Origin of the sequence: Vibrio sp. CK2-1 (genome assembly GCF_021726515.1) — a bacterium.
Taxonomy (GTDB): domain Bacteria; phylum Pseudomonadota; class Gammaproteobacteria; order Enterobacterales; family Vibrionaceae; genus Vibrio.
Genome location: NZ_JAKKCJ010000001.1, coordinates 692,057 through 807,399, shown reverse-complemented (window position 1 = coordinate 807,399; position 115,343 = coordinate 692,057). Strand labels below are relative to the sequence as shown.

At 41.4% G+C, this 115,343-nt stretch carries 102 protein-coding genes, 1 CRISPR repeat array and 1 riboswitch (2 of these 104 running past the window's edge); of the genes, 36 read left to right on the top strand and 66 right to left on the bottom strand.

From position 1 onward, the window contains the following. The 3 genes from ppsA to L3V25_RS03500 form a co-directional block, all read left to right on the top strand. Window positions 1–145: the 3' end of a phosphoenolpyruvate synthase gene (gene ppsA / locus L3V25_RS03510; RefSeq protein WP_237294094.1), read on the top strand. The gene continues 2,231 nt to the left of window position 1, outside the view; only the last 145 of its 2,376 coding nucleotides appear in the window; its start codon lies off the left edge, out of view; the stop codon is at window positions 143–145. A 117-nt stretch (window positions 146–262) separates the two neighbouring features. Beyond that, window positions 263–619, top strand: coding sequence for a hypothetical protein (locus L3V25_RS03505; protein ID WP_237294093.1), 357 nt, complete (start codon window positions 263–265; stop codon window positions 617–619). A 184-nt stretch (window positions 620–803) separates the two neighbouring features. Then, window positions 804–1,175 (top strand): hypothetical protein, encoded by a 372-nt coding sequence (locus tag L3V25_RS03500; protein WP_237294092.1) that lies wholly within the window; start codon window positions 804–806, stop codon window positions 1,173–1,175. Window positions 1,176–1,371: 196 nt separating this feature from the next. Here the strand turns inward: L3V25_RS03500 and malQ are convergent, their stop codons facing one another. Next, window positions 1,372–3,561 (bottom strand): 4-alpha-glucanotransferase, encoded by a 2,190-nt coding sequence (malQ, locus tag L3V25_RS03495; protein ID WP_237294091.1) that lies wholly within the window; start codon window positions 3,559–3,561, stop codon window positions 1,372–1,374. Between the two features lie 374 nt (window positions 3,562–3,935). Here malQ and malT point away from each other — a divergent pair, with 374 nt between their 5' ends. Next, window positions 3,936–6,656: an HTH-type transcriptional regulator MalT gene (malT, locus tag L3V25_RS03490; protein WP_237294090.1), complete on the top strand. Its 2,721-nt coding sequence runs from the start codon at window positions 3,936–3,938 to the stop codon at window positions 6,654–6,656. Window positions 6,657–6,723: 67 nt separating this feature from the next. After that, window positions 6,724–7,095: a hypothetical protein gene (locus L3V25_RS03485; RefSeq protein WP_237294089.1), complete on the top strand. Its 372-nt coding sequence runs from the start codon at window positions 6,724–6,726 to the stop codon at window positions 7,093–7,095. A gap of 85 nt (window positions 7,096–7,180) precedes the next feature. On the opposite strand, the gene L3V25_RS03480 is transcribed toward L3V25_RS03485, so the two are convergent. The 3 genes from L3V25_RS03480 to L3V25_RS03470 form a co-directional block, all read right to left on the bottom strand. After that, the gene (locus L3V25_RS03480; protein WP_237294088.1) at window positions 7,181–7,459 is read right to left on the bottom strand and encodes an addiction module antidote protein; all 279 of its coding nucleotides are present in this window, start codon (window positions 7,457–7,459) and stop codon (window positions 7,181–7,183) included. 1 nt (window position 7,460) lies between these two features. Continuing rightward, window positions 7,461–7,760 carry a type II toxin-antitoxin system RelE/ParE family toxin gene (locus L3V25_RS03475; protein WP_237294087.1) on the bottom strand — a complete coding sequence of 100 codons (300 nt, stop codon included), beginning with the start codon at window positions 7,758–7,760 and terminating at the stop codon, window positions 7,461–7,463. 123 nt (window positions 7,761–7,883) lie between these two features. Beyond that, window positions 7,884–8,297, bottom strand: coding sequence for a hypothetical protein (locus L3V25_RS03470; protein ID WP_237294086.1), 414 nt, complete (start codon window positions 8,295–8,297; stop codon window positions 7,884–7,886). 594 nt (window positions 8,298–8,891) lie between these two features. Here L3V25_RS03470 and ggt point away from each other — a divergent pair. Together ggt and L3V25_RS03460 are read left to right on the top strand one after the other, a co-directional pair. Continuing rightward, window positions 8,892–10,682 (top strand): gamma-glutamyltransferase, encoded by a 1,791-nt coding sequence (gene ggt, locus L3V25_RS03465; RefSeq protein ID WP_237294085.1) that lies wholly within the window; start codon window positions 8,892–8,894, stop codon window positions 10,680–10,682. 10 nt (window positions 10,683–10,692) lie between these two features. Further along, the gene (locus L3V25_RS03460; RefSeq protein WP_237294084.1) at window positions 10,693–11,154 is read left to right on the top strand and encodes a DUF302 domain-containing protein; all 462 of its coding nucleotides are present in this window, start codon (window positions 10,693–10,695) and stop codon (window positions 11,152–11,154) included. Between the two features lie 29 nt (window positions 11,155–11,183). On the opposite strand, the gene L3V25_RS03455 is transcribed toward L3V25_RS03460, so the two are convergent. Next, window positions 11,184–12,071, bottom strand: a complete 888-nt coding sequence (locus L3V25_RS03455; RefSeq protein ID WP_237294083.1) for a LysR family transcriptional regulator — start codon at window positions 12,069–12,071, stop codon at window positions 11,184–11,186. A 161-nt stretch (window positions 12,072–12,232) separates the two neighbouring features. Here L3V25_RS03455 and L3V25_RS03450 point away from each other — a divergent pair, with 161 nt between their 5' ends. Next, window positions 12,233–13,324, top strand: a complete 1,092-nt coding sequence (locus L3V25_RS03450; protein ID WP_237294082.1) for an alkene reductase — start codon at window positions 12,233–12,235, stop codon at window positions 13,322–13,324. Between the two features lie 31 nt (window positions 13,325–13,355). Further along, window positions 13,356–14,156: a 2,5-didehydrogluconate reductase DkgB gene (dkgB, locus tag L3V25_RS03445; protein ID WP_237294351.1), complete on the top strand. Its 801-nt coding sequence runs from the start codon at window positions 13,356–13,358 to the stop codon at window positions 14,154–14,156. Between the two features lie 123 nt (window positions 14,157–14,279). Here dkgB and L3V25_RS03440 read toward each other — a convergent pair whose 3' ends face one another. The 6 genes from L3V25_RS03440 to malE form a co-directional block, all read right to left on the bottom strand. Beyond that, the gene (locus tag L3V25_RS03440) at window positions 14,280–15,431 is read right to left on the bottom strand and encodes a DUF2931 family protein (RefSeq protein WP_237294350.1); all 1,152 of its coding nucleotides are present in this window, start codon (window positions 15,429–15,431) and stop codon (window positions 14,280–14,282) included. Continuing rightward, the gene (locus tag L3V25_RS03435; RefSeq protein ID WP_237294081.1) at window positions 15,412–17,475 is read right to left on the bottom strand and encodes a DUF2235 domain-containing protein; all 2,064 of its coding nucleotides are present in this window, start codon (window positions 17,473–17,475) and stop codon (window positions 15,412–15,414) included. The genes L3V25_RS03440 and L3V25_RS03435 overlap by 20 nt, the downstream gene beginning before the upstream one ends. Beyond that, window positions 17,463–18,260 (bottom strand): DUF4123 domain-containing protein, encoded by a 798-nt coding sequence (locus L3V25_RS03430; protein ID WP_237294080.1) that lies wholly within the window; start codon window positions 18,258–18,260, stop codon window positions 17,463–17,465. The genes L3V25_RS03435 and L3V25_RS03430 overlap by 13 nt, the downstream gene beginning before the upstream one ends. Before the next feature lie 258 nt (window positions 18,261–18,518). Further along, the gene (malG, locus tag L3V25_RS03425; RefSeq protein WP_027696572.1) at window positions 18,519–19,409 is read right to left on the bottom strand and encodes a maltose ABC transporter permease MalG; all 891 of its coding nucleotides are present in this window, start codon (window positions 19,407–19,409) and stop codon (window positions 18,519–18,521) included. A gap of 11 nt (window positions 19,410–19,420) precedes the next feature. Next, window positions 19,421–20,983, bottom strand: a complete 1,563-nt coding sequence (gene malF / locus L3V25_RS03420; RefSeq protein ID WP_237294349.1) for a maltose ABC transporter permease MalF — start codon at window positions 20,981–20,983, stop codon at window positions 19,421–19,423. A gap of 229 nt (window positions 20,984–21,212) precedes the next feature. Beyond that, window positions 21,213–22,391 (bottom strand): maltose/maltodextrin ABC transporter substrate-binding protein MalE, encoded by a 1,179-nt coding sequence (gene malE, locus L3V25_RS03415; protein ID WP_237294079.1) that lies wholly within the window; start codon window positions 22,389–22,391, stop codon window positions 21,213–21,215. Window positions 22,392–22,912: 521 nt separating this feature from the next. Between malE and malK the strand changes: the two genes are divergently transcribed. The 4 genes from malK to L3V25_RS03395 all read left to right on the top strand — a co-directional run bounded on the left by malK (window position 22,913) and on the right by L3V25_RS03395 (window position 28,255). Further along, window positions 22,913–24,022, top strand: a complete 1,110-nt coding sequence (malK, locus tag L3V25_RS03410) for a maltose/maltodextrin ABC transporter ATP-binding protein MalK (protein WP_237294078.1) — start codon at window positions 22,913–22,915, stop codon at window positions 24,020–24,022. A 122-nt stretch (window positions 24,023–24,144) separates the two neighbouring features. Continuing rightward, a complete protein-coding gene (locus L3V25_RS03405; protein ID WP_237294077.1) occupies window positions 24,145–25,071 on the top strand; it encodes a DMT family transporter in 927 nt (308 codons plus the stop codon). A gap of 432 nt (window positions 25,072–25,503) precedes the next feature. Beyond that, window positions 25,504–26,784 (top strand): maltoporin LamB, encoded by a 1,281-nt coding sequence (gene lamB / locus L3V25_RS03400; RefSeq protein ID WP_237294076.1) that lies wholly within the window; start codon window positions 25,504–25,506, stop codon window positions 26,782–26,784. A 94-nt stretch (window positions 26,785–26,878) separates the two neighbouring features. Next, window positions 26,879–28,255, top strand: coding sequence for an alpha-amylase family glycosyl hydrolase (locus tag L3V25_RS03395; protein WP_237294075.1), 1,377 nt, complete (start codon window positions 26,879–26,881; stop codon window positions 28,253–28,255). A 122-nt stretch (window positions 28,256–28,377) separates the two neighbouring features. Here the strand turns inward: L3V25_RS03395 and L3V25_RS03390 are convergent, their stop codons facing one another. Together L3V25_RS03390 and L3V25_RS03385 are read right to left on the bottom strand one after the other, a co-directional pair. After that, window positions 28,378–28,773 carry a DUF2391 family protein gene (locus L3V25_RS03390; RefSeq protein ID WP_237294074.1) on the bottom strand — a complete coding sequence of 132 codons (396 nt, stop codon included), beginning with the start codon at window positions 28,771–28,773 and terminating at the stop codon, window positions 28,378–28,380. Between the two features lie 54 nt (window positions 28,774–28,827). Then, entirely contained in the window at window positions 28,828–29,442 is a 615-nt protein-coding gene (locus L3V25_RS03385) for a LysE family translocator (RefSeq protein WP_237294073.1), read from the bottom strand. A gap of 134 nt (window positions 29,443–29,576) precedes the next feature. Here L3V25_RS03385 and L3V25_RS03380 point away from each other — a divergent pair, with 134 nt between their 5' ends. Then, window positions 29,577–30,524: a Gfo/Idh/MocA family oxidoreductase gene (locus tag L3V25_RS03380; RefSeq protein WP_237294072.1), complete on the top strand. Its 948-nt coding sequence runs from the start codon at window positions 29,577–29,579 to the stop codon at window positions 30,522–30,524. Between the two features lie 103 nt (window positions 30,525–30,627). Here the strand turns inward: L3V25_RS03380 and L3V25_RS03375 are convergent, their stop codons facing one another. The 3 genes from L3V25_RS03375 to L3V25_RS03365 form a co-directional block, all read right to left on the bottom strand. Further along, window positions 30,628–31,158 carry a GNAT family N-acetyltransferase gene (locus tag L3V25_RS03375; RefSeq protein WP_237294071.1) on the bottom strand — a complete coding sequence of 177 codons (531 nt, stop codon included), beginning with the start codon at window positions 31,156–31,158 and terminating at the stop codon, window positions 30,628–30,630. A gap of 200 nt (window positions 31,159–31,358) precedes the next feature. Next, complete coding sequence (locus L3V25_RS03370; RefSeq protein WP_237294070.1) at window positions 31,359–31,709, bottom strand: hypothetical protein; 351 nt, start codon at window positions 31,707–31,709, stop codon at window positions 31,359–31,361. Between the two features lie 746 nt (window positions 31,710–32,455). After that, window positions 32,456–33,886 (bottom strand): DEAD/DEAH box helicase, encoded by a 1,431-nt coding sequence (locus L3V25_RS03365; RefSeq protein ID WP_237294069.1) that lies wholly within the window; start codon window positions 33,884–33,886, stop codon window positions 32,456–32,458. Window positions 33,887–34,443: 557 nt separating this feature from the next. Here L3V25_RS03365 and L3V25_RS03360 point away from each other — a divergent pair. Beyond that, window positions 34,444–35,721, top strand: a complete 1,278-nt coding sequence (locus tag L3V25_RS03360; protein WP_237294348.1) for a YjiH family protein — start codon at window positions 34,444–34,446, stop codon at window positions 35,719–35,721. Between the two features lie 140 nt (window positions 35,722–35,861). Here the strand turns inward: L3V25_RS03360 and L3V25_RS03355 are convergent, their stop codons facing one another. Then, window positions 35,862–36,263 (bottom strand): NirD/YgiW/YdeI family stress tolerance protein, encoded by a 402-nt coding sequence (locus tag L3V25_RS03355; protein ID WP_237294068.1) that lies wholly within the window; start codon window positions 36,261–36,263, stop codon window positions 35,862–35,864. A 178-nt stretch (window positions 36,264–36,441) separates the two neighbouring features. On the opposite strand from L3V25_RS03355, the gene L3V25_RS03350 reads away from it, so the two are divergent. Continuing rightward, window positions 36,442–36,681, top strand: coding sequence for a DUF333 domain-containing protein (locus tag L3V25_RS03350; RefSeq protein WP_237294067.1), 240 nt, complete (start codon window positions 36,442–36,444; stop codon window positions 36,679–36,681). A 115-nt stretch (window positions 36,682–36,796) separates the two neighbouring features. Continuing rightward, a CRISPR array of direct repeats spans window positions 36,797–39,104; the repeat unit is 28 nt; unit sequence TTTCTAAGCTGCCTATTCGGCAGTGAAG. Between the two features lie 180 nt (window positions 39,105–39,284). Here L3V25_RS03350 and cas6f read toward each other — a convergent pair. The 8 genes from cas6f to L3V25_RS03310 form a co-directional block, all read right to left on the bottom strand. Continuing rightward, window positions 39,285–39,836, bottom strand: a complete 552-nt coding sequence (gene cas6f, locus L3V25_RS03345; protein WP_237294066.1) for a type I-F CRISPR-associated endoribonuclease Cas6/Csy4 — start codon at window positions 39,834–39,836, stop codon at window positions 39,285–39,287. 9 nt (window positions 39,837–39,845) lie between these two features. Beyond that, window positions 39,846–40,859 (bottom strand): type I-Fv CRISPR-associated protein Cas5fv, encoded by a 1,014-nt coding sequence (gene cas5fv / locus L3V25_RS03340; protein ID WP_237294065.1) that lies wholly within the window; start codon window positions 40,857–40,859, stop codon window positions 39,846–39,848. Window positions 40,860–40,867: 8 nt separating this feature from the next. Further along, window positions 40,868–41,824, bottom strand: coding sequence for a type I-Fv CRISPR-associated protein Cas7fv (cas7fv, locus tag L3V25_RS03335; RefSeq protein ID WP_237294064.1), 957 nt, complete (start codon window positions 41,822–41,824; stop codon window positions 40,868–40,870). Between the two features lie 19 nt (window positions 41,825–41,843). Next, a complete protein-coding gene (locus tag L3V25_RS03330) occupies window positions 41,844–44,798 on the bottom strand; it encodes a CRISPR-associated endonuclease Cas3'' (protein WP_237294063.1) in 2,955 nt (984 codons plus the stop codon). Between the two features lie 14 nt (window positions 44,799–44,812). After that, window positions 44,813–45,772: a type I-F CRISPR-associated endonuclease Cas1f gene (cas1f, locus tag L3V25_RS03325; protein ID WP_237294062.1), complete on the bottom strand. Its 960-nt coding sequence runs from the start codon at window positions 45,770–45,772 to the stop codon at window positions 44,813–44,815. Window positions 45,773–45,881: 109 nt separating this feature from the next. After that, window positions 45,882–46,715: a WYL domain-containing protein gene (locus L3V25_RS03320; RefSeq protein ID WP_237294061.1), complete on the bottom strand. Its 834-nt coding sequence runs from the start codon at window positions 46,713–46,715 to the stop codon at window positions 45,882–45,884. 95 nt (window positions 46,716–46,810) lie between these two features. Continuing rightward, window positions 46,811–48,025 (bottom strand): HAMP domain-containing sensor histidine kinase, encoded by a 1,215-nt coding sequence (locus L3V25_RS03315; RefSeq protein ID WP_237294060.1) that lies wholly within the window; start codon window positions 48,023–48,025, stop codon window positions 46,811–46,813. Further along, entirely contained in the window at window positions 48,018–48,689 is a 672-nt protein-coding gene (locus tag L3V25_RS03310) for a response regulator transcription factor (protein ID WP_237294059.1), read from the bottom strand. The genes L3V25_RS03315 and L3V25_RS03310 overlap by 8 nt, the downstream gene beginning before the upstream one ends. A gap of 123 nt (window positions 48,690–48,812) precedes the next feature. Here L3V25_RS03310 and L3V25_RS03305 point away from each other — a divergent pair, with 123 nt between their 5' ends. Further along, window positions 48,813–50,108 carry a DUF5666 domain-containing protein gene (locus tag L3V25_RS03305; protein WP_237294058.1) on the top strand — a complete coding sequence of 432 codons (1,296 nt, stop codon included), beginning with the start codon at window positions 48,813–48,815 and terminating at the stop codon, window positions 50,106–50,108. 103 nt (window positions 50,109–50,211) lie between these two features. Here L3V25_RS03305 and L3V25_RS03300 read toward each other — a convergent pair whose 3' ends face one another. From L3V25_RS03300 to L3V25_RS03280, 5 genes are all read right to left on the bottom strand, one after another. Beyond that, complete coding sequence (locus L3V25_RS03300) at window positions 50,212–50,607, bottom strand: DUF1090 domain-containing protein (RefSeq protein ID WP_237294057.1); 396 nt, start codon at window positions 50,605–50,607, stop codon at window positions 50,212–50,214. 182 nt (window positions 50,608–50,789) lie between these two features. Continuing rightward, window positions 50,790–51,056, bottom strand: a complete 267-nt coding sequence (locus tag L3V25_RS03295) for a hypothetical protein (RefSeq protein WP_156888714.1) — start codon at window positions 51,054–51,056, stop codon at window positions 50,790–50,792. Between the two features lie 305 nt (window positions 51,057–51,361). Next, on the bottom strand, window positions 51,362–52,405 hold the full coding sequence (locus tag L3V25_RS03290) for a GMP reductase (RefSeq protein WP_237294056.1): 1,044 nt from the start codon (window positions 52,403–52,405) through the stop codon (window positions 51,362–51,364). Between the two features lie 288 nt (window positions 52,406–52,693). Then, the gene (locus tag L3V25_RS03285; RefSeq protein ID WP_237294055.1) at window positions 52,694–52,927 is read right to left on the bottom strand and encodes a hypothetical protein; all 234 of its coding nucleotides are present in this window, start codon (window positions 52,925–52,927) and stop codon (window positions 52,694–52,696) included. 190 nt (window positions 52,928–53,117) lie between these two features. Then, window positions 53,118–53,654 carry a DUF3332 domain-containing protein gene (locus L3V25_RS03280; protein WP_089124129.1) on the bottom strand — a complete coding sequence of 179 codons (537 nt, stop codon included), beginning with the start codon at window positions 53,652–53,654 and terminating at the stop codon, window positions 53,118–53,120. A gap of 327 nt (window positions 53,655–53,981) precedes the next feature. Here L3V25_RS03280 and L3V25_RS03275 point away from each other — a divergent pair, with 327 nt between their 5' ends. Next, window positions 53,982–56,351, top strand: a complete 2,370-nt coding sequence (locus L3V25_RS03275) for a fatty acid cis/trans isomerase (RefSeq protein WP_237294054.1) — start codon at window positions 53,982–53,984, stop codon at window positions 56,349–56,351. Window positions 56,352–56,447: 96 nt separating this feature from the next. Here L3V25_RS03275 and L3V25_RS03270 read toward each other — a convergent pair whose 3' ends face one another. After that, window positions 56,448–57,458, bottom strand: a complete 1,011-nt coding sequence (locus L3V25_RS03270; RefSeq protein WP_237294347.1) for an adenosine deaminase — start codon at window positions 57,456–57,458, stop codon at window positions 56,448–56,450. A 180-nt stretch (window positions 57,459–57,638) separates the two neighbouring features. Next, window positions 57,639–57,751, bottom strand: a riboswitch (purine riboswitch). 82 nt (window positions 57,752–57,833) lie between these two features. Next, complete coding sequence (gene nagZ, locus L3V25_RS03265) at window positions 57,834–58,826, bottom strand: beta-N-acetylhexosaminidase (protein ID WP_237294053.1); 993 nt, start codon at window positions 58,824–58,826, stop codon at window positions 57,834–57,836. A 176-nt stretch (window positions 58,827–59,002) separates the two neighbouring features. Here nagZ and L3V25_RS03260 point away from each other — a divergent pair, with 176 nt between their 5' ends. Together L3V25_RS03260 and L3V25_RS03255 are read left to right on the top strand one after the other, a co-directional pair. Further along, window positions 59,003–60,106 carry an anhydro-N-acetylmuramic acid kinase gene (locus L3V25_RS03260; RefSeq protein WP_237294052.1) on the top strand — a complete coding sequence of 368 codons (1,104 nt, stop codon included), beginning with the start codon at window positions 59,003–59,005 and terminating at the stop codon, window positions 60,104–60,106. A gap of 208 nt (window positions 60,107–60,314) precedes the next feature. Then, window positions 60,315–61,280 carry a porin gene (locus L3V25_RS03255; protein WP_237294051.1) on the top strand — a complete coding sequence of 322 codons (966 nt, stop codon included), beginning with the start codon at window positions 60,315–60,317 and terminating at the stop codon, window positions 61,278–61,280. 93 nt (window positions 61,281–61,373) lie between these two features. On the opposite strand, the gene L3V25_RS03250 is transcribed toward L3V25_RS03255, so the two are convergent. Continuing rightward, window positions 61,374–64,472 (bottom strand): FAD-binding and (Fe-S)-binding domain-containing protein, encoded by a 3,099-nt coding sequence (locus L3V25_RS03250; protein ID WP_237294050.1) that lies wholly within the window; start codon window positions 64,470–64,472, stop codon window positions 61,374–61,376. A gap of 217 nt (window positions 64,473–64,689) precedes the next feature. Here L3V25_RS03250 and L3V25_RS03245 point away from each other — a divergent pair, with 217 nt between their 5' ends. After that, a complete protein-coding gene (locus tag L3V25_RS03245; protein WP_237294346.1) occupies window positions 64,690–65,376 on the top strand; it encodes a DUF2786 domain-containing protein in 687 nt (228 codons plus the stop codon). Window positions 65,377–65,564: 188 nt separating this feature from the next. Continuing rightward, the gene (locus L3V25_RS03240) at window positions 65,565–65,750 is read left to right on the top strand and encodes a hypothetical protein (protein ID WP_237294049.1); all 186 of its coding nucleotides are present in this window, start codon (window positions 65,565–65,567) and stop codon (window positions 65,748–65,750) included. Between the two features lie 107 nt (window positions 65,751–65,857). Here the strand turns inward: L3V25_RS03240 and aqpZ are convergent, their stop codons facing one another. Then, complete coding sequence (gene aqpZ, locus L3V25_RS03235) at window positions 65,858–66,556, bottom strand: aquaporin Z (RefSeq protein ID WP_237294048.1); 699 nt, start codon at window positions 66,554–66,556, stop codon at window positions 65,858–65,860. A 325-nt stretch (window positions 66,557–66,881) separates the two neighbouring features. On the opposite strand from aqpZ, the gene L3V25_RS03230 reads away from it, so the two are divergent. Beyond that, window positions 66,882–67,289, top strand: a complete 408-nt coding sequence (locus tag L3V25_RS03230) for a hypothetical protein (protein WP_237294047.1) — start codon at window positions 66,882–66,884, stop codon at window positions 67,287–67,289. A gap of 236 nt (window positions 67,290–67,525) precedes the next feature. Then, window positions 67,526–68,629 carry a phosphoribosylaminoimidazolesuccinocarboxamide synthase gene (locus tag L3V25_RS03225; protein WP_237294046.1) on the top strand — a complete coding sequence of 368 codons (1,104 nt, stop codon included), beginning with the start codon at window positions 67,526–67,528 and terminating at the stop codon, window positions 68,627–68,629. Window positions 68,630–68,724: 95 nt separating this feature from the next. On the opposite strand, the gene L3V25_RS03220 is transcribed toward L3V25_RS03225, so the two are convergent. Beyond that, complete coding sequence (locus L3V25_RS03220) at window positions 68,725–69,057, bottom strand: PBPRA1643 family SWIM/SEC-C metal-binding motif protein (RefSeq protein ID WP_237294045.1); 333 nt, start codon at window positions 69,055–69,057, stop codon at window positions 68,725–68,727. Between the two features lie 155 nt (window positions 69,058–69,212). Between L3V25_RS03220 and L3V25_RS03215 the strand changes: the two genes are divergently transcribed. Both L3V25_RS03215 and L3V25_RS03210 read left to right on the top strand, forming a co-directional pair. After that, a complete protein-coding gene (locus tag L3V25_RS03215; RefSeq protein ID WP_237294044.1) occupies window positions 69,213–70,064 on the top strand; it encodes a VOC family protein in 852 nt (283 codons plus the stop codon). Continuing rightward, complete coding sequence (locus tag L3V25_RS03210) at window positions 70,064–70,216, top strand: hypothetical protein (protein ID WP_237294043.1); 153 nt, start codon at window positions 70,064–70,066, stop codon at window positions 70,214–70,216. The genes L3V25_RS03215 and L3V25_RS03210 overlap by 1 nt, the downstream gene beginning before the upstream one ends. Before the next feature lie 161 nt (window positions 70,217–70,377). Here the strand turns inward: L3V25_RS03210 and ccoP are convergent, their stop codons facing one another. The 4 genes from ccoP to L3V25_RS03190 are packed head-to-tail and all read right to left on the bottom strand — an operon-like array spanning window position 70,378 to window position 74,927. Next, window positions 70,378–72,483: a cytochrome-c oxidase, cbb3-type subunit III gene (gene ccoP, locus L3V25_RS03205; RefSeq protein ID WP_237294345.1), complete on the bottom strand. Its 2,106-nt coding sequence runs from the start codon at window positions 72,481–72,483 to the stop codon at window positions 70,378–70,380. 12 nt (window positions 72,484–72,495) lie between these two features. Next, window positions 72,496–73,086 (bottom strand): cytochrome-c oxidase, cbb3-type subunit II, encoded by a 591-nt coding sequence (ccoO, locus tag L3V25_RS03200; protein ID WP_089124115.1) that lies wholly within the window; start codon window positions 73,084–73,086, stop codon window positions 72,496–72,498. Beyond that, complete coding sequence (gene ccoN, locus L3V25_RS03195) at window positions 73,076–74,524, bottom strand: cytochrome-c oxidase, cbb3-type subunit I (RefSeq protein WP_237294344.1); 1,449 nt, start codon at window positions 74,522–74,524, stop codon at window positions 73,076–73,078. The genes ccoO and ccoN overlap by 11 nt, the downstream gene beginning before the upstream one ends. 49 nt (window positions 74,525–74,573) lie before the next feature. Further along, window positions 74,574–74,927: a cytochrome c gene (locus tag L3V25_RS03190; protein WP_237294042.1), complete on the bottom strand. Its 354-nt coding sequence runs from the start codon at window positions 74,925–74,927 to the stop codon at window positions 74,574–74,576. Between the two features lie 222 nt (window positions 74,928–75,149). Between L3V25_RS03190 and L3V25_RS03185 the strand changes: the two genes are divergently transcribed. Then, window positions 75,150–75,401 (top strand): DUF2999 family protein, encoded by a 252-nt coding sequence (locus tag L3V25_RS03185; RefSeq protein WP_237294041.1) that lies wholly within the window; start codon window positions 75,150–75,152, stop codon window positions 75,399–75,401. An 88-nt stretch (window positions 75,402–75,489) separates the two neighbouring features. On the opposite strand, the gene L3V25_RS03180 is transcribed toward L3V25_RS03185, so the two are convergent. From L3V25_RS03180 to norR, 3 genes are all read right to left on the bottom strand, one after another. Further along, complete coding sequence (locus L3V25_RS03180; protein WP_237294343.1) at window positions 75,490–76,557, bottom strand: hybrid-cluster NAD(P)-dependent oxidoreductase; 1,068 nt, start codon at window positions 76,555–76,557, stop codon at window positions 75,490–75,492. 97 nt (window positions 76,558–76,654) lie between these two features. Further along, a complete protein-coding gene (gene hcp, locus L3V25_RS03175; protein ID WP_237294040.1) occupies window positions 76,655–78,325 on the bottom strand; it encodes a hydroxylamine reductase in 1,671 nt (556 codons plus the stop codon). Window positions 78,326–78,518: 193 nt separating this feature from the next. Continuing rightward, the gene (norR, locus tag L3V25_RS03170; RefSeq protein ID WP_237294039.1) at window positions 78,519–80,063 is read right to left on the bottom strand and encodes a nitric oxide reductase transcriptional regulator NorR; all 1,545 of its coding nucleotides are present in this window, start codon (window positions 80,061–80,063) and stop codon (window positions 78,519–78,521) included. 185 nt (window positions 80,064–80,248) lie between these two features. Here norR and L3V25_RS03165 point away from each other — a divergent pair, with 185 nt between their 5' ends. Then, on the top strand, window positions 80,249–81,451 hold the full coding sequence (locus tag L3V25_RS03165; protein ID WP_237294342.1) for an NnrS family protein: 1,203 nt from the start codon (window positions 80,249–80,251) through the stop codon (window positions 81,449–81,451). A 461-nt stretch (window positions 81,452–81,912) separates the two neighbouring features. Further along, complete coding sequence (locus L3V25_RS03160) at window positions 81,913–82,623, top strand: hypothetical protein (protein ID WP_237294341.1); 711 nt, start codon at window positions 81,913–81,915, stop codon at window positions 82,621–82,623. 150 nt (window positions 82,624–82,773) lie between these two features. Here the strand turns inward: L3V25_RS03160 and L3V25_RS03155 are convergent, their stop codons facing one another. From L3V25_RS03155 to helD, 4 genes are all read right to left on the bottom strand, one after another. Then, on the bottom strand, window positions 82,774–83,370 hold the full coding sequence (locus L3V25_RS03155) for a hypothetical protein (RefSeq protein WP_237294038.1): 597 nt from the start codon (window positions 83,368–83,370) through the stop codon (window positions 82,774–82,776). Window positions 83,371–83,501: 131 nt separating this feature from the next. Then, entirely contained in the window at window positions 83,502–83,849 is a 348-nt protein-coding gene (locus tag L3V25_RS03150) for a hypothetical protein (protein ID WP_237294037.1), read from the bottom strand. Between the two features lie 100 nt (window positions 83,850–83,949). Further along, the gene (locus L3V25_RS03145; RefSeq protein WP_237294036.1) at window positions 83,950–84,351 is read right to left on the bottom strand and encodes a hypothetical protein; all 402 of its coding nucleotides are present in this window, start codon (window positions 84,349–84,351) and stop codon (window positions 83,950–83,952) included. Between the two features lie 38 nt (window positions 84,352–84,389). Then, the gene (gene helD / locus L3V25_RS03140; protein ID WP_237294035.1) at window positions 84,390–86,540 is read right to left on the bottom strand and encodes a DNA helicase IV; all 2,151 of its coding nucleotides are present in this window, start codon (window positions 86,538–86,540) and stop codon (window positions 84,390–84,392) included. A 287-nt stretch (window positions 86,541–86,827) separates the two neighbouring features. Here helD and yccS point away from each other — a divergent pair, with 287 nt between their 5' ends. Next, entirely contained in the window at window positions 86,828–89,035 is a 2,208-nt protein-coding gene (gene yccS / locus L3V25_RS03135; protein ID WP_237294034.1) for a YccS family putative transporter, read from the top strand. Between the two features lie 93 nt (window positions 89,036–89,128). Here the strand turns inward: yccS and L3V25_RS03130 are convergent, their stop codons facing one another. The 16 genes from L3V25_RS03130 to pxpB all read right to left on the bottom strand — a co-directional run bounded on the left by L3V25_RS03130 (window position 89,129) and on the right by pxpB (window position 103,903). After that, a complete protein-coding gene (locus L3V25_RS03130; protein ID WP_237294033.1) occupies window positions 89,129–89,803 on the bottom strand; it encodes a GntR family transcriptional regulator in 675 nt (224 codons plus the stop codon). 64 nt (window positions 89,804–89,867) lie between these two features. Further along, on the bottom strand, window positions 89,868–90,824 hold the full coding sequence (locus L3V25_RS03125; protein ID WP_237294032.1) for an SMP-30/gluconolactonase/LRE family protein: 957 nt from the start codon (window positions 90,822–90,824) through the stop codon (window positions 89,868–89,870). After that, complete coding sequence (locus L3V25_RS03120) at window positions 90,817–91,851, bottom strand: Gfo/Idh/MocA family oxidoreductase (protein WP_237294031.1); 1,035 nt, start codon at window positions 91,849–91,851, stop codon at window positions 90,817–90,819. Before L3V25_RS03120 ends, L3V25_RS03125 begins: the two co-directional genes overlap by 8 nt. Further along, a complete protein-coding gene (locus L3V25_RS03115; protein ID WP_237294030.1) occupies window positions 91,844–93,388 on the bottom strand; it encodes a tripartite tricarboxylate transporter permease in 1,545 nt (514 codons plus the stop codon). Before L3V25_RS03115 ends, L3V25_RS03120 begins: the two co-directional genes overlap by 8 nt. Window positions 93,389–93,407: 19 nt before the next feature. Beyond that, window positions 93,408–94,181 (bottom strand): hypothetical protein, encoded by a 774-nt coding sequence (locus tag L3V25_RS03110; RefSeq protein ID WP_237294029.1) that lies wholly within the window; start codon window positions 94,179–94,181, stop codon window positions 93,408–93,410. 62 nt (window positions 94,182–94,243) lie between these two features. Further along, window positions 94,244–95,263: a tripartite tricarboxylate transporter substrate binding protein gene (locus tag L3V25_RS03105; RefSeq protein ID WP_237294028.1), complete on the bottom strand. Its 1,020-nt coding sequence runs from the start codon at window positions 95,261–95,263 to the stop codon at window positions 94,244–94,246. A gap of 290 nt (window positions 95,264–95,553) precedes the next feature. Then, complete coding sequence (locus L3V25_RS03100; protein WP_237294027.1) at window positions 95,554–96,207, bottom strand: aldolase; 654 nt, start codon at window positions 96,205–96,207, stop codon at window positions 95,554–95,556. Then, window positions 96,204–97,478, bottom strand: a complete 1,275-nt coding sequence (gene otnK / locus L3V25_RS03095) for a 3-oxo-tetronate kinase (protein WP_237294026.1) — start codon at window positions 97,476–97,478, stop codon at window positions 96,204–96,206. Before otnK ends, L3V25_RS03100 begins: the two co-directional genes overlap by 4 nt. A 25-nt stretch (window positions 97,479–97,503) precedes the next feature. After that, complete coding sequence (locus tag L3V25_RS03090) at window positions 97,504–98,589, bottom strand: isocitrate/isopropylmalate family dehydrogenase (RefSeq protein WP_237294025.1); 1,086 nt, start codon at window positions 98,587–98,589, stop codon at window positions 97,504–97,506. Between the two features lie 15 nt (window positions 98,590–98,604). Then, on the bottom strand, window positions 98,605–98,886 hold the full coding sequence (locus L3V25_RS03085; RefSeq protein ID WP_237294024.1) for a putative quinol monooxygenase: 282 nt from the start codon (window positions 98,884–98,886) through the stop codon (window positions 98,605–98,607). Between the two features lie 9 nt (window positions 98,887–98,895). Beyond that, window positions 98,896–99,021, bottom strand: coding sequence for a hypothetical protein (locus tag L3V25_RS16500; protein ID WP_267135403.1), 126 nt, complete (start codon window positions 99,019–99,021; stop codon window positions 98,896–98,898). A 9-nt stretch (window positions 99,022–99,030) separates the two neighbouring features. Next, entirely contained in the window at window positions 99,031–100,344 is a 1,314-nt protein-coding gene (locus tag L3V25_RS03080; protein ID WP_237294023.1) for a TRAP transporter large permease subunit, read from the bottom strand. A 1-nt stretch (window position 100,345) separates the two neighbouring features. Then, the gene (locus tag L3V25_RS03075) at window positions 100,346–100,846 is read right to left on the bottom strand and encodes a TRAP transporter small permease (RefSeq protein WP_237294022.1); all 501 of its coding nucleotides are present in this window, start codon (window positions 100,844–100,846) and stop codon (window positions 100,346–100,348) included. A gap of 45 nt (window positions 100,847–100,891) precedes the next feature. Beyond that, entirely contained in the window at window positions 100,892–101,926 is a 1,035-nt protein-coding gene (locus L3V25_RS03070) for a TRAP transporter substrate-binding protein (RefSeq protein WP_237294021.1), read from the bottom strand. Between the two features lie 337 nt (window positions 101,927–102,263). Continuing rightward, window positions 102,264–103,202, bottom strand: coding sequence for a biotin-dependent carboxyltransferase family protein (locus L3V25_RS03065; RefSeq protein ID WP_237294020.1), 939 nt, complete (start codon window positions 103,200–103,202; stop codon window positions 102,264–102,266). After that, on the bottom strand, window positions 103,199–103,903 hold the full coding sequence (gene pxpB / locus L3V25_RS03060; protein WP_237294019.1) for a 5-oxoprolinase subunit PxpB: 705 nt from the start codon (window positions 103,901–103,903) through the stop codon (window positions 103,199–103,201). The genes L3V25_RS03065 and pxpB overlap by 4 nt, the downstream gene beginning before the upstream one ends. Before the next feature lie 122 nt (window positions 103,904–104,025). Between pxpB and L3V25_RS03055 the strand changes: the two genes are divergently transcribed. Further along, window positions 104,026–104,688 (top strand): DsbA family oxidoreductase, encoded by a 663-nt coding sequence (locus tag L3V25_RS03055; protein ID WP_237294018.1) that lies wholly within the window; start codon window positions 104,026–104,028, stop codon window positions 104,686–104,688. A 104-nt stretch (window positions 104,689–104,792) separates the two neighbouring features. Here L3V25_RS03055 and L3V25_RS03050 read toward each other — a convergent pair whose 3' ends face one another. The 3 genes from L3V25_RS03050 to L3V25_RS03040 are packed head-to-tail and all read right to left on the bottom strand — an operon-like array spanning window position 104,793 to window position 107,310. Beyond that, window positions 104,793–106,250, bottom strand: coding sequence for a coniferyl aldehyde dehydrogenase (locus tag L3V25_RS03050; RefSeq protein ID WP_237294017.1), 1,458 nt, complete (start codon window positions 106,248–106,250; stop codon window positions 104,793–104,795). Between the two features lie 39 nt (window positions 106,251–106,289). After that, window positions 106,290–106,691 (bottom strand): ATP-binding protein, encoded by a 402-nt coding sequence (locus tag L3V25_RS03045; RefSeq protein WP_267135402.1) that lies wholly within the window; start codon window positions 106,689–106,691, stop codon window positions 106,290–106,292. A 4-nt stretch (window positions 106,692–106,695) separates the two neighbouring features. After that, window positions 106,696–107,310 carry a sugar O-acetyltransferase gene (locus tag L3V25_RS03040; RefSeq protein WP_237294016.1) on the bottom strand — a complete coding sequence of 205 codons (615 nt, stop codon included), beginning with the start codon at window positions 107,308–107,310 and terminating at the stop codon, window positions 106,696–106,698. Between the two features lie 34 nt (window positions 107,311–107,344). On the opposite strand from L3V25_RS03040, the gene L3V25_RS03035 reads away from it, so the two are divergent. After that, window positions 107,345–108,202 (top strand): NAD-dependent epimerase/dehydratase family protein, encoded by an 858-nt coding sequence (locus L3V25_RS03035; RefSeq protein ID WP_237294015.1) that lies wholly within the window; start codon window positions 107,345–107,347, stop codon window positions 108,200–108,202. Between the two features lie 111 nt (window positions 108,203–108,313). Here L3V25_RS03035 and L3V25_RS03030 read toward each other — a convergent pair whose 3' ends face one another. Beyond that, window positions 108,314–108,943 carry a TetR/AcrR family transcriptional regulator gene (locus tag L3V25_RS03030; RefSeq protein WP_237294014.1) on the bottom strand — a complete coding sequence of 210 codons (630 nt, stop codon included), beginning with the start codon at window positions 108,941–108,943 and terminating at the stop codon, window positions 108,314–108,316. A 215-nt stretch (window positions 108,944–109,158) separates the two neighbouring features. On the opposite strand from L3V25_RS03030, the gene L3V25_RS03025 reads away from it, so the two are divergent. From L3V25_RS03025 to L3V25_RS03010, 4 genes are all read left to right on the top strand, one after another. After that, on the top strand, window positions 109,159–110,325 hold the full coding sequence (locus tag L3V25_RS03025) for an efflux RND transporter periplasmic adaptor subunit (protein WP_237294013.1): 1,167 nt from the start codon (window positions 109,159–109,161) through the stop codon (window positions 110,323–110,325). After that, complete coding sequence (locus L3V25_RS03020; protein ID WP_237294012.1) at window positions 110,322–113,405, top strand: efflux RND transporter permease subunit; 3,084 nt, start codon at window positions 110,322–110,324, stop codon at window positions 113,403–113,405. Before L3V25_RS03025 ends, L3V25_RS03020 begins: the two co-directional genes overlap by 4 nt. A 103-nt stretch (window positions 113,406–113,508) precedes the next feature. After that, entirely contained in the window at window positions 113,509–114,540 is a 1,032-nt protein-coding gene (locus tag L3V25_RS03015) for an AbrB family transcriptional regulator (protein WP_237294011.1), read from the top strand. A gap of 49 nt (window positions 114,541–114,589) precedes the next feature. Continuing rightward, window positions 114,590–115,343: the 5' portion of a DUF4238 domain-containing protein gene (locus L3V25_RS03010; RefSeq protein ID WP_237294010.1), read on the top strand. It continues 224 nt past the right edge of the window; only the first 754 of its 978 coding nucleotides appear in the window; the start codon lies at window positions 114,590–114,592; its stop codon lies off the right edge, out of view.

The following is a 115,343-nucleotide window of genomic DNA, read 5'->3' as shown; positions in this document are numbered from 1 at the left end:
CGTGGGAATTTGCGGCCAAGGTCCATCAGATCACGATGATCTCGCTCAATGGTTAATGGAACAAGGCATCGATTCGGTATCTTTAAACCCAGATACGGTTTTAGAAACTTGGGTACATTTAGGAACCAAAGTGCCAAATAATTAATCTAGCTGATCATTTCATGCTATAAATCAAAAAAACGAGGTCATCATGATCTCGTTTTTTTCTATCAAAATACATTACAATTCACCTATTATTTTCTCTTCTGAAACAGACATTCCCATGAATAAAAAACGACTCGGCATAATTTTGATCATCATTGTGGTGGCCTACTTTGTTCATAGCAAAATGGAAGCCAATAAATCACGCCTTAAGATGTCGGCTTTTATCTCTGCGTACGGTATTGCATTAGATCAAGGCTGGATAGCCATAGGTTCAGATATCAATCCCCAAAACGCCCCAAACTTAAAGCTCATCAGTGATAGTGAATCTGATGGCTTACATATCACAACTGGTGAATTCACCTACTTTCCTGATATGGGCCCAGTACAACAATGCAAGCGCATAACCTTTAGTTGGAGTCATCAAAAGGGAGCTGCAGAAGATCAACTACTCAAGCAAGAAGACTGCCAGCCCTAATCGTATGTAATAAACACAACATTCGTTGACTATGGTTGTTTGAACAAAAAAGCGAACACTACTTGGTAAACTTGATACTTTCTTACCCTAGATCAAATAAACGAGGCCAACATAGCCTCGTTTTTATCTACCAAAATACACTATAATCCTCAGCAATCTAATCTCTCATCAAGAACTACTCATCATGAACCTAAAATTTCTCGGACTCGTTTTTATCATCGGCGCTGGCGTATATGTTTACCATCACAAAGATGAATTAATGGCTACGGATGTACCAGCAAGTGCAAGTCGTGCAGCAGATAATATCGCTTTTGCCCACGGTTGGATTGATGATCCTTTTGATAACATTACTACGGGTGTAGAGGCAGAAGATGATGGCTCGCCAAGCTTTAAAATCATTAAAGACACAGAAAACAATGGCGTACACACAACGACGGGTATTTTTAAGTACTACCCAGTGAAGAACCATGTCGCTAAATGCAAACGTATGACTTTCACTTGGACGGATAAAGTCGGCTCAAAAGAAGAGAAATTGCTAAAACAAACCAATTGCTAAGTCTCTTTCACTTCTACCCTGCACCAAAATTAAGACAAAAAAAACCGAGCATATTTCCTGGCCGGGAAATGTTGCTCGGGTAGGTAGGATTAATACAACTCTTTCCCTTATTACAAGGAGTTGAAAGAAGGAGTACTAGTGCACCAAACGGTGCGACCTATACAATGAATCTGTGACCAAGCCGTCTTAAGTCGTATTAATTACCACGACGTGCTTGGGTTAATTTCGCTTCAAGTTGCAAGATATCGTCTCTTGCAAACATGTCTTCTAATGTAGACACCAATTTTCGTCTCCAGTTCGGATATTCATCCATTGTTCCTGGAATATTTACTGGTGTATCCATTTCTAACCAATCTTCTAGCTGCAAACTGAGTAAAGCGCTACTTCCGGTTGCCATGTGAACTTGCATTGCTTCACTTAACGCTTGGTTAATCGCTACTTCACCATCATGATCTCGTGCTAGTTCAGGAAGATGATTATGTTGTTCTAATGTTTCAATAATATGTCGTCTACGTGACTTTCTATCTTCGAACAACACATTTAATTGGTCTTCATCTGGGTACAAACCAATCTCACGACCTAGGGTTAAATCTGCACTATTCCAAAAGCCTCGTAGTGTCGGCATATCATGGGTACATAAAGCGGTCATCGATTGCTGTTTATACTGATCCGGTGCGATATATTGCCCATCTTGCTCAGTTTCAAAAAAGAATACTTTGTAAGAATGGATACCCGCATCATTGAGTTTTTCAACAATCTCTTCAGGAACCGTCCCTAAATCTTCACCAATCACTGCACATTGATGACGATGACTTTCCAGTGCCAATATCGACATTAAATCATCAACCGGGTAGTAGATATACGCGCCATCTTTGGCAGTTTTACCTTTTGGGATCCACCACAAACGCAATAAACCTAAAACGTGATCGATACGTAGTGCGCCACAGTTACGCATGTTAGCTCGCAGCAAATCGATAAAGGGTTGATAAGCTAACGCTTTAAGCTGATACGGGTTTAACGGCGGCAAGCCCCAGTTCTGCCCTAGTGGTCCGAAGATATCAGGCGGCGCGCCAATGCTCACATCTTGGCAAAGGGCACCATGGTCTGCCCAAGTCTCCGCTCCCGAGTCGCACACGCCGACGGCCAAATCGCGATACAACCCTAACGCCATGTCCTTTTGTTCTGCTAACTGTTGCACTTGGGTAAGCTGCTCATCGGCAAGCCATTGCAAGTACATAAACAACTGCACTTTTGACTGATTATTTTTGATGTAGCTTTGCACTTCTGGGTAGTCGAAATGCTGAAGGCTTTCATCAAACACTGGCCAGCCCCAAACCGAATCATCTTGCGCTTTTAAATCGGCATGTAATGCATCAAAAGCCGCTTGATGAAGTAAACTCTCGCCACCTAGTTCAACAAAATTAGCAAAATCTTGAGCGCGTTTTGTTTCCTTATTAACTTCTTGGTCAATAAAGGTTGAAAATAGTTCCGGCAAGATTGCCATTTTGAGCGCTGAAACTTCAGTATAGTCGACCCACTCTTTCGCGCGGTTATCAGATAAACGCTGTTGGAATGCAGTCTCTGCTACCATCGCCTGCGCTTTTTCACTGTTCGAAAATTCAGGCACTGCTTCCACATCAATGTACATCACATTCAACCAGCGACGTGACGACGGGCTATATGGGCTCGCGCCTTCTGGGTTAGCTGGAAATAGAGAATGTATTGGATTCAAACCAACAAAATCGCCACCGCCTTCAGCAATTTTTTCCACTAAGTATTTAAGATCAGAAAAGTCGCCAATCCCCCAATTGGTTTTTGAAGTCACTGAATAAAGCTGAATACTTGGGCCCCATAAACGCTTGCCTTCAACCAACTCTGGCTGCTTAAAGCAAGATTGAGGTGTCACAATCAACGACATCACAAACGGCTTATTACGACGTTTACGGAAGAGTGATAACTGGTGATAACCAAGCGGCAACTGGTTCGATAATGAAAAGACTAAGTAACCTTTTTCAGCGCGATGATCTTCAACAATTTGAGATTCTAAATAGCCTTCAAAACGCTCGCCTTGTTCGGTTTCGACTAACCAAGAAAACTCACTCAGCCTTGCTGAAGCATTGATATGTAATTCAACCAGCACTTCTTTGCCAGCATGCACCACTTTCACGCTTGGCAGTACATCGACCTTATGACGTTGCTCGGCTTGCTCTAATAAAGTGGATTGATCTGCCGTGTCATAACCAAGTGCTTGCAGTAGTTCTTCGATGGTTTGTTCGCTCACATAGGCTTCATCGCCCCACGCGCTGATATAACGGTCAACAATGCCTTCTTGAGTGGCTACTTGTTTTAATACTGAATGAGATTGCGCTGAATTTAAGTCTTGCATCGAATGCTCCATAACTTCTTCTTAGAAACATCTGTCGTCGAAATCTTTACTTTCAAAACATAAAGAACTTCGAGGAGTCGTGTTCATTTTCGTTACATTCAATATTGCCGATTAACATAAAGTGTCACATCCTCCCTTTTAACGGCGTAGAGGGATGAGAGTTAGGGCGTAGCTGAAAGAAAGTTCGAACAAAATGAGATCTATAGCAGGATTTACAAGATAAACCTGAGTCAGATCACATCATCTTGCCGATCGCATGGTATGTTAAAGCGAAATATCGGCTTATAACTAAAATTAAAATTGATAAAAACATGAGCTAGATAACAAAAAAACTTACCTATTTTAAGACTATTTCTCAGAGAATCATCGCTGCTATGTGGATACCTTCCAAACTCAATCGACCAGCCCGACTACACAACGCCATTTTGCGCTCTCGCCTACTTGAAGCTTTAGCCCATGCGCCTTTCTATAAGTTGGTGTTGTTTCGTTCCCCCGCCGGTTACGGTAAAACCACTATGGCTGCACAATGGTTGAACAATCATTCAAACCTAGGTTGGTTCAACATTGATGAAAGTGATAATGATGCCTTTCGCTTTGCTAACTACTTTCTACAAGCCTTCAATAAAGCCACTAATGATGCCTGCCCAAATACTCAAGCACTGGCAGAACGTCGTCAATTTGCCAGCTTAACCAGTTTATTTAGCGAACTATTTGCCGAGTTTGGATTTAACGACACACAAACCTACCTAGTACTCGATGATTATCATTTAATTACTAACGATGAAATCCACGAAGGGCTGCGCTTTTTCTTAAAACACATGTCCGACAACATTACCTTAGTGGTAACCAGCCGAACTCATCCACCGCTCAACACCGCTAACTTACGAGTGCGTGATTTATTAATCGAAGTGGATAATGCTCTGCTGGCCTTTGATAAAGAAGAAACCGAACGCTTCTTCCATAAACGCATTACGGATAACCGCTATCAAGCCGATATATTAGAAACCATCCGTACTCAAGTTGAAGGTTGGGCATCGGCATTACAGTTGATTGCGCTACATGCTCAGCAATTTCCCGGCACGTTAGAAAATTCCGCGGTCTCGATTGCCAATTTCAATCAAGATCATATTTGGGACTACCTCGCTGAAGAAGTGTTTGATCAATTAACCCCAGAACTGCAAACTTTCTTATTGCAATGTTCGGTACTGGATATGTTCAACGCAGAACTGATTACCGAGCTAACCGGCAGAGATGATGCGCTGGCAATGCTAGATTCTCTCAACCGCTTTGGGCTGTTTCTTCACCCAATGGAAGGGGCGGATAACTGGTTCCGTTTCCACAATTTATTTGCTGAGTTTTTACGCCACCAGCGTTACACCCAAATTCCGGGGCAACGTAGTCAACTGCACTACAACGCCGCCAAAGCCTGGCTTAAACAGCAAAGACCACAAGCTGCCTTAATTCATGCTCAAAAAAGTGGAGATGAAATACTGGTGAGCCAAATCTTGTCGGATCATGGTTGGGATATGTTCAACCACGGCGAGCTACAGGTAGTGGAATCGGCCATTAACAATTTAAGCGATGAAGTACTCTTTGCCTCACCACGCTTGTGTTTATTGCGTGCTTGGTTGGCGCAAAGTCAGCATCGTTACAACCAAGTACTTGATTTAATCATTGAAGCTGAAGATAAGATGGCTGCGCATAATATCGAATTAAGCGATGCTCAGATTGGTGAATTCAAAGCACTTTCAGCTCAAGTTGCCATCAACCAAGATAACCCTGCGCTCGCTTTAGAAACCGCCGAGTTTGCCTTGCAACAACTTCCTCATTCGAGTTTCCGTAGTCGCATTGTCGCCACTTCGGTGATTGGCGAGGTGTACCATGTAATCGGTGAGCTTGATAAAGCCTTTGAAACCATGCAAAAAACCGAAGTGATGGCGCGAGAAGATGGCGTATTCCACCAAGCGTTATGGGCAATTTTGCAACAAAGTGAAATTCAACTGGCGCGCGGTTATGGTCAAGCAGCATTTGAATTACTCAATAAAGCCGAACAACTGATTAAAGAGCAACACCTGCACCAGCTGCCTTTGCATGAGTTTATGCTACGTATTAAAGCGCAAATTTTATGGTGTTGGAATCGCTTAGATGAAGCCGAGCAATGTGCTCACCTAGGCTTAGAAATCATGGCACCGTTTGAAGATTCAAAATCCTTGCATTGCTATTCAATGTTAGCGCGAATCGCCATTTCTCGCGGTGAATTAGATAAAGCGGCTCGCTATTTAGAAACTTGTAATCAACTTAAAGCCAATAACCGATATCACATTGATTGGCGCGCCAATGCCGATCTTTCCAACCTACTCTATTGGCAAGCTACTCATAATCAGCCAGCCATTGAACAATGGTTAAATGAATGCGAAGAACCTCGCTCAGCGGTTAATCACTTTCAACAATTACAATGGCGCAACATTGCCCGTGCTGCCTTGTTAGTCGGTGATTTAGATCGTGCGGAAAATATTCTGACGCATCTACAAACACAGACCTCAAAGCTGAAACTGGTTGCCGATAAAAACCGTAACCTAGTACTTGAAGCAGTACTGGCAGAGAAACAAAATCAGCAACAAAAAGCGCAGCAATGTATTCACGAAGCGTTATCACTCACCAATAGCACCGGCATGATAGGTAACTTCTTATGCAATGCTGAGACGGTATCGCCATTGATTAAATCATTAGTGAACGAGAAGAAACTTGCTGAACTTGAACTACACCGAGCGCAAAACTTACTGCAATTAATGACCAATAAAGAACGTGTTCGCGCAGTACATTTTGATGAAGAATTTGTGCAAAAACTGCTAACGCTGCCAGACTTACCAGAGCTCATTCGTACTAGCCCACTGACTCAACGTGAATGGCAAGTGCTAGGCTTAATTTATGCTGGGTTAAGTAACGATCAAATCGCTGCCGAGTTTGATGTGGCACCAACGACGATCAAAACGCACATTCGTAATCTGTACCAAAAAATGGGATTAGATAACCGACAACACGCAATCAAAACGGCTGAGCACTTAATTCAATTAATGGGGTTTACGGCCCGTTAATAAACGCTACCTCGTGCTATAAAGATATATACCCAAAGTACGAAGCCACCTGATTAAGGATGATCTCATGGCCACGTTTTTGCCCAATAAACCGCATCACAATAAACCAAAATCCACGTTCACTCTCAGCCGGAGTGAACGTTATTTATTCTTGTTGTTAACTGCCATTCTCACTCTTGGGGTAGTCTGGAAAATTGATGATAGCGCCACACAACGCAAAGCCATCACCCCACTCAAACAGCACCAATACCTATTTAATCAAGCCTGCCAACAAGCCCTGAATAACGGCGCAGATCGCAATGTCTCCTACTGCACCACCGCACAACATTACGACCATGTTTTGATGTTAGCGTTAAAAGACAACCATATTGATTTAAGTGAAGCGGTTGAGTTGGAAAGTTATTTTCAGAGGCAGTATCGGGGGTTTAGTAATAATTAAGTTTGGTTTTTTGAATTATAAAAAACAAAAAGCCCCACCAGTTAGATGAGGCTGTCCGAAGTACTAGTTGTCTACCATGTTAGGGCTAGGCTACTGCTAAGTTCAATCCTATAGCATGAGTCACTTTATAAATCGTATTCCATTTAGGCTGAGTTTTACCATTGAATGTTTTGTATAAACTTTCACGGCTTAATCCTGTTACCTCGGCTACATCAGCCATACCATGTTTTTTGACAAGGTGACCAAGTGCTGAAACAAATACTGCCGGATCATCATCTTCAAGGCATTCACGTAAGAAGTCATTAATTTCTTCTTGTGTTTCCATGTAATCAAAAGGATTAAATGGGCTAGTTTTATTGTTCATACTAATCCTCCATTTCGGCTAGTAGTTCATGCGCTTTTGCGATGTCTTGCTGCTGAGTGCCTTTATGTCCACCATTGAGTAACAATATGATTTTACTGCCACGAATAGTGAAATAAACACGATAGCCCTTACTCACAAAAATACGCATTTCTTGAACAGGTGTACCAACATTTTTCACATCACCAAAGTTTCCATTTTCCGCCCGTACCATACGCATTAAAATCGCTCTGGTTGCAGCTCGGTCTTTTAACTTTGAAAGCCATTTATCAAATGTTGGCGTTTTTTCGATGGTATATTTCATTTATCTAATTGTAGCCTATAGGATACTCATGGCAAGTAGAGTTTTATACTTTGAGAATAACCATGTTGATTTAATTAAGGCAGTTGAGTTCGAAGGTGGTGTCAATTACAGCATCGTTGTTTGTTAAGCTAATGCTTCAACGTATGCAGAAAGCTCTGCCTTACAAATACCTTTTTTACTCCAATCTCGAAGAAAGCCGGATCGAAGATTGCCATTAACACTTGATTCTTCAGTAAACCGAGATGCATTCCAGTGTTTAATTTCAGTCGTGCCGTCAGTTTTTGTGAGCTTAATATAAGCTTCCTTACATGTAAGAAGATCTTCCTTAAACTGAACATCATTTGGATAATAAATAATATCCAAATGAATTGCTTCTTGAAGATCTGTATTTACTTTGACTAGTGGAGTCATCGAGTCACTCTTGGTTTCATAAAAATCCAACAATTTTTCAATGATATTCTGTGGAGTATCAAACCCCACAGCATGGCTTTCTAGTCGGTTGTATATTTCATCTGAGATTCGTACCACTTGGCTCATAGCAATCACCTTATTTAATCGAGGACATATTAAACGTAGTTTTGGTTACCAAATTTGTCAAATTATAATCTAGCGCCCAATAAAGGTGTGACTCGTAATATCGAAGCCACATTAACCACCAAATAACTCATAGTAAAAGCCATACGATGCAAATCACTCTTATGCAGCTTGCATAGCAGTTCAGTCACAGTTAGATAAGGTAGTCGCGATACTCATTGTATTCGAAAAAACAGCTCTTCCCCTCGTTTGATGGCGCTACTTGGTAGATGAAATTAATAGAGGGAAAGTTGGATCGGGTGATCTCCGATGTAGTAGAAAAGATTCAAACTCCAAACCACATATTTGTTTATTTTCTACCTTCATCTCACTTTTTTTTGCTTTGCGACCTACCGAAATAACGAATTATCACCCACACTAAATGTGTCAGTTTAGAGAAAACACTAAAACACTGACGAAACACAAGCTCAACTAAGACTTTTGCACACCTTTATAACCTTAGTTGCTCTGCTTGTTACAAACTCTTGGCTTTAGTTGCAGACCTCCCCACCCTTGCAGCTAAAGCCAATTTTTGATCATGAGTCACGAGGGATCCCGATGACCAATACACTTTCTAGAACACTACACCATAATCATTCCGTTTCTATTCTCAGCAGCTTTACCAAGCACAGTTCTATCAAAAAGGCCTTATTCGGCGTTGTCTGCTTATTTAGTACAGGCACTTATGCGCAAACCCCTGCTATTTATTCTAGCGACAGCATTCACCACCCTGTTTGGGCTGAACATGGCATGGTGGCGAGCCAAGAAGAACTGGCTTCGAAAATCGGTGTTGAGATCCTAAAACAAGGCGGTAATGCGGTGGATGCAGGTGTCGCGGTCGGTTTTGCTTTAGCCGTCACACTACCACGCGCGGGCAACATCGGCGGCGGTGGTTTTATGATGATTTACGATGCCAAAAAGAAACGCACCTTTGCCTTAGATTACCGTGAGATGGCACCCGCAAAAGCATACAAAGATATGTACCTTGATGAAGATGGCAATGCGGTTGAAGAACTATCGCGCTTTCATGGTTTAGCGGTTGGCGTACCGGGTACGGTGGCGGGCCTGATCACTGCACTCGAAAACTACGGCAGCATGGACTTAAAAACCGTAATGGCTCCGGCAATCAAATTAGCAGAGCAAGGCATTATCGTTACCCCGGATTTATATACCTCGTTGCAAAGTGCCAAAGAGCGACTACAAAAATGGGAGAGCAGTAAACCTGTATTCTTTAAAGATGGCGGTCAATCCGACTACCAAATTGGCGATAAACTGATTCAAAACGATCTCGCTAACTCCCTTAAACTGATTGCAGAAAATGGCCGTGATGGTTTTTATAAAGGCAAAACCGCCAAAGCGATTGCCGAATCAGTGACCGCGGCAGGCGGCTTAATGACTGTCGAAGATTTAGCGAGTTATAAAGCGGTGATACGTGAACCTGTAATGGGAAGTTATCGCGGCTACAGCATCGCTTCTATGCCACCACCATCATCGGGCGGGATTCATATTATTCAAATCTTAAATATTTTAGAAAACTACCGTATCGGCGAAATGGGCCATAACACCGCCGAGACCATACATGTGATGGCTGAAGCAATGAAACTCGCTTATGCAGACCGCGCAGAATACTTGGGCGATCCTGACTTTGTAAAAGTACCCATGAAAGGCTTAACCAACAAAGACTACGCCCATAGCTTGCAGCAACAAATTTCACAAGACAAAGCGCGCCCAGCCAAAGAGATTAAACATGGTCAACCGATGCCTTATGAAAGTGACCAAACGACTCACTTCTCTGTCTTGGATAAAGATGGCAACGTGATTTCTAACACCTACACCTTAAACTTCTCTTACGGTACGGGTATGGTCGCCAATGGCACTGGGATCTTACTCAATAACGAGATGGATGACTTTTCTGCCAAGCCCGGTGTACCGAATGGCTATGGGTTAATTGGCGGTGAAGCAAATGCAGTCGAAGGCGGTAAACGTCCACTGTCTTCCATGAGCCCGACGCTAGTATTTAAAAACGGTAAGCCTATACTGGCAACCGGTAGCCCGGGTGGTAGCCGAATTATTACGACTACCCTACAAATCATCATGAACGTGATTGATCATAATATGAATATCGCCGAAGCGACTCATGCAGTACGTGTTCATCATCAATGGTTGCCTGATGAATTACGTATTGAGAAAGGCTTAAACCAAGACACAATCAAACTACTGCAAGCGAAAGGACAAAACGTCGTCGAAAAAAGTGCAATGGGTAGTACTCAATCGATTATGCATACGGATAAAGGCTTCTTTGGTTCGTCGGATCCAAGAACGCCAAGCGCATTAACTACTGGATATTAAGGAATAGAGCATGAAAAAATGGACAACCATGATACTCAGCACCTTGGCACTATTAAGCCCAGCTCTAGCTTGGGCAAATGCAGATAACGGGCTGGTACAAGTGCAAAGTCAACATAGTGTGCAAGAGACATCCGATAAACTTGTTAAGGCGTTAAACTCAAAAGGAATGACGGTTTTTGCGCAGGTTGATCACGCGGCGGGCGCAAAGAAAGTCGATATTGAATTACGCCCAACTCAAGTGATCATTTTTGGTAATCCGAAAGTCGGTTCTCCACTGATGGTTTGCCAACAATCCGTCGCCATTGATTTACCACAAAAAGCGCTGATTTCTGAAGATGAAAGTGGCAACGTTTGGTTAACCTATAACGATCCTAAATATTTAGCTTCACGCCACCAGATTCAAGGTTGTGACGAAGTATTGAATAAAGTATCTAACGCCTTGGCGAACTTTGCTAAAGCGGCGACACAGTAACCCTTTTTAATCTTAAATATTGTTGCGATTTACGGCTCTAAAATGAGCTTATCTTGAATGAAATCTAGAAATAGTGAAATTCTTGATGCTAACGCACTTTGCTTATAATACACCGCTTGAATCGATTCCCTTCGGTTTGGGTGGTATATTGCATTAGGTAACACTTCGATTAACGATCCATCGTTCAATTCACGGTGAATCATGTAATAAGACAAAGCGGTAATCCCCATCCCATTCATACATAGCTGTTTAATAACCTCACCACTGCTGGCCTTTAATTCAAAATGGAGCGCATTATTGGGTTCTTTTAAATACCAGTTATTCAAGTGAGAAGCGTGTGAAAAACCAATAAGACTATGTTCTAACAATTGACTAGTCTGCGTTGGCGTACCGTTCGCTTGCAAATAATCAGGGCTAGCCACCAGCACCAATGGACTTTGCCCTAAGGCTCTTGCATGCAAGGTAGAATCTTTTAAATCACCGATTCGAATTGCTACATCGACCTTGTTATCTAATAGATCAACCACCGTATCATTGGTTGTAAGTTCCAGCTCAACTTTCGGATAGCATTTCCTAAACTCTGGTAATAATGGCCCTAATTGATGGATCATAAACGCGAATGCGGCATCAATTCTTAACTTACCCACGGGCTCGGTTTGATGGGACAACAAATGTTGCTGACCAAGCTCAAGGGTATTCAAAGCCTTTTGCACATACCCTTTAAAAACGACACCTTCTTCTGTCATCACTAACTTTCGAGTGGTGCGATTAAACAAGGTAGTATCGAGTTGCTTTTCCAATCTGGCTATTGCTCTTGATAAGGTGGCGATCTGAATCCCCTCTTTTACCGATGCTTTTGAAAAGCTCTCACTTTCCGCCACCGCTAAAAAAGCCATTAAATCTTCGGTTTTAATCATTCACACACTCTCATCTCAAGTCAGTTATCGAAATCAATCGTCGAAATAATAGCTTTCTTTGCATATTAATCAAAAGTAATTTGTATTTTTTGATATTAATGAAAATATCATCCTCTGATACCATGCCTGCAATCAATAAGAAAACAGATATTAGGAATCCCATGTCAAACTCTCTTTTTACGCCAATCCAATTCGGTGACTTAACCTTAAACAACCGCATCGTCATGCCACCAATGACACGCTCTCGCGCAAAAGATGGCTGTGCTAATGCCATGATGGCGGAATATTACGCGCAACGTGCAGAAGCGGGTCTTATCATTTCTGAAGGCACACAAATCTCTCAACTAGGTCAAGGTTATGCTTGGACACCGGGTATCTATTCTCCTGAGCAAATTCAAGGCTGGAAGTTAGTAACCGATGCGGTACACGCAAAAGGCGGCAAGATCTTCGCGCAACTTTGGCACGTTGGCCGTGTAACTCACCCAAGCAATACTGGTGGTGTACAGCCTATTTCATCAAGCGAACAAGCGGCAAAAGGCGTAAAAGTGTTCATTGATGAAGCAGATCAACCAAACTTTGTCGATACCGTACTACCAAGAGCCATGACTCACGATGACATCGAGCATGTGAAAGGTGAATATTATCAAGCAGCATTAAATGCCCTAGAAGCAGGGTTTGATGGTGTAGAGCTACATGCAGCAAACGGCTACTTAGTGAATCAATTTATCGATTCTGAAGCCAACCTGCGTGATGATGAATACGGTGGTAGCACTGAAAACCGTCTACGCTTCCTAGTTGAAGTTGTTGATCAATTAGTGGCTGTTGTGGGTAAAGAACGCGTCGGTGTTCGCCTTGCCCCATTCACTTGCTTAAATGGCACAGTAGATTCTGATCCTGAAGCGACTTATATCGAAGCGGCGAAATTACTGAACAGCAAAGGCATTGGTTACATTCACATTGCGGAAGTAGATTGGGATGACGCGCCAGATACACCAGTATCATTCAAACAAAATCTACGTCAGGCTTTTGATCAAACCATCATCCTAGCAGGCAAATATAACCCAGAAAAAGCCCAGCAAGCGTTAGAGCAAGGTTTTGCCGATATGGTGGCATTTGGCCGTCCATTTGTTGCCAACCCAGATTTAGTGACTCGCATTAAAAACCAATATCCATTAGCCGAACATAATCCAGATACTTTGTTTGGTGGCGCTGAGCAAGGGTTAACCGACTACCCTGTGTATTCTGAAGCTTAATAGGAAATCAATAATGTCAAATATAGAAAACATGCAAATCCCAACACTCGGTGCAGGTACATTTCGTCTAAAAGGCCAGGATGCTTATCAATCTGTTGAGATGGCTTTAAAGCTAGGTTATCGCCATATTGATACCGCCCAAATTTATGGCAATGAAGAAGAAGTCGGCCAAGCGATAGCAGACAGCGGTATTGCTCGCTCTGAAGTATTCATCACCACTAAAATTTGGATGGATAAACTAGGAAAAGCAGAATTTCTACCTAGCTTAAAAGAAAGCTTAGAGAAACTAAAAACCGATTATGTCGACTTGTTGTTGATTCACTGGCCATTGAAAGATGAGTCTGTGGCTATGGAAGAATACCTAGAAGAACTGAAGCAAGCAAAAACGTTAGGGCTGGCTCGTCAGATTGGTATTTCTAACTTTACGAATGCGCAAACGGCTCAAGCTATTTTCATTCTTGGTGAAGGTGAGATATTCACGAACCAAGTAGAAGTGCATCCGTATTTACAAAACCGCACAGTAACGGAATTTTGCCAGCAGCATGACATTTTAGTCACCGCATACATGCCTTTTGCTTACGGTGAAGTATTCCAAGATGAAGTGCTGAAATCTATTGCCCAAAAGCATGATGTGACTATCGCGCAAGTAGTATTAGCCTGGGTGATTCAGCAAGGATTTATCACCATCCCATCAAGCACCAAAGAAAAGAACTTAGCGGGTAACTTAGAGTTTTCAAAAGTCACTCTGACAGAAGATGACATGCAACAGATCGCCACACTCGATCGTAATCATCGTCTTGCTAACCCAGACTTTGCGCCTGAGTGGGATTGATAAAGACCATTTAGTCTTGTCGTAAATCGGGTATTTTGAGCTTTGTAAAAACAAACGCCGCAGGCTTCCAAAAAGGAGTACCTGCGGCGTTTGTTAGTAAACGACTACTCTATATATCGATATTTATAAACACATCTCATCAACATACTGCTTTATCGACTTCTGCCCTTTTTCTGTCACTTTCAATTCTTTATACAATTTATCAAGCGGATAATCGGACAAGGCGACTAAACGAGCGAGTACCCAAGTTTGAGTATGGTCTTGCTCTAAACCCTTTCGAGTTGCTTCATTCCACGCATCATTGAGAGTGCTATCGGAAGCTGGAATTTGCCCAATAAGATCGGGGCTATAATTCCACAGCAAACGCTGCATAGCATATTGAGGTGAAGATTTATCTAACTTAATTGGCCTATCTGGTACAGGCGGTTTGTCATCCCAGCAGCGATAACTAGGTTTTTGAGGTTCCGGTTTAACTGGCTCGCCCCTTGGGTTAATTAAGTCACCTTGGTCGTTGTAGTCATTAATGGAATAGACATGGGTAATATCTTTTCGCCAATAGGTTTTATTGACTTTATCCCAAGGGATTGGAAACAGGGAATAGCCTAGATCATTGGCTTGTTTTTCAATGGTTTTAAAAAATGCTGTCGTCTCACTTAACTCTGTGGCTTTAACCCCTTGGTAATCTTGCTGCATGATTTTAAACGGTTCAAGTTCACCTACATAAATATAATCTAAACAACCATACAACCACACTTTGGCATGACCATTAGGTAATAAACCCAAGACAAAATCATTGGTATAACAAGACCTTTCTTTACCATTATGTCGCCGATATTTTTTTCTCAGCATCAAAGCTTTAATCTTATCGGATACATCAAACTTAGTGACATAAAATTTCAAATCATGCATTGACGTCCAATACACATAGATGGAATCTGGCAAATGATTAGTACCACCCATTTGATATGGAAAATCAATCGTAAGTGAGTTTAAGGCTGTGCCAAATCCGTCATAATCAGAAAGCCATTCTTGAGTATTAGATAAAGATATTCTTCGTAAAACGGCCGTGTGATTAAACAAAATACTAGTCCAATCTTCTTGTTCATTCACCCCATAAGATTTACTGACATAAATGGGATAAAAACTCGGTGCCGTCACCCCTATACGCCATTTCATTTTATCTTTCGGCACTTCTGGTACTTGGCTAAACGCCACACAAGGTAGAGAAATTATGGCTAATAGTAATAACGTTCGCTTACACCATTTCTGGATCATATTGTGCACGATCAAACTTTCCTTGTGAGTTGGTATTAGGTTTATTGGCAATGCCATCATCAGCAGAATGGTGAATTAAGTTATTATGCATAAAAGCATCCACTAGCTCAGGTTGAGTAAGAATGTCAGCTAGTTCTGCTACCTTTCCTTGTTTAGCCATTTGCAATATAGCATCACATAACTTGCCATAAGTCATATTCGGAGCATTAGCATCACGGCTAATGAATTCCGGTACAATAAAGCCAGTTTCTTTTGTGCTTTTCCATACAATTTGATTATTTTGAAGTGAAAACTCACTCAATGGAACTTGCATTGACTCAGCTAAACCATACATCACTCGCAAGTACAAACGCGATAAATCGCCTTGTACAAGTCGCTGTAGAGTCAATTCCCCTATCGCTTTTTGACGATCGCCTTTTCCATTCATAGTCTTTTTGACTGAAATAAAATAATCATCACGATTCCAACCTTGCGCCACTTCTTTGTCCAACTCTTGCTGCAACGCTTGTTCAATTTGCTGTTTGACGCTATCAAACTCGAACCAACCACAGTCCCTTACCATGCGTTTAATACGCTTACGCTCAACAAGCGGTAACAGGTATTCTGTTTGATCAAATGCATATTGGGAGTAATAGCCTCCCCCCACATCAGAGTGCGCACCATATACCATGATTTCATGAAAATTATCCGCAGAGTTAAGCTTGTTACTACTAAAGTTATAACGATATTCTGTTTTAGGTGAGGCGGTTAAATGCACCGCATGGCGTACTCGTTGTGGATCCAGCCATAAACGAACATTGCCGTTATCCTGGTTATGTGGAGTAAAGTCCAATGAACTCAAGTCGGCAATCGCAGCCACCGTATCAAACAGCCCAGCAAAGGTTATTTCGCAATGATCGTTACTCTTCCAATCAAACCCTGCTTGCAGATCCAATTCATTATTCTGACAAGCTTGTGTAAATTTCGGTACAAAGCCCCCTTGCTCGCCATCTAATACCACATTGATAAAGTGCCGTGCGGCGGCTGCACCACGACTAAAACCGAACACATCCAATTCAATTTTACCTATCCCATCAGCGCTAATTGATTCAAATTCATCTAAAATTATGTCAAATTTCTTAATTAACTGCTTAATGGCAGTTTCAACTTTCGCTTCTACCCCATACTCTCCAAGCCCCAATGCCTGACCTTTGAGAACCGATTCATCTGCTTTGGCAATCTCGGTACTATTGCCTGTGCCAATTCCTGTAATGTATTCGGGGTGATAAAACACCGTCTGATCTTGATTAAATTCATCACGAAGATACCGCTCATAAAGCTTCTGAATATTGGTCAACTCATTAGCCGCGCTGCTTGCCACTTTTTCATCATCCTCCCAAAACCAATAGAAATCGTCTTGGTTTGGGTATTGATAGGTCTCCGCTTGCCAATCTTTTACTGGTTTGTTGCCTTCTAAGTTTTTGAGCGACTTCCAATGCTGATGATACTTTTCTAGCTGTTGCTTACCCCATTGTGCGCTGTAGGTGTTATTGGCGGTGCCATCAAAAAACAGCCCAAAACGCAGGGTAATGTAATTAAACCCTTGTACACACAATACATGGCATTTATCGGTCACAAGCTGACCGGTTAGTTTACTTTGGGCTTGGTGGCGTTCCGGTAAGTCTTGAGCTTGTTCCGCGATTAATAAGTCTCCGGCAGTCACATTGATACGAGCTCGCTCTCCATTATTATGACCTAGCGACTTTTGTGTGACCCATTCATCTACTGGGTTGATTTCTGACTCGTTGGTGAACGGCCTACGCTGCTGTGATTGTTTCAACCACTCAATAGCGTCGAGTTCTAACGTCACTAAGCCTGAAGGAAGATCGCTTACAACAATAGGGGCATGATTTAAAAGAATCGGATGACGAACACCTTCTGCATCAATTAACTCACCTTTTACATTATCAAAAGGTTGGTTGTGTTCATCGACTACCATTAACTCAATCCAGTGAGTCCGGTTTTCACACACTGTGCAATGTGGACTTAACCCTAGCATTCCCATAATGCAGTTTCCTTTTCTAGCTGTTGTAGTTGCTGTACGTCTTCACGAGTCAGTAATAATGTTTGTGCAAGCGAGGAGTAATCGGTTTGTGTTTGTTGGGAGAATTTAACCAGCGCAAAACTTTCGGCCTGTTCGAAATCGTTGCCATGCTCTAAGGCTTGCTGCAATGCTTGTTGAATAAAGATGAGGGGTGAGGCCAGTTGGCACATTTGATCGGGCAGTTTTTCCCATAAGCGACGTTCAATTACCTTCGCATGATGCGCAACTTGATAAGTTGGAGCGAGGTGGTGAGGTTCCATTTTCCACCATGGTTGGTTTTGCAATTGATATTCAAGCTGGCTCGTATTGCTGTATATCTTCAATTCATCATCTTGCATTAACGCCAGCTGTTGTGCATTACCTAGCCAAGCGTTGATTTCATTTTGGGTGAAGGTAGCTAAAACGGCGGCTAATACGTTTTTGTCGTAATAGCGAAATAAGACTTCCTCTCCATCCATTGCCACAAATAGCAAACTTCTTAAATGCGAGACTACATCCCAAATGGACGTATTACTGACTATCACCATACCTTGTGAAAACGTGGAGGGTTCAACATTGTTGAATGAATCTTGCAGCGGAATGAGCCAAGGAGATAGAGACATAACCTCTTTAAAGGATTCACCATGAAACAGAGGAAGCGCATCGTTAAAACCAATTTGCTGATTTTGTTTTATCGCTTGCTGATGAAGCTCGCCAGTCGCTAGCCAATAGGCATTAGCTTGCTGACAGAACCACGATTTGAGCATGGTTGAACCCTTTTATTAAAGTATTGAAACGATGAGAATTTTTTGCCGGTCTTAAATTAACGAGCAATCTCAATGAGGCGTTTCATACTAATAAATTCAATGAATTAATTTAAATAAAAACTCATTAAATATTCATATATCAGGGCATTAACCTTTATTTTTTAGACACATATATGATCTAGCCATGCAAAAATGCCGCAGACTCTCATCTGCGGCATTCATTTTTAGTTTGAATTTTTAATTCGAGGTGTGTTGTTACTACCCTTTCACACCACCAGCGGTTAAGCCACCGACTAGGAACTTCTGAGCCAGCAAGAACACAATAGTTATCGGTAATGCAGATAACACAGCCGCCGCGGCAAAGTCGCCCCACAAGTAGTTTTGTGGATACAAGTACTGCTGCATGCCTACCGCGAGAGTATATGAATCAACATCTCGTAGTAATAATGATGCTACCGGTACTTCGGTCACGGCGGCAATGAAGGACAAGATAAATACCACCGCAAGAATTGGCACTGACAGTGGCAACAAGACTAAGCGGAATGCCTGCCAGGGAGTTGCACCATCAAGCGCGGCTGCTTCTTCTAGTGAATTATCAATTGACTCAAAGTAGCCTTTGATAGTCCATACGTGCAGAGCAATACCGCCCATGTAAGCAAACACCACACCACCGTGAGTATTCAGACCTAAGAATGGAACATAAGTCCCTAGACGATCGAACAATGCATATAACGCGACAAGTGCCAGTACTGCTGGGAACATTTGGAAAATCAACATAGAGCGCAAGATGACGGTTTTGCCTTTAAACTTCATGCGAGCAAAAGCATACGCACAAGTGGTTGAAAGCACTACAATACCAATCGCCGTTAAGCCCGCGACTTTTACTGAGTTCCAAAGCCATAACAATACTGGGAATGGCGGTTTAGTGACCGTGCCATCGGCGTGTACTACATCAAAGCCTAGTGCCAGTTTCCAGTGTTCTAACGAGGGATTACGCGGGATCAAATCCCCTGCAGCGTAGTTACCTTCCCGGAAGGAAATCGCAATCACCATCAAAAGTGGGAACATCATCAGCGCTAAGAAGATCCACATTCCAATATGCGTTGCCCAAACACGGTACTTCAAAGATTTAGGTTGAACCATAGCCATGTTGAATCTCCTTATTCTGTTTCTAATTTAGTGAACTTCATATTCAGTAGCGATAAACCGCCCACTAATAAGAAGATAAGTGTGGCAATCGCACCCGCTAGGCCGAAGTCTTGACCACCTGCGCCTTCAAACGCGATACGGTAGGTGTAGCTCACTAATAAATCGGTGTGACCGGCTGGAACGCTGGTTCCAATCATATCTGGCGCACCGTTGGTTAATAATTGAATCAATACGAAGTTATTGAAGTTAAAGGCAAAGCTGGCAATTAATAGCGGCACCATAGGTTTCACTAATAACGGCAATGTGATTTTCATAAAGTTATCAATTGGGCCTGCGCCATCCATTGCTGATGCTTCGTATAAATCATCAGGAATCGCTTTTAACATCCCCATCGCAAGGATCATCATGTATGGGTAACCTAGCCAAGTATTAACAATAATGATCATGGTTTTGGCAAGGAACGGGTCGGTAAACCAAGCTGGGCTCAAGCCAAACAAGCCTTGTAATAATTGGTTGATCTCACCAAAGCTTTGGTTAAATAAGCCTTTGAATATCAAGATAGAAATAAACGCTGGTACGGCATAAGGTAGAATCAGTAGCACACGGTAAATACCACGGCCTTTCAACGCTTCCCAAGAAACGATTTGCGCTAAAATCACGCCCATTGCCAAAGTCAGAACTACGGTTGCAGCTGCAAATACCACTGTCCAAACAAAGATTTTAAAGAATGGCCCTTGAATACCTGGGTCACTGAAAATACGGGTGAAGTTGTCAAAACCGATATTAACGATAAAGCCCGGAGTGATGTGATCACCAATAAACTGACCATTCGCATCAACCGGTTGGTAATAACCAATTTCATAGTTGGGTTTTAACACTTGCTCGGTTTGATTATTGACTAAGGTTTCGCCATCAGCATCTAAGCTATAAAGCGGTTTTACTTGAGCAAATTTACGCAAGCCAGACATCACTAACGCTTCACCATCCGGCGTTTGTACTTCAAGTTGATTTAGCACGCTACGATTTTGGATCACCGCTTTTAATGGTGCTTTTTTACCCGGAAGTTCTGTTGCAGAGGTTAATTCAAGATGCCCTTCTAGCTTTTCAACTGAACCATCCGTTAACGAGATTGGTTGAGATAGCAGCCAGTGATCACCTTGTTTTAAGGCAACCGAATACACATCATCATGCTGACGTAGTTCGAAATTATAGCTGTCACCACTTTGAAAGCTCTGCTCAAGCAATACGCCTTGAGTTCGTTGGAAGCTAAGCTGATTGGCACCGCTGTAGTTAGTAAATGCCAGCCCAATGGTATAAATCAATGGGAAAATGATGAACAGGATCATGCCTGCAACACCCGGGTAGATGTAACGATGAGCATAAGTACGCTTACGAGCAAACACGTACACACCCATTGAAACAAGCACTAGGGTAAGCAAAGCAAAGGCAAACTCACCACGTGCGTACATCAGTACAATCGCATAGCCATTCAAAAGAGTAATCGCTGAAAGTACGAGCGTTTTCAGCCAAGGAAAAGGACGAGGCGCAGAATGTGGCGCAAGACTAGATGACATAATATTCGCTGACATATTAAATTCCGTTTCTGTATCGAGCTCACTTTGCGCACTATGCCACAGAGTAAAATTCGAAAGCTTTTGAAACTGCATAAGTGAAACGCTGTAACGCACACTATTCATGGGCTAAAAATATAAAAACCCAAATTAAAGCAGACGGATAACTTACAAAATAAAGGGAGGAGAGATCCCCCCTCCCTCACAATCCTCAAGTGAGGACAATTTGACTTTATTTAGTCATGCGCTCAGCAACAGTGTTAAGCGCTTCTTCTACCGATTGGCGACCATTGACTACGTTACCGATTGCCGCTTTCTCTGCATACCAGAAAGCAGACATTTGAGAAATATTTGGCATGATTTCACCGGTTTCCGCGTTCGCCATGGTGGCGGCAATGCGTGGATCTTTCGCTAATTCTTCTTGGTAAGACGTTAATGCAACCGCACCTAGTGGCGTATCGTCATTCACTGCTTTCAAGCCGTCACGAGTCAGCATGTAGTTTTCAATAAACTCTACCGCTAAATCTTTGTTTGGTGATGCAGAGCTGATGCCCGCCGTTAATACACCAACGAAAGGTTTTGAAGGATTACCATTAAACATTGGCAGTTTCGCTACACCATAGTTGATGCCTGCTTTATCAATGTTTGCCCAAGACCAAGGGCCATTGATAGTCATCGCCACTTCGCCTTTGTTAAAGCCAGATTCTGCAATGGTGTAATCCACATCTGGTGAAATAACATCTTGATCAACTAAGCCTTTTACAAAGCTCATCGCATTTTGTGCGCCTTTGTTATTTACGCCGACATCTTTTGGATTGTACGCGCCATTTTCAAATTTAAACGCATAACCGCCATCAGAGGCTAGCACTGGCCAAGTAAAGAAAGGTTCAGACAAGTTCCACATGATCGCTTTCTTGCCATCTTTTTGTAGTTGCTTATCGAGTGCAGCAATATCTTCCCAATTCTTTGGCGGAGTCTTAACAAGGTCTTTATTATAAATAAGAGAGAGTGACTCTACCGCGACAGGGTAACCGATGTATTTACCTTCGTAAGACACCGCATCCCAAGTGAAATCTGCAAATTTTGATTTAAAATCAGACGATGGTTTTACTTCTGCAAGTAAGCCTGCTTGAGCATAGCCGCCAAAACGGTCGTGCGCCCAAAGAACAATATCAGGACCATCCCCAGTAGAAGCTAATTGAGGAAACTTCTCTTCGAGTTTATCTGGGTGAGATACCGTTACTTTAATACCAGTATCTTCTTCAAACTTTTTACCTACTTCAGCAAGGCCGTTGTATCCTTTATCACCATTGATCCAAATGGTAAGTTGACCTTCTTCAATAGCAGCATGCGCACTTACACCACTTAAGGCTAGGCTACATAAAATGGCAGTGTTGAGGACTTTTTTCATTTCCATGATCCTTTCTATTGTTCTTATTTAAGTGTTACGCCTATACCCTTATTAGGTATAGCGCAACAATTGTAGGGCTCGTTACACAAGCAATACCCTTATTAGGTATGGAAAAATAATGCGATAATTCCTACCCGCCTACATCCTCCTAACTTCTACGCCCCCCAGCAACAAAATGACTTTTGTGACTTAGATTCACAATATTTTTTATCTCAAGCGAAAAATGGACAATAAACGTGAGCGGGCGCACATCATATCCGGGCATTTTACCTGCTTTTTGCTGTAAATAAAAAAGTGTGATCTAGGCACTCATCCCCCTACGTCCACCAAAAATTAAATGACTAGGGAGGAGGTTTATTAGTGGGTTTTCGGTAAGATAACTCCCATAGTCGCCTTTTACATTGATCAGTAAAATGTAAATAACGCATGAATAATCAATATGTTTGGATGATAGAAAACTTTTAACATTCATTATCTAGACATTGGAAATCTATTAGAAAAATAATCAGAAGGAAGACCAGATGACGAGTGTGACTCTACGAAAAGTTTGTAAAGCGTATGGAGACAACCTCATTTCTAAAGACGTGGATTTGGAGATCCAAGACGGCGAGTTTGTGGTCTTTGTCGGTCCATCAGGTTGTGGTAAATCCACCCTACTACGTTGTATTGCCGGTTTAGAAGATATTACTTCTGGTGAACTTTTCATCGGTGATACCAAAATGAATGATGTACCACCTTCTGAGCGTGGTGTCGGCATGGTATTCCAATCTTATGCTTTATATCCGCATTTAAATTTATTCGACAATATGTCGTTTGGCTTGAAGCTGGCTAAAGAAGATAAAGCGAAAATCAAGTCTCGCGTTGATCATGCAGCGGATATTCTGCAACTTGGTCACTTACTTGAGCGTAAACCAAAAGCATTATCAGGTGGTCAACGTCAACGTGTGGCTATTGGCCGTACTCTAGTCGCGCAACCAGAAGTGTTCTTATTAGATGAGCCGCTTTCTAACCTAGATGCCGCCTTACGTGTACAAATGCGTATTGAACTGGCAAAGCTTCATAAGAAACTTGGTTGTACCATGATCTACGTAACGCACGATCAGGTAGAAGCAATGACTATGGCGGATAAAATTGTCGTACTCGACGGTGGTAGTGTTTCACAAGTCGGTAAACCATTAGAGCTTTACCACTACCCTGAAAACCGTTTTGTCGCAGGCTTCATTGGCTCACCAAAAATGAACTTCATTAATGTTCACGTCAAAGAAGTGGAAGCTGAACGTGTGAAAGTAGAACTGGCAAGCCAGGCATCATTCTGGATCCAAGTTGATGGTTCAACGGTTGAAACAGGCGCTCGTATGTCACTAGGTGTCCGCCCTGAACATTTACTACCAAGTGGTGAAGGCGATGTAGTGATTCAAGGTAAAGTCCAAGTGGTCGAAAAACTCGGTAATGAAACTCAAGTTTACCTAAGCCTTGATAATGTCGATGCCGATTTCATCTACCGTGAAAACGATACCTTAGATGTCGACTCTGGCGATACCTTCCAAATCGGCATTCCCGCTCACCGTTGTCACTTATTCCACAGCGACGGCCGTGCATGTAAACGCCTATTTAAAGAACGCGGCGTTTAATACAGCATCAATTCATTCCCTTTAATGTCATAGAAGTGCCTTTTATGCCCCAACAAATATTTGTTTGGGGCTTTTTTTGTTATATTGACCACCTCTTTTCATCCCCCTCTTTTGGTAGTTTTATGAAGCAGTCTACTGACGACATTTTCACGCGTCTTCCTATCGTTTTTTCTATCGCGATTTTATGTACCCTTTTATGGGGTAGTGCTTATCCGGCTATCAAAACTGGTTATGCATTATTATCCATTGAAGCGCATGATGTGGCCTCTCAAATGGTGTTTGCGGGACAACGTTTCTTCTTGGCTGGAATATTCCTGTTCATTATTGCGCGCATTCTTAAAAAACCAAGCATGGAGATGACGCTGCCGAAATTTAGCCAACTGGCAGCCTTAGGCTTGAGTCAAACCACGTTACAGTACATCTTCTTTTATATCGGCTTGGCGTACACCACGGGCGTGAAGGCGTCGATAATTAACGCAACCGGTACGTTTTTTAGTGTGCTTTTAGCGCATTTCATTTATCAAAATGATCGCTTAACCCATCGTAAAGCTCTAGGTTGTGCGATTGGTTTTCTTGGCGTGTTTATCGTGAACTTTCATAGCTCATTGCTTGATTTTCAATTTAGCTTAGCGGGTGAAGGTTCAATTGTCGTAGCCGCGTTCTTCCTAGCTTCTGCGTCTATTTATGGCAAGCGTCTATCACAAAAAATGGATGCGATGCTGATGACTGCGTGGCAACTTGCTATTGGTGGCGCGGCGTTATTGGTGATTGGCTATCTATCTGGCGGCCACAGCGGTGAGTTTCATTTATCTAGCGTGTTATTGCTGGTTTATTTGGCACTACTGTCTTCGGCAGCCTTTGCCCTGTGGAGCATTTTACTCAAGCACAACCCTGTTGGCATGATCACCATTTTTTACTTTTTGATTCCTATTTTCGGTAGTTTATTATCCGCACTATTCTTAAATGAAAGTATTTTAGAGTGGAAGAATCTACTTGCCTTGATGCTAGTTTGTTCAGGGATTTACCTAGTTACACGCAGTAAGCGCTAATAACTCCTTAATTAGCTTCCCTTGGCATAACCTTTCTCTTATTCCCATAGATAACACGACCTTTTTTGACGTTATTTATGGGAAGTTCTACTCTGATTTACAAAATCTAACCTTGCTCACAAAACCCAATTATTTGAGTCAAAGATCTCACTTTTCATGCGGTTAACATGGCTTATCAAGCGCTAAATCTCACTTGGTGAAGCCTTACTTTGCACCAAGTGTGATCGTCGCACTCATCCTCTATTTCTACTCCCCCTACGCCTCTATTTCAGGAGGATGTGAGTTCATCTCACTTCTCGCAAAATTGCTTCATCGCTGAATGATTCAAATAAAAGCTCACTAAAAGCCGCCACACATTCAGAGATCCAATAGCTTCATTAGGTTAACAACATAACCGGTGAGCAAGATGAAACAATATAAAGGATTAATAACATGAAAAACCTCAAGGTCTGTTTAACTGCTGCTGCCGTTTCCTCTGCGTTACTTGCACCAACTGCAATGGCGGTAGGTGTCGATTTCCATGGTTATATGCGTGCTGGTGCTGGCGTGAGTGCACATGGTGGCGCAAATGAATCATACGAAAGAAATAAAGTCGGTCGTCTTGGTAACGAAGATGATGTTTACGGCGAAATCCAATTAGATACCACGCCGATTAAAGCCGGTGACAGCGCTGAGTTCATTGTCAGCTCAATGGTTGCTTACGGTTCTGATGGTTCAAACGGTTGGGAATCGGCTCGTGATGACGACAATGGTGCAGATGTTGCACTTGCTCAGTTTAACGTTCAGGCCAAAGGCTTATTCGATTTCGATAAAGAAGCAACACTTTGGGCCGGTAAGCGTTACTACCAACGTCAAGATATTCACATTACTGACTTCTACTACTGGAATACCTCTGGTGGTGCAGGTGGCGGTATTGAAAATGTCACTGCTGGCCCTGGTAAAATCTCGTTTGCCTTCATGCGTGATGACTCTTTAGGTAATGATATTGGTGTCGATTTAGATGGTGATGGCGTAACTGATAAACAAAATTACAACGTTAACAATTTTGACTTACGTTATGCGGGATTAGGTCTATGGCAAGATGCGTCACTAGAGCTAGGCGTAAACTACTACATGGTTAACGAAACCGATGATCAAAAAGATTTCGGTTTAGACACTGAAGACAGCGTCATGGCGACAGCAGTTATCACACAAGGTAACTTCTTCGGTGGCTTCAACAAAACGGTTTTCCAATTTGCGACAAACGGCGCAGCATCGGGTATGGCTGGACTAGGTTCGGGTAGCTGGATCCCTGCAGTTTCTGATGGGGATACGGGTTTCCGTGTGATTAACTTCGGTGTGGTAGATTTAAGCGAAAACTGGGATTTCGGTCACCAAGTGATGTACGCTCAAAGTTCATACGAAGGAAATAAGGAAGACCATACTTTTGCTAACGTCGTTATGCGCCCAATCTATAACTGGTCTGAAGTAATGAAAACTGAATTTGAAGCAGGTTACTACACAGAAGAAAATCAGTGGGGAACCGATGGTGCTGACAACGAAGGGGCTAAATTCACCGTCGCACAAGCATGGTCTGCTGGCTCTGGCTTCTGGGCTCGTCCTGAAATCCGTGTCTACGCTTCTTATGTCGATGATTTCAAAAACGACAACCGCTTTGGTAGCGACCAATCGAATGAGTTTTCAGTTGGTATCCAAGCAGAAGCATGGTGGTAATGCCATCGCTTTAGCTTAATTCACAACGCCGGCCATGATGCTGGCGTTGTGCGTTTTTTCTTTTTCTATTCTTATATAAATTTAAAGAGGCATTATGTCTGTATTCACAAATCAATCTGTCACTGCAACGCCTGCAGTTTCTTCTGCCGATGTGATTTTACATGCCTTTGATTGGTCGTATCAAAAAGTGGCCAGCGAAGCCGAGCGTATTGCTCAACTAGGCTATGATTCTGTTTTAGTTTCTCCAGCGATGACATCACCTAACCATTCCGAATGGTGGAACCGCTATCAGCCGCAAGATTATCGTGTGATTAATAGCCCACTAGGCAATACGCTTGATTTTATCGCGATGCAAAAAGCCTTATCCGAACATGGCATTTCACTTTATGTGGATGTGGTGTTTAATCATATGGCCAATGAATCTCAAGTACGTAGTGACCTCACCTACCCTAATCCACAAACCATGGCTGACTACCAAGCTCAAGTGGAACACTTTGAAGCATTAAAGCTGTTTGGCGATTTATCTCAGCCATTGTTTACCGACGAAGATTTTGAACCTGCCTTTCCAATTACTAACTGGTTAGATGCTAGTGATGTGCAAAAAGGTCGACTCAGTGGCAGCGATACCGATCCCGGCTTGCCAACATTAGCACCGACGGAAAATGTCATTGCCAACCAACAAGCCTACTTACAAGCATTGAAAGATCTCGGCGTTGCAGGCTTTAGAATCGATGCAGCGAAACACCTTTCACCAGAACATATTGCCAAAGTTTGGACTGATAACATCTGTAAAGGCGTGAAAATATTTGGTGAGATCATTACCGATGGCGGCGAAGGCAAAGCGGAATATGAAGTATTTTTAAAACCGTTTATTGAATCAACCACCTTTGATGCCTATGACTTCCCGCTATTCCATCGTTTATTAAATGTGTTCAAGCATGCTCACAGCATGACTTCGTTGCTAGATTTGCATCAACAAGGACAATGCCTAGACGATAAACGCGCGATTACTTTTGCGGTAACCCATGATATTCCTAATAACGATGTGTTCCGTAATCAAATGCTATCGCCACAACAAGAACAATTGGTCTACTGCTACTTACTCGGTTGCAGCGATGGCGCGCCTTTGATCTATACCGATTTGAACACCAGTAATGATCTAGATGCATTAGGCTACCCTAGATGGGAACAAAGCTGGCACGACACTAGCCTGATCAAGATGATTCAGTTTCATAAGCAAGTGCATGGATCGCCAGTACAAGTACTCGAATCAACCGATGATGTATTAGTCATTTTGCGAGGAACGGAAGAAAAACCAATTGGTATAGTCGCGATTAATAAAGGCTCAGAAGAATGCCACATTACTCTGCCGACCAATCAAAACCAATTTAATGTCTGGCTCGGTGGTGATGACCTACTACGTCAAACGCTAACGTTACCCGCTCAGTCTGGGATTATGTTGTTGACTTAAGTTACCCATGTACCTCTTACATAACGGGCTATCAATAAAAAATCAGCACTTGAAGTGATTCAGTGCTGATTTTTATTTGGGTTAGTTATGTATATCTCTATGTGTATTTATATTTAGCGAGATTATTCTTTATCAAAACTATCCACCACAATCGCACCCATTGAGGCTGGCATAGCAATCAAAATTAATCGTTTGAATGCCAATAATGGTTCGGTTTGTAGCGGTAATTTGTCTAGAGCAAACAATACTAATGCCACAACAAAAATGGTGAGTAGGTAGGCAATGACGATACGTAGAATAAACGCTGACATGCGGCGTTTCACATCACTTTGGAATACGCTTTGATAGGCAAAAAAACCAAGAAATATTATTGAGATAATAAATAGCATCACTACATTTTCCAGCGGTAGTGTTTTGCTTAAATCCCACGCTTCTTCCGAAAACGAAATCGGAACCGCCAGTGTAAACGCACCAATGATCACTTGGCTTGCATCTTCGAGATTAAAATTCAGTTTCATCAAGCGGCTCTTTAGTGATTGCATCATATCAACTTCTCTTCAATTCTAGTTGGGTTATGCAACCCACACCACTCGCAGTGCCAATCCAATTAATACCACACCAGAAATGCGATCAATCCAATGGGCTTTATTACGTAGTGTCGAAAGTAGAAGCTGGCTAGATAACATAAAGGTAATTAAGGTGTACCACAGTCCATCGACGATGAATGGAGTCATGACAATAATCGCTTTACTGCTGGTTTCAGCACTCACTGCAACAAACTGGCTAAATAATGCGGTAAAGAAAATCGCGATCTTCGGGCTAAGAATCGAAATGAAAAAGCCTTCCTTTGCAGATTGAGCAACTGAACAACTACGCCCTGATTCTAAACGCTCGGCAATGCCACCTTTTGATTGAATGGCATTAAAACCTAACCAGGCTAAATACGCCGCGCCCGCATAAGTGATCGCCTTAAATACCAATGGAAATTGATGAAGTAAAATAGCCAAACCCAGAATGGTGAATAGCGCGTACAAACCAATGCCAAACGCATGAGCCCAGGCAGTGGCTAAGCCATGTTTTCGTCCACCCGCTAAGCTATGTTTTGCGACCATCGCCAAACTTGGTCCCGGTGACATCGCGCCAAGTAAACAGATAAGCAGTAGCGAAAGCCAGATTGTTAGTGTCATTGAATCCCTTCACAATATTTGAATATTGAATTTAATGGTTATTCTACTGAAAAAAATCCGTATGATGGTATTCATTTCTTCAGATACCACTCTTTCGTATCACACAAAAGCTTAGAGTTAAAAAAGGAACCGCTATGAAAATCGCATTAATCGGACTCGGCGGCATCGCACAGAAAGCCTACCTACCTTTTATTACTCAAATTGAAGGCGTCGAATGGGTATTGTGCACCCGTAATGCAGAAGTACTGCAAGGCTTAGCCACCAAATATAACGTTCGTGAGTATTACAGCGATTATCGTCAACTAGTTCATGCTGGGGTTGATGCGGTGATGATCCACAGCGCGACTTCTAGCCATAAAGATATTGCCAGCTTCTTCCTCTCGCAACGCATTGCTACTTTTGTTGATAAACCACTGGTGGATAATGGCCATGACTGCGATGCCTTATATGAACTCGCTCAACGTAATAATACGCCGTTATATGTTGGCTTTAACCGTCGTCATATTCCGCTATTCAACCAGCATTTAGTCGGTGTTCAATCGGGAATGCCGCTTAACCCATTGCATTCACTACGTTGGGAAAAACATCGCTTTAACCAACCTGGTGATGTGCGTACTTTTATTTTTGATGACTTTATTCACCCGCTCGATAGCGTGAATATTTTTGCCAAACCAGACATTAACGATATACATATCGCCACCCAGTGGAGTAGCAACCAACAACTGGCGAGCATCAATGTGCAATGGCAACAGCAAGGTAGTCTGCTTAATGCGTCGATGAACCGCGTATTTGGTCAAACTCAAGAACGAGTGTCAGCAGATTTTGCTAATCAATCCTATGAGTTCCGTGGCTTTATGGAAGGTACACTGTGGCAAGATGATAACGCGCAGCAATTACAAACCAAAGACTGGATGCCAATGCTTGCCACTAAAGGCTTTGATAACATGGTGCAAGAATGGTTAGGTGTCGTAAAAACCGGTCATATGCCATCCGCTTTAGTAGATAGAAATATCGCCTCGCATTTATTAGCTGATGCTTTATGCCAACACGTATTAAAGCAACAAACTCGTAAGGTGCATTAATTCGCCACTGATTGTCTATATCAAACCCACAAAAACAAAGGGATCCTATTTCAGGATCCCTTTGTTTTTAACGTGCACCTTTGTCTTAATCTTTCGCTAACAATCAGTTTGTTGCTTTAAGTAAAGCTTTCGGGCTTTCCCAGCAATAAGTATGACATGGTACTTGTGAACCACAGGGCGCCTTCCAAATAAAATCTCTATTATCCTTTGCATCAAGCGACTCATAAAATGCTTTAGCAGGATCATTACCTTTCAGCACTTCTAAATAAATTCCTGAATCAGCGAAGTGCTTTTGTGCCCATGTTGCGGCTTCTGCGAGTAAGGCTTTTCCATATCCTTTACCACGCTGGTCTTTATCGACATGCAAGTTATCAATCATAGTGCCTTGGTCAAAACTATGATTGCCATATAGACAAACAAAGCCACACAACGCGCCGGCCTCTTCCAATACCAATACACCTTGATTTAGTGGTGGCTGGGTTAAGCGAGTTTGCCACATCGCCATGTGCTCATCTTCCACTCGGCTTGCTAGATAATCATCATCTAAAAGACCTTGGTAGACTTGCTGCCAACTTGTGGCATGTAATTTGGCTATTTTGGAATAGTCCTGAAATTCTGCTTCTCTAACGAACATCCTTGCTCCTTGAGTTTATATTGTTGTTTTCTCTAATGTATCGAAAAACTGACCAAAGATTGCACTTTTTTACGGATAAATAACAGAATATATGAAGGTGGTAGCAAAGGTAGCTGATATAAAACTCAAAAAGCCAACAGATTACTCTATTGGCTTTTTATCTACTTATGAAAACAGAGGTTTAACTTACCTCGATTAACTTAACTACGTTTTGGCTGGGTATACGTTTTGCCAGCAGCGGTGTAAGTTTCTTTCGTTTTCACATCGAACATAATGTCGAAGAACCACGCAACGAAACGAATAATGTCATCGCCTTCATTCATGATATGCTCAACGTATTCTTGCTCTACGCCTTTGTCATCTTCTTGAGTCGTCACATGATAAATACGGTTCTCGCCTTCCACTTCTGCTAACGCAAATTGACCAGATAGCGATTTAGCGGCATCGGCCACGTTGCTGTCGCTGTTCATTTGTAAGAATTTAAGCGCAGTTGGCACAGAGTCTAGAGTACATAGGGTTTTTACGAGTGTTTCGAAATCACTTTGTTGCATGTTCTATTAGCCTTGTATTTAGGTCTTTCACTCTTAATCGAGTATCTTGAGGCGGATTCTACACTATACCCAAGTGACTTGGATATATTTCTATGTTGATAAGCAATACAAAGCACAGAGGAGGTAAATTCTGCTTGGTAGTATATTTAGTAGAATGCGTAAATAAAGAAAAACCCCGACACTTTCGTATCGGGGTTATAGTCTCACTCGCAGCATTCCGGCTACTATTAATGCTCCATGCATCGAATCCGTGATAGTGCTTATCCTAAGCTAATCCTGCTTCGCCTTCCTAGCGGTGTCCTTACGCAAATCCTTGCTGCTAATCGTTCCTAATTAGCGCTCATCACTTGTTCCTTGAGCGGTGTTCCTTCCTCAAACTAGAGGTGTCCATTTATCCGTTTAAGCCGCATCCTGCCGCTTAATTTAATCCGTCAAATGTCCTGTGCTTCCTGCTGACCGTTATCCTAACCGTCAAACTTCATCCTGAATAAAACCGTCTTGGTTTTTCTTAAATCCTATGTCGTTTCCTTCCGACACCGATAAGACTACGCTTCTGCTGAGATTCCTCAAGAGACTTAATTCAAAGTTTTTAGTCTTTCTCTAAACAAAAAACATCACAAAACAAAAAGACCAGCTATAACAATAAGTTAAAACTGGTCTCTTCTAGTTTTTATATTGAATAACCGTGATCACTCACATAGCTTGTAAGCGATCTCGCACACGGCCAATCCTATATTTCACTAGGCTTAATTCGCTTTGAAATTACTGCCATTGTTTTTAGGATTACGTTGTGGCGATGCACCTGCTGGCTTACGGTTTGCAGCAGGTTTAGGGCGCGCATTGGCTTGTGGCTTTGCCGCTCCGTCAGTAGATGCTGTCGCCGGTTTTGCATTGCCTGCATGACGACGGTTTTTGCTTACGGGTTTGTGGCCGCGAGCGTTTTCACCTGAACGTTGACCATCATTATGTTGGAAGGTCTTTTTCGGTTTCTTTGGTTTTTTCGGTTTGATTGGACGAGTATCTAATCTTGATTCCGGCAATTTATTGACTACAGGGAAACCTTCAAGTTCCATACGCGGCAATACTTGCTTGATTAGGCGCTCAATCGAGAATAAGTCATGAGCTTCATCTGCACATACTAATGAGATCGCTTTACCAGTTGCGCCCGCGCGGCCAGTACGGCCAATACGGTGCACGTAGTCTTCAGAGACATGCGGCAAGTCGAAGTTCACCACTTGTGGCAATTGTGCGATATCGATACCACGTGCGGCGATATCAGTTGCCACTAAAACGCGTACTTCACCGGTTTTAAAATTCTCTAGTGCTTTGGTACGTGCGCCTTGGCTTTTGTTGCCGTGAATGGCGGCTGAACTCACGCCCTTTTCATCTAAGAAACGGCTTAAACGGTTAGCACCATGTTTGGTTTTACTAAATACCAACACTTGCTGCCAATCGTTATCTTGGATCAGTTTCAGCAACATCGGTGCTTTCTTCTTTTGATCCGCAGGATAGATACATTGCTCAACCGTGGTTGCCGTTTGGTTCGCAGGGTTAACCGAAATTTCTACAGGGTTATTCACTAGGCCTTTAGCAAGCTGACGAATGTCATCAGAGAAGGTGGCAGAGAACAATAAGTTCTGACGTTTAGCCGGTAAGAAAGACAAGATTTTACGGATATCACGAATAAAGCCCATATCCAACATGCGGTCAGCTTCATCTAACACTAGTACTTCAAGTTGAGAAAAACGTACTGCATTCTGGTTATACAAATCTAATAGACGGCCAGGAGTGGCGACGAGTACATCAACGCCTTGTCTTAATCTCATCATTTGTGGGTTAATTTTAACACCACCAAATACAACCGTTGAGGTTAAGCGCGTATGTTGGCTGTATTGCTCTACATTCTTATGTACCTGAGCGGCAAGCTCGCGAGTAGGCGTTAAGATAAGTGCACGAACTTGGTTAGGTTTAACACGATCACCAGCTAATAAACGCTCAAGAATTGGCAAGGTGAAACCAGCCGTTTTACCTGTACCGGTTTGCGCAGCAGCCATCACATCTTGACCTTCGATAACCGCAGGAATGGCTTTCGCTTGAATTGGTGAAGGTGTGGTATAGCCTTGTTCTTCCACCGCTTTAAGTAAAGGGGCAGAAAGTCCTAAAGAGGAAAAACTCATAAATATTGATCTCGATAAAATAGAGAAGCCAAATGGCTTAGAGGTATGAATATCAATATCTTTGTATACCTTATGTTTACTTATTGTAGTGACAAGGTATATGAGAATTTACTCTGCTTTCAGGATTGGTGTCGCTGGAAGTGATATTAATAATCTTGATTGAGCGGCTATTCTGACCGCTTTATCTGAAAGCAGCAACAAATATCGTGACTTTTATCACAGATAATTAGCACCACTTCTCATTTGCATAGAAATCCACCACTCTATTATCAATGGCTATACTTGTACTCTTTATGCGTAACTTTTATCCCAAAAAATTGCCGTTTCCCTATTTCACTTTGATTAGAAAGTCGGTATTCTTGCCGCCATTGAATAAATCATGGATTGATAGTGAATAGTTATGCGATGGATTGCGCAATTTTTAAGCATTGTCATTTGAGAGCATAATGAAAGATTCTTCAAAACCAACGGGTAACGCCAAGGTAGAAAAAACAAGCTACCCATTAAAAACTTACCTTACTTTTATCATTCCATCTTTGATCGGTTTGTTTTTATTCATGGCACCGTTGAGCTACCAAGGCTCATACACGATTCCAGTCGCTATCTTAGCCAAATCTTTGCAAGCAGCACTAGCCAATAGCATCGTTCCTATTATCACAGTTGTTATTGCGTTTATGGCTATCGCAACCATTCTATATAAACTGATTCAACCTGCATTTATTAAAAACAATGCCTTTCTACACGCGCTAATGACACCATCGTTAATCTGGTTTGTGGTACGTGTTTTTGGTGGTATTGCAGCCGTTATGGCGTTTTACCATGCTGGCCCAGAAATGGTATGGGAAGAAAATACCGGTGGCATGGTATTAAACGGTCTGTTGCCAACCTTATTCTGCGTATTCATTTTTGCCGGCATGTTACTGCCTCTTTTACTTAACTTCGGCCTACTAGAGCTCTTCGGTACGCTATTAAGTAAAGTTATGCGCCCTATCTTTAACCTACCAGGCCGTTCTGCTATCGACTGTATGGCATCTTGGTTAGGTGACGGCTCTGTCGGTATCTTATTAACCAGCAAACAATATGAAGATAAATTCTATACGCAACGCGAAGCGGCCATTGTTGGTACAACCTTCTCAGCGGTATCGATCACTTTCAGCCTAGTGGTTATCGCACAGGTGAATCTTGAGCATTTATTCATTCCATTTTATGGCGCAGTTTGTTTGGCAGGTTTAGTCGCTGCAATCATCTTGCCGCGCATTCCACCACTACGTTGGAAAAAAGACACTTTCATTGATGGTTCAGTGCCAGATATGAAAGCCGATGATTTACCAGCAGGTCATACTAATTTCTCTTGGGGCATGCACTTAGCCCTGACCAAAGCCGATAATGTTGGTGATTTGCATAAGGTATTAGTTGAAGGCGTGAAGAATGCCATTGATATGGTGTTTGGTGTTCTACCGGTGGTGATGGCTCTTGGTACTGGCGCTTTAATCATTGCCGAGCACAGCTCACTGTTCGAGATTTTGGGTCAGCCTTTCATTCCATACTTAAAACTACTCGGGCTTCCTGAAGCCGTTGCAGCATCACAAACGATTGTAGTGGGTTTTGCTGATATGTTCATTCCAGCGATTCTTGCAGCGCCTATCCATAGTGATATGACGCGTTTTGTGATTGCGGCGATGTCGGTTACTCAGCTAATTTATATGTCTGAAGTAGGCGCTCTTCTACTGGGTAGTAAAATCCCAGTGACGCTATTAGAGCTATTCGTGATCTTTATTTTACGAACTCTCATTACCCTACCGGTAATTGTTGGTGTTGCGCATTTGATTTTTTAATTATTCGACTCGTCTTACAAGCTAAGCTCACAAGACTAGGTAAACAGACAAGCCCCCAAAACAAGAAAGCCTGCATAATTAACTTATGCAGGCTTTCGTTTTTATTTGGCTTTACTTTCGGTTACTTGAACTTAGAGCAGTTATTTAACTTCTAGGCTATCCACATCGATAGTTAAGCTATTCCAATCTTTATCCACTTCACCACGCAATACTACAGTATGCTCGGTTGTAACAGTACGGCCGTGCCATTTGTCGTTATCAATCTCTACAGTGATTTCACCTGTTGAATCAGCAAAGATGTAGTCTTCATCACCTAGTGAGCTTTTAATCTTACCAGTCAGTACAACCTTAGTATCATCACTGGCATCTTTTGCTTCTTTAATCGTTTCGATGATTGCAGTGCCATGACGTGGGCCATCAAAACCACCTTGAGTGGATGTCTGCGCTTTCGCCGCAGGTGCTGGAGAAACCACTTCTGCCATAGCAATAGAAGGAACTGACATTAATGCTGCAAGCGAAATTGTTAATAGTGTTTTGTTCATGGCTTTTACCCTTATTATTGTAAATTTGCGCTAGCCTGTTGGCTGTATAATGCGTCGATGTGAAACAGTATATTTGGGCAAGTGTGAAAAAAACGTGAAGCTTCTAAAATGTATTTAATTTTTACCCATTAATATTATGCGGATATAATTCTGATACTTGAAAATAAAAGGGTTTAACATGAAAAAAGTCATTACTCTCTCTTCCATTGTTCTAGCCACATTAACACTAGCTGCATGTTCAAAAGAGGAACCTAAAACACAAATTCCAAATCCAGCCGCTACTTTTTGTATCGATCAAGGTGGGGAATTTTCAATCAATAAAACAGACAAAGGTGATGTAGGGTTCTGCACCCTAAAAGACGGTTCTCAAGTAGATGCTTGGCAATACTTCCGTGAAAACAATAAAGACAAGTCTTAAACTTCAAATTACTCTACGTAGAAAACTCACCATTTTCATCCGTAGAGTCAATTCATACTCTTCAAGCTTTACTCTCAAGCAAACAATGCCCGAATTGGCGGGCGATTACCCGAAATTTCTAAGCTGCCTGTGCGGCAGTGAACAAATACAGTAGATAAAACGCCCCACATAGCAGTTTCTAAGCTGCCTGTGCGGCAGTGAACCCGTTTTTAAATGGTCGTGTATTGATAATGATTTTCTAAGCTGCCTATCCGGCAGTGAACAAGATCGTTACACCACACAAGTTGTCGTTAAATTTCTAAGCTGCCTATTCGGCAGTGAAGATTTAGGCGTTTATTGTGAATATCCTGAAAACTTTCTAAGCTGCCTATTCGGCAGTGAAGCCACAAGGCCCGCACCAACAAGCGCCCACATATTTCTAAGCTGCCTATTCGGCAGTGAAGGGCAAACGAGCAACGTAATTAGATGGTTTAGTTTTCTAAGCTGCCTATTCGGCAGTGAAGTGCTGCTTTGTTTTTAGGGTGTCTTCTTTATTTTTCTAAGCTGCCTATTCGGCAGTGAAGAGCGAATGCGCCCACGTATGATGATTACAAAATTTCTAAGCTGCCTATTCGGCAGTGAAGTTTTCTAAGAATTCACGCCATGTTGATAGAAATTTCTAAGCTGCCTATTCGGCAGTGAAGAAGGAAAGCGTTACGAACGTCTGTTAAAGAATTTTCTAAGCTGCCTATTCGGCAGTGAAGCAAACTTCTTCAAGCGGCTGCTTCTTCATATTTTTCTAAGCTGCCTATTCGGCAGTGAAGTGATCAAACTAACTTTGAAAAGCTAAGACAAATTTCTAAGCTGCCTATTCGGCAGTGAAGACCAGCACAACGTGTTTGTGAAATGGTTCAACTTTCTAAGCTGCCTATTCGGCAGTGAAGTCTACCTCTGAATGGCAAGAAAGCGATTTAGTTTTCTAAGCTGCCTATTCGGCAGTGAAGTATGCTGTCGTCTTTTAGTGCCTCGGCTTTTCTTTCTAAGCTGCCTATTCGGCAGTGAAGGTTCAAGTGGTTTTGTTAATAATGCAGTTCGTTTTCTAAGCTGCCTATTCGGCAGTGAAGGATTGATGAGACAGCCATTCGATAACCAAATGTTTCTAAGCTGCCTATTCGGCAGTGAAGTGGATGGAAAAATCAACCTAGCGCAGATTTTATTTCTAAGCTGCCTATTCGGCAGTGAAGTAACTGAGGGCTTTTTGTCTAAATTAGTCATATTTCTAAGCTGCCTATTCGGCAGTGAAGGTGGTTACGTCAAACACGTGTTGATTATTATTTTTCTAAGCTGCCTATTCGGCAGTGAAGTTTGCGGTGATACTTTTCAACTACTGCATTACTTTCTAAGCTGCCTATTCGGCAGTGAAGTTGCACGGCCTATCTTTGACCAATCTGCAAATTTTCTAAGCTGCCTATTCGGCAGTGAAGATTTTATTCATCTAACATCCTTATTCGTTATTTTTCTAAGCTGCCTATTCGGCAGTGAAGCCACAAGGCCCGCACCAATCAGCGCCCACATATTTCTAAGCTGCCTATTCGGCAGTGAAGATCAATTGAGTGCAATGGGTGCGCTTCCGTCCTTTCTAAGCTGCCTATTCGGCAGTGAAGATCGAAAGGATAAGCGCCTAGTATCATCTAAATTTCTAAGCTGCCTATTCGGCAGTGAAGTATTTCTGCCAGATTTTACGGTGTAGTTTGATTTTCTAAGCTGCCTATTCGGCAGTGAAGCGTCACCGCCTAGCGGGGTGCTTGCGATTGCGTTTCTAAGCTGCCTATTCGGCAGTGAAGGCTGATGTTGGCGATTGGAAAGCGTTCTGCATTTTCTAAGCTGCCTATTCGGCAGTGAAGAATTGGCGGTTAATTTTTAGCTGTCAAATTGGTTTCTAAGCTGCCTATTCGGCAGTGAAGAATCAGAGGATAAATGTTGAGTTTTTGATACATTTCTAAGCTGCCTATTCGGCAGTGAAGGTAAATCAGAAGAAGAAAAACCATATAAAACATTTCTAAGCTGCCTATTCGGCAGTGAAGCGCCAGTGGGTGACAATCTCGCGTTATATCTTTTTCTAAGCTGCCTATTCGGCAGTGAAGTGAGTGACGTCAAACGGCCATAGCTCAGGAACTTTCTAAGCTGCCTATTCGGCAGTGAAGAGCAGCTTCATAAACAATACGTAAAGCAAAATTTTCTAAGCTGCCTATTCGGCAGTGAAGTTTGATGATAGTTATCAAGACCAAATTAATGATTTCTAAGCTGCCTATTCGGCAGTGAAGCTGGTAATTATAAATATGATCGCGTCTCAACATTTCTAAGCTGCCTATTCGGCAGTGAAGAATCACCTATGTCATTTGAGCATTGGCCATCATTTCTAAGCTGCCTATTCGGCAGTGAAGAATAGAATATCAGGAATAAAATAAGCTACAACTGATAGTTAGGTAAAAATACCCTTTTGTACCTTGTTAAAAACCATCAGATGTAACCCATTGTTTTTAAGTCGTATTTTTAAAGATCAAAAATAAAGGGTCAAATGACCCTTTTCTTATATCTAACTAAAGCATTATCGATTAATTACTTTAGAACCAAGGTACTGTAGCCGTTTTACTTAAACCAAATAGATCAAACTTCCCCTCTATAGGCTCTTTAGCGATTTCACTAAAACGTAAATATCGACGGTGCTTATGTCCATTAGAGCTACTTTCTAGTTCCAAATATGGATGTTCTAAGCCTTTTGTAAACATTTTTGCTTTGTATTTATTAATATCTGTATCGCTTATGCTTCCTCGCTTAAGCAAACGCTTTAACTTAGATTGCGACATATTGCTTTGAATCCGTGAAATTGTGCGATACTCACACGTGGGAGGAGCCAACTGGATTTCACTTACATCACAGTAACCAACTAACCCACCGAGCCAATTAAGATCAGAAAAGTGTTGAAGCATGTTCCTATTACTATGTACACGAATAACTCGCCCTAGTACAACTTGATATTTGGGAAAACTTACTCCAATAGAATCTGATTTAAGCATCACTAAAGCTTTATGTAACTTCGTGTAAACTTTGTTTAGCAGCACATTTTCACGCATTTCCGCATCGGGCTTTAAAGTGATTTCAATATAACTGTCCACTATTACCTCCTATATCCGTATATTGCTGACGTAAGCCAAACCCTTCTTACCTAAATAAAATGAGGAAACTCCTGCATTTTCGATAAGTTGTGAGAGTTCCTTTGCCCTTTCACGAGGAATATCTATTTCAATAACTAACTGCCCAGAAGCTTTCGTCATTAAATGTCGAGTTTTTCCAATACCTTTAACTAATTCCTCTCGCATATAGGGATTACCCCATATTTTTTTCTTTTCCCCAGTTGTGTATCGCCCCATAAAATCTTTTTTAGTAAAGCCGTTATTAGAGATGCCCCCTATACCACCTGCTTTTGTTTTAGCACTGCTCATATCATACTTATCACTAAGCCTTTCTATTTGTAGATAAAGTGCCGAGCAATACATGCTAATTGGTAGTACTAGCCCTTTATTATTAATACCTTTAAACTTTTCAAATTTATCAGAAAGGTATTGGTAAGCTTCTGCTAGCTCACCTTCTTTTTCTATTGGCTTTTGTTTATTTATCTCTTCTAGTCTCGCAATTAATGATAATGGCTCTACTGAAATGAAGTTAAAGCTCACTTCTTTACCTAAGATAAAGCTGATTAAATCTGGCATATCTAACGATAATACCCCCCAGAAATACTCTGCATAATCAGAAGTAAAAATAGGGTCATTCACTTTAATCATTCCAGTGAAGGCATTTTGATCTGTACTGCCTGTAATATTTCTTATATATGTCATTTCAGCATTGACTGACTTCGGCTTATCATCAAACCTAACAAGCGATTCTATCTCTTTAAAAAAGTAATTTTCACTATTTCTAGATTGATAAAGCTTACGCTGATCACCTATTAAACGATTTAGCACTCCCATTACGGTATCAATAGTCACTTCTCGCCTAATAAAGTTTTCTGGCTTACTACGTTCATTTAAACTTTTTAATGAACCGATAAATTTCCGTCCTGTTTTAGGTAGTACATCATTGTTACTACCTTCAAGAAACGAGTTCCTCCAACTGGATTCATATTCTATGGTTATTTTCATAACCACCTCTACTTGGCTTCAAAGTAAACTGCAAAATCAGTTTGAGGTTGAGAACTTATTTCACTTTCATCACGCTTAATACGCATCATTTTATTACTATCGTTATAATCAACAAGCACCTCATCAACATACATATATGATTTAGCTTGGCGGATAGATAGCTCTGAAATGAGATCTAGGGTAAACTTCACTAGCACTTTCATTGCATCTTGATTTAATAAAATTCCATTTTCACCCTCATCAAAAATCGTCCCTTTACGCACATAATTACTATGAAATGTCGCTTTCGGTGATGATTCAGGAACAAGTGTTTGAATAAACTCTGCTACTGATTTAGCAACTTCTTCACCTTGCCCTTCTTTAATTTGCATCGCTTCACGATCGAATTTTTTATCAAGAGAAATAAACTGCAATTGTTCAATACTAATTGAACCATAAGAAATGTACTTGGTATCACCAAATGTAGTCTTTGAGAAAAAGGATGAACTATCTCGTTCACCTGCTTGACCAAACTGTTCAAAGTTTCCATTACCTAATTGATCAACAAAATCTTCTATTAATAAGGGGCTTGTACGCTTATTTTGGCTGTTTGGTACAACATAACCTCTCACTAATCCAGTTACTGATGATAATACTTTCATTAAGTTATCTAGCTTTGCTTTATTCGCATAATGAATATCAAAAGCTTGTGATCTGAATAGGTGATGGCGTATACAGTTTTGGCTGATGTAAAGTGGCGTTTCCTTAAAGTCGATATCGGTAGCCTGCTTTTTGTATTTATAACCTGTTTCTTCTTTTGACTTACCCGTCAAGTTTGTATAGCCTCGAAGTTTAGGTAATGTATGATTATTTAGCTCCGTCCCTTTTTCTCCCATTAGCGCTGTCGGCCCGTTCCAGTTCACTACGCCGTGACCTAACGCGACAATCTTAAAATCGACACTTTTAATTCCTGTTACTTTTTCCATGTATTTTTCCCTTCTTAGTTTATGATTGAATAATTTTGCTGAATGGCATTGCACCAATTACTTGTTTGGTGCCCTTTAAGTAATAAATGGCAGATTCATCATTTTCGTTTTCACCTAATTTTGATAGTAAATCTGATGGTGTATAACTTAAGTAAATTGGAAACTGAGGCTCTACTGCAGCCCCTTCTAAAACCTGCTTACGCAAGCCAATATTTTTAGCGGTAATCCCTTTACTTGGGCTAGTTTCATCTATTTGGTGGTGCTTTTTGGCTACGTAATCAATGATCCCTGCGTTGCGCAGCAAATTCAGGGACTCTGTATAACAATTTGAAAAGTCACTATCCGTCTCTCGCCAATCAACGGCGTACTCATTAGTAATCGTAAAGTTATCGAAGCTTTCAATATCCATCACAACCATTTGCACAAAGCGACTATCACCCCGTAGTGATGATTTTTTCAATTTCTTTTTATCACTGGCTTTTTGTTTTTTTATAAAACGAATTGGGTCATGTACTTTTGCAACAATAACTTTGACACTTTCTTTTAATGCCGCAATCAAATCTAGCCTTACCGCTTCTTGCCCTTGATTAGATTGATAAAAGGATTCATAAAGCTGGTAAATCTCATTAATAGTTAAAGGTTGCTCTGGTAAGTTCTTTTGTAAAAACTCATACCACGCATAGGCACTTCGATAGCTATTACTACCATTTAAAAATCGAGCACAATTACAGGTGATTTTGCCATTAGATTCCGGAATAACTTTCGGTATAGCAACCGTATATTGATTAATAGACTGACTCTCGCTAAAACGGTCTAAACGCCCTAAACGCTGCAAAAAGTTTTCCGCCGTTGTAAATTCACTTGTCATTTGAGAGCACGTGATATTAAGCGCAGCTTGCACTATCGGACCACTTCGTAGTACATCAAATTCTCTACTCCCTTTCGCTTTAAAACTTTCATACACTTTGCTGAAAATGGCTTGTTTGTCTTTTGTTTTAAATTTTCCATGAAACACAATCGCATTTTCAATTGTTTGGTTTTTAATAAAAGCTTGCTGAGCTAATGTTGCTGTATTACTGATAACAATAGTGTTTTTCGGTTGTACTTTAAATAGAGGATTATTTTGATCTTGTTGTGCTTCATCAAACAATTCGAAATTGATTTGATATTGGCTCTGATTAAAACTCTGTATCGACTTGGTGTCTTGGTTATCTATTTCTAAAATATTTTTAATAAAGCTATAATTAGGTGTTGCTGAAACAAGTAATGTATTGGCACGACTCCCCATTAATTTTTTCGCTTGCACTAACTCGGCAAACAGTAAGTTAAATGCAGGCATGGGGATATATTCGTGAAATTCATCAAACACAATGTGACTATTTAAAAAATCGGTAAGTACCGTCACATTGGTATGCGTAGTAATACTATTAATGATCTGATCGATCGTCGTTAATACAATATCGCCTGAAAATTCTTTGCCTTGTAAGGTGAGTTCTTGTTCACCTTGATTATTAATATACTTAAACTCCCCTGTACAAATTTCAATTTTTCCTGACGGTAGATATTCATCACTTATCAGATCTTGGTAAAGTCCTTCACATACTTGCACGCGTGGACAAATCCAAATGATCTTCTTAGCCTCACTTAATTTTGCCCATTCCAAAGCAATTTTTGTTTTACCACAACCTGCAGGGCCGTTAAGTACCGCAACGTGCTCTACGTCTAGTAACGATTTAGCTGTAACCGCTTGTTCGATATTTCGTTTACTATTTGGATATTGTTGCTCAAAACCAGCTAAGCAATCTTGTATTTGCTGGGCTAAGTTACTCTCCTGTTTGAGTGTTTTCTCAACCAATAAATTCAACGTGCCAGTTGCTATGTAATTACTCAACTCTTCTGAACTTAATGCAGAAATTTGACGATCAGCACTTATCACACAAGATCTTAAAATATCAGTTTTACTATTAAATTTAATGTCATCAATATAAGGTTTAAACGATTCTTCACATTCGTATTGTTTATAACATGGTAATTCTGTTTTACGGAATCCTGAGGTTAGATCTTCACTATATTTAATTGAGCATTTTCTAAAGTCAGCACTTAAATTCGATTGAGTATAATTGTTTTGGATATCTACCACATCGTGTAGTAACAATTCTGCATGTGCTACTAACTCTTGTATACCTTTATCTTTATATATGACATTCAGTTTACGATGCACATCATTGATCTTTATATATTCATCTTTACGAATTGGCTTGGCATGATGCCAAAAAATCGTGTGCTCAATATATTCAACTAACCCTTTATTTGGGAGAACAGCCTCAAGCCCTATAAACTGACATAGCCATAACGAAATCTCATTGTGTCTAGGATGTTTTTCAAAAGAAAACTTAACAGCATCGATATGTACCCCATCATCTTGTAGTTCTACTAATTGCTTTTTATTTTTATTGATCGCTTTTTCAAGCCAAGCTCGGTATTCAGGGTCTAATTTACCAATATCATGTAAACATCCACTTACAAAAGCGGCTTGCCTTAAGCCTGATTGCTCACTGCCGAATAACTGCTCAATTAATAGTGCTGCTACAGTGCCGACAGCAAATAGATGCTCTGAAAGTAACTGTTTTTGTGTATTTGCATAAACTACTTCTGACATAATTTTTGTTTCATCCATTTTGATATCATTCACTTCGGTGTAATTTACCGGCACTACACCCTCTAAATTAAACTTACTCTTATTCCCCACCACCCACAAAAATTGGCTTCTTGATCTGGAACGAATCCAATGACAACTAACCGCAGTACTCCGACTGGCTGTTTTTCTTAGCATCCTTTTAACGGTTTGTAGACCATCTTCGGTAATGACAGTTTGCCAAGTGTTGTCGCCAATTCTATTTGCGAAAGCATCCAGCACTCGGCGGGTTTTCTTGAGGGCGTTCTTCTCGCATTGAGAAACAAAGGTCACCATCATAATGATTGCTCCTGTTACTCTTCGGGTAGTGCTATCGCTTTTACAGTATTAAACATATATTCGAGCGATTTATTATCGGTGAAGGCTTGTAAAACTTGCTGACGAAACTCTTGTTGGCTATCGCCTTCTTTGGCGCAGATAAATGCCCAAGGTAGAACAACCGCATCTTTGATGAGATCAGCAACATCGAACACTAAAGCTCCACGGCGAGTTTTACCATGCATGACAGCAAAACCATGTGGTATTCCAAGTACCCATAAAGTAGTTGCTGCTAATCCATAAGCTAAGTAATTACCATGGTTTAAAAAATCATTCGCTAGGTCTGTAGATTGGTGCTGGCGTTTAAAATTAGTTTGCTTAGTGGCATTCGCAGCATAACGGTATAAACGCTTAGTCAGTTGAGCTTCGGTGAGTAATAATTCTTGCTGTTTGGTTGCTTCATCTGTGCGAGTATAAAAATCGTCAAGAAAAGCTTGGATTTGTTTATCGTCAAAATCAAAGCCTTCCATTTTTAGTTCACGGTTGTTCTGCCACGTCTTTTGTAAATACTGAATGCGAGCTAGTTGAAACTGCTTGGCTGCGGCAAGCCTTTTGTCATTATCAAACCAAAAACCCAACCAGCCTTGTAAATATTCAGTCGGTCGATATTCACTTTGAGGCGTTAACCACTCTATGGGTTGTTCGGCATCGTTCGCCATATAAAGAGGGCTTCCCCCGCCACCAGAAAACCCAACTAATACTCCTGCCTGTGCCAGCATTCTCATTGCAGCTTGAGTAATAGAAGTACCATTACCTAGAAGTAGAACGGTGGTATTTGCGATTGGAATATTGAAATATAGGTTTTCTTTAGAGCTTTCTGTTAAATATAAAACTCGGCCATCTTTTTGCATCACTCGACAATATTCTAAATAAAATATATTGGCGCGCTTTGAATGCAAAATGGCTTTCAAATCTGATGGGCTAAAATCATCCATAATATTCTTCCTCAATTTGACTATGGATAACTTAACAAAACCTTTGCTTCATTCAATCCTGTAAATATCCCCATGTAAACTTACTTTACACTGTTACCGACTTTCTCTTTTAATCGTATAACCAAGGTTCTATTTCCTTTTGATTATGTAAAATAAGTTGCTGTGCTTCTGGTACTTTGTGCCAATGCCCATAGTTTATTTGCATTGCTTTTAATACATAGCTGACTAATGCCGCTTGGGTTTTTATGACTAATTGCCCATCGTCCATGTTGTAATCTTTCATTAGGATTTGCTGCTGCATGGTATTAAGCCTTGGATCGGGAGCAAGAATAATCCTAACTTCCGTATTCCATGCACAATCGTCTAATGAGGAAACGTGAGATGCCCCAAGTACTTCGGGCTCACTATGAAATCGAGTTAATACTAGATCTCTAAAGCTTTGGGATTTTTCACAATATCCACGTACATGCCATCGAATTCCAGTGTAAACAAAGGTATGGGGATGAAAAATTCGGCCATCTTTTTCTGGGTGGGAAATTGAAACGTAGTCGACTTCAAGCTTTTGTTTTTCTCGTATTGCTTGGATTAAACGACGAATGACAAGTGGTGATACATTACGAACCGGAAGCTCAATTTGGTAAGCATCTGATTGAATATGACTATGTTTAAGGAAATTTAAGTTACGACTATGCAGCCAACTAAGGTATTCATCGGCATTCTTGGAAATTAAAAATGGAGAAAACGTTTCTAAGCCTGATGTATGTAAATGCTTAGATTCAAGTTTAATAGGTTGGTATTGCTGACTATACAAATGAATATCTTTACTCACTTGTTGCCGAGTAATATTGAATTGCTCAGTAATTTGCTTTTTGGTAAAGCCCCCTTCCCAATAAAGCAATAACTCCATAAATTGAAAACGTATTCTCTGTTGCCCAAGCTTCATAATCCCTCCGAAACGGTGAAGATTGAGAATACGCTATCTTATAAAATTTATTTTAGGTCTAGATCTAAAATTGTTGAGGTCACCTTTTATCCCTATTACCCAAACACTACCCTAGCCTTAAATAACTTACCGTCATTTTCGGTATTAAACTGCCAATTCATTCGGTTGCATACTCGTTCGATAATGACCAAGCCGCAGCCGTAACCGGAATTGTGCATGTCGTTACCATCATGTTGGTTTGTGACGATTAAGCTTTTATCGGTTAATTCCACGACGATATCGCCGATGCTATAACTAAAGGCATTCTTTAATAAATTCGCCATCACAATATCAATAAAGCTTGATGGCGCATCGACTGTGCACGGATCGACTTCTTTTAATTGGTAGCTAGCATCTTGTTTTGAGAAGTGCTCAGACATATTTTCTAGCACTGTATGAATATGCTCAGACAGTGACTCACGACTAATATGGTGCGCTTCAATGTCTTCTTTACCTAGTAACAAAAATGCCTCTGTTAAGATCTGCATTTGGTTACCGGCATACTCAATACGATTAACGGCTTTAGTTGCCACGCGAGGCATATCAGGCACTTTACGCAGCAATTCGGTCGAACCTTTGATCACCATAATGGGCGTACGCAGTTCATGTGAAGCAAAGCGACTAAACTCTTGTTCACGTTGAAAGTAAGAGGCAATTTTGGCTTTATTATCTAATAGGGTGTATTCAATACTTCGGGTTTCTTTATACGGCGTATCGACCACAAAATCTGGCTTATCAGGTGCCATCGAGTCAATTTTGCCCTCAATCTGAATCAATGGGCGCGAAAATAAACGAACAAAATACAAGCCGTAAGCCATTACCGCCATTAGGAAAACCGCACCGACTAAAAAGGTAATAAGGTGAAGGTTGTCTTCGTATTCATCTAGATAATCATCGGCATCATCTTGGAAAACCACATATAACCAACCGCTGCCAGATGGGTGCTTAGTGACTAGAAAGTGTTTATCTTCTGGGCCGAGTTGCTCTTCAAAAAAACCGGGGGTTTGATAAGGTTCTAACCACTCTGGGTGTTCTTCTTTTGACCAATAAGTATCGAGTTCTTGCGGATCAGGTTTATCCGCTTTGAAACCATAACGTCGATAATTTTTTAAATATTCTTTGGTTTCAGTGGTTAATCTATGCTCAAGGCTAATCACTTCTAATCGGTCTTGGGCAAAATAAATCAGCCCCCAAAATAGCAAGAACATCACGCTAGTAAGCACGATAAAGGTTAGGCGTATTTTCTTAAAAAAACTGGGCGCGTTAGTCATTCTTTAATCGATACCCTTGACCATGTAGAGTTTCCAATCGAGTTGAATCAAAGCCTTTATCAAGCGCATTTCTCAAACCGTAAATATGACTACGCAATGAATCACTTGATGGGCTTTCTTCTCCCCACACTTCATTGATCACCGCCTCTTTTGAGACTACTGCTGGTGCGTTTTTAAGGAGTAATTTGAAGATCGTACGCTGGATTTTACTTAATTTAATCGGCTGACCAGAACGAGTGACTTCATTGGTTTGTAAGTTCATCGATAGATCGGCAAAACTTAAATTACCAACATCAAGTCTTGGCCCACGACGATGTAGTGCATGCAAACGTAAGCACAACTCTTCCATGGCAAAAGGCTTATTTAAGAAGTCATCACCACCTGAATTAAACGCTTCAATTTTATCGTTCAAAGTATCTTTAGCAGTTAAAAATAGAATCGGCGTATTACAAAATAGCTCTTCACGCAGCTTTTTCACCGCGCTGATACCATCCATTTTAGGCATCATAATGTCCATAATAATCACATCATAATGGTTCTCTTCAATAAGCTTTAATGCACTCTCTCCGTGATAAGCACAGTCAGCGACAATACCTTCAAGCTCTAAATAGTCCATTATCGTTTCAACAACACTATGCGTATCATCCACAATTAACACTTTCATGACTTTATAGACCTTCCTCTGACTTTGTGTGTTTTTTTCTTCACGTTTTCTTTACGTTTGGCCGATTAAGATACCTGTAAATCAACTACTCCTACAATACAAATATAAAAAATAAGGTTTATTATGAAAAAGACAATTTTATGCTTATCGGTTGCAGCGCTACTTTCAGCTTGTGGTGGTAGTGATAGCGATTCATCAAATAGCAGCAATACAACATCTACCCCTTCACAACTGAATGGTATGGCTACTCAAGTTACTGACACTCATGTCACCATCAATGACTACCAATTAAATGCTCAATCAGCTGAAATCAGCTACGACGACCAAGCCATGACGATGCAAGATATTCAGCAAGGCATGCGTATTGAAGTCGAAACAGACCGTTCGGGTAATGCTGAAGAAATTGAAATCGATCCAAATCTTGTCGGAATCGTTTCAGCTGTTAATGCTGACTCAATTGTGGTCAATGGTGTCACTATTTCCACAGCAGGTGTCGCAACCACATTTACTAAAGACAACTGGGTATTCGCGAATGGTTACTTCAATGATGCTGGTGAATGGCAATCGGAAGGTGTTTTCTCAGTAACAACAATGCATGAAGCTGAAATTGAAGGCATGGTTTCTCAGTTAACTGCTCACAGTTTCTTTATTGGTTCAACGGAAATTGATTACAGCACCGCTCATGTTGATTTAGATGATGCACATACACTTGCCAATGGCGATTGGGTTGAAATCGAAGGCTATATGAATGATAACAGTGGTGTGTTTGTGGCCTCTGAAGTCGAAGTTGAAAATGACGATCAATACAGTGATATGGAATTAGAAGGCACGATCACTTGGGTGAACAATGAGCAAACGTCTATCGAACTCAACGGCCGCACTCAAGTTGCAATTACTGCTAACACAGATTTTGATGATGGTGAACAAGCTGACCTTATCGAAGGTGCTCGCATTGAAGCTGATTTAATTAATGGGGATTCAGGTCTTGAAGCAACTGAAATTGAGTTTGAGGATGGTTCAGGCTCTCAAACTCAATCTAGTGTGAAGTTTGCACTGTCTGGCACTGCAACGTTAATTGATGATACTAGTTTCTCAATTAATGGTTATGAATTTATTACTGACAGCCGTACTCAATTTGAAAATAGTTTAACCATGGCAAGCATTGATAATAGAGACATTGAAATTGAAGGCGTAGAATCAACGGATGCGAACGGTACTACTATTTACCTAGTCAAAGAAGTGGAAGAACTAGAAGCTAACGATAATGATATCGACCTAGAAGGTTCTATTGAGAATGGCATGCTTTGGGGCTATAGCAGCATTGATGGCTCACTTGATAATAACGGCTCTCGCACTGATGTTGAGTGTACTTTAGTCAACCTAAACACCGATGTTTCTAACTGTCGCGTAGATGACTAATCTTATTATTACCAAAGATAGCTAAACTAAAATGGCGCTTGGAAAATTAATCCAGGCGCCATTTTCTATTGGAACTTATTCAAATATACCGATCATAAGAGCTTTACAGCTTTTGCAATTCAGCCTTTAATTGTTCAAGCTCTTGCTTATCTTCAGCAATTTTTTGTTTGTATTTTTCGACTTTATCAAGCTCTTGGTCTTGAATCGCTTCTGCTAAATCATCTTGATGCTCTGCCAAGTCATCCATTACATCATCAATGTCGTCTTGTAGATCGTCTTTCAATCCATCTACCGTACAGTGATCTTTCACTTCCGTTAACGCTTTTTGTAAACCGGCTTCTTTATTGGAATTATTGTGCTGTTTAGCGAATTCAATTTGCTTTTCAATTTGGCAAACTTTTGCCTCACAACCAGACAAACCACTACACTCCTGTGCTGCAACAGAACCAAAAGACATTAACGCAGCAAAAACTGACATTGCGACAGTAATACGTTTCATAATATTATCCATAAAATGTATATAAAAGAGGGTAAATATAACTCATGATGTTGTTTTGTTGACAACACAATGTCAATTTATTTTATATGGTTATTAATAAAAATGGCCACTTAAAAGCGACCATTCATTACATTCTGATATTAAATAAAACTGCGCTAATAAGCCTAGTTAATTTGCCAGACTCAGCATGCAGTCATCATACTGGCAACCATTTGATGTGCACTTTTCGGCATGGGTTTTATTTCACTTAAGTATTCGTGAATTTCTTTGGGGGTCAAGGTACAACCACGATCAGTAAAGTGCATGATTTGATAAGTGGTGGCGATTTTAGAAATAGTGAACTCATCACGACCGGGTGAAAACGGAGAGAACATCCAACGTAAGTTCGCAACTTGCTCTTGAGTTGCATATTCTTCTTTTGGTTTGAACTGGTAGACGTTTGTCATCATGCTGATCCTTTTATCTCTTTTTCTCACTGCACAAAAACACCGCAGTAATCTTACTGTTTATCACTTGCCTTTCAGCCGAAGCTGTTAGGGTTAAACGTATTCTGAGCGGACTTTATGCCCGCACAAAACACTGTTTAAATATACAGTATAAATTTACTGTTTGTCTAATGTTATTTAGCTAGAAAAAACACGGTGAGTGTCAGAGTAAAATTTTCCGCCACTTTCGATTTTCAGACATAAAAAAGGCCGCTTAATTAAGCGGCCAATTTAGTATTACTAGTCCAGTTTATTCACGTCCAGAAACTCTACTCTCTTCCGTACACGTTATTTTCTTGCTCTTGAACACGGATAAAGGTAGTGCGCTTAGTTAGCTCTTTAAGCTTCGCTGCGCCAACATAGGTACAAGTTGAGCGTACACCACCTAGGATATCGTTAATGGTGTCATGCACAGTTCCACGGAACGGAATTAACACTGTTTTACCTTCCGCTGCACGGTACTTGGCTACACCACCTGAGTGCTTCTTCATTGCAGACTGGCTACTCATGCCGTAGAACTTCATGAAGGTTTTGCCATCTTGCTCAATGCGCTCACCGCCTGATTCTTCATGGCCAGCTAACATACCGCCTAGCATTACGAAATCTGCACCGCCACCAAAGGCTTTCGATACATCACCCGCACATGTACAACCACCGTCACCGATGATCATGCCACCTAGGCCGTGAGCAGCATCGCCACATTCGATAATAGCGGAGAGCTGTGGGTAGCCGACGCCGGTTTTCACGCGAGTCGTACATACAGAACCTGGGCCAATACCAACTTTAACGATATCTGCACCAGCGAGAATAAGCTCTTCAACCATATCACCAGTAACGACGTTACCTGCGCTGATCACTTTATCAGGGAACGCTTCACGAACTTTCATTACGTAGTCAACTAAGTGCTCAGAATAACCATTCGCGATATCAATACAGATAAAGATCAAATCATCGCTCATTGCCATGATGTCTTTGGTTTTTTGAAAATCAGCTTCTGAAGTACCGGTTGATACCATTGCGTTATTTAATACGCTCGCATCGTTTGATTCGATAAAGCCTTTCCAGTCTTCTACTGAGTAGTGTTTATGAATCGCAGTCATTACACCATGTTCTGCTAACGCTTTCGCCATATCGAAACTACCAACAGAATCCATATTAGCCGCAATAACCGGTACACCAGACCATTGACGTCCGCTGTGCTTGAACGTAAAATCGCGGGTTAAATTTACTTGAGAACGACTTTTTAATGTTGAACGCTTCGGGCGGAATAACACATCTTTAAAGCCTAACTTAAGTTCTTGTTCGATACGCATAATGCAAATTTCCTTAATTACATAGAGTGTATGCGTCCTTTTGGCGCGGCAATCGTGTATCTATTGCATGCGAGATGATTACTTTGGCAGAAGTGCTCATCTATATTTCGGACACAAAAAAACCGGAGCGTTGGCAGACGCTCCGGTTTTCAGCATTATAGGCTGTGATTTTTTTATTGCTAGTCTGCTATTTTAAATTTTTTTGTGATATCTTACGTCAGATAGCAACTCAAAAACTGACTATTCAGTCAACACTATTTCCAATAGATTCCATTATTTATCAATCGGTTATGGGAAAAATGTAAGAATTGCAATCCGAAAAATCACCGCAAATACTAATAAGCTCACCCCAAACTTATAAAACTTGAACTCGCTCACTGTCATATCAACACGTTTATAGAAAACCGTCACAACTCCTTTCCAATCTTGGCTACGCTTTCCATATTCAAATAAGCTAAATAGAACGCATGCAATACCAGAGAGCAGCACCGCTTTTTCAAACACAACCAAAAACATTTCCATTGTTATCCCCTCTCCCTTTTCACCTTTAAAATTACTATGCCGTGTTCTGCGGAAAAGATCTGTAGAACTTAAGTCGAATTGATACCTCGGCGATAAATACTTATTCCAGATTAGACAGACAAAAAAAGAGCCGATCATCGCTGATCGGCCCTAAGCATAATATTATAGCAGTGTCGCTAAAGAGTGTTGATTACAGTTGAGCTGATGCTACGTAATCTTCTAGTTCTTGAACGCTTACTGTAGTGATTAGTTCGTTGTTTGCGTAGAACGCAACAGCATCACCAGTTTTAACGCCACGTAGAGTTTTCTGAGTGCCGTTTACGTAAGAAATGTTCATTTCTAGCGTGTTGTTGTCGATTTTTTGGATAGTTGTGTTTTCAACGTCAGCAACGTTAGCTTGAACTGGAGCGCCAGTTAGAGAGCTATCTACTTTATCGTTCACTTTTAACCAAGCTTCAACACTTGTATCAACAAGCGCTGGAGATTTGTTAGTGATGATGTTTTTGCCAGTCCAGAACTCAATTGAGTTGAAGATGAATAAATCGGCTACAGAAGCAATACCGTAAACTGGGCTGAGAAGAAGGAAAACGCCTTCACGCGCATAACGGTTATCAACAGCCATTAAGTTAACTTTAGTTACTAGGCCTGTTACGCCCATTTGACCCATACAGCCACTTAGAGTTGTAACGCCAAGTGCTGCTACGATCGCCACTTTCAACTTTTTCATAATATATACTCGCTTTTAATGTTTTTAGAAATGCTTAGTAAATTTAGCACACTGCCATGAATAGGATAAACTTTTTTACCTTATTTTTGAAGTAGGTAGAGTCAAAACACCACAAAGCCAGCAGTTTCATGCCCTAAGCCATCCACGCCGCAAAGGATTTAGCAGTCAAACATTCAACATACTGATTTTTCTAAGAGTTTATTTAACATCAGACTTGGTGATAAAAAATTAAATTCCTAGCTTCGATTGTTTCTTTTTCTATTAACGACTTATTTGCTATTCTTGCTGATAAAGCACTTAATTAAATGGGTTTTTCTCGGTATTCATATGAAATTAAAACACCTATCCCTGTTATTTTTGATCACCCTTTTTTCAGGCTGTGCCGTCTATACCGGATTAAATTACGATGATTTATTCGGTAAAGCACAAGTTCAAGATAGAACCCCAGAATACAACAGTAAAGCCGCTCAGCATTTTGTTAATGAAATAAAGCCCATTTTGGATAATCGCTGCGTGGTTTGCCATGCCTGTTATGATGCGCCTTGTCAGTTAAAACTCTCTTCGGTTGAAGGTATCGATCGTGGTGCGAACAAAAGCCTTGTTTATCAAGGGACTCGCCTTACCGCCTCTAACCCAACGCGTTTATTTGAAGATGCGCAAACCACGGAGCAATGGCGTGATATTGGCTTCCACCCTATTTTGAATGAACGTTCACAAATTCCAGAAGCGAACTTAGAAGCTGGTTTGGTTGCTCGTCTATTAGAACAAAAGCAAGCTCACCCATTACCCGATCAAAAACAATTAGAAGGTTTTGATTTTAATATCGATCGTGAGCAACAGTGCCCAACCATTGAAAGCCTAGACCAATATCAGGCTGACTACCCAACGTGGGGAATGCCTTATGGAATGCCTGCGTTAAATAATACTGAGCACAACAAATTAATGGCATGGTTATCTAGCGGCGCAACAATGACAGCGCATGCGCCATTATCAGATGCTCAGCAAGCTGAAGTAAAAAAATGGGAAGCCTTTTTCAATGGTGACTCACTAAAACAGCAGCTCACTAGCCGTTATATTTATGAGCACTTATTTTTATCGCATCTCTATTTTGCCGATCACTTAAAGGCAACTAAAGATACACCTATTCAATTTTTTGCTTTGGTTCGTTCAACCACACCACCAGGTCAACCTGTTAATCGTATTGCCACCCGTCGACCTTACGATGATCCCAATGTTGAGCGCGTTTATTACCGCTTAGTCGCCTACCCTGCAACTATTGTTGATAAAACCCACCAGCCTTACGCACTCGATGATAATAAGCTGACTCGTATTCAAGAACTGTTTATCAAACCAGACTATGACGTAAAAGAGCTACCTAGTTATAAACCAACAGTAGCAGCTAACCCAATGACTGCCTTTGCAGCCTTACCGGTAGAAGCTCGTTATAACTTCATGTTGGATAACGCGCAAAATACCATTATGAGCTTTATTAAAGGCCCAGTGTGTCGAGGCCAATTAGCGCTGAATGTTATTAATGACCGCTTTTGGGTGTTCTTTGTTGACCCTAAAACCGCTCAACTACCCAATGTTAAAAAGTTCTATTATGACCAAACGGACAACTTAAAATTACCATCAGAAAAACAAAGTAATGTTGTACCTACTTATCAATGGGTTGCTTATTCTGAGCAGCAAGCTCGTTACTTAAAAGCCAAAACCCAAGCAATGAATCATTGGTTCGAAAATGGTACTCATTTAACTACCGACCTCGTATGGGACGGTGGCGGTATAAATGATAATGCTGCCTTAACCATATTCCGCCACTTTGATAGTGCCTCGGTCGTCAAAGGCTTAGTAGGTAAACCGCCTAAGACCGCTTGGATAATTGACTATGCGTTATTAGAACGAATTCAATATTTATTGGTCGATGGATTCGATGTGTACGGCAACTTCGGCCACCAGCTGATGACTCGTATGTTTATGGATTTCTTACGAATGGAAGGCGAGGAAAACTTCTTATCCTTACTACCAATTAAAGACAGGCATGAGTTAATGGAAAGCTGGTATCAAGATCCATCACCACAGCTAAGCGCCTTTATTCAGCGTGATGTGAAAACATTTGAGCAACCCAGCAGCATTCAATATAAAACCGATAAGCCGCAAGATGAATTGTATGCCATGCTGGAAAAACGTTTAGAGCCGGTGCTTGGTCATCGATATGAAATTCGAGATACCGGATTATCACCACAAAACGAAGCGATTTTGCGTAAGATTGATGATATTAAAGACAAAGGGTTACGCCAAGTACCGCAGTTAGTGACGGTTCTTATCACCACAGATAGCGGTAAAGATCAGGTATTTACCCTAATTCACAATAACGCTCATACCAATATCTCGAGCTTATTTGATGAAGAAAGTAACCGTGATCTTGAAAATGATGATCTGACGTTTGTGAAAGGTGTCGTCGGTAGTTACCCTGCCGCCTTTATGCAGGTACAAGAAAAAGACATTGCCGATTTTTATCAAGGTTTATCCAGCATTAAAGAAGATCAAGACTACGTCACTTTGCTAGATAAATATGGTATTCGACGCAGTGATCCTGATTTTTGGGCCTTTAGTGACAAGTTACATAAATGGTATGAAAACGACCAACCGATAGAATCCGGTCTACTTGATTATAACCGCTTCGAAAATCGATAATCAGTCAATAAATATCAAATATACAAAACAGGCTTGAAGCGATATTCAAGCCTGTTTCTTTATGCTTACTCTATGATCTAGATATTTTAAATCGATTTAAGACAGAAACTCACGACTAAAGTGAGTAACCTGATCTACCAACCTTTTCTTTTCTTCATCACTAATAAAACTTGCTTCAATCGCGTTGAGCGAGAAAGCTTGTAGCTCTTCCAGTGATACTGGTAAGGCTTCCGCTACCGCCATGAAGTTATCTGTCATATAACCGCCAAAATAAGCGGGATCATCAGAATTGATCGTGACACACAGCCCTTGTCGCAATAAGTCGACAATATTGTGATCGCTCATGCTCTCAAAGACTTTTAGTTGAGTGTTCGATAGCGGACAAACCGTTAATGGCGTGCGATCTTCAATTAGTTGTTTCACCAATTCAGGATCATCAACACAACGTACTCCGTGATCGACTCGCGACACACCGAGCAGCTTCATTGCATTATGAATATTAGCAGCCGGGCCTTCTTCACCCGCATGCGCTACCGTTAAAAAACCATGCCCAATCGCCGCTTCAAATACCTCTTTAAACTTTTCTGGCGGATACCCTTGCTCAGAAGAATCAAGCCCAACACCGATGATCTTATCTTTAAACGGCAACGCTTGTTTTAGGGTTTCAAAGGCCGAATCTTGATCTAAATGGCGCAAGAAACACATGATAATTTGGCTCGATATGCCAAGCTCCTCGCGCCCTTTTTGCATGGCTTTATCAATACCATTAATCACGGTTTCAAAAGCAATACCACGCGCAGTATGAGTTTGTGGATCAAAGAAAATTTCAGTATGAATCACGTTATCTTGCTTACAACGCAGTAGATAAGCCCAAGTTAAATCAAAGAAATCTTGTTCATTAATCAACACATTGGCACCTTGATAATAGATATCAAGAAACGACTGCAAATCCTCAAACTGATATGCGGCTTGCACTTCTTCAGGTGAATTAAATGGAATCTCGACGTTATTACGTCTAGCCAGTTCAAACATGAGATCTGGCTCAAGTGAACCTTCAATATGCAAATGCAATTCGACTTTTGGTAAGCCTTGGATAAACGCGGTTATATGTGGATTCATTGGTTACATCCTTTTCGATTAAAAATGAATGCGCAACGATTTTTCTTTTGTCCGGTAAACCTTTGCTCTAAATCGAGTATAGGTGACTTCTATCAATCAAGATAAGTAAGCTATCCAATTTAATCGGTTTAAAAGTTATGATTGATAGTATTGATACAAAGAGAAAACGATCGCCCGCTTACTCTTCGTAATCAGAATTTGAGGATTCTGGTAGAGACTCTCACACCTAGAACAAGCGGTTCAATCAGTGAGATTATACGAAAGGATTGTAGACTACTCTAAGCAGCCTAACTGGTGAGAATTTTGGAACAAAAGTGGTGAGAATGCAATCCCACCACTTCTTTTGGGTTGCAATATTAGGTATTACTGCGCGTTATCCCAATACTGATTCATAATACGGTTCGCTTGCTGCCAACGTTCTGTGGCTTGCAATTCTTTTAAACTAAAGCTCTGCTGCTTAAGTAAGTTCATTGCTTTTGGTACTTCTACGATTGGTAGGTTATCGAGCACTTCAACTGCTGATGGACGGTTATTACACATCAATACCATGTCACAGCCTGATTGCATTGATTTCAAAGAACGCTCGGCTGGTCCGCCCATAATCGCGGCACCTTCCATATTTAAATCATCAGAAAATACGATGCCTTTAAAACCTAGTTGATTACGCAATATATCTTTCAACCAATAAGGTGAACCGCTGGCTGGCTGGTCATCGTAATTAGGGTAAACCACATGCGCAGGCATCATGGCATCGAGAATTCCAGCGTCAATCTGAGCTTTAAAAATCGCCATGTCATTTTCAAAAATATCATTGCGATTATCAAATGGGGTTTCATAGTGCGAATCAACAATCACCCCACCATGGCCAGGAAAATGTTTACCTGTGGTTGCCATGCCAACTTGCTTCATGCCTTTCATATAGGCTGAGCTGTAGGTCAAAATAGTCTCAAGGTCTTCACCAAAAGCACGGCTACCAATCGCTTTACATTGAAAGGATTGATCGAGTACAGGTGCAAAGCTTAAATCGATATCGTGAGCAATCAATTCTGCCGCCATTAACCAACCACCAAGTTCTGCCGCTTCAACGCCATTTTTCATTTCAGCATAAGCTTGAGCCGGTGGGATTTTGGTAAAGCCATCACGGAAACGTTGTACACGACCGCCTTCTTGATCGACACCGATAAGAATAGGACGCTTGGCTGCTTGACGAATAGCATGATTTAACGCGATAAGTTGTTCATTATCATGGTAGTTGCGAGCAAATAAGATCACACCACCAACGGTTGGGTGCGCCAGAATTTCTTTATCTTCCGCATCAAGTTCATAGCCTTCAACGTCTAACCACAATGGACCCATTGCATTTTCCTTCTCAGTATCGAAATATTGCACCAAAATAATCGACAAACGTGATTTATGGTACTGATTTTAAGGTTTTATACGCTATTCTGACACTAATCATGTATGTTTAAAACTCTGTCTTTAAACTAATTAATTCATTACAGATGATTAGATTACGACTCAAAAGGTAAGCTATGGAAAAATATATCGGCATTATGTCTGGCACCAGTTTAGATGGTGTGGATACCGCATTAGTTGAAACCGATGGAAAGTCGATTCGCTTACTGGCGCAAGATTTTTTCACCATGCCAGAGGATTTAAAGCAAGACGTATTAGATGTGTGTATTGGCCAACAAACCACGTTACTGAAAATCGGCGAAATTGATCATCGGTTGGGTAAGGTTTTTGCCGATGCCGTGGATCAACTAATCGATAAAAACAGCTTAAATAGAAACGATATCAAAGCGATTGGTAGCCACGGCCAAACGGTGTTTCATGCGCCAGATTCTACTTACCCTTTCACCATGCAAATTGGTGATGCCAATATTATTGCCGCGCAAACTGGCATTACTACGGTTGCAGATTTTCGTCGTAAAGACATGGCATTAGGCGGTCAAGGTGCGCCACTCGTTCCTGCATTTCATAAAGCACTGTTTGATCACATTGATAATAATATCGTGATCTTAAATATCGGCGGCATTGCCAATATTTCCATCATTGATGGTGACCAAACATCAGGCTACGACACGGGCCCAGGCAACATGTTAATGGATTCTTGGGTTCAGAAGCACTTTGGTCAACCTTATGATAAAGATGCGGCTATTGCTCGATCTGGCAAGGTAGATCAACCTCTACTCAAAGCACTATTAGCAGAAAGATACCTACTGCTACCTGCTCCCAAAAGTACAGGACGAGAACTCTTTAACCTACCTTGGCTAGAACAAAAATTAACTGACTTTACTCTGAGTAATGAAGATGTGCTTGCCACGTTAGCCGAATTTACCGCGATCACCATTGCTAACGAAGTAGAAGAGTTCACTCAAACAAATCGTACGAATGAATTATTGGCTTGTGGCGGCGGTGCGAATAACCCATTGCTTATGGAAAAATTGCAACAACTACTTCCTGAGTGGCAAATAGGCAATACATTAAAATATGGTATTGATGCCGATTACATGGAAGCAATGGCTTTTGCTTGGCTCGCACACCAAACCATCAATGGTTTACCGGGTAACCTACCCGCTGCGACCGGAGCTTCACGTCTGGCGGTATTAGGCGCGATCTACTTACCTTCATAGCTAAATATTCAAAACCTCAATCAATTTAAAGCCAAAGTGTTCTGCATTTTGGCTTTTTTGTGAGATATAGATCACATTTAAGCATCACTTCTGGCAATACATCAAAACGTCATATAACAGACACTAATTCTTAACATTCCTATTCTAGAGTACTTCCAACACCAAGAAGACACGTAAGTCTCTAATTTAAAACATAGGATTTAAAACAATGAAAAAAGCAGTTCTAGCCACTTCAATTTTGGCAGCAATGGTTTCTACTTCTTCTCTAGCAGCAACCGTTTATAAAGATGATACATCTGAGCTGAAAATTGGCGGCCGTGCAGAAGCACGTTTCAATGTTTCAGATAACAATGAAGAATATGACCCAGCCACTGGCGATAAAATCGAAAGTGCATTTGATGATAAAAGCCGTGCTCGTCTAAGTATTTCTGGTACTACTCAAATCACAGACGGCCTTTCAGGTTTTGGTAAGTACGAAAACGAAGTTGACGGCTCTGATGGCATAAAAACTCGTTACCTATTCGGTGGTATTGGTACTCAAGCGGGTGATTTCTCTTACGGTAAACAAGATACTGCATTAGTGATGATCACTGACTTCACCGATACCATGGCAACGTTCGGCGCAGATGCCGATGATGCTGTTGCTTTACGTGCAGGTAGCGATAAGCAAGAAAACAACTTTGCTTATAAAGGTGAGTTTGGCGGCTTTACACTAGGTGCTAACTACCTTGCTGAAGAATTGGCAGACTCAGACCAATACGCAATTGCTGGTATGTACTCATTTGATTTCGGCCTAGATTTAGGTGTGGGTTACGCTGGTGGCAAAGTTGCTGACCAAGACGCGAACCAAGTAGATATCGGTGTACAATACTCTATTGCAGACTTCACTTTCGGTGCCCTTTATCTAATGAACTTTAGCGATGACATTACTGGTAACAGTGATGACAACGATGGCTACGAAATTTCAGCTCAATACAAATTGGATAAGTGGACTTTCGTTGGCGTATATAACTACGCAACGATGAACGATGGTGATGATGATGCAGTTGATAACGTTGCAATCGAAGCAGTTTACAAGTTCAACAGCAACCTACGCACTTACGCTGGTTACAAGTTTGAAATGATTGATGACCTAGATGACCAAATCCAAGCGGGTATCCGTTACGATTTCTAATCATTGGTAATCATTACCAAAACTAAAAGGCCTGAAACGATATCTTTCGCTTCAGGCCTTTTTTCTATTTTAACTATTCAGCAGCTTACAGCTCTACTCCAACATCGTAAGCAAGGCTTGCAGAGGATGCTTAGGCTTCATCCCTTCAAAACGCTTCACTTGGCTACGACAAGAATAGCCGGTGACCAAACAACGCTCTTTGTCTAAACGATTAATATTTGGCTGCCAGCTTAACTGGTAGATGCCTTGTGACATTTCAAACTTATCCGCTTCATGACCAAAGGTTCCCGCCATACCACAACAACCGACTGGAATGGTTGTTAACGCGCCGCCAAAGTGGCTAAAGATTTCGCCCCAGTGCTTTTCTGAGTTGGGTAACTTGGTTTTCTCGGTACAGTGAGAGAACAAATACCAAGGCTTATCATCCGCTTTTGTTGAATAAACAAATGTCGTGAGGTTTGGCTGTAACCATTCATGCACGCTTAGAACCTGAAATTCTCCCGCTTTCTCACCAAGTACTTCGCGATATTCATCTCGATAACAAAGTACGGTTGCAGGATCGACACCAACCATCGGAATATTCAACTCAGCGAGTTGATTTAAAAACTCAGCAGTTGAAGTGGCGGTTTGCGTAAATTGTTTTAAGAAGCCTTTTACATGCTGAGCTTTACCATTGGGTTTAAACGGTAATACGACTGGTTTTTTACCCAGTTTCACCGCTAAATCAACAAAATCGGACACGACATCGGCATCATAAAAACTCGTAAACGGATCTTGAACGATCAATAGGTAGTCTTGGCATTTATCTTCTGACAGCGATTGTAGGTGTGACAAACTAAATCGGCTATCCCATTGTTGATTATCTAAACTCTGCTTTAACGTTGGTAGTGATAATAACGGGGTATCAATATAGCCAACGGTCTTTTTGGTTAAAGACTGCACCCAACCCATTCCCAACATACCATTGGTGACTTTTGGCATAGCAGCCATTAGCGGTAGTAAACTTTCAATATTACCGACTAGGTAGTCTTTGACTGGGCGCTGATAACGAGTGTAGTAAACGTTTAAGAAGCGTGAACGGAAAGACGGAACATCAACATTGATCGGGCACTGACTAGCACACGCTTTACAAGCAAGACAGCCATTTAAAGCATCGAAAACTTCATGAGAAAAATCATATTCATCTTTCTTTTTCATCGAGTTACGAACACGGTCAATCATGCTTTTTATCGACGTTGACTGCTTTAATGTCGTTTCTTCTAAATCGAGTATATCTACCCCATTGGCGGTTAATTGACGTAACCATTCACGCACTAAACCGGCGCGGCCTTTTGGAGAATGACGACGATCCGCTGTGACCTTCATTGACGGACACATAGGTGAATTCACATCATAGTTGAAGCACAAACCGTTACCGTTACATTCCATGGCTTGTCTAAAGCTATCACGCACCGTCACCGGAATTTGACGATCATAAAAAGCACGTTTGGTATCCGAGACTTTGACGAGTTCATCTTGGCTTTCAAGCGGAGTACAAATTTTACCCGGGTTCATTTTATTAAGTGGATCAAATGCGGCTTTTACGCGACGCAATTGCGTAAACAATTCATCGCCGAAAAATTCAGGGCCGTATTCCGAGCGGTAACCTTTACCATGCTCGCCCCACATTAAACCCCCATATTTAGCGACTAATTTGACCACTTCATCCGATACCTGATGCATCATTTTTTCTTGCTCAGGATCGCATAAATCTAAAGCTGGGCGAACGTGAAGTACCCCTGCGTCGACATGGCCAAACATGCCATAGTTCAGTGATTTTTCATCAAGTAAAGTGCGAAACTCAGCAATAAAATCCGCTAAGTTTTCCGGTGGCACACAAGTATCTTCAGCAAACGCAATCGGCTTAGCTCGCCCTTTTGCGCCACCTAGAAGTCCTACCGCTTTTTTGCGCATGTTGTAGATTTTATTAATGCTTTCTAGGTCGTGGCAAACTTGAAATCCAATAATGCCGCCATCTTCCGTTTCAAGTTGTTTTTCTAAAGTTTCGACTAACGCACTCACTTGAGCTTTGACTTCTTGATCGTTCTGGCCTGCAAACTCAACAATGTTGATACCTTGCATATCTTTGCCCGGAACATCGGTGAGCAAATCATTCACGGTATGCCACACAATATCTTGCTTGGCTAAATTCAATACTCTTGAATCTACCGTTTCGACCGATAACGCTTGCGCCTTAACCATTAATGGCGCACTTCTTAAGGCAGAATCAAAAGAGTTATATTTAATATTGACCAAAGAACGGGATTTAGGGATTGGCGTTAAGTTCAGTTTTGCTTCCGTAATAAAAGCCAATGATCCTTCTGCGCCACAAAGCACTCGACCTAGATCAAACACTCCCGATTCATCTTGCTCGAATGACAAAGCGTTTTTCAGATCATAACCCGTTAAAAAGCGGTTTAATGGTGGGAATTTCGCTTCAATAGCCGCGCGATTTTCACGACAAACCACTTCAGTCATTCGATACGCTTTATCAGCAAACGTACCCAGCTCAGGTTGACCTTGTGAGCCATCGGTTTCATACATTGAGCCATCTGCAAACACCGCTTGCAGCGATAATACATGGTCGGAAGTTTTGCCGTATTTTAACGAGCCTTGACCAGAAGCATCAGTGTTAATCATTCCGCCTAATGTTGCTCGGTTACTGGTTGATAAATCTGGCGAGAAAAAATATCCGAAAGAACGAACCGCGTCATTGAGTTGGTCTTTAATTACACCGGATTGAACACGAACCCAGCCTTCCTTTTCATTAACCTCAAGCACTTTGTTCATATAACGAGACATATCGACCACAATACCTTTGGTCAATGATTGTCCGTTGGTGCCAGTGCCCCCACCACGAGGTGAGAAAGTGATGGTAGCAAATTTGTCTTGTGCGCCTATTTTACCAATGAGCTGCACATCTTGATTATCTTTGGGTAGCACCACCGCTTGAGGAAGCTGCTGATAAACACTGTTATCGGTCGCAACCGCCAAACGGCTTGCATAGGTTTGTTCGATGTCACCAGTAAAGCCCGATGCCTTTAATTCATTTAAGAAAGCATCGACCAAAGGCTCAACATCGTAACCTTGATTAAGTGATGGTAAGAAAGTTTGATTTGAAGATGATTGTGAAGATTTACTATTTGCCAACATTGCGCATCATGCCCCTACATCGCTGATCCCTTCAGCTAGAAATGTTTTATTTTTTGAATCACTTCACTTTACCTTATTTCAATCACAGTGAGGAGTAGAAAATGTTTTGTGATCCCAGCTAAATTGTTGTCCTTTCTTACAAGCCCAAAAAACGGTAGAATACGCGGCTCATTATTTTACCCAGACAATCAGCCTATCAATGAGTACACCAAAGGTAATGGATAAACAAAAAGCCCTTAAAAAAATTGCCAAATGCCTTGAGCTAGGTAGTTCAGCCAATGTTAATGAAGCAGCCCAAGCGATCAAGATGGCGCATAGGCTGATGCTTAAGTATGGCTTGGATAAGGACGATATTGATTTCATTAAATTGGGTAAGACTCAATCTAGCCACCTACTGCCAGCCAGCATTAGCTCCAACATTTTACGAGTGATCCGTGGTATCAACACTCGTTTCGGTGTTGAAGCAGTATTACTCAATCACAAAGGCTTAAAGCGTGTTGAGTTTATTGGTGAAGCTGATCGTGCTATTTTCGCCGCTTTCGCATTTGATATCATTTATCGTGAAATGAATGAACAAACTGGCCAATTCCGTAATAGTTTCTCAGGTACCGGCACAACCAGTGCTGAAGTGACACGCCGTGTTAACTCCTTCTTATCTGGCTGGATCGAAGGCGCTCTTGAAAAACTGCCTTTAATTGCCCCAGACGATGACTCGGCGAACAAGATTAACGACTACATTGATAAAGAATTTCAAAACGTCGATCGTGAAACCTTCAAACAGCAGTTACGCGATGCCATGAAAAACTTCACGGCAGATTATGAAGTTGGCCTGAAAAAAGGTCGCCGTGTCTCGGTGAACCGCCCTATTAATGGTGCAGCAGAGAAAAAACGCTTAACCAAATAGTCCCAATACCCCAGCTATTTTCTTGCCTGAATACTTCCTTTAATTCAGGCAATCGATTCCCTGATTTTTATTGTTGAGTATTGTGATCAAATACACATTTAACTCACCAATAACATTCGAAAGTGTCACTTTACTTCGCTACACTTCTTGGCGTTCAATAATTCTAAGTTGTTACGGGAAAATATAAAATGGAAAGTGCTCATGGTACTTGCGACTGGTGCAAACAATTCGTAGGTCAATTAACTAAATTAGAATATATCGATGGAATGAGTCATAACGCTTGTCCTGAATGTCACGATTATGCTCGAATTGATGTTCGACAGTTCAATCTCGCTGAACAGGCTTTAAGAGAAAAACAAGCCAAATTGAAATAACAGACAGATATAAATTGCAGGCAAAAAAAAGGCGCTCATCATAAGCGCCTTTTTAGATCCATCTGTTTAAGCGGTGCCTTTTATTAAGACACCCCTTTCAACATTGATTATGCGTTTTCTGCTTTTTCACAACCGATGAAACGGTATGCAATAGCACCTAGAATCGCACCAGCAATTGGCGCAACCCAGAACAACCAAAGTTGAGAAGTCGCCCAATCACCAACGTAAACCGCAACTGCCGTACTACGTGCAGGGTTTACAGAAGTGTTTGTTACTGGGATAGAGATCAAGTGAATCAGTGTTAGACATAGACCAATCGCGATTGGAGCAAAACCTGCAGGAGCACGTTTATCAGTTGCGCCAAGAATCACAATCAAGAACATCATTGTCATTACAACTTCAGTCACAAGCGCAGAAGTCATAGAGAAACCACCAGGTGAATGCTCACCGTAGCCGTTTGATGCAAAACCTGCCGCAACATCAAAACCAGCTTGGCCTGATGCAATCACGTAAAGCACACCACCAGCAATGATACCACCCGCTACTTGAGCAATGATGTAAGGTAAAAGTTGGTTTGCAGGGAAACGACCACCAGCCCATAGACCAATAGATACCGCTGGGTTTAGGTGACAGCCAGAAATATGACCAATTGCAAAAGCCATAGTTAAAACAGTCAAACCAAAGGCAAGTGAAACACCCACAAAGCCGATGCCTAGATCAGGAAAAGCTGCTGCTAATACCGCACTACCACAACCACCAAGTACTAGCCAAAACGTACCAAAACATTCTGCTAAATATTTATTCATTTTTTTATTCCTATGAATTTATAGCCTCACAACGTGTAAAGCCATTGGTCTATCTAAGATGAAAGATTTTTTTATTCACTACTAGAAATTAGTCGTAAATAAAAAGATCGACCACACCATCAGAAAAATCCTATCGTCAAACTCATTAAATTTCTTTTTTTTTAATAAGTTATGAACTCATTAATTTTACACCAGTTTTTTAAATCCACAAATAAAAAGTGACACAAATCACACTTACTAAGTATTCACTCAATAAATCGCTTGATCTTTCATCAATAAAAAACTACTGTATAAAAACACAGTATGGATATATGGACAGTTAATTATGTTGGATCACAATGCCGTTTTACCTCATCAAGCGTTCACATCTTTTGCACATAACGACGATATTTTTTCAGAAAATAGTTCGCTGTTTTCTCGTCTATCAATGCTTTCTAAAAAACCAAACTGGTTACTGTTTACCGCAGGTGCCACCCTACCGACTAATCAAGAACTACAAAGCTTTGGGATTGAAACCCATAAAGTGATCAAAATTAAAGAGTCCAATTCGATGACAGAAAAGGACATCATTCTTAAAGCACTTAACGCAAAAAATGCCAGTGCGATTGTGGCGAGTGACAATTTTTCAATTCAAGATAAAGAAGCTCTAAAAAGCCAAGCTCGTCAAAGTGGCTGTGAGATCTTCTTCATGGATAGTTCGATTCAACAAACGCTAACTCGTCATCTACATTAATTTATCCCCAAGTGATTCGGGATAGAGCTAGAAAATTTTGATGACACAATAAGCTTTCATTTACGTAAAAACATTTTGATGCAAACGTTTGCTTTTTCTCTGGATGGAATTAGGTGAGTTCTGTTACTATGCGGCTTTCAGGTGTGAGAGGCATTCATACTTAGTTCTTAAGATATTTGTTCTTAAGATACCTGTTCTTAACATACCCAGTTTTTAAGCTTAGTAGGAAAATGGAAATGAGCATTGCTAATCAAGTTCTTGCCGTGAATGATGACCTTCCCATCCGTACCGATAAACCCGTACACAGTGGTAAAGTTCGTTCAGTATATTGGTTAACCGAAGCTGACAGCCGTCGCCTAATTAAAGAAAAAGGTTACGATGTAGCCGAAGACGCTCCTTTAGCCATTATGGTAATCAGTGACCGCATCTCTGCATTCGACTGCATTTGGCATGGCGAAGGTGGTTTAAAAGGTGTTCCAGGCAAAGGCGCTGCACTGAATGCTATTTCCAACCATTGGTTCCAACTGTTTAAAGATAACCACCTCGCAGATAGCCACATCCTAGACATTCCCCACCCATTTATTTGGATCGTTCAAAAAGCCAAGCCTGTCATGATTGAAGCTATTTGCCGTCAATACATCACTGGTTCAATGTGGCGTGCTTATGAAAAAGGCGAACGTGACTTCTGCGGTATCGCACTACCAGAAGGTTTAGAGAAAGATAAAGTTCTCCCTGAATTACTGATGACGCCATCAACCAAAGGGATTTTGAAAGGTATTCCAAACGTACCAGAAGCAGATGATGTCAATATCTCTCGTCAAGATATCGAAGAAAATTTCGCGGCATTTAACTTTTCAAAACAAGAAGATATCGCTCACTATGAAAAGCTGCTCAAAGAAGGCTTTAAAGTGATCAGTGATGCATTAGATAAAGTTGATCAAATTTTTGTCGATACTAAATTTGAATTTGGCTACGTTAATGATGCTGCAGGAAATGAAAAACTGATTTATATGGATGAAGTAGGTACACCTGATTCATCACGTATTTGGGATAAAAATGAATACCAAGCGGGTCGTATTGTTGAAAACTCAAAAGAAGGTTTCCGCCAATTCTTATTAAGCTACTTCCCGGACCCCGACATTCTATTAAACAAAAACCGCATGGATGAGCGTTTTGCGCTTGCCGAAAATAATGCCCTACCACAAGAAGAAATCATGAAGATCTCTCAAACGTATCTAGGCATTGCGGAAAAAATTACTGGTAAGAAAATCGAATTAAGTGACAATCCGAAACAAGAAATCATTGATATCCTAAAGAGTGATTACGACTTGATTGTTTAAATAATTAAGTTATAAAAAATTAGGCCTAAGCAGAGAACATCTGTTTAGGCCTTTTTTATCTGTTGCTTATATACCCAAGTGACCTGGGTATAGATTTAGCCGCAGCATTTCTTGTACTTTTTACCACTACCGCATGAACAAGGATCATTACGATTGGGCGTTTTTTCAAACGTCGTGGTTTTCGGCTTATTCAAAATTGTTTCTAACTCAATAATATTTTCATCTTGAGATGCATCGACCTTAATCTCTGCTACCAGTTCATTCTGGTTTAAGATTGCTAATACTTCAGCATGACGTGCTTCGGTTTGAACGCTTAGCGACAAAGGAGACTCTGCGCTTCCCGCTTTGACTTCACGGTTGACGTTGTAGCCAGACATAACGTGATTTTGGCGCGTATCAATACGGCCTTTAAAGAATAATTTGGACATGGGTGTACCATTTAAAATATTGAAGCAACGTGCTTGGCGGCGAGTATACGCTGTTTTACGCAACAACGCAGAGCAATTGAGCATTAAATAAAATATGATCATTTATATTCTTCAATGCTATCTTAATAGGTAAATGAAAACTAAAGGATAAAGTAATGAAACCCTTTTCAATGAAATGGTTAACCGTACCAATGACGTGCTCACTGGCTTTATTGGTTACCGCATGTAGTCAATCCCCTTCTCTTACACTACCCGCGTTAGCGAATAGCAACAATAAAGCGGAAGGCACCATCATTTGGCGTGATCTTGCCACTACGGCTCCAGACAAAGTTCAACCTTTCTACCACAATGTATTTGGCTGGAATTTTGAAAGCGTGAATGATGACTACAGCTTAATCACCTACCAAGGCCAGAACATTGCAGGCATGGCCAAAATGCCAAGTAACAGCAGCACCAATTACTGGCTACCGGTGATCTCAACGAATAATGTCGATAACACATTAAGCCAATCAGAACAGGCTGGCGGTAAGACCTTAATTAAGAAAACCACATTAAAAGGACGCGGTGAACTTGCCGTTATTCAAGACCCGCAAGGCGCAGTATTCTCGATTTTAAATACCTTTACGGGCGATCCTGCCGCTTTACCTAAACAAGATGGCAATTGGATTTGGCAAGAGATCTGGACCGATAACATTGCCCAAAGCCAAAGTTTCTATCAAAAACTGGGCGACTTTAAAGCCAGTAACAAAACCTTGCTAGGCCATAGCTATCCATATTTAGCGATTAATGAACAGCCGGCATTTGGGTTTGTGAAAAAACCTAATGCCGATGTCGCGACGACTTGGGTTAATTACATCAAAGTATCCGACATCAATGCCACTGTTGAGAAAGTGGAAAGCAATGGTGGTTATGTCTTAATGGCTCCAACCAAAGAAGTACGTAACGGTACGGTTGCCATCATCCGAGATCCAGCGGGTGCAGGCTTTGTTATACAGGAGATGAAATAATGAAAAATATCAAACGTATTATTCTTGCGACAGCTGCAGTCTTGCTGATCGCCTCTTGTACGCCTTACGCAAGCCTAGACATTGGCGCTCCGTTTAAAATTGGCCCTGTTTATGTCAACCCAAGCATTGGTGTGGGTGGCAACTTAAAATAAAGTCCCTATTAGCCTTGAGAACTTGAGAACTTGAGAACTTGAGAACTTGAGAAGATAGGAAAAACAAAAACCTCAATCATGTACACGGAAGTGGCCCATGATTGAGGTTTTTTATTAATCTAGATCCAAGAAACTGACTAGGATCTGTGACTACCGAAATATCACTGTTTTACATCATGGAAGCCGCCCGTTACCCCACTACGCTCAAGATCAACACGTATATCTTTCACCATCTCTCTCGTAACAGGCTCTTGTCGAGCACCCAATTTATCGCGAATAAAGCTAATCATATTCGCCATTTCGCCATCACCCGCAATATTATTAAAGCTCGTCATTGGCATGTAGTCTTTATTTGGCTCTAAGTAATCAGGCGATAGCCCTCTCAACACAACCGCAATTGTGTTATACGGTTCAGAGTGAGAAATAATGCCATTACCTAATAATGCTGGTGCAATACTCGTTCGGCCTTTACCGTCAGCGCCATGACATGCTCCACAAGTTTGAACGAAGATTTGGTACTCTTTGGTCTGTTTATCCGCTTGAGTAAAGCCTGTCGGTTTCAAAGGCTGAACATTTGGATCAAGTGTATTATTCTCATCACCGACCAATAAGTACTCACCGATAGCCAGTAAGTCATCACGAGTCATGTGTCGGGTACTATTTTTCACCACATCCGCCATACCGGCAAAAGCAGTGCCTTTTGATGAACGTCCTGTTTGTAAAAAGTCGGCTAAGTCTTCTTTTGTCCAACCATGTTCATGCAATTCATTGGCGGTAATATCAGGCGCATTCCAATGATCAATAATATTGCCTTGGAAAGGTTTATCGGATTCTAACGCCTGAGCAATATTACGAGGCGTATGACATTCAGCACAGTGCCCAAAACTTAATGTTAAGTATTTACCACGTTTCCATTCATCCGTTTTATCTTGAGAATAAGTCAGCGGTGATTCATCAAAAAAGACCGTATTCCATGCCCACATTCCCAAACGAATATTACTTGGAAACATCATCGTATTCGCTTTGTTAGGAGAATTCACAGGCGTGAGTGATTGAATATATTCCCATAGCGCACGCATATCCTCCTCAGTGATATATTGATATGAAGTATACGGCATAGCGGGATAAAGGTTGCCATGTTTTGCTACGCCTTTACGTACTGCGTCATCAAAATCTTGATAAGAGTAACGCCCAATACCTCTTTCTAAGTGAGAAGAAATATTGGTTGAATAGACGGTACCAAAAGGCGTCGGAAATGGTAGTCCACCGCCAAAAAGTTCACCATTTTCTGCGGTATGACAAGCAACACAATCCCCCGCGTAAGCCAAGTATTCACCACGCTCAATGAGGTCAGAGTCAAGCTGTGCAAGTTTCATCTCTTGCTCAATACCTTTATATTTTACAAAAGCCGCCACCGCAGTAATTTGAGCGTCAGAAAGTTGCGATGAAAAACTTGGCATTTCAGAACTTAAACCTTCACGAATCGTTTCTTCAATACCATCCATGGAGCCACCATGAACCCAGATATTATCCGCTAGATTATAAGCACCAATTTGTTTGTTACCTTGTCCATTATCACCATGACATACAGAGCAATTATAAGCGTAGACTTCTTTGCCTTGCTCCAGTACTACTTCAGCAACCGCAATAGAACGTTCAGATTCAAAGTTCGCCACATAAGCGGCCACATCTTGTATCTGCTGCTCCGTTAATACATCTTTCCACCCGACCATGACACCATGTCGGCCTTGAGCAATAGAATGAATAATACCGGCATCTGTCGAGTCATAAATCCATTCATTATCAATTAAGTTAGGAAAATGTTTTTGCCCTTGTCCTTCATCACCATGACACGCCGCACAATGATTCAAAAATAACCGCTGACCATAATCCACAATTTCATCTTGTTCAGCCAACTGAGTGAGAGTCATATTGTCAGCGCTTAAATCCGCTAATTTTCGGTCAATAATTTGGGTATCTTGTTGTTGCAATTCATCATCCGAGTGCCAATTCATTAATCCTTGCCAGTTCCCCATACCCGGGTACAACACAAAGAAAACCCCACTGGCAATAAAGGCGATTAAATAAGAATACAGCAGCACCTTCGGCAATTTGGCATCATTTTCGGCAATACCGTCATACACATGTAGTTCTCTATTGGCATCGGCTTCATGGTTCTTTCGCCAATAATGCCAAATAACATAAATCATGATCGCCATGAAGATGACGGTTAAAACAATGACCCACGCACTCCAAAATGTCGTCAACATATTGCCCCCTTATTCACCTAAGCTCTGCAAATAACTGATTAGTGCATCGGCATGTGTTTTATTTCGTACCTGTAAACGCCCCTTATCAATTTCCTCATCGGTATAAGGCACTCCAAGTATTCGCAAGGCTTCCATTTTGTCGGCAACATCTTCCCCATCTAACACTTTTTCAAATAACCATGGGTAGGCAGGCATAATAGAAGTAGGTACAACAGAGCGAGGGTCCATTAAATGCAACTGATGCCATTGATCAGAATATTTTCGACCTAAGTTTGCCAAATCAGGGCCAGTACGTTTTGAGCCCCATAGGTTGGGGTATTCATAAATATCATCTTCCGCCTTAGTCGCTTCACCATAACGAGCGACCTCTGCCGGTAGTGGTCTCACCATTTGAGAGTGACAGGTATGGCAACCTTCACTGATATAAATATCCCGTCCGGCAAGCTGTAAAGCGCTATAAGGTTTCATCTTTGATTTTTCGATCAACTCATCTTTCATAAACAAATCGGGAACGACCCAAGTCAATAACGAAAAGCTCGCGACCACGATGACAGAAATAATTAAGATCCAAACAGATTGGGTAAAGTCTTTATTTAACATATACTTTTTCCTCATCTGAATGTTCTAACTCACGCGTTTTAGAATCCTGATTTGGCGCAGCAATGGGGAGTGATAAGGTTTTATATAAGTTGTAAATCATGATGATCACACCAACAACAAACAACGCACCGCCAATAAATCTTGCTAGCATCCATGGTGCGACAAAATTCATCGAGTCCACAAAACTATACGCGAGTGAACCATCTGGGTGTTGCTTCAACCACATATACCCTTGACCAATTCCGCCAATCCAAAGCGCTACGGCATAAATCGCGATCCCGATATGTGCTAGCCAGAAGTGCCACTTCACTAGACGTCGTGACCACATTTGCTCACGTCCCCACAACCTTGGGATAAAGTAATAAAACACAGCAAAGCCAGACATCGCGACCCAACCTAAAGCGGCGGAATGAACATGGCCGACGATCCATTCGGTATTATGAGCAATCATGTTAAACCATCGAATCGCGAGTAATGGCCCTTCTAAAGTGGCTAGTGCGTAATACAAAACAGCAGAGAGGAAGAACAACATCACGTAGTCATGCTTTAATTTTTCTTTATTCGAAAGCAAGGTCATCAAGCTATTAAAAGCCCCACCCCAAGATGGCAGCCACAATAATAAAGACATAATAATGCCTAGGTTTTGAATCCAATCTGAAACCGAAGAATAAACAAGATGGTGAGTACCCGCCCAAGTATAAAAGCCTACTAGCCCCCAGAAATGGACAATAGATAAACGATAGGAGTAGATCGGGCGCTCAGAGACTTTAGGTATAAAGTAATAGTTCATACCTATGATGCCAGCCGTTAATAAAAATCCGACTGCATTATGGCCCCACCACCATTGAACAATCGCATCTTGAGTTCCGGCGTAGATAGAATACGATTTGGTCCAGTTCACAGGGATTTCTAAATTATTGATAATAAAGATCATCGCGATCACAATAATAAATGCACCGAAAAACCAGTTAGCCACAAAAATATGTTTAATTTTTCTCTTAGCAATCGTACCGAAGAATAAAATGGCATACATCACCCATACCACGGCAATGAGAATATCAATCGGCCACTCTAGCTCGGCATATTCTTTCGATGAGGTAAATCCCAAGGGTAGTGTGATTAATGCCAGCACTAACACCAACTGCCAGCCCCAATAGACCATCCAAGATAGGCTTTTATTAAATAGATCGGTTTTACTGGTGCGTTGGACAATATATAAAGACGTCCCCATAAGAATATTAACGACAAAACCAAAAATCACACCGGAAGTATGCAAAGGACGCAAACGTCCAAATTGAATATATTCAGAATTAAAATTTAATACCGGCCAATAAAGTTGTGCGGCAAGCATCAAGCCAACCAACATTCCCAGTAGCGCCCAAATTAAGCTGGTTATAATGAAATACTTCACTATTTTCATATCGTAAGTGGTTTCCATCATGTACCTCCGTGTTAGATAAGCATCATGCTGTGAAAATAGAGAATCGTTATTCAGCTTGGGATGAGTTTGTATTGGATGAGGACGTCACTTTAGAGAAGAAATAACTGATATCTTGCATGTCTTGTTCTGTCAGGCTATCCGCTTGCTCATACATCACTAATGCTAAGCCACCACTACGTTGGCGACGTTGGTAGGCTTTAAGGGTAGTGACTAAATACTCGACTTTCTGGCCTTGTAGATTAGGATAAATATCAATATTTGAAATCCCATCACTACCATGGCAAGTCATGCAAACGGCAGCCTTCTTTTGCCCGACGTTAAATTGCTCATCATCTTGTGCATAAGAAGCAAATGATAAACAACCCACGACTAGCCCGATAATTATTTTTGTCATACCCATACTGAACGCTTCCTAACTTTTCATTGTATTTTGAGGAGATATCTACCCTAGTGACGGTATCCTAGTATCTGAACCCTAATGACTTGGGTATAAATAAGAGTAGTTCAAAATTTATATTTTCTTACAGTTATTCCCGTAAAAAACTTTGTTTATAAAAAATGTCATTAGGCTGTCTAAATCGGTGTAAAATAGGGTTTTATTTCACTAACAGAAGAGAGACCCATGAATCCGATTTTGGCTCTGTTGAAAGAAAACAATATTGAAGATGCTCAGATCCGTGAAATTTTTCAAGAACTGACCACCAACCCATTGGCTGCTATGGCAACAATAAGCCAACTAGGTTTGCCACAAGAAAAGCTACAAATGTTGATGGCTCAAGTAATGCAAAATCCTGCATTAATTAAAGATGCCGTAGATGAGTTAGGCTTGGATTACTCAAAGGTAGAAGAAGCGAAAGAAAAGCTTCAGAAGTAGTTTGAGTCTATATCGAACATTTATACTAAAAAGGGTCGCTATTATTGATAGCGACCCTTTTTTATATTTATCACGAGGAATGAAATGGTTAGTTTAACGCCACTTCAACATCCGACTCGACTTGACACGAACATGCCAAAACAAAGCCATTATCAATTTCATCTTCCGTTAAAGTCGCGGTACTCGTGCGAGTGAATTCGCCTTTTACCACACGACACTTACATGAACCACAAATACCACTGCGGCATGCAGCAATCACGGGTACTTTGGCCGCTTCCAAGGCATCAATCAATGCACTACCAATTTTCGCTTCGGCTTGAGCGCCAAACGCCGGTACAAATACCGTAGCTTTGCTGATCGCTTGCGCCTTCTCAGAATCACTACCCAATGCAACTTCCGGCTGTTCTGATTCGGCTGGCGTGAAACTTTCTTGATAAAAGTTATCCATATTCATGCCAAGCTCAGATAGGTTTTCTTGCATCGCATTCATAAAGCCAATCGGGCCACATAAAAATGCGCTACGCTCCGCGATATCCGGACAATATTGTTTTAAAGCCGCTTGTGTTAAACGCCCTTCTAAATACTCTGATCCTTGGGCATTTTCTAACATCACATCAAAATGAAAACGCTCATGCGACGCTGCCATTTCTAGTAGTTCTTGATGGTAGATCACTTGCTCAAGTTCTGTTGCCGCATGGATAAAATGAATATCCGTGGTGTCTGTTTTATCTGCTAACAGCGTTTTCGCCATCGACATAACCGGAGTGATCCCACAACCAGCGCTGAGCAATACAATGCGTTCGCCATGCGGTTGCTCTATATGAAATTCTCCAGCAGGTTTTAACACTGATACCGCTTGACCTTCTTGTAAAGAATCCACGATATAGTTGGAAACTTTACCACCATCAACGCGTTTAATGGTCAGTTGTAATTCGCTTTGATTCGGCATTGAACTTAATGAATAGGCGCGGTATTCCGTCTTACCCTCTACCTCAATACCAAGCGTGATAAATTGGCCGGGAATAAAATCAAATGTCGTTTCTGAACCCTGATTTTCTGCCACTAAAGTAACGCTAACGCAATTGGGTGTTTCCTGCCATTTACGTTGGCAAATAAAGGTCGCGGGTTGATTGTCTGGCCATTCAAATTGGTTCATTTCATTCGGTCTCTCATAAACTTTACAAATATGAACGTCATTTCGAGCAATCATGGTTGGCACCCGAAATGACGTCGATTACATAGCGTTAAAACAATTAAGCGACTTTCTCGCCCAAGATTGTTTTCATATCCGCTTCAACCGTTGAGATCCCGCGTAGGTCAAACTTCTCTTGCATCACAGCCATTAGATTATCAGTTAAAAACGCAGGTTTAGTTGGACCTGTGTAGATACCTTTAATGCCTAACGCAAGAAGTGTTAGTAGAACCACAATCGCTTTTTGCTCGAACCAAGAGAGAACTAAAGTCAGTGGAAGATCATTCACGCCACAATCAAACTCTTTCGCCAATGCCAGTGCTAGTTGGATTGCTGAGTATGAATCATTACATTGACCCACATCTAATAGACGAGGAATGCCGTTGATTTCACCGTGTTGTTCTTTATTGAAACGGAACTTACCACAAGCCAGCGTTAGAATTAGGCTGTCATCTGGTGTTTGCTTAGTGAACTCGTTGAAGTAGTTACGCTCAACTTTGTCACCGTCACAACCGCCCACTAGGAAGAAGTGGCTGATGTTGCCTTGCTTCACTTGATCGATAACCGCAGGTGCCGCTTCCATCAATGCATTGCGACCAAAACCAACTGTGATCATGTGTTCAATTTCATCGTGCTTGAAGCCTTCTTGCGCCAATGCACAGTCAATCACTTCAGAGAAATCATCACCCACAATGTGAGTCACATTTGGCCAACCTACGATGCTACGAGTGAAGATACGGTCGTTGTATTGACCTACTTCAGGGTTAAGCAGACAGTTAGACGTCATGACGATTGCGCCAGGGAAGTTAGCAAATTCTTTTTGCTGGTTCTGCCAAGCACTACCGTAGTTACCCACTAGGTGAGGATATTTGTTTAATTCAGGGTAACCGTGAGCTGGCAGCATTTCACCGTTAGTGTAAACGTTAATGCCTTTGCCTTCAGTTTGTTGCAGGATTTTTTCTAGATCATGTAAGTCATGGCCAGATACTAGGATACATTTGCCTTTTACAGGCTTAACGTTCACTTGAGTTGGTGCTGGGTGACCAAATGTTTCTGTTTCACCACGGTCTAGAATTTCCATGATTTTGTAGTTCATCAAACCAATTTGCATTGAGCAATCTAGCAACGCTTGAAGATCTTGAGGCTCAGAACCTAACCAAGACATGATTTGGTGATATTCAGCAAAAAGCGCTTCATCAGTTTGACCAAGTACGCGCGCATGCTCCATATAAGCTGCCGCACCTTTTAGGCCATATAGAGATAATAAACGTAGTCCCATTACATCTGGGTCAACCGTTTCATGGCCGCGGTTTACTGCTGCAAGAGGCGCGTATTTTAATAACTCTTCACGAGCTGTTGGTAATGCAAATTGAGCCGCTGGCGTTAACTCAGGTAGTGCTTCATTGGCTAACGTTGCCGCTGCACGTACTTTTTCTTCTAAACGTAGTTTGTATGCATAGGCTTGATTAGAAAACTCAACGATACGATCCGCATCGAAGTTCACATTGGTCAAGGTAGAGAAGAAAGCTTGAGGTGCCCACTCATCGACTTCTGTATCCACAATATTAAACTTGCGACCAAGATCCGCCCAGAAAGACACACCTTGCAATACGTAGACTAAGATATCTTGCAGGTCAGAGACTTCGCTAGTTTTACCACACATACCTTGAGTGTAAGAACAGCCATCGCCAACCGGTGTACGGATCGTTTGCTCACATTGAATACAAAACATAATTTAAAGCTCCAGTAATGATTAACATCATCGCCCCTATCATTTGGGGCTAATAATAAATTCATTCCTGTATTGCACTTTGCGTGCCAACTTTTAAACTGTTGATATTAAACGATTTAACTCAATTTTAACATTCATTTTTGATGTAAATAAAACAACGACGATGTAATATTTACATCAAATGAATTTAGAATTAAATTTTCACTCCAAGTTTCTTGCCTAATTTATACAAATTACCTCGGTCAACCTGTAGAAACTGCGCCGCTTGCGCCCATACGCCATCATTTTTCTTTAAGGCATGTTCAATCAATTGCTTTTGATAGGCTTCTACGGCTTGTCTTAAGGCAACCGGCTCATTGGGCATGGCTAAGTTCGATTGTGAAGCGTTTTGTTTTTTAGGGAGGGAGACGAACTCACTGGTAAAATGCTGTGGTTTAATCACTTCCACATTGTCTTGAACTGCGTGAAGACCTGCGCGCATCAAGGAATGCTCAAGCTCACGAACATTGCCTAGCCACGGTTGTTTTTCCAATAGCGTCAAAGCTCTAGGGTGAAGATGCAGAGTTTTAATTTGGAATTGACTACGAATTCGGTCGAGAATATGCCCCACTAGAACCGCAATATCCCCTTCCCTTTCACGCAGTGGTGGCACATGAATTGGGAAGACATTTAAGCGATGGAAAAGGTCAGAACGGAATCGTTGTTCTTCTACTTCTTTATGAAGATCTCGGTTAGTAGCAGCAATGATTCGAACATCAATAAAGCTGTTGTGATCAGCCCCGACTCGCTGCACTTCACCTTGTTGAATCACACGTAATAGCTTGGCTTGCAATAAGATTGGCAACTCACCAATTTCATCTAAAAAGATAGTGCCGCCATCGGCCAATTCAAATTTACCTGCACGGTTTGAATTTGCTCCAGTAAACGCGCCTTTTACGTGACCAAATAACTCACTTTCAGCAATTGATTCTGGTAGCGCCGCACAGTTCACATACACCATAGGTTTATCACTACGACTACTTTGCGCGTGAACTTCATGGGCCACTAGCTCTTTACCAGTACCGGTTTCACCGCTGATCAACACTGCGTAGTTCGATTGCGCAACCATCTTAATGCTATTACGTAGTTGGACAATTTGCGGACTCACACCGACCAGTTTGCCGCCTTTATCGCGCGCTTCATCGATAAGCAGTTGATTGATTGAGCGTTGTTGATGATTCGCCTTTTCAAGTGCATCAAACAAGCTGATGTTACGCACAATACCGGCCGCAAGGGCTGCAAAGGTAGCAATGGTCTCATCGGTCACTTTTTTGAATGCACCAGAGGCCAAGGCATCAATCGTTAATACCCCCACCAAAGCGTCCTCAACATACAAGCTACAACCCATGCAAGAATGCACGTCAATACTACCTTCATCGTCTTCGCTGAGTAGTCCATCAAAAGGATCAGGTAAGGTTGAGTTCTCAGGAAATCGCACCGGTAGTCGACTTTGCATGATCATCTCTAGCCTTGGATTTTCATGAGGTGCAAACTTTCGTCCCAATACTGCCATCGACAAACCATTAATCGCCACCGGTACTAAATTCTGTGCATCATCTAGAATAAATAAAGCACTCGCATCGCACGGCAGTACTTGCTGCAATGCATCGAGTAACTTTTGATAATGCTGGTAAGTCGGCTGATGAGCATTCAGGTTAACCGCAATATTGAGTAAAACCTGTTCGATTGACTGGGACATGTTAACTCTCTTAACAAATACATTGGTGGATATTGTTTTCTCACTATACCAGTGATGTGAAATTAACAACACTAATTCTTAATGGCATTTCCTATAGCCCTTTAAAATCAACAAATTAAAAAGTGGCACGGAAAGTGCTAAGTTATTAGTAAATTCACTATAAATACTTTACGAGATCACTATTGATGATAAATATCACCGACAAAAGTAAAGAAGAGAAAATCCTACCCATTTTACGTTTAGGCTTTAGACCGTTCTTTTTATTCGGCGGTTTATACGCAGCCATTGCTATCGCGGTCTGGGTCTACGCATTCCAACATGGTCAACCCAGTGCCCTGCAAGTTCCGGCATTATGGTGGCATGTACATGAAATGATATTTGGTTTTGCCATGGCAATTGTGGCAGGTTTCTTATTAACCGCAGTACAAAACTGGACAGGGGTTAACGGCACCAAAGATAAACGTCTCGGTTTTGTGTTCTTATTGTGGTTATTGCCTAGGCTACTATTTTGGGCTCCGGTTCCGTTGTGGCTAACCTCTTCGATTGAAGCCTTATTTTTAGCGGTAGTCGCCTACGAAATATCGATTCGAGTGATCAAAGGCAAAGGCTATCGCAACCTGATATTTCTGCCCTTCTTTGTATTAGCGATTGTGGCCAACTTTGCCAGCTACGCCACTATCAAAGGCATGCCGCCATTTCCAAGCATTGCGGTTTGGCAAGCAATGATCTGGTGGTTCGTTTTGCTGATTTCGATTATGGGCGGACGCGTGATCCCATTCTTTACCGCACGTAAAATGCAGTTTGAAAAACCACCCGCATTAATCTGGTTAGATGCACTGGCGAACACACCTTTAGTGATGCTGTTTATCCTCAGTTTTTTCCCGATTACCTTTAACCAAATTGGTCCTTATTTAATGCTCTTCGCCGCAGTTTTCCAAGCGATTCGTTTCCTACGTTGGAAACCTTGGACGACCTATAAAGAGCCTCTGGTTTGGTCGCTGCACGCTTCGTATGCTTGTATTCCAGTCGGCTTACTTTTTAAAGCATTGGCCTTATTCAACCTACTACCGAACGGACAATTCTTTGCCCACAACATGATCCATGTATTTGCCATTGGTGCGATTGGTGGAGTCATTCTAGCAATGATCGCCCGAGTGACGATGGGTCATACCGGACGTGCAATTTATGAAGGCCCGAGTATGTGGCATGCGTTTTTAGCGGTTGTCGTGGCAGCGGTTATTCGTGGTTTTGGGGTAGCGATTTGGCCTGAGCATTTGTTTACCTTTGTGAATATTTCAGCCGCGCTGTGGATCTACGCTTTTGCTCTTTTTGTGTTTAAATTTGGCAAAATGCTCCTCACGCCAAGAGCGGATGGACATCCGGGTTAATCTGGATCTCTATATCTAGATCCCTATCCTAAGCTTCAATTTCTAAATCAAGCGCCAGAGCAATTCTGGCGCTAGCTCTATTTAAACACCCCCAAGTATTTAAAAACCCCAAGCTAACGAAGTGTTAAAATCAATCTGCTTAACAGTCATAACAATCAACCATATTCACCACCATTATATGTTATTGATTTATATTTGATAATTTAGATATTACGCAGAAATTCACCTCTATTTTTATGCTCTTGTTCAAATTTTCGCTTTCACTAACTCTCTATACTCCATGCATAAAATTTAAACACTCATTTTATTGGAGAGTTTCACTAATGAATTCGCAACCACATAAACTACTCGCTTTTCTCATGTTAGCTCTTGCTTCTCCGACCTTTGCCGCCACAACCGCAGATGCCCCTTCAGAAAAACCATCTTCTGCGACGGAAAAGAATAGCGACGAACTCCAAGATATGTCAGATCCTTTAGCGGTATACACTCAAGTGGGCGCTGGCTACACCAACAAAGGTTTAAACTTAAAAGTCGGCCAAACTTATGACACCGGTAACCCTGTCACTGCAGCAATGAACGTACTTGAGCTAAAAGGCATCGCTGGTGAGCAACTAGGTTGGACGGGAAATAGCCAGCGTGATGATTCGATTGACTCATTCCGCTTACGTAATTTTGGCGTCAACCTAACGAATGGCCGCGCTCATCAACTTGATATTAACTACAATGTCGACGGTAATCCGCTCGTCGCGAAACAAACCGCCGATATTTCTTATAGCTTTATTCAAGCGCTACCTAAATGGGGCCCGCTACAGTTCTACCCTCTAGCCGGTGCGGGTGTATCGATTGGTGAAGATGCCATTGAAAGTGATGGCGATGTCGACGGCGGTTTCTCGACTATGGGTGTATTTGGCGTAGTCGGTATGTACAGTAAATTACAATTAACCGACAAACTGTGGATCAACTACAACCCAATGTGGCTCACTACCATTGCCGGTGATGATAATTATGAGGATAACTACTACGGAAAAGATGAAAGCAATGTCTTCACCCATGAAGTTGCAGTAAGTTACCAGTTCACGCCTCGCTTTAACGTGCGCTATTTTGCCAACTGGAGTAATCACACTGACTTCATTGATGGCGACCAACGTATTGAGTTTAACTACCAGATCTAATCGACGCTGAAGTCGGAGAGGGATAAAGTTTGATACTGGGCTTGATTTGGTTTTGGGTAAGAACGATTTAGTGAATAGCGCTAAATCGTTCGTATTAGATTGGAAAACGTATTTTGAAATTTTAGTCCCTTGTTATAGCGCAACTCACCTCTAGCTACGAACTTCCATCAGTTTATTAAATATAGATGTTAGTTCATGTGATCTAGGTGCATCATTGAAGATATGGCATACCTCCAACGTAGTTAGGAATGAAAGCATCAAAGATTGCTTGAGTAGCCACTGAATTTGCTCGTTTGAGTGCCCACCGGCTATTCGGTGACCTTTATCGCGACTAGCTGATTGATAAAGCCCACCGTGAGTAAAATCATGCAAAAACTCTTTTATCTCACTCATACGCTGAGACAAATGACCATGACGATAACCTTCCGTTTGTTCGACCTGAGCAAGTTGGTCTTTAATACCCGGAGGCTCTTTACCTTTCATAAACTTCAGCAGTTGGTCTTCTGATGCACAACGATACATCCAGATACCACGTAAGAACGCGTCCCTTTGCGGGCGAAGTAATGCTAGTGCTGAACCATGATACCCAAGGCTTATTAATTTAATAATTGCAGCATTATGCTCAAGCGCCAATTGTAACAAAGCGAGGGGAACAACCTTCTTATGTTCTGGTTCTGGTTCAAGCTCTAGACCATTGAGGAGCAACTCATAACTTTTAACCCAATTTTCTGCTAATTCTAATTTCATATTTCCTCGGTGCTATAACGCCCACTTAAGTGGTGAGCAACGCTACCACCTTATCTAAATAGTTGTGCCATAAACACTAAACTGGATTGAAGTGAAAGCGCCAAGCGTTGTGAATCATTCTTAAATTATTGTTATGGCGATACTCTAAAGCGTCTCATTGACTCTCTTCTAGAACCCATAAGCTCTTGATATGATGATACATCTATTTTGAAACACATGTGATTCTTATCATGCCGTATGTAAAAACCAGACTTATTCTCACGCAAGTACTCTGTTGGAATGTCGAGCAAATGTATGTTCGTACCATCTTCTAGTAAAAAATAGATTTTATTAAGCCGACTATCATCAATTTTGTCCAATGAAACTTCTAGCCACCAAACAGGTAGTGCTTTATTGATCTTTGAAAAGTGAGTATTGCGGCTGCTAAAATCAACACCATATATACTTCTCGCTCGTTGCATTGCTTCTGACTTTTTCATAATTCATGCCCTAGCCTTGGATACAAATCTATTATAGCAACTGATTGAGTATGATTACCCCTTAGCCATAGCGCCTAATTAACAGGCATAAATAAGTCACTCACATCAACCCTCCCCCGCCCTCCCTTGGCTGTATATCTTGATGCCAAGTATTTTTCGTTGGTAAAGGGAGGGAGTGATTTGTGATCGCTTGTTGTTTAGTGGTATCTGCGTAAAGAAAAAACATTCCAATATTGAGCTCGTGATTAGTAGATTCCTGCTCTCGCTTAAGCTCGGCTGGAATGACGATTTCAAAAACACTCACCACGGACTGATTTCTTGAGATAAAAATGAAAGTAGCTGCGGCAAAGATCAGCTCTTCCCCTTGATAGATGAAGCCACTTGGTAGCAAGAGTTGATATAAGGGGAAGCGGGGATGGGGTTGATTACACCAAACTACTTTGAGGCAATAAACATTAAAAAAAAGCAGCTGACCAAACAAAGAAAACCGATAAACTGACATTTATCGGCTTTCTTTTATATTCGACTTAGCGGTGTGCTTTATCGCTTTTTCACCACCACCGGATAACGGTTTGCTCTTAACTCTTTGATGAAGGTTGATGGGTTCGCATTGTGTAAGATCCAGACCTTTTCTTTGGCTCGGGTCATTGCCACATAGAACAAGCGACGTTCTTCTGCATTCGGGAATACATCACCGGTAGATAACAACGCATCATGCAAATGCTGCTGACGCTCAACCGCAGGGAACTGCCCTTCATCAACTGAGACAATCACCACATAATCGGCTTCTTGCCCTTTACTGGCGTGACAGGTTTTAAATTCAATATCTAAATGTAGGTTAAGTTTTTGTAGTGTCTTTAAATCGCTCGGCTCATGATAATGATTGCGACCTAGTACCAACACTTTCTTGCGAGATTTCACTTGGTTATTTAAGTCACCTAAAATTGCTTCCAACGTGTGCATTGGCGCAATCGTCACCGCTTTTTGTTTTTGCTGCTTGTGACTATTCAAGGTCTTCTCCAATTGATAAGGGTTGGCTTGAATAAAGCGATTTGCCACCTCACCAATTTGGTTATTAAAGCGATAAGTGGTGTCTAGATAATGGATCTGTGCATTAGGGAAACGCTTCTTAAAGCCGGTGGTTAAGTTTACATCCGCCCCTGCGAAACGATAAATTGCCTGCCAATCATCGCCGACTGCAAACAATGAACACGGCTGCTGAGTCGTGGTTTCCCCTAGCTGGGTTTTATGAACACTACCATGGCAAATGTTGGTTAATAAATCTAAACGGCTCGGTGAGATATCTTGGTATTCATCAACCATCATAAAGCGCCATTGCGATTTAAATTTACCATTGCGTGCATATTGAGTGGCTTTAGAAATCATGCTGTTGAAATCGATTTGATTCTCTTCTTTCAGCATTTTTTGCCACGCTTGATAACACGGCCAAGCCAGCATTAATTCGCTGTTTAGCTGAGGGTAGTTTTCTAATTCAATTAAACGCTCTTGCAGCTGTTTTTTCGGCAATTGCAGGACAGAAAGTTGATCGACTTGCTGTTCTAACCACGCCAGTAATTTTGGGTTTTCAACATGCGAACCGAGCTCTACATCCCCTTTCAAAAAGGCAATCGGCCATTCGGCTAAGTGCTTCTGCCAACGCTTAAAGTTGGTTTCTGTCATCCAGTGTGTTTTTAACCACTGAGAGAACCATGCGGTCTTTTGCGCTGGCGTAGTGGCGAGCGGTGAGATTTCAACCTGATTACCTTCAACCGATTTAATAATATCTAAACCTAATTGATGGAAGGTTTGAACTTTGATCTGAGCGCCTTGTTCGGCAAATTTTTCTTTGATGCGTTGTTGCATTTCTTTGGCGGCATCTCGACCAAATGCCACCAATAACATTTCTTCTGGTTTTGCTTGGCCACTTTGTAATAAGTAGCCTACTTTCGCCATTAAAACACTGGTTTTGCCTGAGCCTGCACCAGCTAAAATCAGAGTATGATCATCATTTAATAATACTGCGCGTTGCTGAGAAGCATTAAGTGGCGAACGTTCACATTCTTGGAAGTAAGGTTTCCATTCGATTTCTTGATTGGCCAGCCAGGTTTGATTGCGCTGCTCTAATGAGGCTTTCGGGTGAGTGAGCCAACGTTTCAAACCGCTCATTAAAGAGGGCGTGTGGTGCTGGAATTGATCGTCACCTTCCCATTCATTATGACTTGGGAAAATATGAATCACTTCTGGCAGAGATAACTCTTTTTTCGCTAGATCATCGGAAATGCCCTTCATCCAGAACTCAAGCGATGAATGGGTTAAATACCCCGGTTGATTGACCAATTCTTTTAGCTGCTCTAGCCAGTTTGGTAATAACTCAGCTAATGATTCACTTTGGTTCAACTGCCAACGACGATATTCCGCAACTACCAATTGAGCAAATTGCTGGCAATCAAACCAAGGTAGACCCTGTGCGAGCCATTGAATTTGTTCATCTTCCTCTTCTTCATGGGCATGAAAATATAAATTGCCCCAGATTAAGCCTCGCTCTACTGTCACTTCACCATTCCACGCTGCAAATGGGATCTGCAACTCATCGGTTGGCGAAGATAAGGTAATACACTGATCTTTCACTTCAACTTGTTGGTATTCATCTTGAATAAAAAATTGAGCAAAACGGCTAGCGCTTAATTGCATGAACTTTCCTTATGCGATCAGTAAAGTTTTGAATAAGAAGATAACCCGATATTCTAACGGGTTTTAGTGTGAAAGGAAGAGGGCTTGGGTCATCGCTTTTTTAAACTTACTCTAAAACGGATAAAAATCAGGCAGACTGGCGCAAAACTTGCTTACAATCAAACAGAGCGAAGTTTTTTTGCTGTTACTACAACAGAATATAGTTTGCGTAACGAAAGGCCTCTATACTCAAGTGACTTGGATATAGGCTGGCACTTGTAACTTCACCTAGGACAATATCGCGCTTTATGACAAATTCGATGCAACAACTCCGACATTATTGGTCTGATAAAACCGTTAACTACTGCATTCGAATTCTTATCTCGCTTTTAGGTGTGGTACTGCCTTGTTGGTATTACGGCTACTCTACTGAAATCACGCCGCTGATCTTAGGTATTATTGCTGCTGCACTAGCCGAAACCGATGATAACTTCATGGGACGAATTCGGGCGCTGATCTTAACCTTTATCTGCTTTACGATTGCTTCATTTTCGATAGAAATTCTGTTTCCCTATCCGCCATTATTCGCCATTGGTCTGTTCACTAGTACTTTTGGTTTTATCATGCTCGGCGCGATTGGCCCACGTTATGCCAGCATTGCCTTTGGTTCATTGCTGATCGCGATCTACACCATGTTGGGCTATCACTTATACGACAACATACTCTATCAACCTGCTCTCTTGTTAGCCGGTGCCGCTTGGTATTACTTACTTTCAATGTTGTGGCAAATATTTTGGCCAATGCAGCCAGTACAACAAGGCTTGGCCAATGTATTTGAAGAACTGGCTAACTACCTTGAAACGAAAAGCTCGTTATTTCATCCGGTTTCTGGTTTAACTCCGCAGCCTTACCGTATCCTAGAAAGTAAGCTGAACTCCGCAACGGTTAATGCTTTAAACCAAGCCAAAAGTACCCTACTCACTCGCTCTAAACGTGGACATGTTGATGGCCCAAGTGACCGTTATTTACAACTGTACTTTTTAGCGCAAGATATTCACGAACGCATCAGCTCGACTCATTATCGATACCAAGATTTAGCCGAGCACTTCTCGCGTAGTGATGTTCTGTTTCGCTTCAAGTATTTAATGCAAACTCAAGCGAAAGCCTGTCGTGAGATCTCTGAAGCATTAGAAGCGGGGAAAGCTTACAAATACGATGGCGATTCGATCTGGGCGCTGGATGAATTGCAGTTATCAATGCAGTACCTAAAAGATCAAAATCGCCCTGAATGGAAGTACCCATTAAGCCAACTTTTTTACCTATTCAATAATATGGTGACCGTAGAAAAGCAGCTATCTAACGTCAGCAATCCAGATACGTCTAAATTTACGCCAGAAAATACCAGCGACGAAGCCAACGACTACTCATTGCATGACACGACGGCTCATACGCCAAAAGTCATGTGGCAACGTATTCGTAATAACTTAAATAAAGATTCAATGTTATTCCGCCATGCACTACGTATGTCGATTGTACTGACCGTAGGTTACGGGGTAATTCAAGGATTAGGACTAGAGCGCGGCTACTGGATCATGCTAACCAGCCTATTTGTATGCCAACCTAACTTTAGCGCCACCAGACAAAAACTTACTGCGAGAGTAATTGGCACCATTGCCGGCCTACTCGTCGGTGTACCACTACTAACCTTGTTCCCTTCACAAGAAAGCCAATTAGTCTTTTTAGTGTTATCCGGCACGCTATTCTTCGCCTTTAGAATGAATAACTACGGCTCAGCGACCGCTTTTATTACTTTGCTGGTACTGTTTTGTTTTAACCAATTAGGTGAAGGTTATGCGGTGATCTTGCCTCGCCTTGCAGATACCTTAATTGGTTGTGGTTTAGCGGTGTTTGCGGTGCGTTATATTCTTCCAGACTGGGAAGCCAAGAAACTGCATAGAGTGATGTCGGAAGCGATACAATCCAATAAAGATTATCTCGGGCAGATTATTGCTCAATATCGAATTGGTAAACGTGATGACGTCAACTATCGCCTTGCAAGACGTAACGCCCACACTATGGATGCCTCTCTTAGCACTACCATCAGTAATATGTTGGCAGAACCCGATAAGTACAAAAAATCCATTGATGAGAGTTTCCGTTTCTTAACGCTTAATCACGCGATGCTGAGCTATATTTCCGCACTCGGCGCTCACCGTAAACGTATCGACGATCCAGAAACTCACCTACTCATTTTAGAAGCCCACAAAGGCATTCACGAAAGCCTAGAGCAACTAGAACAGCAGCTTTATTATCACAATGGCGAAATTACCTTAGATTCATTCAATAGCGAATTAGATAAGAAGTTAAGCGAATGGCGAGAAGGCGATGAAGAAACCGTCCGTTTGATCTTACAACAGCTGCATTTAATCTACCGCATGCTGCCTGAGATGTACTCGCTAGCGAATAAGTTTTCGGTAAGATTGCCGACTGCTGTGGCGAGTGTTGGTGAGGGGTAATAGATCTACATAACCATGTTAACTAATTGAAGCTACACTATAGCCTACCCCTCCCATATTACTGATACCTAAATTTAAAATAAAACAGAACGCTCAATTTGAAGATGTTGTTTCAATTAAACCTGATATTCCCTTCAATAAATTAATGAGCTCCTGTGACGATCGAATTCTATGTTTTTCATGGATCTCAAATGCTTTAATAAATTCATGATTTTTTAAAGCGAGAAAGGTCGCGGTATGCTCTCTCGTTGAGGCTTCAGGGATAGACCGAATTTGTAATGTCATTAATCTAACTCGTTGAGATTTATCCAACAACTGTTGAGCTAATTTTGCTAAGGTCTGATTTTCAGATAAGCGGATTAATACGTTATGAAAACCTGTATCATGCCTCAACCAAAGCTCTTTATCACCATTATCAAAAGCTGTATTCATCCCTTCAACATGGTCTGTTAACTCTAACCATAATGGACCAGCAAGATGGTGTTTTTCAATAGAGCGTATAGCTTGTAACTCTAATCCAGCGATCACATCATAGATCTCTTTCAGCTCCACAATTGAAATTGGACGGATATACACCCCTCTTCGAGGAACTATATCGACCAAACCTTCTTGAGTTAATCGAATACAAGCTTCACGCACTGGAGTACGTGACATATCAATCGTATCAGCTAATATTTGCTCATAATAATAATGCCCCACTTTTAACTCATTTCCCAAAATCATGCCACGCAATTTATCATACGCAATTTCGGTTAAGTTTTTTTTCATTATTCTTACCTATTTTTCATACTAGGCCATCTTATCTGGTAACATGCCACTGTGATTGATGATTTTACTGAAAAAGCCAATGCGCTGGCCTGACTCCCTTAATTCCACTTTTTATCCTAACGATCTTCTCTCCTAACAAACACCCTAGGAGTATACCATCATCAGCAAAAGCCAATGACGAGATGTTATTTAACACTTCGCCCCCATTGGTGAGTAAATGTTCTCTATCCATTTTATTATCTTCATATGCTTGCTCAACCCAATCAATGTGATTGATTTTTACGTCTTCTAGCCATACTTTTTGCGTGCCATCTGGGGCGACTCGAATCACACGATTACTCACAATACTAGTTACCCATAAATAACCCTCTTGATCCATTGTTAGCCCATCAGGGAAAGTACCTTTTCCAAAGGTTGTCAGTACTTTTTTATTAATCAGCGTATTATTGTCAATATCAAACTGAATTAATTCACGAGAAAAAGTGGCGTTTACGTATAATTGCGTTCCTTCTGTATTTACCCAAACTTCATTGGTATAGCCAAGCCCATCAGCCACAATGCGAGCACCTTGCTGATCCACTAAAATAATAAATCCATCATCACAAAATTTCCTATAAGCATCTGCTCTGGGAGATACTCTGGTGCTCACCGTGATCCAGATTCGGTCTTGATGATCTAGGTATACAAAATTCGTCGGCGGAAGTTTCTGATCATCAATTTCGACCAGCCAAGGGGATATTTGATTCTCTCTCGTCAAACGGTAAACACCACCACTTTCTTCACCTAAATGAGCAATAAGAAAACTACCATCTTTTAAGAGACAAAATCCATTGGTTTGTAATAAACCAATTCCATCGGCTTTGCCTCCCCAGAATGTTTGCTCGCCATGCTTGTCAATGCGAGTAACTCCGCCTCGAAAGTCAGACACAAACACATCCCCATTCGCATTGGTCAATACACACTCAGGACGGCATAAATCATGACCAAGGTATTCAATTTCATTCTCAAATTTATTAATCATTGATATCCACCCTGATCCGTTTTTCATTGGACAAATAAATTGCCTCTTCTATTTTTAAGTTGGTCAAATATTCAGAAGCCTGATTTTCTAGTAATGTACCTTGCGTATAATGCGCAACAATGTGTGAGATCAAATTGAACACACAATCGCCACCAAAACTGTGGTCTCTCCATTGGTAGTTAATTTCCACTTCTTCCTTTGATTGAAACGCTCTAAAGTAGATGTGAGCATCACCATCCATTCTTAGAACACCTTTAGTTCCTTCAATCAACATTTCTCCCATTGTAGTGCGAGGATTTTTAGCTTTGTGATCAAGTAATCTATTTCCATTAAATGTGGCTTGTATGCCGTCATTGATATCAAAAATAACCAATGCAGAATCTTCACCCTTAATATGCTCATTACACTTTCTCAAATGCGCATAGACACTACTGACTTCACCGAATAAAAATCGAAATGTATCAATGAAGTGGATAGCGGTCTCATGGATTAAAAACCGAGTCATCGTCTGAAAATATGGTTGTCGACTAAGGTAAGCCTGGTCTCCTTGCCCGTCCCCTGGTCGAAGGTTGAAGTTGACATTTAATACATCTCCTAGCATTTCTTCTTTAAGTATCTCCCTCATTTTTCGATACCAAGGCTTAAAACGAAAATTCTCATGAACAATTAAGTCAATTCCAGCTTCCTTGGCTAAATTAACTAAATACTTAGCCTCAGAAATATTTAATCCAAACGGTTTTTGAACAATGACATTTACTCTGTATTTAGCAGCGATTTCAATTAATTCTCTGTGCGTACTAGGAGGAGTAATAATATCAATTATCGTTGGTGACAGTGTTTTAATGGCATGTTCTAAGTCACTACCAATATAATCAATGTCATATTGATGCTTTACCTGATTTGATGTCTGTTTATCTAGACTGCAAATACCCACCACTTGAGCATCTTTTACTCTTGACCAGGCTTCATAATGAAACTGACTAAAATACCCTGTTCCAACTGCCACAACATTAATACGATTATTCATGATCAACTCCAGGTGAATTTTTCATTCCTTTCTTAGAAAAGAGAGAGCGAACGGCCTCATTAATCGGTTTAAATTGAGATAACACCAAATATAGAATCACCACTAATAACACCAAACAAACCGGACGAGAAAACAAAGGCAAGAAACTACCTTCAGAAATCATCAAAGCACGGCGTAAACTCTCATCCGCCATTTGACCTAGAACTAGACCAATTACCATAGGAGAGATGGGGAATTTATTCTCACTCAAAATATAAGCAACGATCCCAACGGGTAACATCAAATATAAATTAAAAAGGTTTAAACCCAGGGCATACGCCCCCAGGATACAAAGCACTCCCACAATAGGAATAAATAACTGGCTAGGAATACTTAAAATCTTAATCACTGGCTTAGCCAGTAAAATCCCATTGATAAACATAGCAAATGACGCCAGTACCATAATCGCCGTCACTTCTAGTAAGAAACCTGGATTTTCAGCTTCAATGGTAGGCCCGGGAATAACACCATGCAGCAATAGCGCTCCAAGTAACATAGCCGCGGGTGGACTGCCGGGAATCCCTAAAGTCAGTAAAGGAATAAGTGCCCCACCAATACTCGCATTGTTAGCAGTTTCTGTTGCAATGATTCCTGTTTCACTGCCTTTACCAAACTTCTCTTTCTCTTTATCTGATGACGTACTTTTTGCCATACTGTAAGATACCCAGCCTGCAATATCTTCACCCACCCCCGGAACAGCTCCAATACCTACGCCTGCTAAAGCAGAACGAAATATGTGTTTTATGTTACGAATTACTTTTGAAAAGTTAGGCAGGATTCTTCCTATTTTTTCCGCTTTCTTCAGCGTTTCTCCTTCAGAAAGAACTCGTATAATTTGAGGTATGGCAAACGCACCAATTAGCACAGGTACAATTTCTAATCCGCTATCAAGCTGACTTTGTTCAAAGGTATATCTCGGAAAAAATTGTAACGTATCTCGTCCAACCAAAGCCAAAAACAATCCAATGAAGCCCGCAATCCATCCTTTGATAACCAAATCATCATTAGCTAAAGTTCCGCTAATGATGATGCCAAATATGGCCAACAGGAAAAATTCCCACGAAGTAAATTGAAGTGCAAATTGGGAAATTACCGGAGCAAGGACGACAAGAAATATCAAACCAATAACTGTGCCAATAAAAGACGCTGTGGTGGTTAAACCTAACGCTTTACCCCCTTCCCCTTTTTTAGCCAATGCATACCCATCAATTGCCGTAGCTGCTGCTGCGGGAGTTCCAGGAATATTAATCAAGATGGCAGGATAAGAACCACCGTAAATAGCCCCAACATACATACCTAATAAAGAGATCAATGCCGTACTTGTCTCTAAGTTGTATGTTAGTGTCGTCAATAATGCGACCCCTAGTGTTGCCGTCAAGCCTGGCATAGAGCCAAATAATATGCCAAGAAAACTCGACCCAAATAGAATAAAAATATTTTCTGGTTTGGTTATCAAATCAAACATGACATTAAAAAAATGTATAAATTGCTCAAACATAGTCTATCCCTTTTATTGACTATAGATTTAAAATATCATACCAAATGTATTCCATTCCCATGATCACATTCCCATACTCAACAGGCATAGGAACTTGTAATAGGAAGTTAAATGTAAACACCAAAACTAAGGGAACAATAATTGAGACAATTAAAATATTTATTTTCTTTTTCTTATCAACATCATTTACCACTAATAATAAGGTTAGTAGTACAATCGAAGTGAGCATTCCTAAGTCACTCGAAAGAATTAACTTTTCATCATAAGAAACATCTAAAGATATAAAATAAAATTCTTCAGAAAACACCAGCCTAGAAATTAAAATAATGCTAAGTAGTAAAATATTAATAAAAAAGCTGGATCTTTTAACAACGGCATTATCTGTATAAAATCGAGAAAACATACTTAAAAGAAAGACGACCGTCGCTAAGTAAAAGTCTGATGATGGTATATAAAAATAAATATACAGTGAAAGGATCAAGATAACGTACCAACGATTGGTATTCACTGCACTATCCAATTTCCCCAACCATGAGCTAAAACTAAACATGGATTGAAAGCTTATCGATGGATAAGATTTAAACAATAAATAAAGACAACTAACGGTCAATAACGAAAGTAAGACTAAAGGAAACAGCGCCGGTGATACATACCACTTACTGTCGACACCACCAAAGGTGCCATCCATTGGATAGCTTGATGTCTCCCAAAATAAAAAAGCACAGACCGTCAATAAAACCAATGCTATTTTAAAATCATTCTTTCTAAGAGATTGTACATCGCCACTTTTCATAACATAACCTTCATCAACAGTGTAACGTGAGTACAAAACGCTCACGTTACACTTCATTGTCTCTATGGTTTAGGAATCCCAAACTTCTCTGGGTTGAACTTTGCCGCACCAAGCTCCCATAGTGTCCAAGCAAAGGTAGATTCAAGCTGGCTAAAGATCTCTGTTGCTTCCTCTCCATAGGCACCACTTAATGTATAAAGATTCTTATCAGCCCATGTCTTCACTTCCTGAGATGCCATCGCTTTCTTAAAAGCTTCAGCCAGTGTATTCTTCACTTCATCAGAAGCACTTGCATGAACGGCAAAACCAATAGATTGAACAACTAGAGGAAAGTCTTTTAATTGAGGATAAGCGTCAAATGCAGAAGGAATTTCACCCACACCAGAAATAGTAAAACTATCTTTAGTTAACATTGCCAATGGACGTAATTTACCTGCTCTAAGCAATGCTGATTGCTCCGCTGCCGACGTAATTACAACACTGATTTCTCCCGTTGCAGCTGCTGTTTGTGAAGGTGCAGAACCTGGGTAAGGGACAAATTTAAAAGAAATATCAGTCCCTTTCTCTAAACCCAGTAAATTAATATGATGAATGGAGCCTGAACCACCAGCACCCGCTTTAATTTCTCCCGGTTCTTTCTTTGCCGCAGCAATCAGTTCTTCCAATGTTTTATAAGGGGAATCGGCACTGACTGAGACTAAATCAGGTGATCCCCCGACAATGTACGGATACCAAACATCAAATTTCTTATCCCAGCCACCATTTACAGCAGCTGTCACATTCGAATCAGCAATACCAACGATGTTATAGCCATCAGCTCTCTTAGCCAATACGCTACTCATGCCAATAGAACCAGCAACGCCACCAGTTTTATTAGTCACTTTAATGTTCACATCCAGTGTTTTTGACATCTCTGCCATCAACATACGGTTAATACTGTCAGTGCCGCCACCAGCAGACCAAGTCACTGTATCTGTAATGGTTCTCGCAGGATACGTTTTGGCAGCGGTTGCATTTGCAGCCACCATGACCGAAGCGACACATCCCGCTGTTACTAGAATATTTTTATAATTAAATTTCATAATCGTTCCTTTTGTAGAGTTAAGGCAGAATTCTTTCTGCTCTTGTAATTACCACACAATTTTACAGTGCATTTACATACTAGTAACACATTAAGGCTCTATCAATGTATACGTTAGGTTATTTTTAAAAATATGATCAAGATCGATTGTTTAAAAACTTCATGTGAAAATAGAGATGAATTAACAAAAAAAATTCTGCTTGCGATGAAGGGTCATAAAAATTTAAGTGTAGAAAGCTATCACGAGCAAGGTGTCACCCTCTCTCGTGATAGAGTAAATGAAGTAGGTTGCTATGGAGAAGAATAAGACACTTTCAGTTCTTGTACTTCGTCATCTGATAAATAGCGCGTATTGTTTTCCGGCAATATGAACTTCAATTTAGCGGTTTCTTCTAATTCTTCTAAATTGTAAGTCGCGGCTTGTAAGGATTTCCCCATCACGGTCACACCGTGATTGGCCATAAGAATGGCGTTATGATCGACACTTAGTCGGGATAAATCTTCAGCTATTTTCGGTGAACCAGGTCTATAATATGGAATCATTGGCAAAGCGCCGACGCGCATCACATAGTAAGGGGTAAACGCACGCATAGCATTGCTGTAGTCCAACTCCTTTAGGCACGACAAAGCGGTCAAATAAGTACAATGCAGATGCACTATGGCTTTGTGATCCGAATTACTCTGGTAAATTTCACGGTGAAAGTCGACCTCTTTAGATGGTTTATCGCCCGCTAAATAGTCCCCTTGCAACGTCACCACTGACAGTCTTTCCGCCACCAATTCACCTAAGCATGAGCCGGTTGGCGTTGCAAGAACATTACCATCGGCAAGAAGAATAGACAGATTGCCCGCGCCTCCGGTGGCATAACCACGCTGAAACAGAGATAAGCCATACTTCACCATCTGCGCTCGTTCCGTTGCATATTGCTGGGTATAGTCTGTCATTGCATCATCTCCTGCGCGATAAAGAAAAAGTGTTCATTGCCAAAATTCCCCGACTTTAACGCCAGAGCGCTTTGATCTTCTAGCGATCGTACCCAAGGCACTCCCGGAGCAATGCTACGGCCAATATCAAAACTGGTTGCACCTAAAGCTTTCACCACAGTCCCTGACGTTTCGCCTCCTGCACTGATGATGACTTTCAAATCATGAGATTTTAAACGCTGAATTAACTGAGAAAATAACGCCTCTACTGCAACAGAAGCTCGTGCACCATAGTGAGCTTGAATCTGCTTTAATTCGTCCGGTTGTACAGTGGCATACACCAAGGGAAACCATTTTGAATCATTGGCATGAGTATCAAATTTATCCACTACCCAGGCTTCAACCTGATCAATATAATCAGAGTTATTGATGCATTCACCAACGTTCAGTTTAAAAGCGGCGGCTTGCTGTTGATAAGCAGCCACTTGTTTATTGGTCATCTCAGAACATGATCCTGAGATGACTATGCCTCTTTGTCCGAGTGCTGGGCTATATGGGCTATACTCAGTTTGAGGGTTTTGTTGAGAAATCGCAGCTGCAATAGCGCCAACCAATCCCGATCCTCCTGTGACTAACGAATAACCCAAGCTCAATTGACCCAATAGCGCTAGATCCGAATCATCAATGGCATCACAAATGATGTATTGGCATGCTTGCAAACTTTGCAATTTTTCATCCATCACTTGCTGACTTTCATAGTAAGTCCGACTCAGTAAACCAGCACTGCCCGATGACTGGCTTTCCATTAACGAGACTAAGTTAGAATCTGTCATCGGAGTAATGGGATGATGGCGCATACCTGAATCACTCAATAACTGCTCAAACACAAATAGATGCCCCATATAAACACTGCGTCCATTCACAGGTAAAGCAGGGCAAACCAAGGTTTGTTGACAGTTAAGCTGCTGCATCAAAGCATCCGTTACTGGTCCGATATTGCCTTCCTTAGTGCTATCAAACGTCGAGCAATACTTAAAATAAATCATCTCACAACCTTGCTGACGTAACCAATCACTGGCCGCCAACGACTCATCTATCGCTTGATCCACAGGACACGAGCGACTTTTTAACGCCACCACAATCGCTTGAGCCTCTTGATATTCACTGAGTGCTTGCGGTGAACTCTTTTGCGGAATGCCATTCACCTGAATGGCATTCAGGCCACCAGCGACAATAAAACTTGCCGCATCCGTCGCCCCCGTAAAATCGTCCGCAATAACGCCAATTTTCATACGCTATCTCCTTTATGAACGCTCGCTAAAGCATCAGCTTTTTCTCAACTAGGGAGCTAATTTCAATCAAACCAGAGCAGCCACCCAGCTCATACGGCAGTAGCTCACCAGTGGCATACGCCGCTTCCACTGCCCCATCCAGTTTTTGAGCTGCTTGTAGCAATTCAGGTACTTGATGTTTATCTGCCAAATATTCCAGCATCATCATTCCAGACAAAATCATCGCGGTTGGGTTTGCTTTCGCTTGTCCCATGATATCGGGAGCGGATCCATGGCAAGGTTGGAATACCGCATGGTTATCACCAATCTCTCCCGAAGGTGCCATTCCCATACCTCCCATGAGACCAGCCGCTATGTCAGACAAAATATCGCCATATTGATTCTCTGTTGGCATCACATCAAATACCCAAGGACGACGCACCATATCTAATGCCGCAAAATCCACGTACTGATGATTGGCTTGTACATCCGCATTTTGCTCGGCCACTTCATAGAACCACTTACGTGCAATATGTTGTGAAGACAATACATTGGCTTTATCAATATGTGTCACAAGGTTATTACCACGTCCTTGTTCTACTCGGCGACGAGCCAATTTAAAGCTAAAGTCATATAACTTTTTACTGGTGGTTTGTGAAATGCGCATCAGGTTATGTGCGTACTCTTCATCATCCAATTCGTGTCCTCGAGGGAACGCAAACAACCCTTCTGTCGATTCACGCACTATGACAAAATCCAGTGATTTACTACGCTCATCGGCTAATGGCAAAGGCAGTCCAGGTAGCGTTCGACATGGGCGAACACCTGCATATAAATTCAGACGCTTACGCAAATCATGTTGCGGCCCAATTTCTGTTCCATCTGGATAACGAATATCGGGGTGCCCCATAGCAGACAATAAAATGGCATCCGCTTGTTCTGCTTGTTGGAAATGTTCTTCAGGAAATGCATCTCCTGTATCAGCATAATACTGAGCCCCTGCATCTATGTGTTGGAAATCCAATTTAACACCAAATTGATGCGCGGCTTCTTTCACTAAATCTACCGCTGGCGGCGTCACTTCTGTACCTATGCCATCACCTGGCATAACAGCAATCGTAAATTTTTTCATAATATGTCCTTTCACTTATAAAACTTTGTGATAAATCTGAATGTCTTTGCTTTCTATCATCTCTTGAGTTTGTTGATTGAACTCCAAGAAGTGTGCGGTGGTCAGGTGGAAATCAAACGCAGCTTGAGTGGCGTACACTTCGTATAAAAACACGCGTTTTTTTTCTTGATCGATACACACATCAAATTGATAACATTCATCTTCATCCAATGACGCTTGAGCATTGGTTTTCATCAAAGGTAAAAAGGTTTCCCAAGCTTGAGGCCGAATATCAAAAGTTACTGTGACTACAAACATGAAAACTCCTTACAACATGCCTTCGGCATAGCCGAATAAAAAAGCTAAAACACCAAGGGTAATAACTACCCCCACAATCTCAGGCCAGTGGCCAAACTCATAATTTTTAGGTTCTGAGCCATTATCAATATTCATCTGATGCTCCTATTTTCCTAAGTACGGTAGCCACAAAGCGATTTGTGGGAAAAGTAATACCAAGGTTAAACCGATTAGCTGCAACCCAATAAAAGGAAGAACTGCGGCAAAGATTTCCTGCAAAGTCACATCTTTTGGTGCGACACTCTTTAAGTAGAAACAAGCCGGGCCAAATGGTGGAGATAACATATAAATCTGGATATTCATCGCAAATAAAATGCCAAACCAAACCGGGTCATAACCTAGCTGAGTCACCACAGGCGCAAAGACAGGTACAGTGATAAAGACAATCGCAATCCAATCCATGAAAGTACCCAATAGCATCACAATTCCCATCATGATCAAGATCACGACAATAGGTGGAACGTCTAAACCAGTAAGCATGCCATTTAAGAAAGAAGTACCGCCAATAATGTTATAAATGCCAACTAAACTTACTGCCCCCACAATCAACCAGACAATCGAACCTGTAGTCACTGTCGTGGCCCAAAGCGCTTCTTTTACCCCTTTCGCATTGATTTCTCGGCGTAAGAAAGCCACTAATAATGCACCGACACAACCAATCGCAGCTGACTCTGTTACTGTAGCGATACCACTGTAAATTGCCCCAAGTACTGAACCGATTAAAAGAACAGGCAAAACGATGCCTTTGAGGTACACCAAACGCTGAGAGAGCGGAAGCTGAGCTTCTGGCACATCGTAGGTCGGCCCCAACGATGGGTTAAGACGGCAACGAATGACGATATAAAGCACGTATAAAGTGGCGAGTAAGACACCCGGACCAATACCTGCGGTGAAAAGATCTTTCACCGATACACCCGCCTCTGAACCGTACACAATCAGCACCACACTCGGTGGAATTAAGGTCGCCAATGAGCCAGAAGCAGCAATGGTGCCTATAGAGAGTTTGCGGTCATAACCTAAACGAAACATCTGTGGTAAGGCGATCAAACCCAGCAGAACAATCTCTCCGCCGACAACGCCACTCATTGCAGCTAAAACCACACTCACAAACACGGTCTGAACAGCAATACCGCCACGCATTTGGCCACCTAAAATAGCCATGCTATTAAAGAGATCTCGAGCAACACCAGAACGCTCTAGTACATTCGCCATAAAAACAAAAAATGGCACGGCAATTAGAGTATGCTTTTCAAACACATGCACAACGTTACTAGAAACTAAAACTAAACCATCTGGACCAAAATTCAGCAAAGCGGTCGCCAAAGAGACCAGTAATGTTGATGCTCCTAAAGGAACTCCAATCGCCATTAAACCAAATAAACTTAAAATGATAAGTAGGGTGATTAATTCAATACCCATATCATTCCCCTTCTACATAATGTTGAGTTGTGAATAGGTTCGCTAACAATTGAATGAGATATAAAAAACACGCTACCAGTAATAACACCTTTAAATAACTCGGTAATGGAGGATTAAAGGCACTACCAGAACGTTCTAAATAACTGAAACTATGCAATGCAGGCTCCCAGGCAGACCAAGCAAGCCCCAGCACAGCGACAATACTGATCACAATGGCAAGTTTTTGCATTTTGCGCCAAACTCGTTGTCCAACAACTAACTCCATCACCGTTACTGTGATATGACGTTGTTGTTGAGTTACAGCGCCCACACTCAAGAGCCAAGCCGTACCACATAACGCCATCACGATTTCTAAATTCCATGCACTGGGTGATTCAAAGACATAACGTAGAATTACCTCTGTCACAGCTAATAACACCGCTGTGAGATAAAGGATTCCGCAGCTTTTGCCGATAAAATGACTGAATTTCCCCACAGAATCTCTTGGACTATGCTTAGTCATACTGTTTCCTTCTTAAAAAGGTGGGCGAGCCCCACCTAAATTAAACTAAAGCAACCCTTTAGATTTCATGTAGTTATAATGAACATCTAAGGCTTTTCTAGCTTCTGGGGATTTATCTGCGGTTTCTTCCCATGCGCCTTGGGCTATTTTGCGGAATGCATCTCGGTCTTCTTGTGGCCAATTGATGACTTCAATTTGTGGATCTTGCTGATCGCGCGCTACCAACTCTTTATCTTGCTTATCCAGTGCTTGGAGCAAATCAGCATACGAAGCATAAAACCATTCTTGCAACGTCTCTTGTTGCTCAGGCGTTAACTTTTTCCACGTTTTTTGACCAACAGTGAATTGATGCACCGCCATCGAATGTATTCCTGGATACAGTGGGTATTTAGCTATTTGGTTAAAGCCATTTTGGTCATTATTGACATAAGCGGACGCATCAGCTGCATCAACAACCCCTTTCTCTAATGAAGTGAACACTTCTGAAAATGGGATATTCACAGGGCTTGCTCCTGCCGCTCGGAATACTGAAGCTGCCAAACCTTCTGGAGAGCGGATTTTAATGCCTTTAAGATCATCAACATGGCGAATCGGAACCTTAGCAACTAATGCTTCTTTCGATACTGCACCACACCCAATCACATGAATGGAATTTGGTTTGATCTTATCCCAGGTCTCTTGCAGAGCTTCGGCTCCTCCGCCATTACGGCAAAAGTCTTGTACTTGTTGTGGTGTGTCATACCCCGCAATAAGATCGCCTAAAATAGCAAAGGCAGGATTGCGGCCACTAAAGTAAGAAATTGAAGTTAAATCACCACCAAGCACGCCAAGGGCCACACCTTCAGGGGTTTTATTTCTTGGCATGACAGAGTTAATTGGCATTAATTCAATTTTTAGCTCGCCATTAGACATAGACTCCAACTTAGGAATCCAATTCTCATTCATGTATTTAAATGAGAAGCCACCAGACTGAGTCGAGGTTTGAACTTTAAGTAAAGTCTGAGCTTGCACATCTTTTGAACTAATGGATATTCCAATCGTCGCAGCCATAACGATAGCCGTTACTGAATGTTTAAACATAATATTATCCTTTTTATATGTAGAGTTCGAAGAAGTACAACTTAACCTTCTCGTTACATTCTAGTTACACATTAAATTAAATCAATGTATACGTAGATTTAATTTAATGAATTATGATCAAGGTCCAAAATCAACACAGTGATTCAACTATTCGATATTCATGGATAAGTATTGATATTAGAAAAGGAAGGTACGTTGAGAATTGGTTTACAAGTTTATAGCGAAAGGTAATTCATTGTTTACATTGATATATTATATTAATTTTGAAAAAATAATTTAAAATAGCAACCTACTAATCTTATTAAAACATAGGATTGATAGTGCTATTTCTCTTAGGCTACTCCACAAAAAACCTCAACATTTCTCTATATTGCTGCTCTGCTTTCTCGCGTTCAACCAATTGAAACTGAACCTTTGTACCTGGTGGGTATTGGGCGAGTTTACTGATGCTTGTTCTGGTTAGGCAGCCGATTTTGGGATAGCCGCCTATGGTTTGGTGATCGGCCATTAACACGATTGGTTGACCGTCACTTGGGATTTGGATCGCGCCGAGTGCAATACCTTCGGAAATTAAACTTTCACCGTCATATTCAACGCTATCGCCGGATAACCGATAGCCCATTCGATCACTATTAGGACTGACGGTATAAGTACCGTTCAAAAACTGCTTTCGGGCGGCTTGGGAAAACTGTTCATATTGATAAGTGGCAATCATATCTAGTATGCAAGGAGTCGTTGTCGCGGCTAATTCTGGATAGTGTGGAATAAACTCGGTTGGAACTTGGCGCAGTAGATCGTGCTCAGCGGCGTGATAAGAAACTTCATCACCTTTAGTTAGCGGTTCACCTCGGCCATGTAAGCCACCGATTTCATCTCGCATTACAGTCGAGCAACTTTCTAATACTTGGTTAATCTCGAAACCATGTTGAATGGCTAAATACGCGCGCATGCCTTGTCGAGCCGTTTTGCATTTTAAAATAGAGCCCGCTTTAACATGGTAACTGGCCCAAGGTTGAATTGGAGCGCCATCCAGTTCAGCAAGCATATCCGCGCCAGTCAGTGCTATTTGTGTTGGCTGACTAAACTCGCATTGAAACAGGCCTAGAGTAATTTCTACTTGCGCGACATTCATATCATTGCCAAGTAGATGATTCGCCCAGTGAAAAGCATGTTCATCCATCGGCCCACCGACTGCTGCGCCTATTCCTTGAAAGCCCATTCGCCCAGTATCTTGCAACAAGCTTAATGGGCCAGCATTGAGTACTTTTAATGTCATGAATGTATCCCACCATCTGCTTCAATTTGTCCGCCCATATCAATAAATTCTTTCCGAGTGATTGGCTTAAAACGAACCTGCGCACCAATATAAAACAGCGACAAATTGTCTCGCTCAAAATCCACTAGCGAGATTGGAGTGCGGCCAATAATATGCCAACCACCGGGTGAAGCTTTAGGGTAGACAGCGGTTTGCTGCTCAGCTATTGCGACACTACCTTTGGGAACTCTGGCTCGAGGTGTGCTTTTTCTCAGCATTTGTAAGCGACTATCTAGGTTGCCTAAATAAGCAAAGCCCGGGGCAAATCCAATCGCATAGACTCGGTAGTTTGTCTGGCTATGTACTTCTGCTACTTCCGACCATGATAAACCACTATGTTCACAAATCTCAGCCGCATCTAACGCCACTTCTTCACCATAGTAGACGGGCACTTCGATCTCTAAATGCTGTAACGATATAGAAGTAGAAGAAGGCTGATTGAGTAACGCTTCCACTTGCTGCTGAAAGTCACTCATGCTCGTTTGTAGGATATCGACGGTAATAAGAATCGAGTGGTAGGAAGGAATCGCATCAAGAATACAATCGCCCAGCGAGCTTTGCAGAGAGTAGAGGGCTTGAGTCACTTTCTCTGAGGTTTCAGCATCTATGGTGTTAGTAAAATACACCATAATGGTATTTTCGCTGATTATTTGTGTTTTCATGCGATTCCTTGCATTTTATTCACCTAGCCTATCGAAACGTATAAAGTCACGCTTACAACTTGACTGTAGCATTGGATCTTTCATAATGAATCGAATTTAAAAATTTCCGACAAGGTAGTGGTATGTCTAATTCGAAACTCAAAATTGATATTATTTCTGACGTGGTCTGTCCATGGTGCGTCATTGGGGTTAAACACCTTAAAGATGCCGTAGTTAAAAACAACTGGCAAGATCGTATCGATATTGAATGGTATCCGTTTGAGCTAAATCCAGATATGCCGCCAGAAGGCGAAAATTTACGTGAGCATATTGCGAGAAAATATGGCGCTTCAGCCGAAGAAAGTGAGCAAAATCGCCAACGTTTAATCGAGTTTGGAAAATCTGTCGGCTTCGAGTTTAACTTTACCGACGAAACCCGAATCTACAATACTCGCCAATGTCATATTCTATTAGACTACGCTCACTCAGTAGGCTTACAAACTCAGCTTAAAATCGCTCTTTTCACCGCTTACTTTACCGATGGCAAAAATATTTCTGATACTGATGTATTGCTAGATATCGGTGAGAAAGTGGGCCTAGAAGTCGATGAAATGATCGCCTACCTACATGATACTGCTGAACACGATAAGCTAGATGTGATTGAAGACCAATGGCGTGAAATGGATATCTCTGGTGTGCCGACGATTGTGTTTAACAATGAAAAAGGCTTAACCGGTGCACAAAGCGTCGAAAGCTATGAAGAAATGTTGAAGCATTATCTTAGCGAAGATTCTTCTGAAAAATAGCCTCTCCAGACAATCACTACATTTCAACTGAATACTGGCTACCGAATATGAATTACCCCTTGAGCAAAACGTTCAAGGGGTATTTTTTATTCTCCGTTAAAGTATTACTTTCTTTTGACGATAAAATCCATCGCACGAGTGGCAAACTTCCCATAAGGCGGCGCCATAAACTTCATAAAAGAGAAGTTGGCTTGATAGAACACTGGACGCATTTTGGAAAAGGTTAAGAACCCTTCGTAACCGTGATAGTGCCCCATCCCGCTGCCACCAATACCACCAAACGGTAAATCATGCTGTGCAACATGGAACAGCGCATCATTAACGCTCACCCCGCCAGACAACACCGATTGTATATAACGATCGACCAACGCCTTATCATCACTAAATGGATAGAAAGCTAACGGGCGATCACGTTGAACAATGTAATCAATCACTTCTTCTGGTTGCTGGTAGGTTTTCACCATTAGGATAGGACCAAAGGTTTCTCTTTGCGCAATGCTTGTATCGTCACTGGCATCTAAAATAAGCGTCAAAGGATATTTACGAGTCGTGGCATCCGCATCCTGTTCGCTTAAGTTGATGACGGTCGCTCCTTTGGCTTTAGCCTCTTCCACCGTATCAACCAAACGTTGGAAAGCGGTATCATCAATGATTGATGTGAAATCTTTATGCTGAATATCTGGGCAATGTTTCTTCACCCACTTTTGTGACGCCTTGATAAAATCTTCACGTTGGCTTTGATGAACAAAAACATAGTCAACATTGGTACAAATTTGCCCGGCGTTGAATTGTTTAACGAACATAATGCGTTCTACGGCTTTTTTCATCGAATAATTCGGATCGATAACCGCTGGCGATTTGCCACCTAGTTCAAGCGTCACTGGGGTTAGGTTTTCAGCACAGGCGGCCATCACTTTACGCCCCGTTGCGCCTGATCCAGTAAACATCAAATGATCAAAAGGCAATTTCGAAAACTCAATCCCGACTACCCCAGTTTCAGTGAAGAACTGCAGTTTTTCTGGCTTAAAGTATTTGGGCGCTAACTCTTTCAATAACTCAGTTAAATGAATCGAGTTTTCCGACATTTTCACCATGGCACGGTTACCCGCCGCAAAGGCTGCCGACAAACCAGCAAAGCTTAAGTTAATCGGAAAGTTCCAAGGCACGATAAAACCCACTACCCCAACGGCTTGCGGAATCACTCTATTCTTCGCGCCAAAATATACCGTATGATCGACTTTGCGCTTTTGAACTTTCATCCATTTTTTGAGGTGTTTAATAGTCGATGAAATATCATCAGCAACCGTGATCACTTCAGCAAATAAGGTTTCATGATGAGAGCGATTGCCATAGTCTTTATTAATCGCGCCAGAAATCGCCTGACGGTTTTCCATTAATAGACTTTTTAAGTTTTCTAGGTGGGCTTTACGCTCTTCGTAGCTTTCTTGTCCATGCTGATTAAACGCTTGTTTTTGATCATGCAGCGCTTGTTGCAACATGGTGCGAACAGCTTGATGACTGTCATTGGAAAAACCTTCAACTTGCTCTATGGTTTGATTCATTCTTTATCGACTCCTTGACTGAATTCTTATTATTTTTGGCTACGGCTGCCACTTGGCTTTCATTTTGGAGATGGTAGTCGCCTCTATATCATGAATGCTGCCGTAGTTTGCTTTGCATGCATGGATCACTAATTCCACCTGACAACGCTTAGCAATCTCTTTATAGGCTTTCATTTCCCAGTGACGCACGAAAGTATTCGACACAATCACTGACTGACCTTGTTTTAAATGGTGCTCGGTTTGTTGCTGACACCATTGATGCGCTTGTTCGAGCTTTAACGGGTTAAAACGATATTCGCCATCCGCTTCAACAAAGTACATATCTGTTTCTAAATGTACTGCGCCTTGTTCTTGCGATAATTGCTTCGCTAATGTGGACTTCCCCGACCCCGGTAAACCTCGAATAAGCATTAATGTTTGAGTGTTCTTTGATTCTAACAACGGATTAATCCCAACCTTCTAGCTGATACTTTTCGATTAAAGCATCGATATCTTCTTGAGTGGGCATTTTGCCATGATCGATGGTTTTAATCACTCGACATGGGTTACCCACTGCAATCACATTGTCGGGAATATCTTTTGTCACCACACTGCCTGCGCCAATCACACTGTTACTGCCAATGTTTACGCCACCCAATACAATCACACCGGCGCCAATCCAGACACAATCACCAATGGTAATCGGATCGCCACAAGCGAACGGTTCAATACGTTCACGTAAGATAATCGGATGACTTGCCGCACAAAGTTGCACGTTCGGTGCAATCAATACATAGTCACCAATCGTGACAGGGGCAATATCCAATACCGTTAAGCCATAATTGATAAAACCACCTTTGCCTATGGTAAAGTTTTTTCCCATATCACATAAAAATGGCGGCTCAATATGAGTGCCTTGGTAGTTATTCAAAATTTTACCCAGCAATTCTTTTCTTAGATCCTGCTCTCTTGGGCGTGAATGGTTAAAGTCGTAAAGCCATTCTTTGCATTGCATTTGCTGCTCGATCAATTCACTATCAATCAAAGTTTTTACGGTAAAATCATTAATGGTTTGGGACATAGTACGATTTAACTCAATTTGGATGAAAAACGATATGGATAAACAACAAATCACCATCTGTGGCTGCGGCTGGCTTGGGCTCGCACTAGCCAAATCATTGGTTGCACAAGGGCACACTGTCTATGGCACCAAGCAATCTCATATCGATGCTCAAGCCTTAGCCACCTTTGGCATTCAAGGCTTGCCTTTGGTTTTACCCGTAGATGAAAACCAGCTAGACACTCAACAGCAAGCCGCCTTACAAAAGGCTTTTGCCACAGATCTACTGGTGATCAATGTACCACCAGGTCGTTACCCTAATAGTGCCGAAGATTTCAAACGAAAAATACAGAGCTTATCGCATATTGCAAAACAAGCAGGCACTAAAAAGATATTATTTATCAGCACCACAGGCGTTTATGCCGATTGCCAAGGCGAGATAACCGAAGACACACCAACCGCGCCGAATACGGAATCTGGTCATGCGCATGTATGGTTAGAAAATTGGTTAAGGGAAGAGTGGCAAGATAACCTAGTCGTGTTGCGTTTATCTGGTTTAATTGGGCCAGATCGTCATCCAGCCAAACATATTGTCAAACGCTATGAATCCACTGGTCAGCCTTTAGAAAATGGATTAACGCCAGTAAACCTGATCCACCAGCATGACATTATCACCGCAATTCATTCACTCATAAATCACTGGCCCGCTCAAAAAGTACTGCACTTAGCCGCTCATTCGCACCCTAGCCGTGAAGAATATTATCAAGCTATGGCGAAACAGATTGGTTTACCGGCTCCGCTGTTTGTCAAAAATGGCGAAGATAATAAAAGAATCAATGCACAGCAAAGTGTTGAATGTCTTAATATTGAATTAAAGTATCCAGACTTATTGTCATTGAACCCTTACCAGTAGTCTAGGTAACCTGACTAGCCTAGGTAACTTAAGTATCTGGGCTGAAGTAAAATCATAAAAGAACGGCTTGTCTTAACCGTTATATTTACCGCTTAGAACCATGGCCAACCATCATTTTATGGCGGTAATAATCTTCGTTAAAAAGTAAGCTTGTTCATCAATCAGTGATTGAACTTGTCTACATTCTTGGTCAAAAATCAAACTACAATAACCATGTAATGATGCCCACACAAAGTGCGCTTGTAACATCACATCTTCTTGCTTGACGACGCCCGCTTTCTGACACAACAACAGAAGATCACAAAGAAATTGGAAAGACTCTTGCGAGCTCTGATCAAGCTCAGGGTCCGAAGAATATTGTAAGTTCGATAAACTAAACATCAGTTTATAATATTCCGGATATTGAGCAGCAAACTCGTAATAAGCTTTGCCAGCCGCTTGTAATTTTTCTTGAGGTTGAGACTCTGGATATAAATCACTGGCTTGCTTGAGCTTTTGCGTAAAACGAGTGTAACCCTCACTAGCAATGGCACAGAGCAAGGCATGTTTGTCCTTAAAATGGCGATATGGCGCCGTGCGAGACACACCTAACTCCGTAGCAATGCCACGTAATGTAATAGATTGAATTCCATCAGATTTTAACTTTTTTACGCCTGCAAGAATAATCTTAGATCGCAGATCATCATGATGATAATTCGATGTATTTTTCGACTCTTTTTTCTTCTCAATAAGCTCTGGCAATGTTCGTTCCTTACTAAAAATCCCCAATAATTACGCTACAAAAGCTGCAGTTAATTCGTTGTTATTGCTCACCGTGTTTAATTAACGCTCCCACCAATGTTGACACTGTCAACATGTGCTTCTATTTTTATTCTAGCTGAATTTTATAAATACTCAGAACAACGGAAGTACACCCTCAAGTAATGGCAGGTAAACGCTGCTAAGGAAAGCACCCAATGAAATTTTGTACTGCAATACTCATGATGATAGTTTCTGTAACAATGCTCTCTGCATGTACAGAAAGTGATCCTGAGCCGCCTGCTACTTCTAAAGCTACCCCTGACACTATAAACAATAATCCACCGATGACAGTATCTGTCTCAATTTTACACCAAGAAAACAGCTATCCCATTACTCATCGTTTTCTTGGCTTAGTTTCTGCTAACCAACAAGCAAACTTAGGTTTTGAACGTAGCGGAAAAGTATCGAGCATTCACGTTCAAATCGGTGAAAAAGTGTCAAAGGGCCAGGTATTGATAAAACTTGATACCGATATGTTAGAAAGCCAACAAAAGCAAATTCAGGCTCAACAAAGTAGAATCAGAGCTGAGCTAGATTTGGCTAACAAAAAGCTTCAGCGTCAAAGTCATTTAAAAAGTAAAGGATTCAGTGCCGATGCCAATATTGATGATCTGACAAGCCAAATTGATGTCCTAAAAGCAAACGCCCTAGAACTGAATGAAAGGCTCAAAGCAAACTTATTAGAACAACAAAAATCGATTTTAACCGCTCCCTACTCTGGTGTGATTAGCTCTCGTTTTATCTCACTAGGCGATATTGTCACTCTTAGCTCACCTACTGTCACTTTACTCTCCGATGAAAAGCCCGAACTGCATGTCGGCATTCCCACTAAATACCGCACAGCATTGGCCAAACAGACGCAATTTGAAGTCGATATAAATGATCAACGTTACTCCATTGAACGAATTAACTCTGGAGCCGAAGTTGATAAACAATCAAGAACGGTGAACTTACACTTCGAATTGCCAGAGACTCAAAATTGGGTGAATGGTCAAATTGGCTACCTAGTTTTTCAAGAATCACAACCTATCAGCGGCTTTTGGGTGCCTTTATCCGCATTAACTAATGGCATCAGAGGAACATGGAACGTATATGTCGTGGTGCCGAATGAAGAGCACTTAACCACAGAGCGGCGCAGCATTGAGGTTATCTATGCCAATAGCCATCATGCCTATATTCGCGGAGCAATTTCTAATGATGAAAAATTTGTCACTGAGGGACTACATCGCATTGTCCCTGGGCAAGACATTTCTATTGCGACTAAAGATCCTGTGTTGTCGTCAGCATCACCAAGTCAAGGTGCATTGGAGGCTCAGCAATGAAAGCCATACTAGCCAATTCACGCCTACTTATATTGCTGATTGCGATACTGATTGTATCAGGTAGTGCTGCCTTATATTCACTGCCTAGAATTGAAGATCCCATCATCAGCAACCGCTTTGCCAACGTTAACATCCTATTCCCTGGAGCAACGGCGCAAAGGGTTGAAGTACTGGTTACCGAGCCGGTCGAAACCACATTAAAAGGGATCAGTGAAATAAAAGAAATCTCATCAGTATCGAAAGATGGAGTCTCAAGTTTAACGATTGAGTTACATGACCAAGTCACAGATCCAGAACCTATATGGTCGAAGGTTCGAGATAAACTAGATGATGCCTCAAGACAACTGCCTCAAGGCGTGAATGAACCTATATTCAGTAGTGACCACACTTATGCATTTACCATACTCACGGCCTTAACATGGCAGCATGATAGTCCCGCTAATTTGCTAACGATTAACCGTTACGCCAAAGAGTTAGCCATGCAAATGCGTAATCTAGCAGGTACCGATTTTGTCGATGAATATGGCAATCCTGATGAAGAAATCCTCATCAATATTCATTCGTCGAATATCAGTCAACTGAAAGCTTCCGCCTTAAGTTTAAGTAATCAAATTCAAAGTGGTGATGCAAAAAATTCTGCCGGTGAAATCTTTAATCGGCAGCACCGCTTTTCATTAGAATTAAATACCGCGACTGACTCACTGGATGCATTAAGAAGGCTCCCGATTAATACCACTCAAAATGGTGATATCACTCGCTTAGGTGACATTGCAACAATAAAACATGACGCTCGTTACCCAAGTACCAATATTGCGTTAATCGATGGTGAACCAGGCATTATCGTCGCCATTCGCATGCTACCTGAATGGCGAGTGGATTTATGGACCAATATCGTCAACGAGAAGCTCACTCAGTTTGAGCAATCCTTACCGAGTAATATCAAGCTGACACAACTGTTTAGCCAACAAGATTACACTGAAGCAAGATTATCTAGCCTGATAAAAAGTATGCTACTAGGGCTTAGCCTGATTTTATTAGTCCTCCTTTTTACCTTAGGTTGGCGCGGTGCCGTCATTGTCGCAATATCTTTGCCTCTCACAACGCTTTCAACACTGGCAATGATGAATTTTACCGGCATTCCGATTAATCAAATGTCTGTCACAGGGTTAATTGTCGCACTCGGGATCATGGTTGATAACGCCATTGTCATGGTCGATACCATACAAAGCTTACGGCAAAAAGGAGTGACTCAATTACAAGCCTCATATCGAGCCGTTAAAACACTCTGGATTCCCTTACTAGGCTCTACATTAACCACCGTTTTAGCTTTTGCACCCATCTTTTTAATGCCGGGTGCCACGGGTGAATTTGTAGGTGCCATTGCCATGACCGTCTCATTTTCATTAATCAGCTCTTATGTCATCGCCCATACAATAATCGCGAGCTTAGCTGGCCGATTTTTTCCTAAAACAGCAAGCGTAGAAGGAAAAAATGCGTCATTTAAATGGTATCAAACAGGAATATCGACGCCTTCTCTTAGTCATTGGTTTGCTCGATCGATTCACTGGTCATTGGCCTCTCCGTTTAAAACGGTCGTTCTCATGCTTATTTTGCCGTTTTCGGGCTTCTACTTTATGGGCCACCTCACCACGCAATTTTTTCCACCAGCTGATAGAGACATGTTTGAAATTCAAGTTTATATGCCACCACAATCCACGATTTACGCCACTCAGGATACCGCTAAAGAGGTCAACGAATTACTGAAAATGAACCCTGAGATTGAACAAGTAAATTGGATGATTGGGGAGAACTTTCCGGCGTTTTATTACAATATGCTCAGCGGTAAAATGAACACACCTAATTTCGCTCAAGCGATGGTGAAAGTCAGTGACTATCAATCAGCCAATCGCTTAATTCCGATCATTCAAAGTCAAGTGAACAAGGCATTCCCACAAGCTCAAATTCTAGTAAGAAAACTTGAGCAAGGTCCTCCATTTAATGCCCCTATTGAAGTCAGAATATTTGGGCCTAACCTTGACCGCCTCAAAACCTACGGAGAAGATATCCGGCTACTAATGGCGCAAACACCGTTTGTCACCCACACCAAAGAAACCTTATTAGCCGGCGCGCCAAAGATAAAAGCAACCATTAAAGATGAAGCGGATATTCAAGGTTTTACTTTAAGAGGAATCGCTCAATTATTAAATGCTTCTTTAACCGGTATCGAGCAAGGTTCTTATATCGATGGCACCGAATCAATACCTATAAAAGTGCGAGTGAATGACGCAGAAAGGGAAAACTTATCTCAACTAAAAAATCTCTATTTCCCACATCAAAATAATGATGTAGGGATCAGTTTGTCGTCATTAGCCGAACTTACTTTAGTGCCCACAACAGGTGAAATTCCACACCTCAATGGCTTACGCTTAAATACGATTGAAGGCTATGTTGAAGCTGGCGTGATCCCACAAGCGGCATTGGATTTATTTACACCAAAACTGAACAAGTATATTGAAAATCTCCCACCAGGCTATTGGGTAGAAATTGGAGGTGAGTCTTCAGAGCGCAATGATTCCGTGGCTAAGCTGATGTCAAATTTATTGATGGTATTTACCCTAATGTTTGTCGTAGTGGTCATCTCATTTAACTCTTTTAAACTCAGCGCAATCATCTTCTTAGTTGGTTTTTTATCATCAGGGTTGGGGTTATTGTCTATTTACATTTTCAACTACCCATTTGGCTTTACCGTGATTATTGGGCTGCTCGGGGTTGTCGGGTTAGCCGTCAATGCTGCCATTGTCATACTGGCAGAGTTAAAACAAAATCAAGAAGCTTGTGAGGCGAATAAACCCGCTATTGTTCGCGGTGTTGTGTCCTGTGGTCGACATATTAGCTCAACCACCATTACTACCGTCGGTGGCTTTATTCCATTAATTCTCGCCGGTGGTGGTTTCTGGCCGCCATTTGCCATTGCAATAGCGGGTGGGACCGTACTCACTACCCTGTTATCTTTTTATTTAGTACCTACCTTATTTTATCTTGCGCATCATCGGTCTAAAAAAATAGCGGTAAGTACTTAACATAGACAATGTTGAATCTGTAGATAAAGCTAAATAATATGACACAGAAGGAAGATTTTCTTTATATTATGCCTAAGTGACTGACTACGATGCAGAATTCAACATGCCAACTTTGATGACTTTTATTATTGCGCTACTCGGTGGGTTAATTGGCTATTTAACCCACATTCCTATTGGTGAAATGCTCGGGGCAATGCTTGCAGTTTTGATTGCCGGTCGCGTGTATCCAAAGCTCTCATTTCCCAAGCAGATTCTCACAGTTATTCAAATTGTGTTAGGCATCAGCGTCGGCGCAATCATCAATATCAATGATTGGTTTTCAAGTTTAAGCATTGGCGTCTTAATTGGCCTTTTATGCTGCATGACTAGCCAGATTGTTATTGGCTATTTCTGGCTAACCAAACGTTGTAATTGGAGTCGTACAGAAGCTTTTCTCGGCGCGGTTCCCGGTGCTCTGGCTGCAATAATTGTGATGACCGATGCGCAAGAAAAACCATCTTATCGAGTGATTTTCACCCACTCAATTCGGCTGATCTTCTTAATGGTTCTAGCCAGTATTATTGCGATTTTTAATCAAGCGGCGACCGAGGCTCCGACGGAGCTACTCACCCACGTACAAAGCGCCTCTTATCTACTGTTATTTGGAATTAGCCTTGCTGCATTCGCTGCTGGAATACTACTCGATAAAATCGGCATACCAGCGCCATTTATGTTAACCGCCATGCTACTCACCGCAGGGTTGAATTCAGCATTACCCCAATACACTTATCAAGTACCGGAGTTATTCTTACTGATTTCAATGGCGCTGATTGGTGGCTTTGTGGGACTCAGAATGCAAGGAATTACGCTACAAGAAACCATCGACAGTGTTCGATCGGGCATGATGGTGACGTTACTCAGTTGCGGTGTCACTTTAGTGATGGCATTTATCTTTAGCCAACTGCTCAACATTTCCTTTTCGGTACTGGCTTTATCTTGGGTGCCGGGCAGCTTAGAGTCGATGACCGCAGTCGCCATACTACTAGGATTAGAGCCGGCTTTTGTAATGATGAATCATATTATTCGACTCACCCTACTCTATTTACTACCAGCCTTTTTAGGTAACTCTTTGTTGTCGGAAGATAAAAGAGTTTGAGGGTAGATTTGCCAGTTTGATAACGTATCAAAAAAATTAAGGGAAACTCTTGGAAAAAGACCTACAAGCTAAGCGAAAACATCACTATGTTTGGGCTAATTACCTATTGAGGTGGTCAGCTAATCGCAGAGATTTATTTTGTGTCACTAGTAGAGGCAATATTGACCGTACTAGTGTCAGAGGCTTGGTGGTGGAAAAGGATTTTTACCAACTAACTTCACTAGAGCAAAAGCACATAGATGCAATTCTGATGTTCTCCTCTCAATCACCAACTAAATTACAAGAACAGCACCAAAGTTATCTTGAGGATTTTTTGAAAGTTCAAAAGTTAGAATATGCCTATAGAAGGTCTAGTAACCAAAGTAGTGAATCTGAGCAAGCAATTCTAGCGGCTAAGTCTAACCTACTGGAAAACTTACATACAGCACATGAGAGTAGCTCTGCACATATTCTCGAAGAATTAGCTCAAGGAAATATTGAAGTTCTTAAAAATGACCAGAATATGATTTCATTCACTATGTATCTTGGACACCAAATAGCTAGAACAAAAAACTTCAAAGTCCGTTGCATTACTGGGATGAAAAGAAATAGCCCTGAACTTGGGGAGATAATGGAGCACGCTTGGTGGTTTTTCAGCTATATGTTTGGCATGAATATAGGGCTAAGTTTGTATTCAAGTCGCCTTAATGAGAACCACACCTTACTCAAAAATAGTACGAGTTCTAACTTTATTACCTCAGATCAACCTGTAATCAACGTCCATTCTTGTGTTAATGACAATGAGTTTAAACCACCTGAGAGTA

What these genes read in the sequence shown, in the direction of transcription:
- L3V25_RS03505 (WP_237294093.1), top strand. Translation starts at nt 263, where the DNA reads ATGAATAAAAAACGACTCGGCATAATTTTGATCATCATTGTGGTGGCC.
- L3V25_RS03500 (WP_237294092.1), top strand. Translation starts at nt 804, where the DNA reads ATGAACCTAAAATTTCTCGGACTCGTTTTTATCATCGGCGCTGGCGTA.
- malQ (WP_237294091.1), bottom strand. Translation starts at nt 3,561, where the DNA reads ATGCAAGACTTAAATTCAGCGCAATCTCATTCAGTATTAAAACAAGTA.
- malT (WP_237294090.1), top strand. Translation starts at nt 3,936, where the DNA reads ATGTGGATACCTTCCAAACTCAATCGACCAGCCCGACTACACAACGCC.
- L3V25_RS03485 (WP_237294089.1), top strand. Translation starts at nt 6,724, where the DNA reads ATGGCCACGTTTTTGCCCAATAAACCGCATCACAATAAACCAAAATCC.
- L3V25_RS03480 (WP_237294088.1), bottom strand. Translation starts at nt 7,459, where the DNA reads ATGAACAATAAAACTAGCCCATTTAATCCTTTTGATTACATGGAAACA.
- L3V25_RS03475 (WP_237294087.1), bottom strand. Translation starts at nt 7,760, where the DNA reads ATGAAATATACCATCGAAAAAACGCCAACATTTGATAAATGGCTTTCA.
- L3V25_RS03470 (WP_237294086.1), bottom strand. Translation starts at nt 8,297, where the DNA reads ATGAGCCAAGTGGTACGAATCTCAGATGAAATATACAACCGACTAGAA.
- ggt (WP_237294085.1), top strand. Translation starts at nt 8,892, where the DNA reads ATGACCAATACACTTTCTAGAACACTACACCATAATCATTCCGTTTCT.
- L3V25_RS03460 (WP_237294084.1), top strand. Translation starts at nt 10,693, where the DNA reads ATGAAAAAATGGACAACCATGATACTCAGCACCTTGGCACTATTAAGC.
- L3V25_RS03455 (WP_237294083.1), bottom strand. Translation starts at nt 12,071, where the DNA reads ATGATTAAAACCGAAGATTTAATGGCTTTTTTAGCGGTGGCGGAAAGT.
- L3V25_RS03450 (WP_237294082.1), top strand. Translation starts at nt 12,233, where the DNA reads ATGTCAAACTCTCTTTTTACGCCAATCCAATTCGGTGACTTAACCTTA.
- dkgB (WP_237294351.1), top strand. Translation starts at nt 13,356, where the DNA reads ATGCAAATCCCAACACTCGGTGCAGGTACATTTCGTCTAAAAGGCCAG.
- L3V25_RS03440 (WP_237294350.1), bottom strand. Translation starts at nt 15,431, where the DNA reads ATGATCCAGAAATGGTGTAAGCGAACGTTATTACTATTAGCCATAATT.
- L3V25_RS03435 (WP_237294081.1), bottom strand. Translation starts at nt 17,475, where the DNA reads ATGGGAATGCTAGGGTTAAGTCCACATTGCACAGTGTGTGAAAACCGG.
- L3V25_RS03430 (WP_237294080.1), bottom strand. Translation starts at nt 18,260, where the DNA reads ATGCTCAAATCGTGGTTCTGTCAGCAAGCTAATGCCTATTGGCTAGCG.
- malG (WP_027696572.1), bottom strand. Translation starts at nt 19,409, where the DNA reads ATGGCTATGGTTCAACCTAAATCTTTGAAGTACCGTGTTTGGGCAACG.
- malF (WP_237294349.1), bottom strand. Translation starts at nt 20,983, where the DNA reads ATGTCATCTAGTCTTGCGCCACATTCTGCGCCTCGTCCTTTTCCTTGG.
- malE (WP_237294079.1), bottom strand. Translation starts at nt 22,391, where the DNA reads ATGAAAAAAGTCCTCAACACTGCCATTTTATGTAGCCTAGCCTTAAGT.
- malK (WP_237294078.1), top strand. Translation starts at nt 22,913, where the DNA reads ATGACGAGTGTGACTCTACGAAAAGTTTGTAAAGCGTATGGAGACAAC.
- L3V25_RS03405 (WP_237294077.1), top strand. Translation starts at nt 24,145, where the DNA reads ATGAAGCAGTCTACTGACGACATTTTCACGCGTCTTCCTATCGTTTTT.
- lamB (WP_237294076.1), top strand. Translation starts at nt 25,504, where the DNA reads ATGAAAAACCTCAAGGTCTGTTTAACTGCTGCTGCCGTTTCCTCTGCG.
- L3V25_RS03395 (WP_237294075.1), top strand. Translation starts at nt 26,879, where the DNA reads ATGTCTGTATTCACAAATCAATCTGTCACTGCAACGCCTGCAGTTTCT.
- L3V25_RS03390 (WP_237294074.1), bottom strand. Translation starts at nt 28,773, where the DNA reads ATGAAACTGAATTTTAATCTCGAAGATGCAAGCCAAGTGATCATTGGT.
- L3V25_RS03385 (WP_237294073.1), bottom strand. Translation starts at nt 29,442, where the DNA reads ATGACACTAACAATCTGGCTTTCGCTACTGCTTATCTGTTTACTTGGC.
- L3V25_RS03380 (WP_237294072.1), top strand. Translation starts at nt 29,577, where the DNA reads ATGAAAATCGCATTAATCGGACTCGGCGGCATCGCACAGAAAGCCTAC.
- L3V25_RS03375 (WP_237294071.1), bottom strand. Translation starts at nt 31,158, where the DNA reads ATGTTCGTTAGAGAAGCAGAATTTCAGGACTATTCCAAAATAGCCAAA.
- L3V25_RS03370 (WP_237294070.1), bottom strand. Translation starts at nt 31,709, where the DNA reads ATGCAACAAAGTGATTTCGAAACACTCGTAAAAACCCTATGTACTCTA.
- L3V25_RS03365 (WP_237294069.1), bottom strand. Translation starts at nt 33,886, where the DNA reads ATGAGTTTTTCCTCTTTAGGACTTTCTGCCCCTTTACTTAAAGCGGTG.
- L3V25_RS03360 (WP_237294348.1), top strand. Translation starts at nt 34,444, where the DNA reads ATGGCACCGTTGAGCTACCAAGGCTCATACACGATTCCAGTCGCTATC.
- L3V25_RS03355 (WP_237294068.1), bottom strand. Translation starts at nt 36,263, where the DNA reads ATGAACAAAACACTATTAACAATTTCGCTTGCAGCATTAATGTCAGTT.
- L3V25_RS03350 (WP_237294067.1), top strand. Translation starts at nt 36,442, where the DNA reads ATGAAAAAAGTCATTACTCTCTCTTCCATTGTTCTAGCCACATTAACA.
- cas5fv (WP_237294065.1), bottom strand. Translation starts at nt 40,859, where the DNA reads ATGAAAATAACCATAGAATATGAATCCAGTTGGAGGAACTCGTTTCTT.
- cas7fv (WP_237294064.1), bottom strand. Translation starts at nt 41,824, where the DNA reads ATGGAAAAAGTAACAGGAATTAAAAGTGTCGATTTTAAGATTGTCGCG.
- L3V25_RS03330 (WP_237294063.1), bottom strand. Translation starts at nt 44,798, where the DNA reads ATGATGGTGACCTTTGTTTCTCAATGCGAGAAGAACGCCCTCAAGAAA.
- cas1f (WP_237294062.1), bottom strand. Translation starts at nt 45,772, where the DNA reads ATGGATGATTTTAGCCCATCAGATTTGAAAGCCATTTTGCATTCAAAG.
- L3V25_RS03320 (WP_237294061.1), bottom strand. Translation starts at nt 46,715, where the DNA reads ATGAAGCTTGGGCAACAGAGAATACGTTTTCAATTTATGGAGTTATTG.
- L3V25_RS03315 (WP_237294060.1), bottom strand. Translation starts at nt 48,025, where the DNA reads ATGACTAACGCGCCCAGTTTTTTTAAGAAAATACGCCTAACCTTTATC.
- L3V25_RS03310 (WP_237294059.1), bottom strand. Translation starts at nt 48,689, where the DNA reads ATGAAAGTGTTAATTGTGGATGATACGCATAGTGTTGTTGAAACGATA.
- L3V25_RS03305 (WP_237294058.1), top strand. Translation starts at nt 48,813, where the DNA reads ATGAAAAAGACAATTTTATGCTTATCGGTTGCAGCGCTACTTTCAGCT.
- L3V25_RS03300 (WP_237294057.1), bottom strand. Translation starts at nt 50,607, where the DNA reads ATGAAACGTATTACTGTCGCAATGTCAGTTTTTGCTGCGTTAATGTCT.
- L3V25_RS03295 (WP_156888714.1), bottom strand. Translation starts at nt 51,056, where the DNA reads ATGATGACAAACGTCTACCAGTTCAAACCAAAAGAAGAATATGCAACT.
- L3V25_RS03290 (WP_237294056.1), bottom strand. Translation starts at nt 52,405, where the DNA reads ATGCGTATCGAACAAGAACTTAAGTTAGGCTTTAAAGATGTGTTATTC.
- L3V25_RS03285 (WP_237294055.1), bottom strand. Translation starts at nt 52,927, where the DNA reads ATGGAAATGTTTTTGGTTGTGTTTGAAAAAGCGGTGCTGCTCTCTGGT.
- L3V25_RS03280 (WP_089124129.1), bottom strand. Translation starts at nt 53,654, where the DNA reads ATGAAAAAGTTGAAAGTGGCGATCGTAGCAGCACTTGGCGTTACAACT.
- L3V25_RS03275 (WP_237294054.1), top strand. Translation starts at nt 53,982, where the DNA reads ATGAAATTAAAACACCTATCCCTGTTATTTTTGATCACCCTTTTTTCA.
- nagZ (WP_237294053.1), bottom strand. Translation starts at nt 58,826, where the DNA reads ATGGGTCCATTGTGGTTAGACGTTGAAGGCTATGAACTTGATGCGGAA.
- L3V25_RS03260 (WP_237294052.1), top strand. Translation starts at nt 59,003, where the DNA reads ATGGAAAAATATATCGGCATTATGTCTGGCACCAGTTTAGATGGTGTG.
- L3V25_RS03255 (WP_237294051.1), top strand. Translation starts at nt 60,315, where the DNA reads ATGAAAAAAGCAGTTCTAGCCACTTCAATTTTGGCAGCAATGGTTTCT.
- L3V25_RS03250 (WP_237294050.1), bottom strand. Translation starts at nt 64,472, where the DNA reads ATGTTGGCAAATAGTAAATCTTCACAATCATCTTCAAATCAAACTTTC.
- L3V25_RS03245 (WP_237294346.1), top strand. Translation starts at nt 64,690, where the DNA reads ATGGATAAACAAAAAGCCCTTAAAAAAATTGCCAAATGCCTTGAGCTA.
- L3V25_RS03240 (WP_237294049.1), top strand. Translation starts at nt 65,565, where the DNA reads ATGGAAAGTGCTCATGGTACTTGCGACTGGTGCAAACAATTCGTAGGT.
- aqpZ (WP_237294048.1), bottom strand. Translation starts at nt 66,556, where the DNA reads ATGAATAAATATTTAGCAGAATGTTTTGGTACGTTTTGGCTAGTACTT.
- L3V25_RS03230 (WP_237294047.1), top strand. Translation starts at nt 66,882, where the DNA reads ATGTTGGATCACAATGCCGTTTTACCTCATCAAGCGTTCACATCTTTT.
- L3V25_RS03225 (WP_237294046.1), top strand. Translation starts at nt 67,526, where the DNA reads ATGAGCATTGCTAATCAAGTTCTTGCCGTGAATGATGACCTTCCCATC.
- L3V25_RS03220 (WP_237294045.1), bottom strand. Translation starts at nt 69,057, where the DNA reads ATGTCCAAATTATTCTTTAAAGGCCGTATTGATACGCGCCAAAATCAC.
- L3V25_RS03215 (WP_237294044.1), top strand. Translation starts at nt 69,213, where the DNA reads ATGAAACCCTTTTCAATGAAATGGTTAACCGTACCAATGACGTGCTCA.
- L3V25_RS03210 (WP_237294043.1), top strand. Translation starts at nt 70,064, where the DNA reads ATGAAAAATATCAAACGTATTATTCTTGCGACAGCTGCAGTCTTGCTG.
- ccoO (WP_089124115.1), bottom strand. Translation starts at nt 73,086, where the DNA reads ATGTTAAATAAAGACTTTACCCAATCTGTTTGGATCTTAATTATTTCT.
- ccoN (WP_237294344.1), bottom strand. Translation starts at nt 74,524, where the DNA reads ATGGAAACCACTTACGATATGAAAATAGTGAAGTATTTCATTATAACC.
- L3V25_RS03190 (WP_237294042.1), bottom strand. Translation starts at nt 74,927, where the DNA reads ATGGGTATGACAAAAATAATTATCGGGCTAGTCGTGGGTTGTTTATCA.
- L3V25_RS03185 (WP_237294041.1), top strand. Translation starts at nt 75,150, where the DNA reads ATGAATCCGATTTTGGCTCTGTTGAAAGAAAACAATATTGAAGATGCT.
- L3V25_RS03180 (WP_237294343.1), bottom strand. Translation starts at nt 76,557, where the DNA reads ATGAACCAATTTGAATGGCCAGACAATCAACCCGCGACCTTTATTTGC.
- hcp (WP_237294040.1), bottom strand. Translation starts at nt 78,325, where the DNA reads ATGTTTTGTATTCAATGTGAGCAAACGATCCGTACACCGGTTGGCGAT.
- norR (WP_237294039.1), bottom strand. Translation starts at nt 80,063, where the DNA reads ATGTCCCAGTCAATCGAACAGGTTTTACTCAATATTGCGGTTAACCTG.
- L3V25_RS03165 (WP_237294342.1), top strand. Translation starts at nt 80,249, where the DNA reads ATGATAAATATCACCGACAAAAGTAAAGAAGAGAAAATCCTACCCATT.
- L3V25_RS03160 (WP_237294341.1), top strand. Translation starts at nt 81,913, where the DNA reads ATGTCAGATCCTTTAGCGGTATACACTCAAGTGGGCGCTGGCTACACC.
- L3V25_RS03155 (WP_237294038.1), bottom strand. Translation starts at nt 83,370, where the DNA reads ATGAAATTAGAATTAGCAGAAAATTGGGTTAAAAGTTATGAGTTGCTC.
- L3V25_RS03150 (WP_237294037.1), bottom strand. Translation starts at nt 83,849, where the DNA reads ATGAAAAAGTCAGAAGCAATGCAACGAGCGAGAAGTATATATGGTGTT.
- L3V25_RS03145 (WP_237294036.1), bottom strand. Translation starts at nt 84,351, where the DNA reads ATGTCAGTTTATCGGTTTTCTTTGTTTGGTCAGCTGCTTTTTTTTAAT.
- helD (WP_237294035.1), bottom strand. Translation starts at nt 86,540, where the DNA reads ATGCAATTAAGCGCTAGCCGTTTTGCTCAATTTTTTATTCAAGATGAA.
- yccS (WP_237294034.1), top strand. Translation starts at nt 86,828, where the DNA reads ATGACAAATTCGATGCAACAACTCCGACATTATTGGTCTGATAAAACC.
- L3V25_RS03130 (WP_237294033.1), bottom strand. Translation starts at nt 89,803, where the DNA reads ATGAAAAAAAACTTAACCGAAATTGCGTATGATAAATTGCGTGGCATG.
- L3V25_RS03125 (WP_237294032.1), bottom strand. Translation starts at nt 90,824, where the DNA reads ATGATTAATAAATTTGAGAATGAAATTGAATACCTTGGTCATGATTTA.
- L3V25_RS03120 (WP_237294031.1), bottom strand. Translation starts at nt 91,851, where the DNA reads ATGAATAATCGTATTAATGTTGTGGCAGTTGGAACAGGGTATTTTAGT.
- L3V25_RS03115 (WP_237294030.1), bottom strand. Translation starts at nt 93,388, where the DNA reads ATGTTTGAGCAATTTATACATTTTTTTAATGTCATGTTTGATTTGATA.
- L3V25_RS03110 (WP_237294029.1), bottom strand. Translation starts at nt 94,181, where the DNA reads ATGAAAAGTGGCGATGTACAATCTCTTAGAAAGAATGATTTTAAAATA.
- L3V25_RS03105 (WP_237294028.1), bottom strand. Translation starts at nt 95,263, where the DNA reads ATGAAATTTAATTATAAAAATATTCTAGTAACAGCGGGATGTGTCGCT.
- L3V25_RS03100 (WP_237294027.1), bottom strand. Translation starts at nt 96,207, where the DNA reads ATGACAGACTATACCCAGCAATATGCAACGGAACGAGCGCAGATGGTG.
- otnK (WP_237294026.1), bottom strand. Translation starts at nt 97,478, where the DNA reads ATGAAAATTGGCGTTATTGCGGACGATTTTACGGGGGCGACGGATGCG.
- L3V25_RS03090 (WP_237294025.1), bottom strand. Translation starts at nt 98,589, where the DNA reads ATGAAAAAATTTACGATTGCTGTTATGCCAGGTGATGGCATAGGTACA.
- L3V25_RS03085 (WP_237294024.1), bottom strand. Translation starts at nt 98,886, where the DNA reads ATGTTTGTAGTCACAGTAACTTTTGATATTCGGCCTCAAGCTTGGGAA.
- L3V25_RS16500 (WP_267135403.1), bottom strand. Translation starts at nt 99,021, where the DNA reads ATGAATATTGATAATGGCTCAGAACCTAAAAATTATGAGTTTGGCCAC.
- L3V25_RS03080 (WP_237294023.1), bottom strand. Translation starts at nt 100,344, where the DNA reads ATGGGTATTGAATTAATCACCCTACTTATCATTTTAAGTTTATTTGGT.
- L3V25_RS03075 (WP_237294022.1), bottom strand. Translation starts at nt 100,846, where the DNA reads ATGACTAAGCATAGTCCAAGAGATTCTGTGGGGAAATTCAGTCATTTT.
- L3V25_RS03070 (WP_237294021.1), bottom strand. Translation starts at nt 101,926, where the DNA reads ATGTTTAAACATTCAGTAACGGCTATCGTTATGGCTGCGACGATTGGA.
- L3V25_RS03065 (WP_237294020.1), bottom strand. Translation starts at nt 103,202, where the DNA reads ATGACATTAAAAGTACTCAATGCTGGCCCATTAAGCTTGTTGCAAGAT.
- pxpB (WP_237294019.1), bottom strand. Translation starts at nt 103,903, where the DNA reads ATGAAAACACAAATAATCAGCGAAAATACCATTATGGTGTATTTTACT.
- L3V25_RS03055 (WP_237294018.1), top strand. Translation starts at nt 104,026, where the DNA reads ATGTCTAATTCGAAACTCAAAATTGATATTATTTCTGACGTGGTCTGT.
- L3V25_RS03050 (WP_237294017.1), bottom strand. Translation starts at nt 106,250, where the DNA reads ATGAATCAAACCATAGAGCAAGTTGAAGGTTTTTCCAATGACAGTCAT.
- L3V25_RS03040 (WP_237294016.1), bottom strand. Translation starts at nt 107,310, where the DNA reads ATGTCCCAAACCATTAATGATTTTACCGTAAAAACTTTGATTGATAGT.
- L3V25_RS03035 (WP_237294015.1), top strand. Translation starts at nt 107,345, where the DNA reads ATGGATAAACAACAAATCACCATCTGTGGCTGCGGCTGGCTTGGGCTC.
- L3V25_RS03025 (WP_237294013.1), top strand. Translation starts at nt 109,159, where the DNA reads ATGAAATTTTGTACTGCAATACTCATGATGATAGTTTCTGTAACAATG.
- L3V25_RS03020 (WP_237294012.1), top strand. Translation starts at nt 110,322, where the DNA reads ATGAAAGCCATACTAGCCAATTCACGCCTACTTATATTGCTGATTGCG.
- L3V25_RS03015 (WP_237294011.1), top strand. Translation starts at nt 113,509, where the DNA reads ATGCCAACTTTGATGACTTTTATTATTGCGCTACTCGGTGGGTTAATT.